Here is a 98,799-nt window from a genome sequence, read left to right as displayed (position 1 = left end):
AAGACACCTCCAACCTTCAAATCTATATTCCTTTTTTTCATCTGGTTTGTTTCATGAATGCCAACATAAAAATATAGACCATATAACCCATGGCTCTTTTAGAAGGAAAATTTTCTCAGATAATCCAAAGGCAAGACCACAAGATGCAATCTTGCGGGAGCAGGGTTTACGAATTAAAAGTCTAGCTTAAAATATAACCCAACCTGCCGATTATTAATATTGGGTACTAAAGTCATGTTATCTGTTTTTTTAAACGGATTCCAATTCTTTAAAGGCTCAAAGTGATATACTAACTTTGTGACTAAAATCCCCAAACCGGCTCCTACTAATACATCCGAAACCCAATGTTTATTATTTATAATACGTAAACCGCCTACTAAAGATGTTAATATATAACCACTATGGCTAAGTCCGGGAGCTGTATCTTTATACTCATGATAAAGCACACTAGCATTTGTAAAAGAAAAAGAGGTGTGTCCTGACGGAAAAGCATAATCTGCTCCATTAGGTCGTTGCTTATTTATGATGTATTTACCGCTATGTGTTATACCTGCGGTTACCAAGTTTGCAATAACCAGGTATTTCGTCTGGTCGAACCAATGATTTTTTGCTTTTACGCCCATAATATTTGCTGTATACAATTCTAAAATAGGTACGTATTGTATCAAATCGTCTATGGGCAGGGCAAAATCTATAGCATCTTCCGAACCGTCATGAAATCCTTTTTTAACTTCTTTTTCAAAATCACTTCCGCTAAGACAAGTCCCTAAAATAATCAATGATCCTGGAACCACAAATTCTTTAAGTTCCATTTTAGGTTTCTTGATTTTTGTTGTTAAAGTATCAGATTTTACTATGTTTTGTCCCCATACACTATTAGATAGCATTAATAATACAAATAGTGCTTTTACAGTTATCTTTCCCATTATCATATTTTTTAATGCTATAGACATTAAAAAATATTAAAGGTTGCACAATCTCTATCAAAGAAGAATCTGATTTCAGAGGTGTACCGCTTGCGGTACTGGCCGAGCGGCCGCAGGGATCTATAGCTCTTTTAAATGAGGAAAAAATTTCGCAGATAATCCAAAGGCAAGACCACAAGATACAATCTTGCGGGAGCGGGGGGTGTAGTTATTTATGGTGATTTAGATGCCATTCAAAGTACTTTTTTGTGTCGTTTGAAAAGTACTCACAATTATTATTTTCAATTGATTTTATGTACTCGTTTAAAGAATCAGAAATTGGAGTTTTGTTCATATTTATAAACTGTCCATTCATAACTGAAATATATCCCTTTTCATAAATTTCATCACATCCTAATTTGCACATTGGCATTACTATATTTGGGTCTAATTTTTCTGATTTAGAACAAAATGACCTCTTTTTAATATGAGCGGTTACTAAAAAGGAAACTGGAAATTCTTTTTTACAACAAGCACATTTGCCAATTATGTTTTTTCCAAATAATAGACTTTTCAAATATCCTTGCTCTAGTCTTCTTTTAGTTTGATATTCAGACTCTGTTTCATTTAGAGTATCCAGTTTTAAAGTGATTTCCTTGTAGGTGTCTTTTGTTATTTCCTCAATGAATATTTCACTCTCTAAATCGAACGTTTTTAAAACAGATATACTCTGACTTGGCTTTAAAACATTAAATCCTTGAATCACATAATTATCCGCATATCCAACTGCTCTATTAAAATCAATATATGGAATGTTATGATTTTTAACCTCCTCCAAAAAATAGATGTATTCCCAAGTTTGTCCTTTATTATTAAAATCCCATAGGTCAATTGCAAGTGATTTAGAATGCAATTTATGCGTTGTCACAGCTGAAGCATAAATTTCACCTTTCCTTGAAAAGAGTGTGACGTCACCAGTTTCAATCCTATTCCATTTTGTTAAGTTGTTACCACCTGGAGTAACACCCCAAACTTTACAGAAGCCACTTGGGTAAATGCTTTTTAAAATTTCAAAATCTGGATTAGAAATTTGAGACCTTATTCTTTGAAGCGAAATACTATTTTCAATAGTGTCTTTATAATGCTCTCTAGAATCTTTGTTACCTGAGGGTTGAAGTATAATTTTACTCATCTCTTCGGTTGTATTTTACAGCATTACCTTTCGATACTTCTATTGGATACTTTTTGTTGTTTATTTCAATTTTTTTCTTTGATTCTTCTATTAAATCAATATTGAGTTTGTCAGCTATTCTCAAGGTGTAAAGAAAGATGTCTGCCAGTTCTTCTTTAGATTTTTCAATGTCCTTTTCGGATAGGTTTTCCAATTTAGAACTTTCAGTATCTAACCATTGGTATATCTCATTTAGCTCTCCAACTTCTCCTGTTAATGCCATTATCAGATTTTTCGGAGAATGAAATTTATTCCAGTCTCTTTTTTCTGCAAACTCTCTTAATTTTATGATTAGTTCTTCCATTTCTTTTAATTACACCCAACTTGTTTATATACTGAACTTTCTTGGGCATATACCATCAATTTGGCTGGCTATGCCCAAGTTTTACTATTTCTTATTGCGTTTATACATCTTTCTGCATGCAGGTAAATTGCCTATTCACCGAAACCCTCTGCAAAAAATTCTGCAACACTTAAATCAAAATAATTCGAAATCCTTTGGATAGTACTCATTTTTGGATCCCAACGACCCGTTTCGATTCGTCCAAAATGGATTCCTGTATCATTGTAGGCGTCTTCTTGGGTAAGATTTCGAGATTCTCTCAACAACTTGACACGTCTGGCCAGTTCCTCTAAAAAATCCTCATTTTGGTTGTCATTGTCTTCCATAGGACAACAATGTCAAAATTTCAGACATCGAAATTAATGACGTAAACGTCATTTTATGTATTTTTGTAATACCCCTTCTTAAATAACCTACTATGTCAAACACCCATCTTCTCCGCACCCTTAACCACTTTCTATACCAAAGCCCTTACACTGCTTTGGAGATTACTTTTGGTCAACATCAGATTCAAAATCAACAAAACGGGCAGTTGCTCCACACGGTACACAAACAACAAAGTCGGTTGGTCATCAACAAACTGCCCAACCCTGGTTTGGCCCAAATGGTAGTGGTGGACAATCTGTTGTTCAATTTTTCCTTTCTCTTCCTAAAACCCAGTAAACCTTTACATTATAAAAGCGCCATGCTACAGTTGCCCCGCCCACTAGATCGAGGCCAATTGCAGATAGCCCCCAACGCCCTGTGCCTATCCTTTAGGATAGATGCCCCAGACCCGGCCCTGAGCGTGCACGTGGCACACTGGTACCAAGGCACATGCACTTTTGAAAGATTCAGGGAACCTTATGCCAGCCATGCCCTTTAAAGCCAGCACTTTTACTATTGAGGATTTGTAGTTATATTCTTAATAATTTCATAAATATGAAAATCATATACCCCTATAGGCATAAAATATGAAACTAACCCTTATATTTAGCCATTCTAGAATAATTTTACACAAAAATGACCCAAGATTTACTTGCAAAGGCAGAGGAGTTTGAAAACAGAACCTTGAGCCATATGTCCACCAGCGACAGGGTAGCGGCCTCCCGTGAGGCGAAACAGCTTATACTTTCCATCAACGAGATATACAAAAAGACGAAAGACTCCCAATTAATGGATATTATGAAACGTCTTACGGAAAAGAAAAAGAAAATAGAGAAAAGACTAAAAGGAACGCCTCTAGTTTAACTTTTATTGGTATGGCAAGGTGGATGCACCATAACGATCCTCCTGTTGCAAATTCTTTGTTCAAATCCTAAAGTATTGGTTGTAAGACTGGTTGCAGGACAAAATACGTTTTATCCAGATGAAGCGTGTATTGTTCCATGGCAGTTATATGCCATTTTTTACCATTTATACAGAATATGTACCAATTATATCCTTTTTTAAGCCAAGAATAAAATAGTGCTTTAACTCGGCAGTGTTTTGAGTAATTTCGGGGAGAACTAATCATCTCATCCTAAACAAATGCTATTTAACATGAACACTGTTGAAGAAAAATTAGGCTATCTTTTTTGGTATGTCGTATTTGCGATATCCCTCTGCTCCTTGATCGGTAGCCTATACCAATACATCTATTAAGCTTTACAAACACGATCAATAAGTCCCATAATTTAGGATTAAGTCTCTAAAAAAGGGTGCCGTTAGGGCACCCTTTTTTTCTTGCTATCCTTTTATTTCCAAAATCTGCCGAATCATCTGATTGGTAAAGCCCCACTCATTGTCATACCAGGTCATTACTTTTAATAAATCGCCATCAACCACTCTGGTCATGGACAGATCCACGGTAGATGCGTATGGACTTTTTATAATGTCCGAAGAAACAATGGGTTCATCGGTAGCATCCAAAACATCTTTGTAGCGTTCCGTTTTTGATTCCTCCAGCAAAATTTGATTCACTTCTTCTGGGGTAACAGGTTTTTCGGTCACAAAGACCAAATCCGATATGGATCCCACAGGAACCGGCACCCTAATGGCCACCCCATCAAACTTTCCAGCAAAAGCGGGCAGAGCCTTGGTAGTGGCTATGGCAGCACCTGTTGTGGTAGGGATAAGGTTCTGGGCACCGGCCCTTCCCATTCTAAAATTCTTCTTGGAAGGTGCATCCACAATACCTTGAGAAGCGGTATAGGCATGCACAGTGGTCATAATGGCCTTTTTAATGCCAATTCTTCTGCCCAAAATCTCCACTACCGGGCTAATGTTGTTGGTTGTACAACTGGCACAGGAAAATACACTGGTATTGCCATCTTCCGAGTTAACGCCATGCACTACCGTTGGCGTATCCACACTTTTTGTCGGTGCCGAAATCACCACGGTTTTTGCTCCTGCCTTCAAATGGCGTTCTGCATCTTCACCTTTGGTGAAGACCCCGGTACTTTCAATTACCAAATCCACTCCATATTCTCCCCATGGCAACTCTTCAGGAGTTCTAATGGAAGAATAATGAATTTTCTGTCCATCCACTACCAAAGTATCCGCTTCATGCGATACTTCTTTTTCATAGATTCCATAAACGGTATCGTACTTTAGCAAATATGCAGTGTTTTCAATAGATACAATATCATTTACAGCTACTACTTCCAAACCGGGAGTGTCATTGATCACCTTTAACGCAGCACGACCGATACGGCCCATTCCGTTGATTCCAATTCTCATATTGAATGTTCTTAAGTTATAATTGTTTATGGTTTCTTAGTCTGAAAACCAGCTTATAAATTACAAAAGTCATGAGCTGAAAATGCAGCCCAAAAACATTAAAAGATGAAGAAATTGTATCTTAATAATTAAGACCAATCTATCTTAGGAAGCATTACTTCCTTCTTGTCCCGCAAACCTTCCATATTGGAGAGTATTTCATCCAAAAGCGTAATGGCCTCATTGATATAAGGTCCTTTATTGAGCATTACACACTCCGCCTTGATGGAAGAAGTGATGTCCGTAATCTCCGATCGCGAAGGCACTCCTTTTTTGGCCAAACTTTCCAACACTTGGGTGGCCCAGATTACCGGAACATGGGCAGCACTGCAAAACGCAAGAATCCCCTCTTGAACCATCCCCATGTTGTTCCAACCAACCTCCAAGGCCAAATCTCCGCGGGCTATCATTACGCCCAAGCGTTGGGTTTGCATTGCGGTCAAAAGAATCCCGATCAAGTTTTTAAAGGCAGTATTTGTTTCAATTTTTAAAACAATCCCAAGCTTATCTTTTACGTTTAAATGCTCCATTTCACGTAAAAGCAATGCAACATCTGCTTCGCTATTGACATAGGAGTAGTTGATGATATCCGCAAATTGGACCACATGTTTTAAATCTTCCCTGTCTTTTTGGGTCAGTCCGGTAATCCCTAAATCCAATGTTGGAAAATTGATGCCTTTTTCTGCCTTTAGTTTGGAACCATTTTCATTGGCCTTTGTGATTTTGACTTCAAAAGAATGCGCATTGACTTTAGCAATTACTCCCTCTATTTTACCATCATCAAACAAAATGGACTCACCTTCCCGCGCTTTGGAAACAACACTTGACGGCACACATGGAATTTTTGCAGGTTTGACCAAATTTCCATTCGCATCAAAATGGGGCAAAACACCGATGTCCTCATTACCAGTTACTAAAAGTGTATCCCCAACTCTTAGGATGATGGCAGGTTCCACCATAGGAAGCTCACCAATTCTACATTTTTCCAGTTCCTTTCGGGATGGTCTTACCAGCACTCCTGTTTGCAGATAAACGGTTTTATAGGAATGTAATACGGCTACATTCTCATTGACTTTTACTACTTGCAACTTTCGCGACTTTTCCCGCGCATCCACAAGTTTCAAAACATCCCCAATGCTCAACTTTTGTATCCATTCGGGAGCTACGGGAACTTCATAAGGACTTAGATATTTTTTCTCTTTGGAAACCAGAAAAATAACCGCTGGACCAATCACTTCACCACAAGCATTCCGGTCTGGTTTAAACTTTTTCACCTTTGGGCCCGGCCCCAAATCTCCCGTCCTAATTTTGGGTCCGGCCAAATCCACAGCAATTTTCACCTCGGCAGAACACGCTTTTGAAGCCTTTTGCACATTTTTGGCTATGGCCTTCCACGTTTGAGGGTCATCATGAGCACAATTTATTCTAGCGCAATCCATCCCATTTTTAACCATTTGCAGCACCATTTCATAGTTATTGGCTGCCTCTGCAGGCTGAGTAACCATGATTCGGACACGTCTTTGTTTTCCATTGACGCCAAACAATTCCTTAGTATTTTTCCCCAACAACTTTTTGCCCGCACCAATGGGTAAAAAGTCACCTGAGTTTGTTTTGGAATCGTTTCCGTATAATTTTTGGATAATGGCCTTTAGGTTCATCAAGCTCCCCAAAATGTTTCCTTCTGCATTGGCCAGACGTGTAAAACCCATTTGTTTCAGCCCTTTTTGCATTTCACGAGCATCAAAACTTCTAAAAGTGCCGTAGTGCAACAGGTTTTTTGCACTCTCCCTATAATTAGGTGCAACTTTGTGCAACACTTCCGTACTTAAGAGCTGCTTCTGTTCAATTTGATCAATCATCTGATCAATTTGACAAGCTATTTTCTCTAAATATTGAGGAGCAAGGGACATCCACGAAGATTTGCCCCAAAGGTCTTAATCGATAGCCATAAAAAAACTGATAAAAATCAAGGGGACATAAATGTTACCAAACAGATTTCATTGATTTGATGGATTCTACGGCCATACCAGCTTCTGCATCCTTATTCTCAATAATCAAGGTGTTATATGGCTCTGTTGGAAAGATCTGATCGGTCATTGTAAAAAGTCCCTCATGTATAAAAATCTCTATGGAAGACCAATCCAACAGTATTTTAATTGCGTATTCCTCATCGGGTAACAAGTTCATGGGCATATTGTGTTTTTTATCACCAAACTCGGTTTGAAAATCAACTTTCCCAGATTTCATTCGATCGAGCAGAAAAGTTTTACGGTCAGCATCCATTGTCATCGTTAAGGTTTCTCCCAAATCGTTGGCAAAAACCAATGTAAAATCTTTGGAAGCTGTCTTTAATTGAACCATGGATTGATTCAGTCCTTCCAATTTTAACGTATCGGAAGTTTTAGCCGCAACTGTTGTTCCGCCAACCAAGGTTTTGGCTGCCAAATCATCTACCTGATGTAAAGGATAGTTTGCCAACATATAAGTTTCCCCATGTTTTTGGAGGGCTAATTTTCTTGGCAACGTCATAGCGCTTCGCCATTTCTCCGTTGGAGTATCCCGGGCATAATCCCAATTGCTCATCCACCCAATAAAAATTCGGTCCCCATGAGGTGTGTTGTTGTACGTAACCCCTGCATAATTATCAGTTCCATAATCCAACCATTTGGGTTCTATCTGGTCTGAAATAAATTGTTCGCCATCAAAATCACCAATAAAATACTGTGTGCCACTACCTCCATTGGGAGCTCCAGGATTAATACTGATGATCAGCACCCACTTAACTTCATCCGTTTCTTCTATTTGCAAAGGAAAAAGATCTGGGCATTCCCAAACTCCACCATGCGCCCCTTGATTTTTACCAAAATCACCTACATGGACCCACTCCTTCAAATTTTTTGATCGGTAGAATTTAGCATGGTCACCAGCAACCAATACCATGATCCAACTTTTGGAATCTACATGCCAAAACACTTTAGGGTCTCTAAAATCCTTGATGCCTTTATTTCCAATAACAGGATTTCCTTCATATTTGGCCCATGTATCCCCATTATCCAGACTGTAGGCAATGCCTTGTGTTTGAAAATCGGTCCTGCCCGCTTTTTCTCCTTCCATTAAGTGATATGTGAAGATTGCCACCAAAGGTGTTTCTCCATTTTTAGCAAAACCGGAAGTATTGTTTCTATCTACTACAGCACTTCCTGAGAAAATCAATCCATGTTCATCAGGATACAAGGCAATAGGTTTATGGTCCCAATGTATAATGTCCTTACTTACGGCATGGCCCCAATGCATAGGCCCCCATACAATATCATCTGGGTAATATTGGTAAAACAAGTGGTAAATTCCATCATGATAAACCAAGCCATTGGGATCGTTCATCCACTTTTCCGGCGGGGAAAAATGATACTGGGGACGATATTTCTCCTGATAGTATGTTGATTCAGACGTTGCTATATTTTTTTCTTTTTCCACTCCTTTACAAGCAATTAATGACATACTTAGGGCCATCAAAATGGATTTGAATTTTGTAACCATGACACACATTTGCAAGTAATATAATCATAATCAACAAGAATTATTGGGTTATCTTTGAAGGTCATATAACAGCAATGAGAGCGTCCCCATTTCTTTACATCCTATTGATTTTAAGCACCTTCTCATGTGCGCAGAAATCAATTCCAGAGGTGCTTGAAAAGTTCAATGAAAATACTGTTCCATATATTTCTGTTGAAGATTTGAATACTATGCCAGAAGTAGTCATTTTGGATACTCGTAAACTGGAAGAGTATAAGGTTAGCCATATTAAAAATGCTATTTGGGTGGGTTATGAAACCTTTGACATTGCCTCAATTACCAAAACATTTTCTGAAAAGGATACCATAGTGGTTTACTGTTCCGTAGGGATCCGCTCTGAAGACATTGGTGAAAAATTGAACCAAGCTGGACTTTCCAATGTCAAAAATTTATATGGCGGTATTTTTGCATGGAAGAACCAAGGGTATCCTGTTTATGATGCCCCAAACAAAAAAACTGAAAAAGTACATGCTTATAGTAAGTATTGGGCAAATTTATTGACCAATGCGGACAAAGTTTATACTCTAGAAAACCTAGACGATTGAAGAATAACCTACTGCTCATCTTTACCCGTAATCCTGAGTTGGGAAAATGCAAGACCCGGCTAGCTGCCAAAGTTGGTGATAGAGCGGCCCTTGACATCTATAAATTTCTTTTGGATAGAACTGTATCATTCACCTGTGATCTTGAAATGGAAAAATGGGTATACTACTCAGAAACCATTTGGGAAAACGATATTTGGTCAAAAGAACACTATCAAAAGAAACTTCAGAAAGGCACAGACTTGGGCCAAAGAATGCTAAAAGCCTTTCAAGAGGGTTTTGACAACGGTTTTGAAAAAATCATTATTATTGGTAGTGATATGTACGACCTTTCCCAAAGGGAAATGGAAGATGCCTTTTTACAATTGGACAACCATGACTTTGTCATAGGGCCAGCCATGGACGGCGGCTACTATCTTTTGGGAATGAAATCAATCAAAAAAGAACTGTTCCAGAACAAATCATGGGGCACCAATACCGTGCTATCAGACACTTTGAAAAATTTAAAGAACGAAAAGACATCTTTGCTTCAAGAAAAAAATGATGTAGATCATTATGAGGACATCAAGGACATTGAAGCATTTCAGCCCTTTTTAAAACATCTAAAAGAATGACGCAAACACAACTTGACGAATCTGTTGAATATTTGATTAAAAAAGGATTTGACAACCCAGAAATCGGCATTGTGCTGGGCACTGGGCTAGGCCAATTGGTAGATGCCATTGAAAACCCTATTGAAGCCCATTACAACCATATCCCATATTTTCCACTTGCCACGGTGGAATTCCACTCTGGAAAACTGATTTACGGTACCATTTCAGGCAAAAAAGCGGTGGTTATGCAAGGAAGGTTCCATCTGTACGAGGGCTATGATTTTTTGGACATTACCTATCCTATTCGGGTAATGCACCTACTGGGTATTCAAAAACTTTTTGTCTCCAATGCTGCAGGTGCCGTCAACCTCAACTTCAAAAAAGGGGATATCATGCTTATTGAAGACCACATCAATCTTCAAGGAGGTTCGCCCCTGGCATTTAAAAATGTATCTGCATTTGGTGACCGCTTTGTAGATATGAGTGAGCCTTACGATGCAGGAATGCGTCAAAAAATTGAGGCAATTGCCCAAAAAGAAGGTATTTCACTTCAAAAAGGTGTGTATGCCTCAGTTGTTGGTCCACAGTTGGAAACCAAGGCTGAATATCGCATGTTAAAAATTTTGGGGGCAGATGCAGTAGGAATGAGTACCGTCCCAGAAGTAATTGTTGCCAATCATTTACGACTACCCATTGTAGCCGTATCCGTTTTAACAGATGAATGCGACCCAGATAATCTTCAACCCATTAATATTGAAGAGATTATAAAAATTGCAGGCGAAACCGAACCCAAAATGATACAACTGTTCAAAGAATTAATAAAGGAAATATGAGTTATTTAGATGCTACCCAAGACCTCTACAAAGAAGCTGCACTAACCCCAGATGTGGGACTTTGTTGTACCACTTCACCCATTTGGCAGTTCCCTGGACTTTCCATACCCAAAATCATGCAAGAGATGAACTACGGTTGTGGAAGCACAGTTTCAGCCCAAGATTTGGTCAACGACCCTAAAATACTCTATGTAGGTGTTGGTGGCGGAATGGAATTATTGCAATTTTCATATTTCTCTAGACAAAAAAGTGGTGTTATTGGTGTGGATGCCGTTGATGAAATGCTGGAGGCTTCGCAAAAGAACTTTAAAGTTGCGGAGGAAGAAAATGACTGGTTCAAGAGTGAATTTGTGGATTTGGTCAAAGGGGACGCTTTGAATTTGCCCGTTGCTGATGAAAGTATCGATGTTGCAGCGCAAAACTGCTTGTTCAACATCTTTAAAATGGAAGATTTGAAAAAGGCGGTTTCAGAAATGTATCGAGTGCTAAAACCACACGGAAGATTGGTGATGAGCGATCCTATTTGTGAGCAGCCGATGAATGACGAGCTACGCAACGATGACAGGCTCAGGGCACTTTGCTTAAGCGGAAGCATTCCCTTAAAGGATTATGTAAAAGTTTTGACCGATGCTGGATTTGGAACGATTGAAATCAGGGCAAGAAGATCTTACAGGGTGCTTACCCCCAATCATTATCCAACAGATGAGCTCATACATATAGAATCCATTGAAATTGCTGCCATAAAAGACCCCATGCCAGAAGACGGCCCTTGCATGTTTACGGGTAAAACTGCCATTTATTTTGGTGACGAAGAATACTTTGATGATAAAAAAGGGCATGTTTTAATGCAGAATCAGCCTTTGGCCGTCTGTGACAAAACGGCTGCAGCTTTGGCAAAAGAATCAGACCAAATCCATATTAGTGAAAGTACTTGGCACTATAACGGTGGGGGTTGTTGCTAGTATTTCTCCTTGTCTTTGAAAGGATTTATGCATTTCCAAGACTATTTTTTAGTACAAATCTTAAATAGTCTTCATTGATGAACTTAGTTGTAAATCTTTTTTTGGGTATTTTTCTTTTAGCTTGTAACAACACACAAGAAAAGATAGAATCCCAAGAGTGCATAGGCTCTTCAAAACCCGAACATATTATTTGGGGCAATTTATTGCAACAATATGTAAATGATGATGGTGATGTAAATTATGCTGAGTTCAAAAAAGATGAAACCCGCCTAGATGAATATTTGAATCATCTTTCTCAAAATCCGCCCGCGACTACTTGGAGCAAAAATGAAAAATTGGCATATTACATCAATTTATACAATGCGGCCACAGTTAAGTTGATTCTTGTCAACCATCCTATTGAAAGTATTCGGGATATACCCAATAGATGGAAGAAAAAATGGATTCAAGTTGGTAGCATTACAACTTCCTTGAATGCTATTGAACACAAAATTTTGAGAAAAATGAATGAGCCTAGAATCCATTTTGCCATCAATTGCGCTTCTTATTCCTGCCCAAGATTGTTCAATGTGGCATTCACTCAAGAAAACATGGAACAACTGCTCACAAAAGCTACCAAGGATTTTGTCAACGACCCTAAACGCAATCGTTTTGAGAATGGGAAAGCAAAGCTTTCGAAAATATTCAAATGGTACAAGGGTGATTTCACTATAGAAAAATCACTTTTGGAATACATCGACCCTTATTTAGAGAATTCAATAGATAAAAATGCATCCATAGAATATTTGGATTACGATTGGAGTTTAAATGAGTCAAAGTAACACCCCTTCTATAAGTATCATCATCCCTGTTCTCAATGAAGAAAACTACATTGGGCAGTTGCTCCATCATCTTCAGCAAGTTTCAACCACAACCAATACCATTGAAATTATTTGTGTGGACGGCGGTAGCAGTGATTGCACAATTGAAGTGTCTAAAAATCAGGGCGCTACCGTTATTTCGTCAGAAATGGGGAGGGCCAAACAAATGAATTTGGGGGCCAAACATGCTCATGGAGATATATTGTATTTTTTGCACGCAGACACGTATCCCCCAGAGAATTTTGACCAGCATATTCAAAAAGCTGTTTCAAAAGGTCATAAATCTGGTTGTTTCCGGATGAAGTTTGATACCGGCAACCCATTTCTACGCTTCTTTGCTTGGTTTTCTCGAATCAACCATACACTTTGCAGAGGAGGAGACCAATCTTTGTTTATCAAGCGAAGTACTTTTGAGAAAAATAAGGGTTTCAATGAGTCTTATCAGATATATGAAGACACTGAGTTCATCTCTAGATTATACAAACAGACCACTTTTAAAGTCCTATCACAATATGTCATTACCTCATCCAGAAAATACCGCCAAATAGGCTGTGCAAAACTCCAGTTCCATTTTGCAATGATCCATATAAAAAATTATAGGGGAGCAGGTCCTGAAGAACTGTATCAATATTATAGCGAGAATATCGCTACCCACTGAAACAGCTATTCTTCAAAGGAAAGATCAGCATAATCGCTCATGATACCATTGGTAAGCAAACCTGTCAATAGTTTTTTATCGGAACGCACCGGAATTTTAGTTTTCTCCTGTTTTTTGGAGGCACTTTCCATGGTAATCAGACTTACGGGAGGAATCACATTTTTAGCCAAAAACAGACTGCTTTTGTCCTTAAAAATTAAATGTACATCCTCTGAGGAACGATTGGATACGCTATGCTTCTTAAAGGCATTTTGAATGTTCTCTGCAAATCGCTGTCCTTTTTCACTTTTCACATAGTGGTAAACCGCCACATCCATATTGCCTTTGTCCGTTACATCATTAGCTCTAAGCACCAATACCCGTTGATATTTTCCTGTGTTCTGTAAAAACCTCTTGTTAATGGCCTCAATATAATTGCCCATCGTCTGAATTTTGGACGATTTTTCAGCCACTTTTGTCACATCAGATTGTTCAAACCCAAGAATGAATACTTTGGCCCCATTCACCATGAGTTCTGCTGCCAATCCTTCAACAATATCATTTACAAAATTGTTGTGAAGCTCTTTTTCATTATCCACAATCAAATAATAAACAGCATCCTTTAAAGTTTCACTTTTAAGGGACATGTTGGCCAACTCAGCATCAAAAATGGGTTTTTCCTCTTTGCTCGACACCAAAATCTGGGTGCCGGTTTTTTTGAAGGAATCCTCTGCCTTGGGCACTTTGTAGGTAACCCCAACTTTTAGAAAGCTTCCATTCTTAATGTTTTCTGAATTCAATTTTATGAATTCCTCATAATGCTTTGCAGGATCTAGCCCCTGTTTTCGCAGTAGCGAAAAAATACCATCCCCCTGCTTGGCGACAACAGTATAATGGCCATCCTGGGCAAAAAGCATAGAGGATGCGCACATCCAAAGTGCTATGGATGAAATAAACTTCATTGTACAGTAATTTGTTAGGTGGGGATGATATATTACAAATATTATGAAAATTTGCTCAGTTTGAGCCTATTAAAGACAAAAAATTCTCACATTTTTTATTTTATAACCTTTAGGTTAAAATCCGCTAACCTTGGCATAGTGGTCTCTAATAACCAACTCGGCAGGTTTGTTCTGGGGTGTAAACCTGTTGTCGTTCTCACCTCCTACCTTATCATGATGTATGAACCACTTCCAAACAAAACCTCCAGCAAACCAGTCCTCATTCCAAAATTCATCAAAAATGACTTGGGTAGCATTAGCTTGGGCATTTAAATTCACATTCATCTGGTTTCTATCTACCAACCACGGTTTTTTACCGGTATAGTCCATACTACGGTAACCAAACTCCGTAAAAAGGATAGGCTTCTTCTTTTCTTTTGAAAGTGCTTTCAGTTTTTCTTTCCACGGTTTCCATCCCAACTTTAAGGTTTCTTTGGAAGGATATCGGTTTTCACATAATGGAAAATAAGCATCAACCCCAACATAATCCAATTCTTCCCAAAAAGGTGTTCTGGTATATTCATCCCAATTGGCCGCATAGGTAAGCTTTCCATTGTAAACTGCTTTAACTTTCTTGATGAGTGCCGGCCAAAAATTGGGTCTGTGCTTTACAAATTCTTCAAGTTCAGTTCCAATACAATAGATTTCGCAATGGGTCTGCTGGGCCAAATCGGCATAGGTTAGGATAAAATCAGTATATGACTTTTCAAAAGTCAACCAATCTTCTTCAGATTTCATGGTCATATCACCTGTAAACTCCCCTTTCCATATCCAGATTTGAGGTTTGAGCATAATCTTCACCCTATTTTTATGGAGCAACTCAATGTATTGGCGAGCACCTTTTTTGGTTTCCCCATACCATTGCCTATCAGCATCAAAAATGAGTTCTGGGGAATGTAGATCTCTTAGAAACCCAAAGGGCATTACGGCAGCATAATTGGCATGAATATTAAGTAATGGATCAACATGTAACTGAACAATTTTTTCTCTGGAACCTACAAAACTTATCCCATTGATTTTAGGGTATTGTCCACTACAGGAACACAGAATCAAGAACCAAACAAAAACAATTTTCTTCATTATGAGCTAATCTACTTTACTAAAATAAACTTTTTTAAAGCTCGGGATTAAAAAAGATAGCTCCCTGTACAATTTTTATGCTGTTCTTCTTCAATAGTTTATCAAAACAAATTAAACTCATTCTAAATTATTCGATCTTGTTAAGTTCCTATATTTAAGAACGACACAATAGCCACAATCAATCTAGAAAAATGGAGAACATTGTAATCATTGGAAATGGAATTGCCGGGGTTTCTGCTGCAAGGCATATTCGAAAGCTATCCAACAAGAGAATTATTATAATTTCAGGAGAAACGGATTATTTTTTCTCTCGCACTGCGCTGATGTATGTGTACATGGGGCACATGAAGTTTGAACACATTCAACCATACGAAAACTGGTTTTGGGAAAAGAACCGAATTGAATTGATGCGTGGATATGTTACTCAAGTCAACACAACAGAAAAGCAGGTGTTGATTGACAACACCAGAACCATCCATTATGATAAATTGATTGTTGCAACGGGTTCAAAACCAAATAAATTTGGATGGCCTGGTCAGGATCTGCATGGGGTTCAAGGGCTTTATTCCAAACAAGATCTTGATCTTTTAGAGGTAAATGCTCCTAATAAAGAGGTTTGCAAAAGAGCCGTTATCGTCGGCGGTGGGTTGATTGGCATTGAATTGGCCGAAATGTTGAGAAGTAGAGATATCCCGGTTACATTTTTGGTTCGTGAAAGTAGTTTTTGGAACGGAGTATTGCCCGAGGGCGAGTCCCAAATGATCAATGAACACATTTTGGAACATCATATTGATTTACGCTTGAGCGCCAACCTCAAAGAAATTGTGTCTGATGAAAATGGAAAGGTAAAATCCATTATCGTTGCTGAAACTAACGAAGAAATACCCTGTGATTTAGTTGGACTTACCGCTGGCGTTTCACCAAATATCGATTTCCTTAAAGATTCTGGAATAGAGTTGGGCAGAGGTGTAAAAGTGAACCGCTTTTTAGAAACCAACGCCAAAGATGTTTATGCCATCGGTGATTGCGCCGAACAACATGAAGCCATTGGAAACCGTAGACCCATTGAAGCAGTCTGGTATACCGGAAGAATGATGGGCGAGACCGTTGCACAGACCATTTGTGGCAACCGCATTGCATATAAACCAGGACACTGGTTCAACTCGGCCAAGTTCTTGGACATTGAATACCAGACGTATGGTTGGGTCTTCTCCGAAAGAGGAAAGAAAGCATATGAAGAACACTTTCATTGGAGACATCCTGAAGAAAAAATCTGCATTACAGTGGCCTTCCACAAAGAAACACAACAGTTTTTAGGCATTAATACCTTCGGTATACGGATGCGACATGAAATATTTGACCGCTGGTTGACTGAAGAAAAAAACCTTGACTATGTTATGGAACACCTTTCCGATGCCAATTTTGATCCCGAGTTCTATAAAGCCTACGAAGCCAGCATAGTTTCCAAATTCAATACAGATTTTGGAAAATCCATTAAATCCAAAAAGAAAAGTTTAAAGCGAATATTTCAAATCGCATAACGCACAATTAGAACAATGAGCACTTACGATAGGAGTATGGCCTTGACGGGCCAACCGCCAAAAATTTTAAGTAGAAATCAAAAGCTAGCTACCCTCATAGGAATGTTTGGGTTGGCAGTAATGCTTTTAGCAGCTTTCAATGTCTCCTTTCCCAATAAAGGAATGTGGTTGACCATTGCACTTGCAGCAATATTCGGAGGAACACTTTGGTTTTCTTGGGATGCCTATTCCAATAAGCTTCCAGGCATAAAAAATGATGGGGTATGGTTTAAATCCGTTTCCAGCAAAGGGTTTTGGGGTTGGATTGCAGGTATTGCCCTTACTGGGTTTTACATTGTGCTCTATTTCTTCCCAGAATACTTAGGGTTGGTCAAAAATGGCGATAACAAAGGTGTTATTGCTCTTTTTGACCCCTTAAGCAAAATGTTGAGTGGAAATTCTGCCAGCCAATGGTTTGTCTACGGAACACTGTACACTGTTGCCATTTTGGCCTTCGGAATAAAATTCTTGTGGAAATATCGCCATAACCGGTATGAAAAAATCAGGACCATGAGTGTAATGTTCTTTCAAACAGCTTTTGCTTTCATCATTCCTGAACTCATGGCGCGTTTGAACGGTGACAAAATTCTCAACGGAGGCAGTTTACCGTATTATGATCTTAAAAATGTATGGCCCCTCAATTATTACAATTTTGAAGGTTATCGCATCAAGAGCTTTTTAAGCTCAGGTGATATTGGTTTTGCGCTCTTGGTTTTCGGAATATTATCTGTATTTGTCATCACGCCCATTCTCACCTATCGGTATGGAAAAAGATGGTACTGTTCTTGGGTCTGTGGCTGTGGAGGACTTGCTGAAACTGCTGGGGATGCCTTTAGGCAACTAAGTGACAAATCTGTAAGAGCATGGAAAATTGAACGATGGGTAGTGCATAGCGTTGTAGTTTTTGTCACCTTGATGACTACGGCGGTTGTGTACTCTTACCTTGGCACCGATACCAGCAAATATTGGTTGACCAAAAGCACTTTTTTGATTGGAGTAGCTGTTTTGCTCACCTTGGTGTTTGCTTGGGTAATGCTGTTCAAACGAGAGCAGCTTCAAAAAGATGCGCAATATGGTGCTATCGGTTATTTTGTAATCATCATGGCACTTATTGGCATGCATTTTTTTAGTGGAGATGGAAATGTATTCCTTTTCAAATCTGAAACACTCCGTAAATCTTATTCTTTTTTGATTGGAAGTATTTTCTCTGGAGTGATCGGAACCGGTTTTTATCCCATTTTTGGCAATAGGGTATGGTGTAGGTTTGGTTGTCCAATGGCTGCCATGATGGGCTTCCAACAACGTTTGTTTTCCAAATTTAGAATTACGACAAATGGCGGACAATGTATTTCCTGTGGTAACTGTTCCACCTATTGCGAAATGGGCATAGACGTTCGTGCCTACGCTCAAAAAGGCGAAAATATTGTGCGTTCCAGTTGTGTGGGTTGTGGTATCTGTTCCGCTGTGTGTCCCCGTGGTGTCTTAAAACTTGAAAATGGTCCTCTGGAAGGTCGAATAGACAGCAATCAAGTGCTATTGGGCAATGATGTTGATCTAATGCAATTGGTGAACCAAAAATAGCATGATTCGAATCTTTTTGTTGCTGTCTTTGCTCATTATGACCGGAAACAGTAGAGAGTACCATCGTGAGTATTATCAGAATGGCCAAATCAAGGCTGAAGGTTGGAAAAACAAAAATTCCAAAGAAGACTACTGGAAGTTTTTTTTTAGGAATGGAAACATCATGGCCCAAGGAAACTATCAAAAGGGTCTAAGGAATGGTTACTGGTATTTTTATTCAGAATTTGGCAAACTTGAAAAAGAAGGTCACTACAAAAAAGGACTTCAGGTAAAATGGTGGCTTTTTTATGATGAAAATGGAAAAATCAACCACAAATGCCAACTCCAAAATGGTATTAAAAATGGATATTGCCTAAAATATTCCAATGAAGAACTTATATCTGCCGAAAAATATAAAAATGGAAAAAAAATCAAGGAATGGTTTAGTTTTGAAAGCTTCAAAAAGGACAACAACCTATCTGATTTAAAATAATGGCAGACATCAAAGTCATCATTCCCGCGATCAATGAAGGAGATTCCATTGCCAAAGTGGTTTCAGAACTCCCAAAATCTGTTTCAGAAGTCATTGTTGTAGACAATGGTTCTACGGACAATACCCTTGTTAATGCCCAAGCAGTGGGAGCTACAGTCATCACCGAAAACCGAAAGGGTTACGGGTATGCCTGCCTAAAGGGATTGGATTATGTGGGGAAACAATCCAAAGCACCCGATATTATCGTATTTATTGATGGTGACTACTCAGATTATCCAGAGGAATTGGATAAAGTAGTGGCTCCAATTTTAGAGCAAAATATTGATTTTGTGGTTGGTGCACGAAAAAAATCACTTCGTGAGCCGGGTTCCATGACCCCACAGCAGGTTTTTGGCAACAAATTGGCCACTTTTTTGATGAAAATCATGTTTGGGGCAAAATTTACGGATTTAGGACCTTTTAGGGCCATTAAATACGAAAAGCTCAAAAAATTGGACATGCAGGACAGAACTTATGGGTGGACGGTGGAAATGCAACTGAAAGTTTTGCGGAATAAAATGTCATATATCGAAGTGCCAGTACGTTATAAACAACGAATAGGAATATCAAAAGTCTCTGGTACAGTAAAAGGTACTATATTTGCTGGCATAAAAATATTAGGTTGGATCTTTAAATACAGTGTAAAATAATATGGGACTTACTATCGCATTTATCATCATAGCCATTTACAGTACAGCCTTAATTTTAATATTCCTGTATAGCCTTTCCCAATTAAACCTGTTGATCAACTACCTAGGCTATAAGAAGCGAAATGATGAAGCGCCCAAATTTAATCTTCTAGATCCCAAAGAAATACCTTTTGTTACCATTCAATTGCCCATTTACAATGAAGAGTATGTAATGGAGCGATTGTTGGAAAACATTGCGAAAATAGAATACCCTAAAAGTAAGCTTGAAATTCAGGTATTGGACGATTCCACCGATGATTCCGTTATTGAAACAGCTCAACGTATTGAGGAACTCCAAAAAACCGGATTGGACATTCAGCACATACGAAGGAAAAACAGAAAAGGCTTTAAGGCAGGTGCCTTAAAAGAAGGCCTTGCCATAGCAAAAGGAGAGTTTGTCGCCATTTTTGATGCCGACTTTCTTCCAGAAGGTGATTGGCTCAAGAAAACGGTGCCTTACTTCAAAGATGAGGAAATCGGCGTGGTCCAAACCCGTTGGGGGCATATCAACAGAGATTATTCCACACTGACCAGAATTCAGGCTTTTGCTTTGGATGCCCACTTTACATTGGAACAAGTAGGGCGTAACTCCAAAGGACATTTCATCAATTTTAACGGTACTGCCGGAATTTGGAGAAAACAATGCATCATTGATGCCGGTAATTGGGAAGGAGATACCTTAACGGAAGATTTGGATTTGAGCTACCGTGCGCAATTGAGAAACTGGAAGTTCAAATATTTGGAAGATGTTGAAACTCCTGCTGAACTCCCTGTTGTAATCAGTGCTGCACGTTCCCAACAATTCCGTTGGAACAAAGGAGGCGCTGAAAACTTCAGAAAAACGGTTTGGAGCGTCATCAACGCCAAAAATATTCCTTTTAAGACTAAATTCCACGGAGTGATGCATTTGTTGAACAGCTCCATGTTCCTTTGCGTTTTCATTGTGGCATTGCTAAGCATCCCAATGTTATACATCAAAAACACCTACGGCCATTTAGGATGGATATTTGAAGTAACGAGTTTCTTTATCATCAGCACCATCATCTTATTTATTTGCTATTGGTTTACGTATAAAAGTATTCAGGGAAGCAGTTTCGACAATTTTGTGGACTACATCAAACTCTTCTTTACCTTCTTTTCGGTAGCCTTGGGCTTTTCTTTGCACAATACTGTGGCTGTTTTGGAAGGACATTTGGGCAAACGAAGCGAGTTTGTGAGAACCCCAAAGTTCAACATCAACAATCTTACGGATAGCTGGAAGGGCAACAAGTACTTGGCCAAGAAACTTTCCCCAAACATGATATTGGAATTTGCCCTTATGATCTATTTCCTTTTCGGAATGTACAGTGCAATCCCATTGAATGACTATGGATTGTTCCCATTCCATTTGATGTTGTTCTTGGGCTTCGGATTTGTTTTCTTTAAATCGCTTACTTCCAAGGCGTAATATTTCAACAAACATACTTACAAATCATTCCGAACCTGCCTTACGGCGAACAGGTTTAGTTCGGAATCGCACTAAGCCCCCCATTTTTTCTGACCGAAGCCAAAATGGCTAAATTTAACCTATCATATTCTAATATGACATGGAGGAAAAACCCAGACTTTCAAGACTTACCGCCATTTTGACCCAATTGCAATCTTCAAGAATTGTAACAGCCAAAATGTTGGCGGAAAAACATAATGTAAGCATCAGGACCATCTATAGGGACATTCGCACCTTGGAAAAATCTGGGGTACCCGTGGTTACCGAAGAAGGAAAAGGGTACAGTATGATGGAGGGGTACCAATTACCTCCGGTAATGTTCACCGAAGACGAGGCAAATGCACTTATCACCGCAGAACAATTGATCCTTAAAAACAAAGATGCTTCATTTGTTCAGCACTATTCCGAAGCTATCCTAAAGATAAAAGCGCTTTTAAAAGGACCACAAAAGGAAAAGGCCAGCTTGCTCACCGATCGTATATATTTTACAGATAATTATTCCCACCAAAGGACCAGTAATTATCTCATGCGTATCCAATCTTCCATAACCAATTTTGAGGTACTGAATATTGATTACCTATCCATAGATCAAAAATCATCCAACAGAGATATTGAACCATTTGCCCTCTACAGCACGCAAGAGAAATGGTTGTTGATAGCCTTTTGTAGACTCAGAAATGCCTTCAGGGTATTTCGAATTGATTTGATTCAAAAAATCACAACTACTTCCCAACATTTTGAATCACATAATATGACCTTGGAAGAATATTACAAGTCCTATGAAAAGTATAACGGGAGGAATTATGATTCGGACAATCAATAAGGAATTTTAATGGCACTTATCGTTTAAGATATGGTCTCGTTTTAATGGGCTATATCGACCGATAAGTGAAGTTACAGGATTTTGGTTTAAAAATCCAGCTTAAATTGATGTATGTTGACCATGGATTGACGAATTCAAAAACCCCTGACACACCCTTGTCACAACCTGTCCATAGTTTTGCGTAAACCATAAAATATAAACACCATGACAAGCACAAAATTAGATGAATTGACCATCGTGGGCCTAGCCATCAGAACATCTAACGACCCTGGAAAAGCGGACAAAGAAATCCCTCAACTTTGGGAAAAATTTATGGCCGATAACATAGCCCATAGAATCCCAAATAAAGTGGATCCAACCATTTATGCCATCTATACGGACTACGAAGGTGATCATACGCAACCGTACACTATGGTAATTGGTTGTAATGTGTCCAATCTGGACAATATTCCGGAGGACTTAACAGTAAAAATTGTTCCCTCCAGTAAATACACCAAATTTACTGCCAAAGGGGATTTAACCAAAGATGCTGTAATCAACACTTGGATGGATATCTGGAATACAGATTTGAACAGAACCTACACCACCGATATTGAGATTTACGGTGAAAAGGCTATGAATCCAACCAATGGAGAAGCAGAAATCCTTATTGCCACAGCCTAAAAATTGACTCCCCGCTTTGCACATTCTATTTCTTTCTGTGCGGAGCGGGATATTCTTGCTTTAAACTCATTTCAAACCAATATTATTTCATACTTTTTGCCTTTCAAAATGCTATTGAAAAGCAATGCCCACTCCTATTATACAATTCTGGAAACAGCATAAATATCCTATCCTTTTTGTTATAGGGAATATCTTATTTTATGCAAGTTTTGCGTACGACCTAGATCGAACAGATTTCACTAAACTCCTCATGCTTTATGTTGGGGCTTTCTTTTTCTGCTATAAGCTTATCCAACTGGAACACTGGAATTTCAAATTTCTTCTGGCAGCAGGAATTCTTTTTAGAGTTGTATTTCTCTTTGCAGAACCCAACCTCTCCCAAGATTTTTATCGATTTATATGGGATGGCGAGCTCATCAAAAATGGCATCAATCCCTATTTGCATACCCCAAACCAATTGATGGAACAGCCTAATTTTAGCATTACCAATGCTAAAGCGCTCTACAATGGAATGGGCGAGTTGAGTGCAAAACATTTCAGCAATTACCCTCCCATCAACCAAGTACTATTTGCATTGGGTGCGTTTTTGGGTGGTGGCAGCATTTTGGGGTCTATTATTGTAATGCGATTGCTCCTTATTTTGGCTGATATCGGGGTGCTTTACTTCGGAAAGAAATTACTGGAAAATTTAAAGCAACCCAGCCATTTGATTTTTTGGTACTTTCTAAATCCCTTGGTCATCATTGAACTCACCGGCAATCTTCATTTTGAAGGGGTGATGCTGTTCTTCTTTATTTGGGCCATGTATCTCATCTCACAAAAGAAATGGTATTGGGCAGCACCTGTTTATGCTATTTCCATCATGGTAAAATTGGTGCCTATTTTATTCCTGCCCATTTTCTTGAAATACTTCGGCATAAAAAAAAGTGCACTTTTCTATCTTTTAACAGGAATTAGTTGTTTTCTTTTTCTACTCCCTTTTTACGCCCCTGTTTTTATTGATAATTATTCGGAAACGGTTGGACTCTGGTTCTCTAATTTTGAGTTCAATGCCGGAATCTACAACTTGATTAAGAAGGTCGCGGTCACCTACTTTGAAGCCAAACCATGGGAACTCATCGAATCTTATGGAAGCTTCGTGGCCAAAACAGTGATCATATTCACCCTGTTGATCGCTTTCCTTCGGAAAAACCAAAGTTTGGACAGTGTTTTGCTTTCCATGCTATGGGCATTATCCCTTTATTACTTCCTGTCCAGCACCGTACACCCATGGTATTTGACCTTTTTAGTAGTATTGACAATCTTTACAAAATACCAGTACGCTATCGTATGGTCTCTGGTAGTTGTGCTAAGCTACTTTGCTTACTCTAATCCCGACTATACCGAAAACCTATGGTTGTTGAGCATTGAATATATTTTGGTTCTGGGCTTTTTCATTTATGAATTGATAGGTAAGCACCCAAAAAAGTTATATTTCTTCAAAAAATAAACTTCCGCTTAGGTCAATTGCGATTAATTTGTACATTTACCCCGTAATGAAAGGACAAAACAACATAGTATTCAATTTGAGCATCCTTGCTCCAGTACGTCCATTCTCTCCCCGTCGCCGCCCGTAAGGGTGCACATCAGTTATGGAAATAGGTGAGTCCATTTCCGCAAAAACCACAGAAACAATCTTATTTTTTAGTTCAAAATCGAAATAGCAATGGAAATTGTAATTGCTAACGAATCACATTTTAAATACGCCCAAATTATTAGCGATACCATAACCGAATCAGCAAAGGTTAGAGGTACCGGTATTGCTAAACGTACCCCAGAATATATCATCAAAAGGTTACAGAACGGCAATGCCGTTATTGCTTTGGATGGTGAAAAATTCGCAGGGTTCTGCTATATAGAAGTTTGGGGCAATAAAGACTTCGTGGCCAATTCAGGATTAATAGTACATCCAGATTACAGAAAGCAAGGGCTGGCAAAAAAAATAAAAAAAGCCGTTTTTGAATTGTCCAGACAAAAATTCCCAGATGCGAAGATATTTGGAATCACCACTGGCCTTGCCGTCATGAAAATGAATTATGAGCTGGGGTACAAACCAGTTACTTTTTCAGAATTAACAGATGATCCAGAATTCTGGAAAGGCTGCCAAACCTGTAAAAACTTTGACATTCTTACTCGCACGGAACAAAAAATGTGTTTGTGCACGGGAATGCTGTTCGATTCCAACGCTAAAAAATACAAGTCAAGAAAATTGAATGGCAAAGCCTTTCAGCGATTAAAACAAATGAAGCAAAATCTTTTTCTCAAAAAGAAATCAAAATGAAAAAACTAGTACTGGCCTATAGCGGTGGATTGGACACTTCCTATTGTGCCAAATATTTATCTCAAGAAAAAGGATATGAAGTTCATGCCGTAAGTGTGAACACAGGAGGATTCAGCAAGGAAGAAATTCAGGAAATTGAAGATAAGGCCTTGGCCTTGGGAGCAACAACCTACACTTCCATCGATGCTGTTGCCCACTTTTATGAAAAGGTGGTAAAGTACCTCATCTTCGGTAATGTACTCCGAAACAACACCTATCCTCTTTCCGTAAGTGCAGAGAGAATTGTACAGGCCATCAAGATAGTGGAGCACGCCAAAAAAATTGGTGCAACAGCCATTGCCCACGGAAGTACAGGGGCCGGTAATGACCAAGTAAGATTTGATATGATTTTTCAAATCATGGCTCCTGGAATTGAAATCATTACACCCATTAGGGACAACAAACTGGCCAGAGAAGAAGAAATTGCCTATCTGCAGCAAAATGGTGTGGATTACTCTTGGGAAAAAGCAAAATATTCCATCAACCGAGGGCTTTGGGGAACCTCAGTGGGTGGCGATGAGACCCTGACATCTCATTTACCACTTCCAGAGACTGCCTACCCCAGCCCTATGGAAAAAGAAATCGCCAAAGAATTAAAATTGACTTTTGACAAAGGAGAGCTGGTTGCTATCGATGGTCAACCTGCCAATACTGTTGAAAACATTGAAAAGCTTTCTGAAATAGCTTCCAAATATGCCATAGGAAGGGATATTCATGTGGGAGATACCATTATCGGCATAAAAGGTAGGGTCGGATTTGAAGCCGCAGCTCCACTTATTATCATTAAAGCGCATCACTTGCTGGAAAAGCACACATTGAGCAAATGGCAACAGTTCCAAAAAGAACAATTGGGTAATTTTTATGGTATGCTACTTCATGAAGGGAACTATTTGGATGAAGTAATGCGAAACATTGAGGCGTTTCTGGAGGATACCCAAAAAAATGTTTCAGGAGACGTATTTGTAACCTTGCATCCATACCGATTTGAGCTCAATGGAATTGCTTCACCACATGATTTGATGAACGCTTCCTTTGGAAGTTATGGAGAAATGAACAAAGGTTGGACCGCAGATGATGCTAAAGGTTTCATTAAGATACTGTCGAACCCAGGAAAAATTGCAACCCATGTAACCCAAAATATAGAATGACCGTCACTCTGAACTGGTTTCAGGGTCTCACTCCAATGAGATGCTGAACTAAACTCAGCATGACTACATAAAGCATATCAAAAAAATGATTAAAGTAGGAATTATAGGAGGCTCAGGCTATACTGGAGGAGAATTGATTCGATTGTTATTGAATCATCCCAATGCGGAAATTGACTTTGTATTCAGTACCACCAGAGCGGGAAAACCAATTACGTCTGCCCATCAGGATTTGTTGGGACAGATTGATTTATCCTTTTCCGGGAAAGTCAATCCAAAAGTAGATGTTGTTTTTCTGTGCCTCGGACATGGAAATTCAACCCATTTTTTAAAAGAAACCACATTTTCTGAAGGCACACTCATCATTGATCTTAGCAACGACTTCCGATTAAAGAAAGATGCTTCGTTTAATGGCAGAAAATTTGTTTATGGTTTACCCGAACTGAACAAATCTTCCATTAAAAAAGCAGATGCATTGGCCAATCCTGGTTGTTTTGCAACAGCAATACAATTGGCATTACTACCCTTGGCCAAAGCTGGATTCTTAAAAAAAGAAATCCATGTCAATGCCATTACAGGTAGTACAGGAGCCGGAATACAGCCCTCTGCCACATCGCACTTTAGCTGGAGAAACAATAATGTTTCTTGGTACAAACCTTTCACCCATCAACACTTGGGAGAGATTGGAGAAAGCTTGGATTCGTTTGGAAAACCTGTGGGTAATGTGTACTTCCTTCCAAATCGGGGAAATTTTGCCAGAGGTATTTTGGCCACTTCCTATACGCATTTTGAAGGTTCACTGGAAGAAGCGTATACCTTGTTTAAAGATTTTTATTCCGATGCATTGTTTACCCATGTTTCGGATGAACCCATCCATTTAAAACAAGTGGTAAATACCAACAACTGTCATATCCACCTGCACAAACATGAAGATGTGTTATTGGTCACCTCGGCCATAGACAATTTATTGAAAGGTGCATCAGGTCAGGCAATACAAAACATGAATTTAATGTTTGGGTTCGAAGAACAACAGGGATTACAACTAAAAGCAGGAGTATTTTAAAAAGACAACCATGAAAATAGCAATTATAGGAGCGGGAAATTTAGGTTTGGCCATTGCCAAAGGCATTTTGCATAGCAATGGAGCCACAACCATGTTCCTTACCAAAAGGAACACAGCCCAAATCAAAGATTTTGAAAAGTATGGCAATGTCACTGTCACTTCCGATAACCAAGAAGCTGTAAAGCAGTCGGATATTTTGATTTTTGCCGTACAACCGGGTCATTTTTCAGGGATTTTGGAAGACATCAAAGAGTTGCTCACAGAAAAACATGTGGTGATCAGTACCATCACAGGTTTCAGCATTTCCAAAATTGAGGAAATCATCGGTTCAGATAAATACATCATCCGAAGCATGCCCAATACAGCCATTTCCGTAGGAAACTCCATGACCTGTATCTGCAGCAACGCACTGGGCAAAAAACGAATAGACCTGTCCAAAGCCATTTTTAACCGAATGGGGCACACCTTGGAAATTCCCGAAGAACAAATGCAGGCTGCTACGGTAATCTGTGCCAGCGGAATCGCCTTTTGGATGCGTTTGATTCGCGCCACTACGCAAGGAGCCATTCAATTGGGTTTTGATGCCAAAGAAGCCCAAGAACTGGCTATGCATACCTGTAATGGAGCTGCCAGTCTTCTTATTGAATCCGGTAGCCACCCAGAAGAAGAAATCGATAGGGTTACTACACCCAAAGGGTGTACCATTGAAGGTCTCAACGAAATGGAACATCAAGGATTGAGCTCCTCTTTAATTAGGGGAATTGTGAGCTCATTTGAAAAAATAAGTCAAATAAGAAAAGGATAAGAATGGAATTGTTTGATGTATACCCCCTTTATGATGTAACCCCTGTTTCCGCCAGTGGCTTGGAAGTGGTGGACGACAAAGGCATCAGTTATTTAGACCTGTATGGTGGCCATGCTGTGATTTCCATTGGTCATTCGCACCCACATTATGTGAGCAAAGTTGGAGAACAATTGAAGAAACTCGGATTTTATAGTAATTCGGTCCAAAACCCATTACAACAAGAACTGGGCAAAAAATTGGGCTCATTGGCTCATTGCGAAGAGTACAATCTATTCATGTGCAATTCCGGTGCAGAGGCTAACGAAAATGCACTGAAATTGGCTTCATTTCATACTGGAAAATCCAAGGTAATTGCTTTCACCAACAGTTTTCACGGACGAACTTCCGCTGCTGTGGCCACTACGGACAATCCTGCCATCAATGCCCCGATCAACCAACAACAGAAAGTGACTTTTCTTCCTTTTAATGATTCAGAGGCTTTTGAAAAGGAAATTAGTTCAGGTGCTTATTGCGCAGTTATTTTGGAAACCATTCAAGGTGTAGGTGGATTGGATGAACCTTCTACAGAGTTCTATCAATTGATTGCAAAAAAGTGTAAATCCGAAGGAGTCGTCCTTATTGCAGATGAAGTCCAATGCGGTTTTGGGAGAACTGGAAAATTCTTTGCTTTTGAACACCATGATATCAAACCAGACATCATCACCATAGCCAAAGGTATGGGGAATGGTTTTCCGGTGGGAGGAGTCCTTATCCATGAATCTTTTAAAGCTTCTTACGGACTTTTAGGCACCACTTTCGGTGGAAACCATTTAGCCTGCGCCGCCACCCTGGCTGTTCTGGAAGTGATGGAAAAGGAGCATTTAATCCAGAATGCTGAGGAGCAAGGAGCTTACCTAAAAAAGAAAGCATTAGAAATTCCACAGATTAAAAATATAAAGGGAAGAGGCTTAATGTTGGGCTTGGAATTTGATTTTGAAGTGGCTGATCTACGAAAAAGACTGATCTACAACCAACATATTTTCACCGGAGCGGCTAAAAACAAAAAGCTGCTAAGAATTCTACCTGCCCTCAATATTACCAAAAATCAAATTGACACATTTTTTGATGCCTTAAAACAAGAACTGGAATGAAAAATTACCTCAACATAAATGCTATTGATTCTCTGCCCGTTTGGGTTGAGGAAGCGATCAACTTAAAACAAAATCCTTTGCAAGATAAATCCCTTGGGAAGGATAAAACCATATGTCTGCTATTTTTCAACAACAGTTTGCGTACCCGTTTAAGCACACAAAAAGCAGCCATGAACTTAGGCATGGAAGTAATGGTCATGAATTTTGGCAATGAAGGTTGGGCCCTTGAGTTTGGTGATGGCACCATTATGGATCAAGGTACTTCGGAACATATCAAAGAGGCTGCACAAGTAGTATCCCAATATTGCGATATTGTGGCGATAAGGGCATTTGCAAAACTAGAGGACAAAGCCAAGGACGAAGCCGAAGAAGTTCTCAATGGCTTTGCCAAATATGCTACAATTCCTTTGGTGAACATGGAGAGCTCCACAGCACACCCCTTGCAAGCTTTAGCAGATGCCATTACATTGGAAGAACATAAACCCAAATCCAAACCCAAAATAGTTTTATCCTGGGCTCCGCATCCCAAGGCCTTGCCTCATGCCGTTGCCAATTCCTTTGTGAAAATGATGAAATTTCAGGATGCTGAATTTGTCATCACCCATCCGGAGGGTTATGAACTAAATCCAGAAATAACCAAAGGTTGTACCATTGAATATGACCAAAAAAAGGCGTTAGCGGATGCTGATTTTGTCTATGTAAAAAATTGGAGCAGTTATTCCAACTATGGGCAGATAGTGTCCCAAGATCCAGAATGGATGCTGACCCAAGAAAAATTGGGAAATGCCAAATTCATGCACTGCCTGCCCGTCAGAAGAAATGTAGTGGTTGAGGACGCTGTTTTGGACAGTGACCATTCCCTAGTAGTAGAACAAGCCAATAATAGAACCTTTTCAGCACAGATTGTACTGAAAAAAATATTGGAAACATTATGAAACAAAATCTTTCAATAGTAAAAATTGGAGGCAACCTTATTGAGGATGTCAAAGAACTTCATTATTTGTTGCATTTATTCTCTAAAATGCCAGGTAACAAGATATTGGTCCATGGAGGAGGTAGAAAAGCCACAGAAATTGGAGAAGCTCTCGGTGTTGAGTCCAAAATGGTCAACGGACGAAGAATTACAGATGCCAACTGCCTGGATATTGCCATTATGGTCTATGGAGGATTGGTCAATAAAAAAATTGTGGCCCAATTACAATCCCTTGGGGTAAACTCAGTAGGATTAAGTGGTGCGGATGCCAATATTATCAGAGCTTATAAAAGGTTGGTCAATGAAGTGGACTTTGGATATGTGGGTGATGTGGACAAAGTGAACACTTACAGTATCTTCAAAATATTACAGTCCGGTTTAACCCCTGTTTTTTGTGCATTGACACATGATGGTAAAGGGCAGCTGCTCAATACCAACGCTGATACCATCGCATCAGAAATCGCAATAGGAATGTCTGATCAATTCGATACTACACTTTATTATTGTTTTGAAAAAAATGGGGTTCTCAAAGATGTGACCGATGAAAACTCGGTAATAACAAACATCAACACCAAAAAATACGAACAACTCTTGGCCCAGAAGGTCATCAACGAGGGAATGCTTCCCAAAATGCACAATTGTTTTTATGCCCTTAGAAATCAAGTTTCCAAAGTATGCATCGGAAATAGTAGTATGTTCGAGGAAGGGAACTCAAATTATACAACGTTGACGCTATGAAAATAGATCAAGACAGCTTATCCAAAAAAGCAATCGAATTATTGACAAAGCTGATTGCAACACCTTCCTTTTCAGGTGAAGAGGACAAAACCGGAGACGCCATTGAAAAGTGGTTGCAGGGTTTTGGAGTTACTACCCAAAGGCAATTCAATAACATCTATGCATACAACAAACATTTTGATGAAAGTAAACCCACACTCCTTCTCAATTCGCATCATGACACCGTAAAACCCAATACCGCTTACACTAAAGACCCATTCAATCCGCATATTGAAGATGGTAAATTGTACGGCTTGGGAAGTAACGATGCGGGAGGCTGTTTGGTATCGCTTTTAGCCACTTTTGTACATTTTTACGAAGAAGAAAACCTAAGTCATAATATAATCATGGCGGCAACCGGCGAGGAAGAAGATGCCGGAGACAAAAGTTTGACCGCTCTATTGCCCATTTTGCCAAAAATTGATGTGGCCATTGTTGGAGAGCCTACTTTAATGGATCTGGCCATTGCAGAAAAAGGATTGGTCGTCTTTGATGCTGTGGTTGAAGGAACTCCCTCGCATGCTGCGCATCCCAATAATAACAATTCCATTTATAACACCATTGAAGTGTTGAACTGGTTCAAGGGATGTTCATTTGAAAAAGTTTCAGATGCTTTGGGAGAGGTGAAATTAACCGTAACCCAAATCAGTGCCGGCAGTCAGCATAACGTGGTTCCGGCCCAAGTTGATTTGGTTGTGGACGTTCGGGTGAACGATTGTTATTCCAATCAAGAAATTGCAGAAATACTAAATAAGGAAGCGCCTTGTAAAATGACCCCTCGTTCGCTTCGTTTGAATTCGTCAGCCATTGACCCTGAGCATGATTTGGTCAAAAGCGGGATTGCGTTGGGCAGAAAAACCTATGGCTCCCCTACACTGTCAGACCAAGCAGCTCTCAGTTGCCAATCGGTAAAGCTGGGGCCTGGAGACAGTACACGATCGCACTCGGCCAATGAATTCATTTATGTTCAAGAAATTGAAGAAGGAATAAACCTATACATCAAAATCCTTTCTGGATTTTTACAATAAACTATTGTCCATTGACACTTGTAAAACCAATAACTGAAAATTATGAAACTCTGGGATAAAGGATTCAGTACTGACAAAAAAATAGACCATTTTACTGTTGGCAACGATAGGGAGTTGGATTTACTTTTGGCCAAATATGATGTTATTGCATCGAAGGCCCACGCCAAAATGTTAGCCAAAGTTGGGTTACTGACAGCGTCCGAAGCAAAAGATTTGGTCAAGGAACTTGATGTCATTTCAAAATCCATTGAAAAAGGGGAATTCACCATTGAACAGGATTTTGAGGATATGCATTCCAAAATTGAGTTTTTATTGACCGAAAAGTTGGGTGACACCGGAAAAAAAATACATACCGCACGATCCAGAAATGACCAAGTGTTGGTTGCCATGCAACTTTTTTTAAAGGATGAATTATCTGAAATCAAAAATGAGGTAAAATCACTTTTTGACCTCTTATTGGAACTTGCCGATAAACACAAAGCTGTTTTATTGCCCGGTTATACCCACTTACAGATAGCCATGCCCTCTTCTTTTGGGCTTTGGTTTTCTGCCTATGCTGAAAGTCTGGTGGACGATCTATACTTTGTACAGGCAGCCTACAAAATAGCAGACCAAAACCCTTTGGGCAGTGCCGCTGGTTACGGTAGTTCCTTCCCTATTGACCGAAGCTTTACAACCACAGAAATGGGGTTTGAAACGCTCAAATACAATGTGGTGGCTGCCCAGATGGGACGTGGAAAGGTTGAAAAAGCTACCGCTTTTGGCATCTCTAGCGTTGCAGCAACGCTCTCCAAGTTAGCGATGGACATTTGCCTGTACATGAGCCAAAACTTTGATTTTATCTCCTTTCCCAATGAACTGACTACGGGAAGTAGTATTATGCCCCACAAAAAAAATCCGGATGTTTTTGAGTTGATCAGGGCCAAGTGCAATAAAATTCAAGCAGTACCCAATCAGTTGACCTTGATCACCAATAATCTTCCGAGTGGTTACCATAGAGATTTGCAATTGGTAAAAGAAGTCATTGTACCCGCCATACAGGATATAAAAGCTTGTTTGGAGCTTATGACCTTTAGTTTAAAGGAGATTAAGGTAAATCCCAACATTTTGGATGATGCCAAATACGATTACCTCTTCAGTGTGGATACTTTGAACGAACTGGTTAAAAGTGGAATGCCTTTTAGAGATGCATACAAAACCATGGGCAAGGCCATTGAAAATGGCAATTTTAAACCCAAAAAAGACATCCAGCATACCCATGAAGGCAGTTTAGGACAATTATGTTTAGAGGAAATCCAAGGGAAAATGGAAAAAATATTGATGTAAAAAGTTCATCTTGATTTTTGGTCAGTTCCTATGTTGTGTCCATCATTGCCAATTAAATTACTGGTAAAGATCCTTAAGCATGGTCTTCTGACACCAAAATTAGAATCCATCAATCCATAGGGTCTATCCGTCAATTCTGTACCCATATTTGGTAGAATTTTTATGAGTATCGTCTTACGCACTGAACTATTTCAATAAAATTCAACCAGATTCCATCTAATATCATTTTACTATGACAATTCAAAAAAACGGCATACAGACAAGAGACATTATCTATTACGTGGCAAGTTCGTTGGACGGATACATTTCGGGCAAGAATGATGATATAAGCCAATTCATTTTACAAGGTGAAGGAGTGGCAAAATATCAATCGGATATTGCCGAGCTAGATACCGTAATCATGGGAAGAAAAACCTATGAGTTCGGTTATCAATATGGACTTGAACCCGGGCAGCCTGCATATCCAAACATGGAGCACCATATTTTTTCAGATTCACTAAAGGTTGACACCCTTTCTGAAAGGGTTCATATTGAAAAAATGAATATCCAAAGAGTAAAAGAAATAAAGAACAACTCCAAATCAGATATTTATTTATGTGGAGGAGGGCAGTTTGCGGGATGGCTTCTGGAAAATGGATTGATCGATCAATTAAAACTTAAACTAAACCCCATTATACTTGGGGAAGGAACCAAATTATTTGGAAGTTCAACCGCAAAAGCCCATTGGAACCTTATGAAAAAGGAATCTTTTGACGACGGTCTTCAAATTTTGACCTATGACATAAAATAAACCCATCAAATTTAAGTATGTGAATTTTTCCGAACTTCACGTATCATTATCAAAAAATCATTCAAGAGGGTTATAGTGTATTGCAGCACCATGTCCGCAAAAATTGATTCAGTTAATACTTTTTATAGGAAAAAGCGGAATCATATTCGATTTCAACGGAACATTATTTTGGGATTCCAAATATTAGGAAGACTCCTGGGATGAATACCTACAACTCCATAACATTAACCTGACCAAGGTCCAAAAGAGGGAATAATACACGGCAGAAACGGGAAAGATACATTTGAAATTCTTTTTAATCGAAAGTTAAGCAATCAATTCCAAAGTTTCCCAAGTATACATTGTCAATTCCACCGGTGAGAACTTCAATGATTCAATCACTTGATCATCTTTAGATTCACCACTTCTTGCTCGGTTAGGTGGCGCCAATGACCTCTTGGGAGGTCTTTTTTGGTCAAACCTGCAAAAATGACCCGGTCCAATTTGGTTACCTCATACCCCAAGTGTTCAAAAATTCTTCGGACAATGCGGTTACGCCCACTATGGATTTGTATGCCCACTTCCCTTTTGGGTGCTCCTTGAATAAAACTTACACTGTCCACTTGTACAGGGCCATCTTCCAGTTCCAAACCGGCTTCAATTTTATGCAGGTCCGCCAAGGACAAACTTTTATCCAAAAACACATGGTAAATTTTCCGCACGCCGTGGGTGGGATGGGTCAGTTTTTTGTTCAAATCCCCGTCGTTGGTGAACAATAACAGGCCTGTGGTATTTCTATCCAACCTCCCAACGGGCAACAAACGCGCTTTGGAGGCATTGGAAATCAATTCCATAACCGTTCTCCTACCCTTTTCATCACTCGTGGTGGTGATAAAGTTCTTGGGCTTGTTCAAGAGTATATATTCTTTTTTTTCGGGATTTAGTTTCCTTCCATCAAAACGAACATCATCGGTAAGTTTCACTTTGTAACCCATCTCCGTAACCACTTTGCCGTTAACGGAAACATTGCCAGCAGCAATATAGGTGTCCGCTTCCCTTCGGGAACAAATGCCCGCATTGGCAATATAGCGGTTCAAACGTATTTCGTTGGGATTGGATTTTTTAGGAGGAACGCTCTTCTTTTCAGAACTGTAGCGGTTTTTACCGTATTGTTTTTTGGGGTTGCCTCCGCCATCCCTTCGGGATGGTCTTCTATTGCTGTTATTGTCTGATTTCGCCATCAGTCATAAAATTTTTGCAAAGGTAGTTCTTTTTTAAGGGTTTAAAATGAAAGCTAAATGTTTACCTATTAATCAATCACAGTAGGAATTTTAGCTCAAAAACCTGTAACTTCACTTATCGATCGATATAGCTCATTAAAACGAGACCGTATCTTAAACGTTGGCAAACATTATAAACTAACATTAAATGGAAATATCTTTAATAATTATTTCTTCTTTGGCGTTGATATTTCAATTTCTAGTTGACTATCTCGTGAAATCAAAAAAGAAAAAATTTAGAATAGGTATTTTTATTCTAACATTAGGTCTAGGATCTATTTGGTTTGCGTTTATTGACAACAACAAAAACAAAAGACTTGATGAAGTTAAACACCAAGAAGAACTATCTGAACAAAAAAACAGATTCAACCGAATTGATAGTATAAATCAAGAATTAAATACTGAAATAAAAATAAGAAATAAAGACTTGAATCAAATAAAGTTTCAAAATGACTCATTGATTATTAGACTTCATGATTTAAATAAAAGTCAAGAGAAATATTTGACTCTCACAGAATTTTCAGCAAAAGAAATTTCCAAAAGTAGAAATGCGCTAGAAAATATTGGTTTAAAAACTGTTTCTAGAGGCGTCTCTGAATACGACAAAATTCAAATACTAGGAATCCTAAAAAGATTTAAAGGTTCAGAGTTAACTTTAACCTCTATTATGGGAGATTCAGAATCATTTAAATTTGCTCATGAAATTAAAGAATTATTTGAATTAGCCAATTGGAAAGTAAATGGGATTAATCAAGCTATGTATACAGTTCCAAAAGAAGGAGTAATAATATGTGTAAATTCAAAAGACTACCCGAAACGAGTTAATGGTATTTTTGAGTCTTTTAAACTAATAAACATAATTGCAAAAGGAGAACTTAAACCAAGTTTAGAATCTACCGAAGTAGAATTAATTATTGGAACAAAATAACGATTTGCCAACAATGTATAACCGCAATTACGGCGGATTCGACTACGTCCGAATCCACTCGGAATTGCTAACGTTAGTTTTTAATCCAAAAATTAAGTAAATTTAACCCGTAACTTCGGTTATACGAGACCGATAAGTGTCTTTCTCAAAACCATTGAAAAGCGGACAACCAATTATCGTAACATTAGTCGTTGATCTCAATCGTAGACTGCCGTTCTCTATTCACCTGTAATTTGGTCACATCGGGTCGGGAATAGTGCCCAACAGGGTCAAAATTTTGTCGTTCCTCATAGACCCGGTTAAAATCCAGTTTTGCATAGATCAGCCCCTCTTTGTCCACTACAGGTTCAATGATCCACTCCCCATCCGGACCTGCAATGGCGGAGCCTCCATTGGCCAAAACCTTGGGCGCCTTTTTCAAAATTTGATCCAAATGTGGGGTTTCCTTCGGAAAATCATCTGCATGCATCAGTGACGAGACCGAAATCACATAACTTCTGGACTCCCGAGCGATAAATCGGGTAATGTCTTTGGTATTGTGGTACCCTCCGGGCCAAACGGCCACATGCAAATTCTCCCCCTGTCCATAGAGCGCAGCCCTTGGCAAAGGCATCCAATTCTCCCAACAATTGAGGCCCCCTACGGTAAACTGCTTCAAAGGATGTACGGTAAGGCCATTGCCATCGCCCGGGGCCCATGTTAGCCTTTCATCGTAAGTGGGTTGCAACTTTCTGTGCACCGACTTGATCTCTCCCTCTTGATTGATATAAACCAAAGAACAATACAAACTATGTCCGCCACGGTCTTTGGCCCGTTCCATCATCCCCAAATAGATGGCCATTTGATGCTCTTTTGCCATTTGACAGATGCCATCCAATTCCCCTGCCTCAATTTGGATTGAGTTTCTGGCGTAATGCGCATGCAATTCTTTGTTCACTTTCAAGTCCCAAGCCGCACCTTCCGTGTGTGCCAACCAGAAGGGATAACCGGGCAGAAAAGCTTCACCAAAAATCAAAAGTTCTGTTTTTTGGGAGGCCGCTTCGGTCACGGTCCGTTTTATTTTTTCCAGCGTCGCTGATTTATCCAACCAAACTGGGGCAATCTGGGCCATGGCCACTTTCAATATATTTTCCATTATACAATTCGATTTATGACCAAATCAATGTCAATCAACAAAATACTGAAAACCCCTCCTACAATGATGAACTTTAAAATATTATGCAACCAAACGTAGTGTTTTTTCGATTTCGCTTTTGACAACAATACCAAAAAAATACCCAACAGCAGAATACAGGCATAAAAGTAAATGTACATATAGCCCACATCAAAGGTTTTGATCAGTAGTATTGCTGGAACCAAAGTCAAAAAAATGAGCAATCCTATGACGATTTTGGATGTTTTTGGGCCGTGGATGATCGGGACGGTTTTGTAATTCTGCGCCATGTCTCCCGCAATATTCTCCAAATCTTTGATCATTTCCCGGGCTAAAATCAACAGAAAAAGAAACACTGCATGCACAAAAATGACGGTATCGAAGTTTTTATAGTACACAAAAACCGCAAAAAATGGGGCTATGGCCAAAGTGGCCGAAACGAGATTTCCTATGAATGGGATTCGCTTGAGTTTGTGGGAATAAATCCAAATACCAAAAATATAGGCCGAGAAAAACAGTACCGCCCTAAAAGAAATGTAACTGGTTGCAAAAACCGCTAAAAAGTTGAGGATAAAATAGGTGGTAAGTTTAAAACGTTGACTCACCAACCGATCTAACATGCTTTTGGTGGGTTTGTTGATGAGATCCTTTTCCGCATCATAAAAATTATTGATGATATATCCACTGGCGATGACCAAAGCCGATGCGGTAACGATCAAAAAAAGGTTGATGTCCAAAATTACTTCTCGCAGCCGCAAATGTGGAGCAAGAATATAAATGGAGGTTAAATACTGCGCCAGCGTAATGATCAGAATATTGTAACCGCGCACAACGGAAAATAAACTCAATAGCTTAAAAAGCAGGAGTCTATTTCTTCTACTAAGCATAAGATGGATTAGAAGCTGTATACCACTTCCAATTTATGGCCTTGCAAAGCTTTTTTTGCTTTTTCCAGGTCTTGGGTGAAGCCCAAAATGTATCCTCCACCTCCAGAACCGCAAAGTTTGAGGTAGTAGTCGTTGCTTTCTATACCTTGCTGCCAAAGTTGATGGAATTTAGACGGTATCATGGGTTTGAAGTGATCCAAAACCACATGCGATAGCTGTTTTAAATTTCCAAACAAGGATTTTACATTGCCACTCAAGAAATCCTCTACGCAAGCATCAGTATGTTTAATGAATTGATCTTTGATCATACTACGGAACCCTTCCTGCTTCATTTTTTCCATGAACAGCTGTACCATGGGAGCCGTTTCGCCGGTCATGCCACTATCCAAAAGAAAAACTGCACCTTTTCCTTCTTTGTTTTGGGAAGGTATACTGGTGGATTCAATATTGTCTTTGGAATTGATGAGTATAGGCAGGCTTAAATAGCTGTTCAAAGGATCCAATCCGGAAGATTTACCGTGGAAAAAGGATTCCATTTTTCCGAAAATCTCTTTGAGCCTCAAAAGCTTTTCCCGGGTTAAATTTTCAAGGACCGTGATTTTATTGTTGGCATACTTATCATAAATGGCAGCCACCAATGCCCCACTACTTCCAATACCATATCCCTGAGGGATTGAACTATCAAAGTACATTCCGTGGGCAATATCTTTTCCCAAGGATTCCAAATCGAAAGAAACCAAATTTGGTTCTTCCTTTTCCAAATCTTCAAGATAGGAAGCATAAGCCTTAAGTCCTTGGTTGGAATCTTTGGCTACACCCGTAAGATTTGTATCTGTTTTTAACGCTCCTTTGAAAAAATTATAGGGAATGGAAAGGCCCTTGGAATCTTTGATGATACCATATTCTCCAAAAAGAAGAATTTTAGAATAAAAGAGTGGTCCTTTCATAGTACTCGTCTAAGATACAATATTTGCGTTTAATCAAATTTGGTTAACGGTGAACAAATAGAAATATTGGATAAAATCAACGTATTCTACGTGCACCCTTCCCAATTCGATCGCAAATATAATGTCCATTCTCACAATGCACAACCAATTCATCCTGAATAAATTGGATGGCTTTTTCCTTAACCGATTCTGGATACAGCACATGTACATTGGCACCTGCATCCAAAGTAAAGCAAATGGGCACTCCGTTTGATTTTCTGTAAGCCCATATTTTTTCAATGATTTGAAGTGTATCTGGCTTCATCAATATAAAATACGGCATGCTGGTCATCATCATGGCATGCAGGGTCAACGCTTCACTTTCAACAATGCTGATGAATGCCTCCAAATCACCATTTTCAAAAATGGCCTTGAGTTTATCCAAATTTTCATGGGCCTGGGCAAAACGTTGCTCGGCAAATGGATGTCCATGCATCAAATTATGTCCCACTGTACTGCTAACTTGTTTTTCTCCTTTGTGCACCAACAGAATGGTATCATGGAAATTTTTGAAAACAGGATTTACATTAAAGGGGTATCCCATTCCAAACAAATCCGAGCTCTCTGCAAAGGATTCGTGCATTCCCCATTGAATAAGGTCTCCTTCAATACTTCTGCAAGCGCTTCCAGAACCCAACCGAGCCAAAAAAGAGGCTTTTTTATTGAAAAATTCCTGGGTTATTTCTGGATTCAGTTGTTTTTCAATATCCATAAGGCAAAGTGCCAAAGCAGCCATTCCACTTGCTGAAGAGGCAATTCCACTACTATGCGGAAAGGAATTGGAAGTTTCAATATGGAAATCATAGTTTTTTAGAAACGGGACATAAGCTTCAATCCTTTCAAAGAAAGTCTGGATTTTGGGCTTAAAATCGGGTTTGGGTTTCCCTTCAAAAATCAAGTCAAATGAAAACTGACCATTATCGTCTCTCTCCTTAAACGATATAGAAGTGGTTGTGGCACAAGCATCCAAAGTGAAACTAATAGATGGATTGGCCGGTATCTGATTTTCTTTTTTTCCCCAATATTTGACCAACGCAATATTACTGGGAGCCTTCCATATTACCTTTCCCTCTTGTGGTAATTCTTTGTATGGGGAGGGCAGAAAGTCTTTTTCGGTCATTGGAAATGTATTTTGGCAAATATAAAATTTGCAAATCGCTTCCATCTAAGTAGAAACAAATAAATTCTTATTTTAGACCTCGTTGCTCAGACTATGAAAAAAAGGATTGTTTACATCGCCATTAGTGTTGCTATTTGTCTGCTGATAGGATTTTTGTCCAGTTTTGCCACGCAAAGTTCAGTTAACGATTGGTATTTTACTTTGCAAAAACCCTCATTTAACCCACCCAATGAGGTATTTGCTCCAGTTTGGAGCATTTTGTATGTTTTAATGGGTATTTCTGCAGGAATTGTTTGGTCCAAAGGGTTTCACCATATTTGGGTGAAAACAGCATTGTATCATTTTGGCTTTCAATTACTTTTCAATGCCTTATGGAGCATTGTCTTTTTTGGTTTGAAAAGTCCTTCTTGGGCCTTATTGGTGATTTTAGGGCTTCTGTCCTTAATTATGTTGACCATTCGCTGGTTTAAAGTAGTAAGTAAAGTTGCCGCTTATCTATTGATTCCCTATTTGCTCTGGGTCCTTTTTGCTGCACTGCTCAACTACAAGATTTGGGAGCTAAATCCTTAATTGCTTGCCATATCCAATAGTTTTTTCATGGTTTTTAGATTGCGGGTAGTTGCCTGCACCTTTAATTTATGCTCTATAAGATTGTTGTTGAGTTTAGCATTCCCATAACCTTTTCTACAACAGAGATAAACACAGTTGGGAACAATGTGAAAATCTTCATTGGGAAAATCCTGTTCATTCAGCTTATAAACCAATTCTTGTTGTGGAGGTTGCTTTAGCAATACAAAATACAAGCAATTTTCTTCAGTCTCATCTTTAAATGGATTTGCTTCCAATACTTTTTGAACTACATCGGATGTTATGACCAAAATAGGAACTTCAAAACCAAAATTCTTTAAAATACATGTATGGATCAATTCTTCTAGTGCTGAAGCCTTATCAACATTACTTTTGAAAACAACATTGCCACTTTGGATATAGGTTGTCACGTTTTGAAGACCTATCTTTTCAAGGGAAACCTTCAAATCTGCCATTTTGATTTTCTTCTGTCCACTTACATTGATTCCTCTTAGAAGTGCAATAAATGTTTTCATGTTTAAGCTTTTGATAGTTAAAATTACTCCGATTTATTTTAGTAAATTCAAACACACTAAACAAAACTAAATGAACCGATATATCCTTGCACTTGATCAAGGGACCACCAGTTCTAGGGCTGTGGTCGTTGATGAAAAGGGTTCCATAATCTCGGTGGCCCAAAAAGAATTTACCCAAATATTTCCAAAACCAGGGTGGGTGGAACATGATCCAACAGAAATTTGGGCCACCCAAGCTGGAATGGCTGCAGAAGCCGTCAGTAAAAAAGGCTTGAAAGCTGAGCAAATGGCCGCGATTGGCATCACCAATCAACGGGAGACCGTGGTGGTTTGGAACCGGAAAACTGGTGAACCTATTTATAATGCCATTGTTTGGCAAGATAAAAGAACCGCTGATTATTGCGATACTTTAAAAAATCAGGGGAAATCTGAAATAATCCGTGAAAAAACCGGATTGGTCATTGATTCCTATTTTTCTGGCACTAAAGTAAAATGGATTTTGGACCATGTTGACGGCGCACGAAAAATGGCGGAAGCGGGAGATTTGGCCATGGGGACCATTGATACTTGGTTGATTTGGAAAATGACCGAAGGCAAACTTCACATTACCGATGTGACCAATGCTTCGCGAACATTGATTTTCAACATCAACACTTTGGATTGGGACGATGAACTATTGGAATTGTTCACCATTCCCAAAAGTATGCTCCCAGAAGTGAAACAATCCAGCGAATTGTATGGCTATACAAGTCCAAATTTCTTTGCTTCAAAAATTCCCATAGCGGGAATAGCTGGCGACCAACAAGCTGCTCTTTTTGGTCAAATGTGCACCAAAAAGGGAATGGTTAAAAACACTTATGGAACAGGCTGTTTTATGTTGATGAACATTGGGGAAAAACCTATTTTCTCTAAAAACAATTTACTTACCACTGTCGCTTGGAAAATCAATGGAAAAACCCATTATGCCCTGGAGGGGAGTATTTTTATTGCAGGAGCAGTGGTACAATGGCTACGCGATAGCCTAAAGATTATAAAAACCTCATCCGAAGTGGAACAACTGGCCGGTTCGGTTGAAAGCTCAGAAGGAGTGTATTTGGTTCCAGCTTTTGCCGGATTGGGAGCTCCTTATTGGAACCAACACGCCCAAGGCACCATTTTTGGGCTAACGAGAGGTAGTACGGATGCCCATATTGCAAGGGCTGCCATAGAATCCATTGCCTATCAGACCATGGATGTGTTGAAAGCAATGGAAGCTGACTCTGGAATTTCAATTAAGGAACTACGTGTGGATGGTGGGGCCACCGTCAACAATATGTTGATGCAGTTTCAAGCAGATGTCCTCAACACGATAACCGTGAGACCCAAAATTGTTGAAACCACGGTCATGGGTGCTGCTTATTTGGCTGGATTGGCAGTAGAATATTGGAAAAATCCCGAAGAAATTCAAGATATTTGGCAAGCAGATGTTCATTTTAACCCAACCAATGAAAGAAAAGCTGTTGAGCAAGGCATACAAGGCTGGTACAGAGCAGTTAAGTCATTGGAGTTTTGGGCAAACAATTCCTGAATATTTTAAAAATAACCGACTATGACACCTTTTGTTGCTGAAATTGTAGGCACATTTCTTTTAATGTTATTGGGATGTGGCGTAAATGCCAATGTTTCCTTGCAAAAAACATATGGAAGCGGCTCCGGCTGGATTGTAATTACCACCGGATGGGCCTTTGCCGTTTATACAGGGGTCGTAGTGGCCGGACCTTACAGCGGAGCACATATGAACCCTGCCGTAACTTTAGGTTTGGCATTTGCGGGTGAGTTCTCTATGCAGGAAGTTCCAAGTTATATTGTTGCTCAATTTATAGGAGCTATGTTGGGAGCTTTCTTTGTCTGGTTGATCAACAAAGACCATTTTGATGCAACAGAAGACGGCAATACCAAAAGAGGTGTTTTCTGTAATGCCCCTGCAATACCCAATACTTTTTTGAACATTTTGACCGAGATATTGGGAACCTTTGTGCTAGTTTTTGCCGTTCTTTATTTTACAGATGCGGTAGCCACCAAAGACAATACCATCATAGGTCTTGGATCCTTGGGGGCTTTGCCGGTTGCCCTTATTGTTTGGGGCATAGGACTTTCTTTAGGAGGTACTACAGGTTATGCTATTAATCCCGCACGTGATTTAGGACCACGTATTGTTCATGCGCTCGTACCGATTAAAAATAAAGGCTCCAACGGTTGGGGATATTCTTGGATTCCGGTTGTTGGGCCCATTTTAGGTGCTGCGCTTGCAGCCGGTATCGCTCTATTGTTACAATGACTATTCTGATGTAATGGCCTTGGCAGCAATATATGCTCCGGTCCAAGCATTTTGAAAATTGAATCCTCCAGTAATGGCATCCACATTGATGATTTCACCGGCAAAATATAGATTTGGATGCAACTTGCTTTCAAAGGTCTTAAAGTTGATTTCTTTCAAGTCCACCCCGCCTGCAATTACAAATTCTTCTTTGAAAGTACTTTTTCCTTCCACCCGAAAAGAAGAAGCTGTAAGTTGTTCTGCAAGGTTTTGAAGATGTTCTTTGGTAGCATCTGCCCATTTTAATTCTTTACTGATTCCTGATGCGTGAACCAATTTGGCCCAAAGTCTTTTTGGAATATCCACGGCTTGGGTTCTTACAATTGTTTTCTTCGCTTCAACCTCTTTAACCTTCTTTAAATAGCCAGTCATAGAGGTTGTGGTATACTCAGGTGACCAATTGATGTTCACCCTAAACTGATATTGATACTCATGGAGAATATTGGCCCCCCATGCTGAAAGTTTTAGGATAGCTGGACCACTTAACCCCCAATGCGTTATCAATACCGGCCCCTCTGATGAAAGAACAGGGATTTCTTTGGATTTACTTTTTAAATTAAGGTTGGCTTTTGATGCAAAAACTGTTTTGGAAGGTATCTCCACGGTAGCATCAACACTAATTCCCTGAATACCTTTTAATCTTTCATCATTGATATTGAAGGTGAACAGGGAAGGTACTGGCGGAACTATTTTATGGCCCAATTGCTCCAATTGCTTCCATATTTTAGGGTTACTTCCTGTGCAAAGCAAGAGTTTTTTGGCCGTGTAATGTTTGTTCATGGTCGTTATTTTCCATAATGTCCCATTTTTTTCAAACTGCTTTACCGCACTATTTTTCAGGACCTTCACACCAAGACGTTGAGCCTCATTAACAAAACAATCTATGATCGTTTGGGAAGAATTACTTTTAGGAAAAATACGGCCATCTTCCTCAATTTTTAGAGCAACTCCCCTTTCATCAAAGAAAGCTATCACATCCATGGGAGCATAGGAATGAAAAGGTCCCAAAAGTTCTTTTTCTCCCCTAGGATAATTGGTTGTCAAATCCTTAACAGAAAATTCTCCGTGCGTCACATTACACCTACCACCTCCAGATACTTTTACCTTGGATAGCACAGTCTTTCCTCTTTCAAAAATGGCCACTTTTAAATCTGGGGACCGTTCTGCAATGTGAATTGCAGCATAAAATCCAGCAGCACCACCGCCAACAACAATTATATCATACATTAATCCACCCGTTCTGGATAGTTGGTAATGATTCCATCCACTCCATAGTTCTTCATCTTTTCAATATCCTCTGGTTCATTGACCGTCCATGTATAGATTTTTAATCCTGCCTCATGGATTTTTGCAGTATTTTCTTCTGTTAAGGTTTTAAAATTAGGATTTATAGCCTCTGCATTCAATTCTTTGGCCACAGCAATTGCATCCAAGGGATCTTCATCTGTTAGCACTGCAATTTTAATTTCGGAATCCAACTCTCTCATTCGCTTCAATTCATCCCATTTAAAACTGGAGATAATGAAATTATCCAAGGCCCACCCCTTTTCCTTTATGTAATAATCGGTGATAAAGTTAACCCTGTCAGCGGTGTCAGCCCCTTTCAATTCAATATTAAGGGCCACTTGATTATTTATCAATTTAAGCACATCTTGTAATAATGGAATCTTATGGTTACCGTCCAAAATAAGTTGTTTCATATCAGAAACATTATATTCTTCAATATTTCCACCACCATTGGTAAGTCGCTCCACACGTTCATCATGAAACACGGCAATCTCACCACTTTTTATACGAAATACATCAATTTCAATCATATCCACGCCCAAATCCAATGCTTTTTGAATGGATGCCAATGTGTTTTCCGTCTCATGGCCCATAGCACCCCTATGCCCAATAACTAGCGGTTTGGGATTCATCATATCACAACTGTTGAGGAAAAAAAAAGTAATTGATACTACAAGTAATTTTATTTTCATTCGGTCTAATTTTTAATGTTAAAAATACAATTTGAAAATGAAATCCAATAGGAATATTTTCATTGAAAAAACATTTGTGGTTCTACCTAAAAATGCATTATTACTATTTATGAGTTTATTTTTTTGTCAATTTGTTAAAAATTATTTAATACATTTATCATATTAGTAACCAATAAATAAACTAGCATGTTTTCAAAATCTAACTTGCTGGCCACACTTGTTGGCGCAGTCGTCATGTTCTTTTTAGGATATCTTATTTGGGGGATCGCAACGGTAGATTTTTTTGCTGATCACACCATTGTAAATTCAATGAAGGAAACTCCAAACCTTGGCTTAATTGCTTTGGGTAATTTAGTTGGAGCTTTTGTTTTAAGCACATTGTACAGTAAATGGGCCAGAGGGCACCACTCGCTGAGTGAAGGTTTTCAATTTGGAGCTTGGATAGGGGTTTTTGTGGGTATTGGAATGGGGCTTATATGGTATGCCACTGCTGATTGGATGGATTTGACCGGCCATATTGCCGAAGCTGTAATAGATATAATTTACTACGGCATTGTAGGTGCAGTAATAGGACTCGTTTATCAAAAAACAGCAGTAAAGGAATAATAGAAAATAACCGACCTTAAATTGGCGGATTGTTTTTGAAGCAATCCGCTTTTTTATTGTTTTATTTTTAAAATAAGAGACTCCAAAGGCCCTAATTCAACCGCAATATGTCCAAGTCCATTAGTAACCTTCATATTTTTATGTCCTTGCCCATATAATTCCTCCTCCAGTGCATATTCCGTATTTTTAAGTTGCCATTTGTCAATAACATCCTCAGGAACCTTCAAATCGAAGGTATAGCTTTTGGAAGCGTCAAAGTTTGAAACAATGACCAATTTCTCTTTATCAGACCATCTTACATAAGACAAAACCCTATGATCATACGTTTCGGTTTGGTCCTTATTATAAAAGTGAATCTCTTGATAGTCTCCCATTAGTGCATCACTCTGAATGGTGAAATTTAGCAATCGCTTGTAAAAATCCCTCAATTCTTTTTCCCTGAAAGACAATTGACCTCCATCAAATTCTTTATTGTTCACCCAACGTTGATGATGTGGCACTCCTATATAATCAAAAATTGACGTTCGGGTAGGTTTTCCAAAACCAGCATCCTCTGCACCGGGCTCCCCAACCTCTTGCCCAAAATAAATCATTGTGGGCGATGTACTCAATGTTGCCGAAACTACCATAGCTGGTCTCCCGAGTTCTGCATTCCCCACAAAATCTGGACTTGCAATACGTTGTTCATCGTGATTTTCCAAAAAGTGCAGCATATGGTGCTCTATATCCGCCATTCCTTTTTGGACCACAGGAATATGGTCGGTCCAACCATACCCTTTCATAATATGTTTGATACTATCGTACAACTCTACCTTATCGTAGAGATAATCCATTTTTCCCTTGTGGATATAGTCTCGGTACAAACTTGGATTATATACTTCCGCCAGTAAAAAGGCTTCTGGGTTCTTCATTTTGATATTGGAATTGAGATAACTCCAGAATTCCACTGGCACCATCTCGGCCATATCAAAACGGAAACCATCCACGCCAAAATCTAACCAATAGGTGGCAATATCCTTGAATTTATGCCATGAATTGGGAAGCTTCCGCTCCTTCCAAAACGCATGGTGCTCTCTATACCCCAAAGTATCGAAGCCCTTGGGCAATTCATCAAAGTCCTTGGTACCATCAGGGCGAACTCCATAGTTCACCTTTACTGTTTCATACCAATCATTAAAATCAGGTTGGGCGAGTCGTGAGCCATTCCCTGTCCATTTGGCTGGATTTTCCTCAAACTTGGAATCAGAATGGGCATTTACAGTTTCCCCTCCCAGTGGCAAGTAATCATTTTGCCATTGCGGCACTTGAAATGCTTGCCCTGGAATATAGTAAAAGTTATTGTTGACATCGTATTCCTTTGAGGTATCATCATGGGCACCAAAATCCACTACTCCCTCTGGGTTTGTAACTCCTTCGTAATTACGGGCTACATGATTGGGAACAATATCGATGATCACTTTCATACCTGCATTATGTGTTCTTTGGATCAATGCCTTGAACTCTTCCAATCTTTTTGCAGGATCAATGGCCAAATCTGGGTTTACATTATAATAATCCTTAACGGCATACGGAGACCCGGCTCTCCCTTTAACCACATCAGGGTCATCATTGGAAATTCCATAGGAAGTATAATCATTGATCAATGCATGGTGCGGCACTCCGGTGTACCAAATGTGGGTAACTCCCAAACCTTTAATTTCCAACAATGCTTTTTCTGTAAAGTCAGCAAATTTGCCCACCCCATTTTCTTCAATGGTACCCCAAGGCTTGTTGGTTGTATTTGTATTTCCAAAAAGACGAGTAAAAACTTGGTATACAACTATTTTCTTCTTCATGGATGGCATTTCAGGTTTTGGTTTGGTTTTCTTTTGACATGCTATTTGGACTCCAAAAATCCACAGAACAATAAAAGCATGTTTTGGTCTCATACCTTCACTATTTCACCGGGAATCAAAGTAATCGGGTTTCCATGAACTTTTATATTGAGTTTTTCCTCTCCCGAAACTTCAAAAGCAACATCTTCTGCAGAAACATTGATGGTTACAATTTGATTTCTAAAATTAACCTTGAAGGAATAGGATTGCCATTGTTCCGGTATTTGAGGTTCAAAAGAAAGTTGATTCTCTACAACACGCATTCCTCCGAAACCTTCCACAATGCTCATCCATGTTCCTGCCATGGAAGTAATATGTAATCCTTCTTCAACTTCTTTGTTGTAATCGTCCAAATCCAATCTGGAAGTTCTAAGGTAGAATGTATACGCTTGGCCCATCCTGCCCAACTTTGCTGCCTGAATGCTATGTACGCAAGGAGATAACGAGGATTCGTGTACAGTAAAAGGTTCGTAAAAATCGAAATGAAGTTCTAAGTCCTCTTTACTAAAATGATCTTCGAAAAAATAGAATCCCTGCAATACATCGGCTTGTTTTATGTAAGGCGAGCGCAAAATTCGATCCCAGCTCCACTTTTGGTTGATGGGTCTCTGGGATTGGTCCAAATCTGATACTTTTACCAACTCCTTGTCCAGAAATCCATCCTGTTGCAAAAACACTTTGTGTTTTTCCGAATATGGAAAATATATGTTTTCTGAAACTTGTTCCCATGCCTCAAGCTCCTTTTTTCCTAAATTGGTTTTGACTACCACTCTTTGATAATCTTCGGGATATTCAGTCTGAACTTTTGCCACCTGACCACTTGCATAATCCATGCACCATTTTGCCAAATAGTTGGTGTACCAATTGTTATTTACGTTGTTTTCATATTCATTGGGACCAGTTACTCCCAACATCACATATTGTTGCTTTTCTTCTGAATAATTAAAGCGCTGATGCCAGAATCTAGCGATACCAATCAAAACTTCTAGCCCCATTTTTGGTATATAGCTATAGTCCCCTGTGAACCTGTAATAATTGAAAATCGCAAAGGCAATGGCTCCGTTCCTGTGGATTTCCTCAAAGGTAATTTCCCATTCATTGTGGCATTCTTCACCATTCATGGTCACCATAGGGTAAAGTGCCGCTCCACCTGTAAATCCAAGTTTCTCAGCATTTTCAATGGCTTTTTCCAGATGGTTATAGCGATACTTTAATAGGTTCCAAGCCACTTCTTGATTTTTGGTGGACATATAAAAAGGTAGGCAGTATGCTTCGGTATCCCAATAGGTACTTCCTCCATATTTCTCACCTGTGAACCCTTTTGGGCCAATATTTAACCTGGAATCTTTCCCTAAATAGGTTTGGTTGAGTTGAAAAATATTGAACCGGATGCCTTGTTGTGCCTTAACATCTCCTTCAATAGTGATATCGCTCATTTCCCAAATTTTGGCCCAAGCTTCTTTTTGGTAATCCAATAAAGCTTCAAATCCAAGATTTTCAACTTGGTCCAAAACTATGTTTGCTGCGTCTTTAAGCTCATCTTTTGGATGATTTCTATCAACCGCATATCCGCCATATTTTACCAAAGTCAAAGTTGCATCTTTATTTACACTGGTTGTATATGCTTGACCTATTGAAGTTGCATTTTTTTGAATCTCTGGTTTGGCTTCAATTTTTTCGCCATCCACATAAAGCTCGCTTTGCATGAAGGTACAAACAGCGAAATTGGTCTTCATGGTATGGGATGATACAAAGGCCCGGTTTCCTTCAGAAGAAACAGCTGTTATTTCCCAAAACTTATCATCCCAGTTGCTATCCATGTTTTTAATTCCTCCATCCAAATAAGGAACCATTGAAACTTCAGTATCTGAATTTAGAACTTGTAAGTTATATTGAATCGCCCCTGTCTCATCAAAATTTAAACTTAGGAACCTCACGACTTCCACCGCAATTTCCAAGTCATTCGACATGGTGGCCACAAAGCTTCGTTTGTACCACCCTTCTTTCATGTTGAGTTCTCTACGAAAACCCACAACTTTTTTACAGGTATTCAAATCCAAAGGCTCTCCATTCAAAATAATATTGATACCAATCCAGTTAGGAGCATTCAAAACCTTGGCAAAGTATTCTGGATAACCGTTTTTCCACCATCCTACTCTGGTTTTATCAGGATAGTAAACTCCAGCAATATAATTGCCCTGAAAGGTTTCTCCGGAATACTGTTCTTCAAAATTGGCACGTTGCCCCATGGCACCGTTACCTATACTAAAAAGACTTTCTGAAGACTTGACCCTTTCATGGTCAAAGCCCTCTTCTATGATGGACCATGGATCCGCCTTTATATAATCTTGATTCATTGAAAATAACTAAGTTGGAGTCAGCAAATTTTTTAATCCCTGAGTACAAGGATAATGCAAACTTAGTTAATTGTGGAATCCCTAACCACTAAAGTGGGTTCTAAAATTTTGGTTTGGAATGTTTCCTCTTCCTCTTCACTTTCTACTTTATCGATAAGCATTTGTGCAGAAATCTCGCCCATTTTCTCACCGTGCTGTGCAACAACTGTTAGACTTGGGTTAGCGTATTTCGATAATAATCCATCAGTAAAACCAATAAAAGAAATATCTTCTGGGATACGAAGTCCCTTCATTTGGACCAAACGCATGCTATACACTGCAAATATCTCGTTTACACAAAGAACTGCATCCACAAGATGGGTGTCAAAAAAATCTACAATGCTCTTTTCATCCATTTCCATAGTGGAAAGTTTGAGTATTCTGGAGTCATCTACTTCCATTTTACTCTCCAAAAGTGCTTTTTTATAACCATCTGTCCTAGACTTGCTTACGCTCAAATAATCATCTGTGGTTATTAGGGCTATTTTTTTTCTTCCTTGTTCTATCAGTTTTTTAGTGGCCATATAGGCTCCTAGCTCATCATCGATCACCACTTTATCACAATCTACATCATTGGTTATTCTATCTACCATAACCAATGGAATCCCTTGTTCGGTAACTTCTTTTAGATGATTGTAATCTCCTTTGCGTTGTGTCTCTGAAGAAAGTGACATGATAAACCCATCAATACTTCCATTGGCCAACATTTCCATGTTTATGACCTCCCTATCAAAAGATTCTTCTGAAAGGCAAACAATAACATTGTAACCTTTAGCATTTGCGTATTTTTCAATACCTCTAATAACAGTGGTAAAAAAGTGATGTACAATAGCAGGAACAACAACACCAATATTCTTAGTTCTCTTGTTCTTGAGACTTATGGCAATATTATTTGGCTTGTAGTTGTACAACTTGGCAAAGGCTTGAACCTTCTCCTTAGTATCCCTACTGATTTCTTCGCTGTTCTTTAAAGCTTTTGAAACGGTTGATATTGACACCTCGAGTTCACGTGCAATATCTTTTAAAGTAATCTTTGCTTTCAACAATAAGAGAATTTATCCATTGGTTTGGCATGGAAAATTACTCAATATAGATCATGATCGACTTTCATTTACTCTTTTTAACAAAAATTGAACCATTTTTCACAAAAGCTTCCATAACAACTTAACATTTAGCTAAAAAATAAAAAATGGTATATTAGTAGCCTCATTACGGATTTACTTGATTTCCTCCAGATAAATTACGATATAAATAAATCTGGTCTTTTAGTTTTATGAACCTTCTACGAATTCAAAGTTATCAACACGAAACCGTTTTCGTTTTATGTTGCGATATGCTTAAATTTTGATTAACATTATTTTTATATATGTTTAACACTTGAATTAAAATTGACTTTACTTAAAATTTAAATTAACTAAACTTAAAATCAATTATTTATGAAGATTACGCTACTTAGAAGCTTTTTGCTGGTAGGAGCATTTTTATGTTTCGGTCTGGCAAAAGCTCAAACAGTATCTGGTACTGTTTCAGATGCAAACGGCCCTCTGCCGGGAGCGAGCGTGCTGGTCAAAGGAACGACCAATGGTACGCAGACAGATTTTGATGGTAATTATACCCTCAATGACATTGATGATGCTGCCACACTGGTTTTTAGTTACATTGGTTTCAAAACAACTGAAATCGCGGTTAACGGTCAGTCCACTATCAATGTCACCTTGCAGGAAGATGCTCAGGCGCTGGATGAAGTTGTGATTATTGGTTACGGCCAAACAACGGTTAAAGACGCTACTGGTTCTGTTTCTGCAGTTACTTCAGAAGATTTCAACGCTGGTGTAATAGCCTCACCTGAACAATTGATTCAAGGTAAAACGGCAGGTGTTCAGATTACGGAGACCAGTGGTCAACCGGGTGCAGGAATTGATATTAGAATCAGGGGAACAAATTCCGTTAGATCTAATAACAATCCTCTTTTTGTTGTTGATGGTATTCCTTTATCTGGTGCAGCAACCTCTCCAACTAGTGGTAGAACAGGGGTTGGAACATCTACATCTTCAAACCCTCTAAGCTTTATTAACCCTTCAGATATTGAAAGCATCAGTATTTTGAAAGATGCTTCGGCTACTGCAATTTATGGTTCCAGGGGTGCAAATGGTGTTGTTATCATAACCACAAAAAGTGGTAAAGGCAGCAGAGGTGGTGTGTTGGAGTTCTCTTCAACAATGAGTATCTCTACTCCTGCCAATGATTACGACCTTTTGGATAGAGAAGCTTTCTTGGATGGTGTTGAGCAATTTGGCGGAGATCGTAGTGCACAGGATTTTGGCAATAATACAGACTGGCAAAGATTTGTAACAAGAACTTCTGTATCACAAAATCAAAACCTTTCATACTCCCGTAGTTATGAAAATGGTGCTATAAGAGCAACTTTTGGATATGGAAAACAATTTGGTGTTATTGAAAACTCTTCTTTGGAACGTATCACAGGAAGAATTAATGCCACTCGAAGATTCTTTGATGATAACTTGACATTGAATCTTCAAGCGTCTATCTCCAGAGTAAATGAAGAAGCTGCCCCATTAAGTGGTAGTGCCGGATTTAGAGGTGACCTTTTAGGTGCTGCTTATTCAGCAAATCCTACATGGCCCACCAATCCTGATTTTAATACTGGTGGACAGTTGAGCCCAGCGACTTTGTTAGCTTATACTCAAAATATCACCCACACTAATAGAGCTTTACTCAATGGCTCTGCAGAATACAAATTTACTCCTGAGCTTAAAGGAAAAATCAACTTAGGATATGACAGATCAGAATCAGAGTTGACAGCAGTATCCTCCGGTAAAGCACAGAATCTTGATAGAAATACATTTGGAAACGGAAGGGGTTCTTTCAATACGCTTGAGCTTGAAAATCGATTGGTTGAAGCAACCCTTCAATACACAAAAGAGTTTGATAATTCATTCTTGGATGTTGTTGCAGGTTACTCATTCCAAGATTTCAAAACCAGTGGAAGAAATACTGAAGCATTTGGATTTAGCACCAATGATTTAAATGAAATGGGGGATGATCTTGTATCTTCCATTGCTGCTACTGAAGGTGCTATTACAGGAAGTTACCAACAATATGGTTTTGACTCAAGGGCAAGTACCATATTTATTAATAGACTGTTCCCAGAAGTTGTTCAAGATAATGTTTCTAAAGTTAGAGGAATAAGTGTACAATCCTTGTTCGCAGACAGAAATTTCTTTAAAGATGAGTTGCAATCTTTCTTTGCAAGGGTGAATTATACCTTAGCTGACAAGTATTTGTTTACTGCCACACTTAGAGCTGACGGTTCTTCTCGCTTTGGTGGCAATAACCAATACGGTTACTTCCCTTCTGCTGCAGTAGCATGGAAGCTTCATGAAGAGGATTTCTTCGGAGATGCATTCTCTACTTTCAAATTGAGAGTAGGTGCAGGTATTACAGGTAACCAAGAAGGTTTGGGTTATGGAAACTTCATCAGAAGAGAGCGCTACGCAGGTGCAGAATTACAAGATAACGGTAATATAGACCCCCCTGGTACAACTCCTGTTACATTTGCTAACCCAGATTTAAAATGGGAAGAGACTCTTGATATAAACATTGGTTTGGACTATGGTCTTAACAATGACAGAATTTCTGGTAGTATCAACGTATATAGAAAAGAAACTACAGACTTGTTATTGAACATTGAAGCAGCACAACCTTCTCCTCAACCAAGGTTCTTCCAAAACTTGGATGCGACTTTGATTAACCAAGGGGTTGAATTCGACATCAATGTAGATTGGGTTCAATCTGAAGATTTTAGCTTTAGCACTGCTTTTAACATAGCATATAACGATAACGAGCTACAGGATTTTGGAGGTCAAATTCCCGCAGGTACTATCCGTGGGCAGGGACTTTCTTTGGCATTTGCCCAAATTTTGGCAGGTGACAGACCATTGTTTTCCTATTTCCTTAGAGAATTTGAAGGTTTTGATGACAATGGACAACCTATTGGAGATGTTCAGACATTCGTGAATGAAGATGCCTTACCAGACATCAATACTGGTCTATCTTTGAATCTTAATTATAAAAATTGGGATTTCTCAGCTTATCTTGCCGGACAGTTTGGATTCTCAGTCTACAACAACACAAGAAACGCATTCTTCACTGCTGGTGCAATCAACAATGCAAGAAACGTTACTCCAGATGTTCTTACTTCAGGTGAAGCTGGTAGTGCAGCTGCTGAGGTTTCTACTAGATTCTTGGAAGATGGAGACTTCATCAGACTTCAAAACGCAACCATTGGGTACAATGTGCCTCTAAGTGGAGAAGGAGCATTTAAAAGCCTAAGACTCTCAGTAACAGGACAAAACTTATTCCTAATCACTGATTACAGTGGACTGGATCCAGAAATTAGCGTACAGCCTGGAACGCCTATTAATGGTGTTAGCGATTTGCTTAATGGTCTACCAACAGCAGGGATTGACTACACTGCTTACCCAAGACCAAGAACTGTAACCTTTGGTCTTAATGCTACTTTCTAATTAAAAAAATTGAATAAAATGAAAAGAAATCAGTTGAAATTATTTTACATGGTCGCACTCAGTGCGGCGCTGACCATCTCCTGTACCAATCTGGAGATTAATGAGACCGACTCGGTTTTCCCAGAAGATACTGGTGGAGGGTTTTCAGGGGTTGAAGACCCAGCCTCTTCAGTAACTGCTCTTTACAACGATGTTCAAGGGCAAATTGGAGACCAAGCGAACTTGTTTGCCCTTAATGAGGTTACTACTGACGAACAGCTAGTTCCAACAAGAGGTACTGACTGGGGTGATAACGGTATTTGGAGAACCCTGCACACACATACCTGGTCTCCAACACACCAGTATATTCTTAATACTTGGAACAATTTGAACCAAAATGTGTTCCGTGCTTCAGAAATCATTGATTCAAGGTCTGGAGCAGATACTGAGACAGCTGCCAACGCTCATTTCTTGAGAGCTTGGAGTATGTGGTACGTTTTAGACTTTTGGGGACAGGTTCCTTTCCGTGAAGTGGATGAAGGCCCAGAAATTAACCCAAGAATTCTAACACCAACCGAAGCATTTGATTTTATAGTACAGGATTTGAACACTGCTATTTCTGGATTGCCTTCGGTCACAGCCGGAAGTGGTGATGACCTTGAAACAGCGAGTAAAGCCGCTGCACGTCACTTATTGGCCAAAGTAATGTTGAACAAACACATATACCTTGGTACTGGAAGTCCTGAAGCTGCCGACATGACTCAGGTAATTTCACTTGTAGATGAAATTGCTGCAGAGGGCTATGCTTTAGAAGCAGGTTATTTCAATATTTTTAGAGAAGCTCCTGACAACGAAACCATTTGGTGGGTTGGTGCCGGTGTAGGAAACCGTATTTTCAACGGTTTGCACTACAACTCCACAGCAATCAGTGGTGGTGGCTGGAATGGTTTCAGCACCTTAGCTGAATTCTATGACCTATTTGAAGGTGATGCCAACAGCAACAGAGGTGAATTGGACGGTACACCTCTTGATGGCCAAGAAGAACGTAGAGGTTGGGTGCCATCTGCTGGTACTCCTTTTACTGGAGCAGATGAAACTACAGATAACGGTGGTTTTGAAGATGGCTCTAACGTTGGGCTTGGATTCTTGATCGGTCAACAATATGCTTTGGATGGAAGTAAACTTAAAGATCGTCCTGGAAATGATTTGGTATTTACAAAAGAGTTCCCAGGATTGGTAGGTAATAATGAGAGAACAGGTGTTCGCGTCCAAAAGTATGCTGCCAGATACGATGCATTCAATCCACATCAAATTGTTTTCAGATATGCTGATTCTCACTTGATGAAAGCTGAAGCCATGATGCGCAGTGGTGGTGATCCTACTGCCATGGTCAATGAGCTTCGCGTACTTAGAGGGGCTACGCCTCTTGGTTCAGTTACCGAGCAAGACTTGTTGGATGAAAGAGGAAGAGAGCTCTATGTTGAGTTTTCTCGTAGAAATGACATGAGAAGATTTGGTCAATATACCGCAGATTGGGAATTTAAAGATCCAACATCTGTTGGTGACGCAAATAAGGAATTGTTCCCCATCCCGACCAATGCATTATTATCCAATCCAAATTTGGTACAGAATCCTGGTTACTAAGAAGTAAAATCTTAGTCATAATAAATATGGAAAAGGCTGTCGTACGACAGCCTTTCCTTTTAATCTTACCTATTCCCTTAGATTTGTATAACTTACTTGCCACTTCTTATTGATTAAATGAGAAAAATACACTGGATGCTAATAGGAGCCTTTTTATGGCTCACAGGATGTGCAGAGAACCATTCTAAGACGCTGTTTGTCTCAAAATCGTCGGGTGAGACTGGAATAACCTTTGTAAACAAATTGGTTCAAACTCCCAAACTGAATATTCTCAATTACCTCTACTATTTTAATGGAGCCGGAGTTACCGCCGGCGATTTTAACAATGATGGTCTTGTAGATCTATATTTTACCTCAAATCAAGGAGAGGACAAATTCTACTTAAACCAAGGTAGTTTTAAATTCAAAGATGTTACCATATCAGCTGGTCTCAACAATACTAGTGGATGGACCACTGGGGTTACCCATGTTGACATCAATAACGATGGGCTTCTGGATATTTACGTGTGTAAAGTAGGAGATCACGAAACAATCACTGGACAAAACTTACTCTACATAAATCAAGGTGTTGCTGAAAATGGAATGGTAACCTTCAAAGAAGAAGCCGCTACGTATAATTTAGATTTTATTGGTTACTCCACCCAAGCTGCATTCTTGGATTATGATCTGGATGGGGATTTGGACATGTATTTGCTCAACCACTCCGTTAACCCCAATCGAACTTATGGAAAAGGTTCCAAAAGAAAAATGGTCGATTTGCTTTCCGGAGATATCCTATTCAGGAATGATGATGGAATATATACTGATGTTTCAAAAGAGGCAGGAATATTCCAAGGAAGTATTGGCTACGGACTTGGTCTTGCTGTAAGTGACATCAACAATGATGGTTACCCGGATATTTATATTGGCAATGACTTCTTCGAGAATGATTATCTCTATATCAACCAAAAAGATGGCACATTTAAAGACATCATAACGGAAAGCAATCGACATTTAGGCCATACCTCCCATTTCTCCATGGGGAATGACATTGCCGACATCAATAACGATGGTTTTGCAGAAATTCTTTCTTTGGACATGCTTCCAGAAGATTTGGAAACCTACAAAACCTCAGGATTGGAATATCCATATCCCATTTATCAACAGTATTTAAAAAATGGTTTTGCTCCACAATTCATGCAAAATACGCTTCATTTGAATCTGGATGGGGAACGTTTTAGTGAAATAGCAAATTTAAGTGGCATAGATGCCACCGAATGGTCTTGGGGCGCTCTATTTGCAGATTTTGACAATGACGGCTATAAAGATTTATTTATTTCCAACGGAATCTTGGGAGTCACTAATGATATGGACTTCATCAACTTTATTTCCAACAATAAAATCCAAAAAAATATAGAAACTGGATTATCTGATAAGGACATGACACTGTTGGACAGTCTTCCGAAGAAAAAAATCCCAAACTATTTTTACAAAAACCAAGGCGACCTCACCTTCTCTAACGTAACAAATGTCTGGATTCCTAAAAGTGATTCCTACAGCAATGGTGCAGTCTATGCTGACCTCGACAATGACGGTGATCTTGATTTAGTTGTGAACAATGTAAATGATGAAGCCTATATTCTAGAGAACACCCAAGATGGTGGAAATTATATCAAACTACAATTTCAAGGATTATCCAAAAACAAATTCGGTATTGGGGCCAAAGCAATTATTTATAATGATACACAAAAAATTGTCCAGGAAAATTTCAATACCCGAGGTTACCTTTCTGCTAAAGACAACAGTTTGAATTTTGGTCTTGGTAAAGATTCCATCATAGATTCAATTCAAATTATATGGCCTGGCGGCAAATTTCAAACACTTCGAGCAATTAATTCCAATCAAACCATTAAAGTTGTGGAAAGCGACGCCACCGACAACTTCTATTTAGAAAATTCAACAAAAAAAGATACGCTCTTCTCAATATCACAACATATTGATTTTACCCATAAAGAACAAAACACTCTAGATTTTGACAGAAACCCACTTTTACCATTCGGTAATTCCAATGAAGGTCCGGCAGTCTCCATAGGTGATATCAACAACGATGGATATGACGATATGTTTATTAGCGGTGCAAAAAGACAAGCCTCATCCCTTTTAGCACAAAACAGTGAGGGCAAATTTGAGAAAAGTCAGGCCGAGCTTTTTGAGCTGGACAAAATCAATGAAGATGTTGACCATATATTTTTTGATGCAGATCAAGACGATGACCTAGACCTTTTGGTTGTAAGCGGCGGTAATGAATTTACTAAAGGCAAGGCACTGCAACCAAGATTATACATCAACACAAATGGTTCTTTCGCCAAGAATGAATCACAATTTTTGACTATTGAAGTTAATGCATCCAAAGTACAAGCAATAGACATTGACAATGATGGAGACCAAGATATATGTATCTCCTCCAACATGGTCCCTACTGAATTTGGAGCCACACCCAAACAGTATATCTTCCAAAATGATGGGAAAGCCAATTTCACAACAATTACAAACTCTTTCTCTCCAGAATTTGAAACCGTTGGGCACATCAAAGATTTTGTTTGGGTAGATTTGGATGGCAACGGTTATCTGGATATTGTTACTGTAGGTCATTGGTCTCCAATAACCATCTTTCTGAATGATGGGAAACAATTGATCAAACAAAAACAAAATGGCCTTGAAAAAACCCATGGATGGTGGAACTGTATCGACGTAGCTGATTTGGATAATGACGGAGACTTGGATATGCTAGCCGGTAATTGGGGATTGAACACAAAATTCAATGCCTCAAAAGAAAAACCCATCACACTTTATAGAAACGATTTTGATGACAATGGTTCTATAGAAACATTGGTCACCTATTTTCACGGCGATAAAGAGACTGCTTTCGCGTCCAAAGATGAACTAGTTAAGCAAATGCCGTTCCTAAACAAAAAGTTTCTGTATTACAAGGATTTTGCAAAAGCCTCACTCGAAGAACTCTTTGGGAAGGACAAACTTAAAAACTCAGAGAAAAAAGAAGTATATCAACTTGCTACCAGTTACTTCATGAATAATGGAGATGGGACCTTTTCAGCAAAGAATCTTCCACTTATTGTTCAGGCTTCCAGTGTTAATGACATCTATATTGAAAATATTGATAAAGAAAGGATTAACGAAATATTAATGGTAGGAAATAATTTTGAGATAAGTACACAACTTGGTAGATTAGATGCTTCTCATGGACTGTTATTGGAAAATGATGGGCAAGGAAACTTAAGCTTTAAACAAAGCCTGAACGTTTCTGGAGCCGCTAGGAAGATTGCAAAAATAAACATAAGAGGAAACGAGGAATTCATCATTACCCGGAACAACGATTCACCTACTTTTTTACTGAAAAACTAGACTAAAAGAATGAGATTAAGATATATCATTAGCTGCATACTACTCATGCTTATTATGGGTTGTGGCGGCAAAGATTCAAATGACACTAAAGAGGAAAAGGTTGAACCTCTTTTTTCACTGTTGCCATCTGAAACAACAGGGGTTGATTTCATCAATAAGGTTGAAAACCAAAAAGACTTCAATATTTTTAAATACCGAAACTTCTATAATGGAGGAGGTGTAGCCATTGGCGACATTAATAATGACGGTCTTTCTGATATTTACCTAACTGGAAACATGGTTGCCAATAAACTCTATTTGAACAAAGGGAATTTTGAGTTTGAAGATATTTCCAAAACCGCAGGAATTGAAGGAAACAAACCTTGGTCCACCGGTGTGGTTATGGTCGATGTAAATCAGGATGGGTTATTGGATATCTATGTCTCCAACGCTGGAAACATGAAAGGGAACAACCATGACAACGACCTGTACATTAACAATGGTGACCTTACTTTTATTGAAAAAGCCCATGAATATAATCTAGCTGAAACAGGTTTTACCACTCATGCCTCTTTTTTCGATTATGACAAGGATGGTGATTTGGATGTCTATATCTTGAACAATAGCAACATTCCTGTCAGTAGTCTAGGCTATGCAGAACAGCGCGAAGTACGCGCCCAAGATTGGGAAGGTGTTCCTCATATTTTTAGAGGTGTGGGCGATATGCTTTTACGCAATGATGACGGAAAATTTGTGGATGTTAGTGAAGAGGCAGGAATATATGGAAGTTTAATTGGTTTTGGATTGGGTGTTTTGGTTACCGACTTCAACTACGATCTTTACCCAGACATTTATGTATCCAATGATTTTTACGAAAGGGACTATCTCTATATCAATCAAAAAGATGGCACTTTCAAAGAGGAAATCAAGGACTGGACCTCCCACTTAAGCTTATCTGCCATGGGTATTGACGTTGCCGATGTAAACAACGACGGTCATAACGACATTTTTATTACCGATATGCTTCCTGAACCCGAACAGCGCGTAAAATCGGTAATGGAGTTTGAAGGTTATAATGTCTTCGAACTAAAACAACAAAAAGATTTTTTCCAACAGTACATTCAAAATACGCTACAACTCAACAATGGAAATGGCACTTTTTCTGAAATTGCCTACTATAGTGGAATTGACGCCACAGATTGGAGCTGGGCAGGTCTTATGTTTGACATGGATAACGATGGCCTGAAGGATATCTTCATCACAAATGGCATCAACCATGACTTAACGGATTTGGATTTTGTTGACTTCTTTGCCAATGAAATCATTCAAAAAATGGCATTGACGGGAAGAAAGCAATCCATTGATTCCATCATCAATAAAATGCCTGTTAAACCACAACCCAACTATGCCTATAAAAACAACGGTGACATTACCTTCAAAAATGCCAACAAAGAATGGGGATTTGATTTACCTACTAGGTCCAATGGGGCTGCTTATGGGGATTTAGACAATGATGGCGACTTGGATTTAGTAATCAACAATGTAAATACGGAAGCTTTTATCTATAAAAACAATGCCCAAGAACAACTCAATAACAATTACATTCAACTAAAGTTCAAGGGAGCGGAAGCCAACCCTTTTGCAGTGGGCACCTTGGTAAAATTTTATTTTGATGACAATATCGTTAACCAAGAACTCATTCCATCAAGAGGTTTCCAATCTTCCATAGAATATGCCATGACCATTGGATTGGGCAAAACTGAGCAATTGGATTCCATTCGTGTTGTTTGGCCAGATGACCGCACCCAAAAACTGGAAAACATAACAGCAAACCAGATGATCACTTTAAATCATGCCGATGCTTCAGAAATTTACACCCCATCTAAAAACAATACAACAAAATCCTTTTTCAATGCGCTTGATTCCAATAAAATGATAGCCCATAAAGAAGATAATTATAATGACTTTGATTATGAAGGTCTAATTTATCATAAACTCTCCCAAGAAGGTCCTTCTTTGGCTGTTGCCGATGTCAATGGAGACGGCAATGAAGATTTCTTTATAGGTGGCGCCCATCAACAACCAGGAACTATTTATTTACACCAAGGGAATGGAAAAGTGATTGAAAAGTCATCCAAAGCCTTTGAACAAGACCAAGAACTAGAAGATGTAGCAGCTACTTTTTTTGATGTTGATGGTGATCAAGATATGGATCTAATAGTAGGTTCTGGAGGAAACAACGTGAACCTACGGCAAGGTTACCGTCCACGTTTATACTTGAACGACGGCAAAGGGAACTTCGCCAAATCGGAAAATGAACTGCCGAGTACCTTTAAGAACATTGCTACAATTTCCACCCACGATTTCGACAATGATGGAGATATCGATGTTTTTATTGGATCAAGAAGTGTTGTTGGCGTTTATGGTATTTCTCCCGATCATATGCTTTTGGAAAATCAAGGCGATGGTACTTTTGTAAATGCTACCGAACGACTGGCTTACCATTTAAAGGATGCCGGAATGATCACAGATTCCAAATGGGTTGATATTGATGGGGATTCCAAAAAAGATTTGATTGTAACTTCCGAATGGGATGCTCCAAAAATTTACAAGAACACCGGAAGAAGATTAGCGAAGTTCACCTCTTCTTTGGACAGTTTATACGGATGGTGGAACACTATTGAAACTGCTGATTTGGATAATGATGGTGACCAAGATCTTATTTTGGGCAATCAGGGATTGAATCTCCATTACAAACCTTCAGAAGAACAACCCATGAAATTATGGGTCAATGATTTTGATGGCAATGGTACCATTGAGCAGATTACTACCCTTACGCAAAACGGGGCAGACTATCCAATTCATCAAAAAAGAGAGCTCACAGAACAACTGGTTTCATTGAAAAAGCAGAATCTTAAAGCTTCAGATTATGCCAAACGAACCATTCAAGAACTTTTTCCTAAAGAGGTCTTGGAAAATTCCATTGTAAAACAAGTTATAACCTCTGCTTCCATTATTGCCATTAACGAAGGAGGAGGCAAATTTACTGTTCAAAAACTACCTCCTAGGGTACAATTGTCATGTGTTTGCGATATTACCTGTATGGACGTTAATAAAGATGGCAACCTGGACTTACTAATGGCTGGGAATAATTTTGAGTATAAGCCTCAATTTTCAAGACTGGATGCCAGTTACGGAAACTTGTTACTGGGAGATGGCAATCTAGGATTCACATGGCAGAATTATGATATCAGTGGTTTTAAAATCAAAGATGAAACCAAATATCTCCAACAACTAAAAGATAAAAATGGCAATACCTATATAATTGCCGCAATCAACAACAACAAACCCAAAATCTTCGCGCTCAATGAATAGATTTATGCTCTTGCTGTTGATTGTCCTTATTGCTGGATGCAAAAATAGGGGCCGCCTTTTTAATAATCCCTCCCCAGAATCAACCGGAATTACCTTTACCAATACTGTCTCCGAGCTTGATGACCTTAGCATTTTGGACTACCTCTATTTTTATAACGGAGGAGGTGTTTCCATGGGCGATATCAATAATGATGGCCTCCCCGATATTTTCTTTTCTGGAAATCAGGTGAAGAACAAACTTTTCTTGAACAAAGGCAATATCCAATTTGATGACATCTCTGTCTCAGCAGGAATTGAAGGAAATAGTAGTTGGAACACTGGAACCACCATGGCCGATGTGAATGGCGATGGCCTATTGGATATTTACGTATGTGCCGTTGTTGGCATAAACGGCTTTGATGGTTTCAATGAGCTCTACATTAACAATGGTGACAATACGTTTACCGAAAGTGCTGCAAAGTATGGCTTGGACTTCGATTCGTATAGTTCCAACGCAACTTTTTTTGATTATGATTTGGATGGCGACTTGGATCTATATTTGCTCAATCATGCAGTACACACCCAAAACTCATTTGGCAAGTTCGATTTAAGATTTGAACGCCGCTACGAAACCGGTGACAAACTTATGCGCAATGACAATGGCAAGTTTATGGATGTAAGCGAGGAAGCTGGAATTTATGGGGGAATCAATGGCTATGGATTGGGATTGGCAATTTCAGACTTTAATCAGGATGGATACCCTGATATTTATGTTGGGAACGACTTTCATGAAGATGACTATTACTATTTAAACAATGGCGATGGCACTTTTACAGAAAGTTTGAAAAAATACTTTGGCCATACCAGCCGGTTTTCCATGGGAAATGATGTTGCGGACATCAATAATGATGGCAGACCCGATTTTATCTCTCTGGACATGCTGCCCGAAGATGAGGTTGCTCTAAAATCCTCTGAAGGTGATGATAATATCCAAACCCAAAAACTACGGATAGATAAGTTTGGATACCACTACCAGTTTACACGAAATATGCTTTTTTTAAACCAACCAGACGGCAACTATATGGAAACTGCGCTCTTAAGTGGAGTAGCTGCAACAGATTGGAGCTGGAGTGCCCTTTTTGGTGATTATGATTTGGACGGACAGCAAGATCTGTTTATTTCCAACGGTATTCCCAAACGACCGAATGATTTGGATTTTATAAAATTTGTGTCCAACGATCAGGTCAAGCAAAAAATAGACAACACCAAATTAGTTGATAAAAAGGCTTTGGAGCTTATGCCCTCAGGAGTAGTACAAAATTATGTTTTTCAAGGTGGAAAACATCTAAGTTTTGAAGACAGGTCGGATATATGGATTGCCAACGACACGCTGATATCCGGAGCAACTGCAGTGGGCGATTTAGACGGTGACGGTGATTTGGATTTGGTGACCAACAATTTAAATCAGCCTGCATCACTCTATATCAATAAAGCTTCTGAAAAGGCCAACTACCTTAATGTAAAGTTGGATTACCTTCCGAAAAACAGTTTTGGAATCGGCACCAAAGTATATTCTTACCATAATGGAACGCTTCAGTTTAAGGAGTTGTTCCCAACACGCGGATTCCAAGCATCATCAGAGCCGGTGATTCATTTTGGTTATGGAAATGTTCAAAAAGTGGATTCCTTAAAAATTATTTGGCCCAATAAAACCTATCAAACGGTAAAAAATGTCACTGTTAATCAAACATTGACCATAAAGCCTGAAAATACGAAACCCTTCGACTATAAATCCCTACATAAAAAACCAGACCCTCTTTTTACTGCTATTCCAGACAATCTTGGAATCAATTTTACCCATATAGAGGATAATTATACGGACTTCAACCGCGAAAAACTTATTCCCTATCAAGTTTCAGATAGAGGACCCGCCTTAGCTACTGGAGATTTAGACAATGATGGCAAAGAAGATATTTTTATTGGCGGCTCCAAATTTGTCCCTCCAAGTATTTATCTACAGCAAGATTCCATTTTCATCAGCAAACGATTTGAGAGTATTTTCAAGGATTCCGTTCAAGAAAATATTTCAGCAGTTATTACCGACCTCAACAATGATCAAAAAAATGACCTTTTTGTTACCTCTGGTGGTGATGACTTCTTTGGGAAATCCAAGGCATTATTGGAGAGCTGTTATATACAGCAAGACTCAACCTTTATATCCATAGAATTGCCCGAATATTTTCAAAATGCTTCGGTGGTAAAACCCAATGACTTTGACAATGATGGAGACTTGGACATTTTTGTCGGCGGGCATACCATCACTGGCAAATTTGGGGCTGAGGCCACCTCCTATATTTTGGAGAACAAAGAGGGTACATTTGAAGTTTTGGCAAGTTTTGAAGACCATTCCAAAGGAATGGTTACCGATGCATTATGGAGTGATTTTGACAATGATGGAACAAAAGACCTCATCTTGGTTGGCGAGTGGATGTCTCCAAAATTCTTAAAATACAGAAATGGAAGCTTTACAAAAGTCAATCCCATGGACTTGAAAGGGCTTTGGCAGCGCATTGAAGCTTTTGATATTGATAATGATGGAGATACGGACTATCTTTTGGGGAATTGGGGAACCAACTCAAAATTCAAAGCTTCCAAAAACCATCCTTTAAAGCTTTTTTTTAACGATTTTGATAATAACGGACAGACTGAGACCATTACCGCATTGCAAAAGGATGGCAGCTATTTTCCTCTTGAATCGTTGGATGGGCTAGCTGGCCAATTAGTATATCTCAGAAAAGAATTCAACACCTACACTTCCTTTGCGGGGAAGACTGTAGAGGATATTTTTGGAGAAGAAATCCTAAAACAATCTATTGCATTGGAGGTCAACATATTGCAATCTGGTTATTTAAAAAATAATGGTGGTAGCTTTTCTTTTGTTCCATTTGAAAATGAGTTACAGGTTGCTCCCATCATGGCCTTTGTAGTAGATGATTTTGATGGGGATGGCCGCAACGAAGCTTTGGTCGGGGGAAATTATTTTGGTGTAAAACCCTATCATGGAAGATTTGACTCTTTCCCCGGAGCAATCATTCAAAACGAAAATGAAACAGTCCTAGGAAGTCAAATTGGACTTGATTTCACTAAAAAATCCATACGCCATATGAAAACTTTTTCATTGAACAATCAAAAATATCTGTTGGCGATTTTTAATAATGATAAAGCACAAGTTTATACCATCAATAATTAAGCGTTAGACCATGAAAGAACGAATAAGCATACTAGCAATCCTGTTTTTGGTTTTTCTATCCTGTCAGAAAAAAGAAGAACCCATTGTTATTACACCTGAAGATTACCACAATTCGGTAGACAAGGTTACCGAAGTTATGATCCACGATATATTCTCGCCCCCCGTGGCCAGTAGAATTTTTGCTTATCCCAATATTGCTGCATATGAGATTTTGGTACAAAAGGATGGAAGCTATGCTTCATTGGCAGAACAACTCCATGGTCTCTCTAAAGTTCCAACTCCACCAAAAGCAGAACAATTAAACTATGAGCTTGCGGCATTAATTGCCCATATGGAGTTGAGCAAAAGACTCATTTTCTCTGAAGACCGCATTGAAAGCTACAGAGACAGTCTTTATACCATTTGGATCGAAAAGAATGAAGTAGCCTTTGAGGCATCTAAAAACTACGGACTTCAAGTTGCTGACCATATAGCTGCATGGATGGGTAAGGACAATTACAAACAAACCCGAACCATGCCCAAATTCTCTGTGAATTCTGAAGACCCATCTCGCTGGCAGCCCACACCTCCTGCCTACATGAGTGGAATAGAGCCACATTGGAACAAAATACGCCCCTTTGTAATTGATTCTGCCTCCCAATTTAAACCTACACCTCCTCCTCCATTTTCTATGGAAGAAGGTACGGACTTTTATAAAGAAGTAAAGGAAGTCTATGACATCAGCAACCAGATTACTTCTGAAGGGGACAGTTCGGAAGAAGTGGAAATAGCACAGTTCTGGGATTGTAATCCGTATGTTTCGGTTACTAGGGGACATTTAATGTTCGCCACCAAAAAAATAACCCCGGGAGCCCATTGGATTGGCATAACCAAAATAGCCACCAGAAATTCCAATTCTGATTTTAGTAAGACCGTTTATGCCTATACCAAAACATCTATTGCCATAGCTGATGCCTTCATAAGCTGTTGGGATGAAAAATATAGAAGTAACTTGATTCGCCCCGAAACTTTGATCAATGAGCATATTGATGATAGTTGGGAGCCTATATTGCAAACCCCTCCTTTTCCAGAATACACCAGCGGTCATAGTGTGGTATCGGGTGCGGCAGCCGTTGCACTTACTGATATTTTTGGAGATAATTTTGCTTTTGATGATGATACCGAAGTCCCTTACGGATTACCGGTTCGATCCTTTGCTTCCTTTAAACAAGCTGCTGATGAAGCCGCCATTAGTAGAATGTACGGAGGAATCCATTATAGGGCAGCGGTTGAAATAGGTGTACAACAAGGACGGGATTTAGGTAAATTTGTAATGGACAACCTAACAATGGCCAAAACCAATTAAATTTTCTATTGAATCTATGAAAAGGATCTTTATAGTAGTCATTGCTCTTGTAATCATCCTATTTTTCTGGTATTTTTTTCTAAAACCTCAAGACTATCAAGTAAGTTTTCAAGTAAAGACCGTACCAGGAACCGTCTACGAAACGGTAAAGGTCTGGAACAGTACCTTGAAAGGTTCTAAACCTGTCGAATTCCGTAGTTTGAAAGATTTTAAACAGGTTTTGAGCGTAAACGATTCCCTTCATATTTACGAATGGAATATTAGCTCTATCAACGATTCCCTAAGCCAGGTTACTGTAAATATCAAAGATGCAGAGCATTCCTTGATGAACAAAATCAAAATTCCATTTTCAGATACCAACTTTGAGAAGGGGTCTAGAAAAATGTTGGTGAACTTCAATAGGTTCTTAACTGACCATCTTAAAACAATTAAAGTCACCTTCAATGGCGAAGACAATCTTTTTACAACATTTTGCGCATGCATTCCCTTGACCACAACACAAACAAAAAAAGCAGCCGGAATTATGCAAAATTACTCGCTGCTAAACTCGTTGTTGTATGAAAGCGAGGTAGAGCTGAACGGCCCTCCCTTTTTGGAAGTGTTGGATTGGAACCTAGAGGCGGACAGTCTATCCTATAATTTCTGCTATCCCATTGTACGTTCTGAAAAACTACCCAAACACGATGATGTAATCTATAAGCGAATATTCAGCAAAAGAGCTCTTAAAGCTGAATACAATGGCAACTATATCACTTCTGATAGAGCTTGGTATACTCTTTTGGATCATGCCGAAAGAAATGGCATCCCAATTGAACCAAAACCGATTGAGGTATTCTATAACAATCCCAATATGGGTGGTGATGAGCTAAAATGGAAAACCGATGTATTTATGCCCTTAAAGGAAACCAATGAATAAAATTTTTCTTTTACTCATAAGTCTAATCTTTCTTGAAGGTTGCGGTCAAACAGAACATCCGGTATTAAATCATATGGGAAGTTTTCCTTCCAAATTAAGGGAAGTGTCTGGTATTGAGATTATCGGCAAGAACATTTGGGTAATTCAAGATAGTGGGAACAAAGATGTCATCTACAACATCAACAAAAAAGGAAAAATCAAAGAAGAACTAAAAATCAACCATGCCAAAAATCAGGACTGGGAAGATTTGGCATCAGACAAAAAGGGAAACATTTATATTGGTGATTTTGGCAATAATAACAATGAAAGAAAAGACCTTACTATCTATAAAATAGATAGTACGCAAATGCAAAAAAAAGAGCCAAAAGCCAAAAAGATAAAGTTCCGTTATCCACAACAACATCAATTTCCACCTAAAAAGGATAGTCTATTTTTTGATACGGAAGCATTTTTCCATTGGAATGACTCGCTCTATATTTTCACCAAAAACAGATCTAGACCATATACTGGGGAAACATTAATTTATCGTATCCCTGATGAGGAAGGAGACTATAATGCTTCTTTCATTGGTTCCTTGGTTCTGTGCAAAGACCAAAACCATTGTTCTGTTACCGGGGCCGACATTTCTCCAGATGGAAAGATCATTGCCTTATTGACCTATGGGAAAATATTCTTCTTAAGTGATTTTAAAGCAGAAAACCTTGCTAATCCCATAATCGAATCGATTGATTTAAAGCACGTAACCCAAACAGAGTCTATTGGGTTTTTGAACAATACTACTTTGCTCATTGCAGATGAACAAACCCTAGGCACTGGGAGAAACTTATATTCCTATTCTTTGGATTAAAGGCTAGAACCCAAAACCAAGGCCGAAGGCAAAACGCATTCCATCCACGCTGTTGAACAACCCAAAGTTTGCAGAAATTATACCTGCTCCATTCACAAAAAATCCCCCGCCATAGGAATTATGCCACTTTTCAGAATCGTCTCCTGGGAACCAAACACGACCATAATCAAAACCGCCAAATATTCCTGGCGTAACTGGTAAAACCCCGCTTTGTTGTTTTCTAAAACTTAACCTCAAATCAGTATTCTGATAAAAAGCTGATTTTCCCGTAAACCTTTGGAAACGGAAGCCCCTAAGTCCATTATTGGCACCAATACTTGCCCCTTGATAAAACTCAAAATCATCACCGAAATTGATATGCCCCTTAACTTTTGTGGCTAAAACCAGTATCCCATTGGAACATAATTTATGATCAATGGACAAACTAGGAATCAAATAACCAAAAGATCTACCAGATGTTGTGATATTGGTTTTATAACCTCCATGTAGTATAAATTCCATTCCCAAGGTTGGAAATGCATCACTATCAGAATTTGAAAAACTATATTCCGCATCAATGCCTAGAAAACTTTGGGTATTCTCTTCGCCATTTTCAACGAAAAACTCATTAATGAATCTATCCACGGTCTCTTCAACCTCAATATTCTCATAAGAGATGCCCAAACGTGTCTTAGACCCTAAATATCCCCTCCATACCAATGAAGGTGCAAAACGCAAAGTTCTCAACTTAACTCTATTGTAATCCAAATCCAGTTCGTCATCGTTGTTTTCTGTTTCGTTTCCAAAACCAAAAAAGTTGATGGCGTAGTTTGGGCTGGTAAACCTCGCATTAATTTCCAAGTTGACACCTTCAAAGAAGTTTGCAAACTCTCCATTGTAACCCACATCAAAGCCATTAGTAGCAAAATAGTAGGCCGCATTGAAGGTATGTTGCTGCGTAAATGGGTTTTGTCTAAAACCATTAAAAGTATAGGTATCCGTAACCCCAATCCTGAATCCGTCATCTGGATTGAACCCAATAGTCGGCAATAATTGATTGTTACTGGCCTTTACCTTCAAAAAGTCGTACGTGTTGGTAGCATAATCATTTATTCTGTGCACTTTACCCCCATAAGCTTCATCATAGGTGTTCTTTTTGGTTTTAAAATCATAGGTATGCACCTTTTTTGAGTCTTCAGTTATTTTATAGATATCGTTATTCTGGCCACCTACTACCCGAACAATTATTTTAGATGTTGGGGTGTTCACTTCAAAAACATCATCATCATCCAATCCATATATCCATACTTCCTTGGTAAACCTTGGACTGTATATCTTTTCAAAAAAAAGATCTGCTTTTTCCCCACCCTTAATGCGATAGCCGCGTACTTCCACATCTCCATTGGTATGGGATGTTATATGAAAATAATCATCCTTATCCGTTCCGGTAACCACAGTGTATTTATTGATTATGCCGAAATACTCCTGGGCTGTTTCCACCAAACTAGCCTTTCTGGAGCGTAAGATTTTTTTGATATTATCCACCGTCTCATCCCGCACTTCTTCTGGAAAAAGCTCTAAAGCCTCATCTATCACCGACTCTGTTATGTTTTCTTGGATAAACTTGGCCTGCTCTTCCCATTGCTTCAAACTAGTCTCAGAAAGAATGGCCATATCCAGTGCAAAAGTTCTGGGCGATGAAGTAAATCCTTTAAGGTTTCGTATTTCCTCCTTGAATCCTTCAAAAATCTGAAGCCCAGGCACCGCTCTAGATCCAAGATCCATTAGAAAACCATCTCCCCAAATGGAATACACTTGGTCACGATCTCTTGGAATGGGTCTATATATTTTCTTTCCATCTTCACCATCAAACTCTGCCCATCTCCATTGATCTACATGACGGTCCCAATCACCAACCAGTATATCAAAAAGTCTGGCCCTAACATAGGTTTCTTTATCCAAAGTGTATTTTTCGTCTTTGCGCAACTTTTGTATGAAATCGTAGGTACTCTCAATTTTTTGGGCCCTCCCAAAGCTTTCAATATCATGGCCTTCAGATACATGCTCTTCAATCATGACCAAATCATCACCAAATTCCCCATTAAAATCCCCTAAAGCATTTTGTTTGGGGACATAAAACAATTTCGGATTGGTATGATAGAGTTTAACAGCATCTGAAAGTGGTCCTACAGTAAAAGGTGCGTAAGGGTGTGCTCCCGTATATAAATCAAGAAGCAACTTTTCTGGATAAGTGTCTTCGAACTTACCAATGATGTATTTGTCCTGAAAAGCAATGGCCTGCAAATAGCGTTCTGCACTTTTTCGAAGATCGCGCATAACAAACTGGCGACCATCCTTTGCTTTCAATCGCAATGAATTGGATTGATTTCCCCCTCCTTTTCTAACTACTGTCAATCCACCATAAAGCGTGTCCAATAACACCACAGGTGCTTTTATTTGAGTAGCGTAGTATTTTCGATATCTTTCTCCCCAGAGCCATTTATAAAAACCTGTCTTTTTCACCTCTTCCTCAGAATAAACGGATGCCTCCATAGAAGCAGGAAACTGCTCAGAATAATTAGCATTACTTTTTGCAGGTCTGGGTTCAAGTACTTGTGTTTGAAATAACTTTTCCTCATCCGGTTCTGTTCCATAAAAAGTTACATGGGAGGACCCATCTTTATAAACCTTGAGTATGGCATAACCTCTTTTACCTGTTGAAAACTCACTACCATTCAAAAGTTTGGTTGCACCTGTTTTAGCTCCAGAACCACTTACAATCTGCGGAGTATTCTTCTCAACAATATATTGTAAAGTATGTTCGTGACCAGAAACCAAAATCACATTATCTGAAAATTGCGCTAGGGTGGTTATTCTATTTCTAAGTCGGTTGTACATCTTATTCTGCAAGTCTTCAATAGAAACTCCAGATGTTCTTCTCAATACATTGGCTACAGTTCCTAAAATGGGCATGGGTACTTTACCTCCATTTGGATAGAGGTGCTGTTTAAAAGAATAATATCCCCCATGCGACCCGTAGGTAAAAGCCGGGTGGTGCATCGCTATAATAGTGGTCTTGTCTACATTCTTTTTAATCAACCCCTCTAATTCTTCAAAGAATCGGGTACGACTTTTAATCTCACAATCATCATTTATGGTGGGATGTTTGTCCCAATCGGTTAGGTACCATTCCGTATCAATGGCAATGACAAGGATGTCCTCACCTATTTTTACTTTCTCTATAGGGCATCCATTATCTGGAAGGAAAACATCTTTACTGTCCAATGCTTTTTGGATGTATTTTTCTTCTCGTTCCAAACCTTTTAACCCATCTGTATACCAATCATGGTTACCAGGAATGAAGATGGTTCTCCCGGGAAAATTCTCTAAAGTCTTCAATTGGGCATCTAAATGGTTTTTGGCCAAATGATGACCCATTGGGTCATCATTTTTGTCTGGAAACCCTGCTGGATAAATGTTATCCCCCAAAAAAAGAACAGTGCTATTTTTATCAGCTTTGGATAAGGTCTCTTTAAATTTTTTGAGGTTTGGATTTAAATCCCCAACAGGAGATTTCCCTGCATCACCAATCAAGTAAAAGGTATGTTCCACCTCTTTGTCATAAGGAATTTCACCTTGATCTGCAGCAACTGCATATTTGGCTTCGTAGGTGGCGCACCCTGCTGTTAAAGCCAATAAAATTCCAAAAAAGTAATGTTTCTTCATATCCACAAGGTTGATTCCAAAATTTTGTATTTTGGATGTTTTAAAGCACTATTATGTCGGAAATTGTTGGAAAAGCTGAATCCTTTGTCACGGAAATTTTAGAGAACCTATTGGATCCCAACTTCCTTTACCACAATTTGCGCCATACCCAGCGTGTAGTTAAAAGTACTAAAGAATTACTCAATTTCTATAATCTTGATGAGGCCGAGAATGAAAAGCTAATTTTGGCAGCTTGGTTCCATGACACCGGCTACACCAAAACCATTAAAAAGCATGAAGAGGCCGGTTGTGAAATTGCAAAAAAATTTCTGAATGAGAATGGTTATGATAAAGAAGCAATTGAAAGTATTTGTTCCTACATTCTGGCCACTGAGCGCTACCATGAGCCCACAAATTTATCGGAAGAAATTATAAGAGATGCCGACAGTTCCCATTTTGCACAAAGAAGTTACTGGGAAACTACAGATTTCCTCAAAGAGGAACTAGAAAAATTGGGTGTGGCCAAATACACTAATAAAGACTGGCGGGACGAGAACATAAAGATGTTCCGCAATGAACATCAATACTACACAGATTACGCCAAGGAAAACTGGGAAGAAGGTAAGGAGCGAAACCTAAAACAACTGGTCAAAGAAAAAAAAGCTGAAAAGGAAATTGCCAAAAAAGAGGCCCTTAAGGCAAAATATAAAAATGAAAGTCCGGATAGAAGTGTACAAACACTCTACAGAGTCACCCTTAAAAACCATCTTAAATTAAGTGATATTGCAGATACCAAAGCGAACATCTTATTATCGGTAAATGCCATCATTATCTCTTTGGTATTGGCCAATCTCATTCCGAAGTTGGACAACCCTTCCAACACATACCTTATTTACCCTACTGTAATCTTTATCATTTTTAGTGTGGTCTCCATGGTATTATCTATTCTAGCAACAAGACCCAATGTTACCAGTGGAGAGTTCACTAAAGAGGATGTAAATCAAAAAAAGGTGAATCTATTGTTCTTTGGAAACTTTCATAAAATGAAACTGGAAGATTACGAGTGGGCCCTTCAGGAATTGGTTAAAGATAAAGACTACGTATATTCTTCACTTACCAAAGACCTTTACTTTTTGGGATTGGTCCTCAACAAAAAGTATAAAATCCTGAGGCTTACCTATAACATTTTCATGGTGGGCATGATTATTTCAGTAATCGCTTTTGGGATTGCCTTTAGGTTTTTTGGCCCTGATCGATTGAATTTTTAATCTTAGGATTTCAACTCCTCCATTAAATCATCATAAGTGTAGGAACGCTTCGACTTTTTATCTTTTCCGTACAGGATTTCTGCTCGGATTGCTTTGAGACCACTAACCCCCTGAAGACCTTCCAATTCAACTATTTCAATATTATTGGTAAAATAGCCTTTTGATTTAAGGAATTGGATATAACGCATGTATTCTCTCTCATCCTTTCTTTGGGAATACACAATGGATAGCTTTCCTTTTTGCGTCAATCTTTCATTGGTTCCTTTAATGTAGGATTTGTCTATACGCTTTTTAATGATTTCATATCGGGCATTATAGGTCCCATCAACATCAAATCGTTTTTCATCCATTCTAAATCGTATGGACATGGCGGTGCTGTAGACCAAAATAAGGGAAGCTACATCCAACTTAACCGGTAACTTAGGTTTTAGCTCATAGTATTTGTTCTCCATATCACACATTACCTGAAGCTGCCACAATCTCAAATTGTTCAGATAAAGTTCATCAAACTCACGGTCATTGGCGATGGAGCTCCCAATATACAGGTTGTGCTCCACGCCATCTGTCTTGTAACGCTCAAAGTAGTGTGGGAACATGGCTTGGGCCTCTATCTGCTTTTTGTCCAACAAGGATGCTAACTGCTTATTGGCCTCCATTACACTTTCGTCATAGTTACGGCGATGGTCATAATAGGATTCTGTTGTCTCATCTATTTGCGACTCATATCTTTCAATAAGTGACCTCAGCTCTTCATCTTCTTTCTTAAGATGCTTCAAAATTGGATTTACCTCATCCTTTACAAAATCGAAAACAGATTGTTCTGTGTGGGTATACATGGCATCTTTCACCTCATCCAAATAAAGATTAACTCGGAACATGAGTTCTTCATAAATAGGTAATTTGAATTTTTTGATGGCCACTTCCAGAACACTGTTGATTTCAGAAAGTTGAATCATTAAATCCCGCTGAATTGAAATATTGCGCTGCTTGGAGGATTCCTTAATATCTACTTGTCCGTACAACGGATAAACATCTTTAAATACAATTTCTCGGAATACTGCTTGGTTTCCGGCCAATTCATCCGTCATAAAACGTTTGGCCTCTTCTTGAAACTTCCAGTAGACTGAAGAGTGTACCGTGGTGCATTCATGTTGAATAATGGCATCCACCAGATTTTCCTGCTCCTCTATAGATCGTAGAACGGCTGAGACGATAAAGGGCATTACATCATCCAACTTGATGGCATTGACACTGTTCAACTCGTTAATTGTAGTTGAAACCAATTCCAAAACCCCTAAAAGATTTCCATTGTCAGAAATTGGGGCCAGAATGGCACTTTTTATGCCTTGATCGTAGAGATTTTTATACGGTTGCGTTCCACCGCTTCTTTCATAGTATTTTTCTACATTGGAAATAGCATAATAAGTGCTTTCCTGAAACAGTTTTCCTTTGGAATATTCACAGAGCATGGTATCACATGACTCCATTTCTTTTCCATTTAAAATATAGCTTTCTATGCCCTTTCCATGAACCTTTAGAAAACGATTGGCATTGGAGTCGTAACCTGCGAAGCCCACTTTTATCTTCTTCAGGTTGAACAAGGACCTAAAGGTATCTTGAAAACTTTCCATGAAGCTTTCCTTGGACCTTTTGTTTCCACCTATTAGGGTTGATTTGATCTCAGATATGGAATGTTCAGCAGTTACATCAAACATATTCGAAACAACAAACCCTTTGGAAATGAAACTATTGGGTGGGATTTTTTCCTTCCATAGCTCAACATTACCAAAATTCTCCAAAAGCTCATTGACATCCTCTTGGGTAAGTTCCTTACTTTTTTCCGTGGGGATGATTTCCATGAAATCCGCATTGTACAGAATTCTATAGTGTCGCATTACACCATTGGCATCTGGAATATCATAGAACAAAGGTCTTCTGAAATCCATTTTAAACCCATAGTAAAAGTTCAATATTACACTACATTTCATAATGTAATTGAGGTCCATGGCCATGTTACGGATTTTCAACTCAAATCCTTCTCCTGCATTTTTAATAATATCCTGAAACCGCTTCGAAGAATTGAAAACAATGTTTTCAAAAGGAGTTGAGGCCGTTTTGATTTCATTTTGTGTAAGTACGGGAGCAAAAGTATCGGCAAGGATTATGCGAATAATATCCTTGTGCTTCTCCAACAAACTAACATCATTGAAGCCTTCCCTTAGTTCAGGATAAGGGGCTTGTGCATCCAAAACATATTTAGCCCTATCAGCAAGATATTTGTCCTTGCTCTTCGCCTGTTCATCATAATGTTCCAATAATTTATTGAAACTGACCAGCTGAACAAGTGGGCTTTCTCCATCGTAATTTTGCTGCATACGTTTGTTAGTCGAGGTTTAGCTGGTAAAGTTACAAAAAGAAAAAATGCCCCCTTGTTAAGAGAATCTTTATGTATTTGTCCATTTTTTTTGATCTTTAGTAAAATTTCTTGCATGTCTTCCTTCTCTAGATTAGATCGAGCCTATAACAATGCCAAGGTCATTCCCTTTGATGATACTTCAAAATTTATTCTTTTTAGTGACTGCCACAGAGGTGATAATAGCTTTGCAGATGACTTTGCCAACAACAGAAATATCTATTTCCATGCACTCAATCACTATTATCGAGAAGGGTTTCATTATTGTGAACTGGGTGATGGGGACGAGCTTTGGGAAAACCTGACCTTTGATTCCATTTTTGAGGCCCATAAGAACGTTTTCCAATTGTTACGAAGCTTTCATTTGGAAAAACGGTTGTACATGGTTTGGGGCAACCACGATATGGTTTACCGGGATCCAAACTACGTGGATAAACATCTCTCCAGTTATTTTGAACCCATAGATGATTCTGATAAAGCTTTATTTGAAGGAATTGTATATCAGGAAGCGTTGATTCTGAAGCATTCGGAAACAGGACAAGAATTATTCTGCACCCACGGACACCAAGCTGATTGGTGGAACTATGTATGCTGGCGAATCGGCCGGTTTTTGGTTAGAGTACTTTGGAAACCTTTACAGGTTGTTGGAATTGCTGACCCAACAAGTCCCGCCAAGAACTACAAAGAACTGATCAGAATTGAAAAACGCATCAAACGCTGGATTCTTAAAAACAAATTAAGAATCACCATTGCGGGACATACCCACAGACCAAGGTTTCCCGAACCAGGACAAATACCTTTTTTTAACGATGGTAGTTGTGTGCACCCTAGAAGTATTACCGGAATTGAAATAGTCAACGGAGAAATCTCACTCATTAAATGGCACATTTCCACTAAAGTGGATGGCACTCTTCAGATTGTACGAGTTTTATTGGAAGGACCTGAAAAACTAAGGGATTATATGGAACAATAACATGGATGGCGTTCAACATATCATAGATCAAATCCCAGTGCGGTACAATTTAGCATCGCACATCATGTTTTTGGGCATTGTTCAGACCTATTTTTTAGGGATGGTCATCTTTGTTCGTTCCAAAAAGAATTCTGCTATTAGAATATTCGGATGGTCTTTATTCTTCCAAGCCTTGGTCTGTACTGATACTTATTTGTGCTATACAGGTCTCATAAAGTATCTGATTCAATTTAACGACTCCACAGAAGTTTTTGTACTGATGATCGCCCCAACCATCTACTTTTTTGTCTATGCGCTCTTGGAGCGAAAACCCATCACCTTTAAAAAGCATTGGATACACTTTTTGGTCCCTTTACTTTATTTGGTATCCCAGATAGGATATTTCCTGAATCCCATTTCCGTAAAACTAAATGCTTATTTAGATGCATACCATGATGACATTCCCATGGTTTCCGTTCCCGATTGGGTGACTTATAAATATCAATTCATCAAAGATGAATTCAGATGGATCATGCTGGCCAGTTTCACCTTTTATTTGGTGTTGAGTGGAATCATTGTTTACAGAAAGAAAAAACAGAAGAAATTGCCAACCCAGAAAGTAAAAATTGACAAATACGCTTTTACCAGAAACACAGTATTGTTGTTAATTCTTCTACTGGCCATGGTGTTCATCATCTATTTAAACTATGAAGATGACGGTGGCGATCATTTTATAGTAATTTTTGTGGCCGCAATTGCATTTATGAGCTCCTTTTTTGTGCTTTCAGAATCCAGGTTTTTTGAAAATTCATGGATTGCTGACAGATATGAAACCCTTACCAGTGATTCACTTTCTTTTGAAGATATTGATGCCTATGTTGAGGACAATACATACTTTTTGGTTCAAAATTCTTCATTAAAAGACCTTTCTGAAAAACTTGAGACCAGCACAAACACCCTCTCTAAATCCATTAATTCTGAAACAGGTCTCAACTTTAATGATTATCTGAACCAAAAAAGGGTAAGTACCGCTAAGGAAAGACTGTTAGACCCTGCTTTTTCCAATCTAACCATCGAGGCCATTGGCAAATCAGTTGGGTTCAGTTCAAAATCAGCTTTTTACAATGCATTTAAGAAACATACTGGACATTCTCCATCTATTTTTCTAAAACAAAAAAACTAGGTTTTTTCTCCAGAATTACAATTCAGGACGCATTCAGCATAAATACTAAACAGCTTTACAGAAGCAAACTCCACTTTTGCTGAAAGTTTATTCATCATGAAAAAAAGTATTAGACGTTACGACTTGGATTGGCTAAGGGTCATTGTTTTTGGATTGCTAATTTTCTACCATGTGGGCATGTTTTTTGTCCCATGGGGATGGCACCTCAAAAACAATGTTATCTATGAATGGATTCGTTGGCCCATGCTATTTTTAAACCAATGGAGACTCCCTATCCTATTTGTAATCTCTGGAATGGGTACTTATTATGCGCTTGGAAAAAGAAGCATGGGCAAGTTTGTTCTGGAACGCTATCTACGCCTTGGCATTCCTCTGCTTGTAGGTATGTTGTTGATAGTTCCTCCCCAAATCTATTTTGAACGCATCGCCAATGGAGAATTTGTAGGCTCTTACTTGGATTTTTATCAAGAAAAACTTTTTAGGGGAGGGCCCTATCCCGAAGGTAATTTGAGTTGGCACCATTTATGGTTCTTGCCCTATCTATTTTTGTTTTCCGTTGTTCTTGCGCCAGTTTTTGTGCATCTGCGCAAACATCAAACCCGTTTTATTGAATGGATTAAAGCCTTGATTCAAAAGTCATTGGGAATTTATCTCTTTATTGCACCTCTATTTTTGGCGGAAGCTTTTGTAGAACCCTTTTTCCCAGTCACCCATGCATTAGTGGGAGATTGGTTTACCATTTTGTTCTATATATTATTGTTCTTTTACGGCTTTGTGCTGATTTCTTGTGGGGATGTTTTTTGGAATGCCTTGGTCAACATCAAACAAAAAGCATTGATTATTGGAGTTGTTGCTTTTACCCTTTTGATATGTAGATGGCTCTTTATTGAAAAAGATGGTTGGCTTGAACATTTAAGCGAAGCCTTTTTGAAAATTACCAATCTTTGGTCTTGGATATTGGTATTGTTCGCCTATGCGGCACAATGGTTGAATAGACCTAGCAAGGGATTGGCCTATGCCAATAGGTCTGTTTATCCCTTTTATATTCTTCATCAGACCATTACAGTGGTAATTGCCTATTATATTATGGATTTGAACTGGGGCTTTTTCCCAAAGGCATCCATTCTTGTTATAGGAACTTTTGGTGTTAGTTGGTTAATCTATGATTTGATTATCCTTCGGATTCCGTTGTTACATCCCCTGTTTGGATTAAAAAAGAGTACGGTTAAAACCTAAAACCAGTTGAAACTTTAAGTAATGTGCTGGTCAAACACGTTTGGCCAGCGTTTTCATTGCGGCGATAAAAGTGTCCAGCTCCTTGGTTGTTGTGTAAATATTGGGTGTAATCCTGCAACCATGAACATTGAACCCATCAATGGCCACGGTCCAGATTTGGAATTCATCCAATAAGGTTTTGGCCAAAGTTGTAGGTTTCATGTTAGTAATACCAACATTGCCAATTCCGCAGCTTCTATGAGTCTCTTCAGGCGTATTGACCACAACATTTGGAACAGTTCGTAATGCATCGCTCCAATACTTTTGCAAAAAACGTAATCTTTCTTCTTTTCGTTGAATGCCAATCCTTCCTAAATAATCTATGGCATCGTTGATTGCCAAATAAATATGTACAGGATTGGTTCCAGTATGGTTCAATCTGAGAATATCGGTTTCATCTATATTGTATTCGGCAAGCAAAGGCCATATTTTGGGTATGTTTTTGGGAGCAACATACAACAATCCCACACCCAAAGGCGCATTCAACCATTTGTGCAAGCTTGAACCGTAGTAATCGCAATTCAATTCAGAAATATTCACATCAATATGACCAATGGCATGAGCCCCATCCACCATTACTTCAACACCGTGTTTGTGAGCCATATCACATATTTTCCGAACAGGCAATATATGTCCCGTGATGTTTATCATATGGCAGACCATCAACAGTTTGGTCTTCGGAGTAATCTGTGATTGGTACAAGGCAACAATTTCATCATCAGATTTGGGATGGTTGGGAACGGAAACTTCCTTACAAACAACCCCATATCGGTCCCGCATCAAATAGAAATGATCTTTCATGGCCCCGTAATCTTGCTGGGCAAAAATGGCCTCATCTCCTTCTTTCCATGGAAAACCCCCGATAATTAAATCCAAAGACTCGGTAGTGTTTCTTGTAATTGCTATAGATTCTGGAGAACTCCCTACAAATTTGGCCAATTTGGCGGTTACTCTTTCCTTATTTTCCCATTGCTTGGTCCTCATATAATAGGAACCCTCATAATTCACCATTTGGGTGTACTCCTGTAGTTTTTGCATTATAGGTTTGGGCGTAATGCAGTAATACCCATTCTCTAGGTTCACATAATCTGGCTTAATATCAAAATCTTCCCGAATTCGTTTCCAAAAGCTATCATCTATAATGGTAGGATAAGTATTTGTCTCAAAAGAAACCTTATTGGCATTGGCAGTCCATGAAACAAAGGGTGTTGCTATAGCAGCTTTCCCCATATACTTCAAAAATTGTCTTTTTTTCATTGTTGGCGAATTAATTCTGATATGTGTCTCTGCAACAATTTACAATTTTAGGTATCAAAATAAAAGGACAAAAAAAGCCTGCAACAAAGTTGCAGGCTCTATCCCTAATAATTTTCAATTTAAAAGTAATAGGAAAGTCCAAAAAGTAAATTCGATGAATCTAAGTTTAATTCAAACGTTTTACTTCTGAATCTGTCCCTTTTAATTGTAGAATACCGTAATGCTCCTATGGAAGATTCAAAGGCTAACCGATTGGAAACAAAAAAGGTAACTCCGGGTCTGAATGCAACATAAAACTCGTCTGCGCTAGAGGTTGAACGTGGAGTCATATCTCCAAAACTCTCAGACCATGAGCCAGTATAGCCGAGTTCTCCCTGAAGATAGAATAGTAGCTTATTACCAACCCCAAAATACCTTCTAGCATAAGGAGCCACAGTAATAGATTCACCTTTTCCTTCAAAGTTGCCATTGTTCTCATTTTCAAAACGGCTGTATCCATATCCCGTTTTTAAACCTACCATCCAATTATCATCAAATGCATAACCAACTCTGGGAAATAATGAGATTGTAGTTCGGTCTGACTCAACAGTAACATCTCCACTACTGGATTCTAAATTGCTCAATCCAAAAGAAAAATCACCGCCAATATTCCAAGTTCCTTTAGGAATGATTCGTTTGTCATTTTCCGAATTTTGTGCATTCAAACTAATGGCACCTACAAAAAGTGTAACAAGTAGTACTTTTTTCATTTTCTGATTAATTTTAAAGTTAAAGCATTGTAGCATCAAGTATCATTCCTCAGGATTCCATAAAATTTAGTTTGTGATGATTTTAACTTTGGGCAGTTCAATTGAACGATTTAACTTCTCTTTATTATGCTCATGGCAAGGTATTTGTTAACTTTAGTAAAACAATACGACCAAGTTGCTATGAAAAGGTTTCTTCTTTTTCTTATGTTATTTAGTTTTGGTATTTCTTTGCTTCATGCGCAGGGGGATATTCCAACCACTCGTCCTTTAAAAATTGGAGAACAGAACAACTTGGATATTAAATCCAGTAATCAAGGCACTTCATTGCGTATGCCTTCTGTGCTGGATGAGAATCTTACCTCAAAAAATGAAAAGCCGGGGGTAAAGATGTTACCGGATAAAGAATTGGTACAGGCTGGTCATGATTTAAAAATAGACCCTAAAGTAGGCGAGAAGGAAAAAAAAGGCTCCAATAAACATTATGGTGACCAATATTTAGGTGATATCAAAACTTCAGCAAAGTTTGTTGGTATTGTTTGTCGCGATCACGAGTATGTGGATGGAGATAGAATCAAAATTTATTTGAACGGCGAAATAGTTGAATATAATCTCTTGCTAACAGGTTCTTTTAAGGGAATCAATATAGATTTGACCCAAGGGTTTAACAGAATTGAGTTTGAAGCATTAAACCAAGGCTCATCTGGCCCCAATACCGCTCAAGTAGTAGTTGCCGATGAAAAGGGTGAAGTCATCCACAACAACCGCTGGAATCTTTCCACAGGTTCTCGCGCCAGCCTCATTATTGTAAAAGAGGAAGAGTAGTCATTCTCCCGGAGTATATGTCCTAACTGCCCTTTTTAGCACATCTTCTTTATAATAAGCAGCATCTTTGAACTGCATGTCGGCATAACGTTGTGCCTGATCATCAAAATGAGGTGAATTTGGGTTTCCGCTTTGCCCTCCTGCCAGCATGGTTTTTGCCTTTACTTTTTCTCCAAACTCCACTACGGCCACAAAACTGTTCCCACGGGTTCCATAAATCTTTTTGGTGCCATTATCATATCGCGCACCGTATGCCGCCAGTGCCCCCCATCGCCCACTGGCAAAACCAATCGGGATGCTGGGTTTGTCATCATCAAAAGGTTGTTGGATTGCTCCATTGATACGTTGATAGCGATTCACTTCTCCCCAGGGCATTTTCCAAGTACCGAAATCATTTTTCAACCTATTTACCGTTTCTGTGAACAAAGCTAGTTTTTCTGAATCCGGAGATTCTCCTCCCCAAAATTCAACCCACTGCATAGGATACGTTCCTTCAGGGCGTATTGCTTTTTGATAGCAAAGAGTTCCATAATAATGTGCAAGTGTCATAGCCTCCGATTCTTTTGAAGTGGTAAAATCCCAATTTCTTAAGACTTCAATAGGCTCTTGAAATTCTTCATTTGGGTTGGCATCAAATGCTTTGACCAATCCCGGAATCAATGCCTCAAAAGCAGGAAGGTAGGGGTCATGGGCCAATACGATTAAACTATCCAAAGTGTAGCCATCCCCATCTTTCAATAATTCAATAGCATGCACTCCTCTAAAATTTTCTTGGTCGCGGGACATATACTTAGGGTAATCACTTCTCTTAGGACTGTATTCCAATGCTGAAGTATATGGGGTAGAATTGCAGTTTTGAATCCATCCATTTTCAGGATTCAGCACCAAAATATTTTCATCTACGGTATGGAGTCCCTGCCAATCCGTTTTGGGATTACTCCCATCAACGGGCTGTCTGTAATCAAAAATGGTATCCCTTTTAGGGATAAAGTTGCCATGAAAATAAGCAATATTACCTTCGGCATCAGCATAAACTGTATTGTTGGAAGAATTGGTCCGAATATCCATCATTTTTCGAAACCCTGCATACCCATTCTGTTTAGTTCGGACATAGGACTGTTCCAAAGCCTTGATAGGCTCCCACATCATCGCTGAAGCTGTCCATTGACCATCTCCCATATGGGTTATAGGTCCATGATGGGTATGGTACATGGGAAAGGTTTTTTCCTTCATTATATCCTCCTCCTTGTATTTTAGCGTAACCTTGGAAGTCTTTACTGGTCTTAGTTCCTCCCCATACGCATAAAATAAGGAATCTTTCATTCGAACAATGGTTTCCTTAAACTCATCCATTACATCGGTATAGGTTGATGTATGCATCCAACCTGTTTTTTCGTTGAAACCTTGATAGACAAAAAACTGTCCCCAGGTCACTGCTCCATAGGCATTCAATCCTTCCTCGCTGACCACATGAACTTCTCCCCGAAAATAAAAAGAGGTATGGGGATTGATCAATAACATCGCATTCCCAGATTGGGTCAAATCTCCAGAAATAGCAATGCCATTGGAACCTTGCGGCTCTTCTATTTTTGCTCTTTTTTGAAGTTTTAATTCGGGAATCTCTTGCCAATTCTCATAAAATCGTTGAATTTTTTTAGTTGAAATCCGTTCTATATCCCCACCAATACTGCCTTCACTAAAATACATGGGCATCCACGGTTCAAAACGGGTCAATAATTTGGGCTGAACCTCTGGATGGGTGTATAAATAATAGTTGATTCCATCTGCAAAGGCATCACAAAGTTTCTTCAACCATTCGGGACTTTTTTCATAATTGGCCTTGGCCTCTTCTTCTGTCATGAATAATTTAGCGCGCAAATCGCTGTACAGGGCTTCTTTTCCCTCTACCTCTGCCAAGCGTCCCGTGGCCCATATATAATTTTGCTCTACACGGTTAAAATCATCCTCACACTGGGCATATAATAATCCAAAAACAGCATCTGCATCTGTTTTTCCATAAATATGGGGCACTCCAAAATCATCACGAATAATGGTGATATTTTGGGCCTGTTCTTGCCATTTTTCCGCTTCGGTAAGTTCTTTTTTAGTACAAGAGGACAATATCAACATCACAATTATAACTATGGTTCTCATTTGGATGATTTTTTGGATTGCTGAGTGAAGATAAAAATAAAATGATGTAATCCCTCGCTGTTCTTTTTTACTCAAAATTTGAAGTAACTTGCACATTCTTTCCATCAGCTATGGCAGAAAAAAAAGTCAGTATTCTCACAGCATTTAAAACCATAATTTGGCCCAAAAGAAGGTTGGTGCTTATTGGTTTGCTTCTAATTGCAATAAGTAAAGCTGCAAGTTTTGTAGCTCCCATTGCCTCCAAATACCTCATTGATGATGTTATTGTAAAAAAAGACTTTACCATGCTCAAATATTTGGTGGCAGGAGTAATGTTAGCCATTTTAATCCAAGCTATAACCTCATTTTTACTAACCCGAATAGTAAGCGTACAAGCACAGTACTTAATTTCAGAATTACGCGCACAGGTTCAAAAAAAAGTATTGGCGCTGCCCATAAGCTTTTTTGACAACTCAAAGTCTGGAGCTCTGGTATCCAGAATCATGTCAGATGTAGAGGGCGTTCGAAATTTGATAGGAACAGGACTGGTGCAATTAGTGGGAGGAACAATTACTGCGGTAGTTTCCTTGATTCTGCTTTTGGATATCAGTGTACCCATGACGCTGATAACCTTCATTCCACTGATTATATTTTCAGTGATTGCTTTAAAAGCCTTTAAAATTATACGACCTATTTTCAGAAATAGAGGAAAAATAAACGCCGAAGTCAAAGGACGGCTAACAGAAACCCTAGGCGGAATCCGCGTTATTAAAGGATTCAATGCTGAAAAGCAGGAAGAAGAGGTTTTTGAAGCAGGTGTAGATCGGTTGTACCAAAATGTGAAGAAAAGCTTGACGACCACAGCTTTCATGTCCAGTTCGTCCATTTTCTTATTGGGTGTGGCAACCACCAGTGTGATGGGGTATGGCGGCTATCAAATTATTGAAGGAAGTCTGACCGTGGGAGAATTTGTTCAGTTTACCATTTTATTGGGATTGATGATAGCCCCAATTGTACAAATGAGCAATATTGGCAGTCAATTGACAGAAGCGTTGGCAGGGCTAGATCGCACAGAGGAGTTGATGAACACTTCGGAAGAAGCCGAAGAAGGCGAGCGCACCCTTGAATTGGACTCTATTTTGGGAAACATGGATTTCATCAATGTTTCCTTTTCTTATGAAGAAGAAAAAGAGGTGTTGCATAACATAAGTTTTCAAGTAAAGTCGGGACATGTAGTAGCGCTTGTGGGGAGTTCAGGTTCTGGAAAATCTACAATTGCAGGTTTGGCCGCTAGTTTTTTAAAACCCGACTCAGGAACTATTAAGATTGATGGAAAAGATTTATCAAAAGTGAATCTCAATAGTTTTCGTCAGCATCTAGGCGTAGTGCTTCAAGATGACTTTTTATTTGAAGGAACCATTAGGGAAAATATTCTTTTCCCAAGACCCAATGCATCCGAAAGTAAATTGCAGCAGGCCGTGAAAGCGGCTTATGTAGATGAATTCACCAACAGGTTTGATGAAGGCCTTGACACTTTAATTGGAGAGCGCGGTGTAAAATTATCTGGTGGACAGCGGCAACGCATTGCCATAGCCAGAGCTGTTTTAGCTGACCCAAAAATTCTAATATTGGATGAAGCTACCTCTAGCTTGGATACAGAATCCGAAGCTTTAATTCAAAAGAGCTTGGCGCAACTGACCAAAGGGCGGACCACATTTGTCATTGCACACCGTTTGAGCACCATTCGTAAAGCTGACCAAATTCTAGTAATTGAGGACGGTAGAATTGCAGAACAAGGCACTCATGAAGAATTGATTGCTTCCCAAGGAAGATACTACAATCTGTTTACCTACCAAGCACGGATTTAGAGTTCTTCTGGAGCCAACTCTACCTCTAATCCTTCAAGATCGGGGGTAATACGGATTTGGCAACCCAATCGTGAGTTTTCTTCCACATTAAATGCCTCGGACAACATGGCCTCCTCATCATCTGATTTTTCAGGAAGTTCATGGTCAGATTGAATGTAGCACTGACAGGAAGCGCACATGGCCATTCCCCCACATATGCCAATTGTACCTTCTGGGGCAAGTTCATAAGAACGTACCACTTCCATCAGGTTCATGTTCATGTCCGTAGGAGCGTCAACTTCATGTAAAATGCCATCTCTATCGGTTATTTTAATTTTTATATCACTCATTTCCTGAATTGATGTACTGGATAGCTCCGATTTGAAGGGCGAAATTACACATATTAAGTATTGTGGAAAACTGGTTTATGCATTTCATAACAAGTATTACAGCTACTGTTATGTAACCGAAACCTATTCAATAGCCTTGACTACAGCTTTTGGAGCTTCTTTTTTGCTACCATCAAACCCAGTTACACCTCCAACGGTAGTGTATTTCATCACATATTTTTTATCAGGATAAATGCGTTGGTAAGCACTTTGGCACATCAAGGTGGCTTCGTGAAATCCGCATAAGATAAGTTTTAGTTTTCCTGGATAGGTATTCACATCTCCTATGGCATAAATTCCAGGAATATTGGTCTGGTAATCCAGTGAATTATTCACCTTTATGGCATTTTTTTCAATCTCCAGACCCCAATTGGCTATGGGCCCTAGTTTGGGCGACAATCCAAACAAAGGAACAAAGTTGTCCAATTCCAACTCAATTTCTTCCGAAGTATCTGTTTTTTTGATACGAACTTTTTCCAATTTGTCATCCCCTTGCAGACCTACAACTTCAGCAGGGGTGATCAAGTTGATTTTTCCTTGATTTTTTAACTGTTGTACTTTTTCTACAGAATCCAAGGCTCCTCTAAACTCATTTCTTCGGTGCACCAGGGTTACTTCTGAAGCAACATCGGCCAAAAAGATAGACCAATCCAAAGCGGAATCACCTCCACCGGCAATTAAAACTTTTTTGTTTCTGAAAACCTCAGGGTCTTTGATCATGTAAGCAATACCCTTGTCCTCAAATTGGGCTAGATTCTCCAAAATCGGTTTACGCGGCTCAAAACTTCCCAAACCTCCCGCTATGGCAACAATTGGAGCATGGTGTTGTGTCCCTTTATTTGTGGTGACCACAAAAGTTCCATCATCCAACTTTTCAATGGTTTCAGCTCGTTCACCCAATGTAAACCCGGGTTGAAACGGCTCTATTTGTTTCATGAGATTATCCACCAACTCCCCGGCCAAAACCTCAGGAAATCCCGGTATGTCATAAATGGGTTTTTTAGGATAGATTTCCGAACACTGTCCCCCAGCTTGTGGCAAAGCATCAATCAAATGACATTTTAGCTGCAAAAGTCCAGCTTCAAAAACGGCAAAAAGACCCGTAGGTCCCGCTCCAATAATTAGTATATCGGTTGTAATCATTCAGAATCGGTTTTAGATATCTGCGCAACTTAAGATTTGTACCAGGAAGGAATTATGATTTATGTCAGGCTATCCGACATTGATAACTTCTTGTATTTGGGGAGCATATTTTTTTATGGTCATCTCCACTCCACTTTTAAGCGTCATCTGATTAACACTACAACCAATGCAATTCCCTTCCAGTCTTACTTTTACGGAATTATCATCATCTATGGAAATCAATGTAATGTCCCCTCCATCGCTTTGGAGAAAAGGTCTTATTTCCTCAAGTGCTTTCTCAACGTTGCTTTTTATTTCTTCTGATGTCATGCTCATTTCTTTTTAACGGCGGCACAACCAGCCATTGTTGTAATTTTTATTGCTTCTGTAGGCGGAAGATCAGTGTTTCTTTTCACTAATTCCTGAACTACATTTTTAGTCAACTCTTCAAAAGCTGCTTCTATGGGGGTTGCTGTCTGCAATGCAGCAGGTCTTCCAACATCTCCAGCTTCTCGTACACTTTGTACCAAAGGAATTTCTCCTAAAAAGGGTACTCCTAAATCTTCTGCCAAATTTTTGGCTCCATTTTGTCCAAAGATATGGTATTTGTTATTGGGCAGTTCTGCTGGTGTAAAATAGGCCATATTTTCCACAATACCGAGTACTGGCACACTGATCGCTTCTTGCTGAAACATAGCAACTCCTTTTCTTGCATCTGCCAAAGCTATTTCTTGTGGTGTACTTACCACAACAGCTCCAGTTACAGGAAGGGATTGCATAATGCTCAAGTGGATATCCCCAGTTCCCGGGGGCAGATCCAGCAACAGAAAGTCCAATTCGTCCCAGTGAGCATCAAAAATCATCTGGTTGAGTGCTTTGGAAGCCATCGGTCCTCGCCAAATTACCGCTTGGTTGGGCTGAGTGAAAAATCCTATGGAAAGTAATTTGACCCCATAATTTTCAACCGGTTTCATTTTGGCCTTACCATCAATATTGACGGACAAAGGCTTTTCTAAAGCCACATCAAACATAATGGGAATGGATGGACCGTAAATATCCGTATCCAAAAGTCCAACTTTGAATCCCATTTTTGCCAAAGTCACCGCTAGATTTGCAGTTACTGTAGATTTCCCCACACCACCTTTACCAGAAGCAACAGCAATAATATTCTGTATGCCCGGAATTGGGTTTCCTTTGATCTGATTTACTTTCGGTTTGGAAGGAGCATCAACCTTTAGGTTGACCTTTATTTTTGCCTTTTCATACACCTCTCTGTGTATGGCTTTCAATATTTCTACCTCTGTCTTCTTTTTTGCCTGAAGACTGGGGTTTTTTATGGTGACATCCACTTCCACTTCATCCCCAAAAACCTGAACATTGGTCACAGCGCCACTTTCCACCATATTTTGTCCGTCTCCGGGAGCGGAAATCTTTTCCAATGCTTTAAGAATGTCTGCTTTTTTCAGCTTCATTGATCCTGTTTTTATCTGCAGTCGTATATGCAGATTCTATCTTACAAAGATACGCCTTAGGGTGGAGATTAAGAAGTTTGGGGATTGAAAATGAAGATGGTGGGATAACCCCAATCTATTTATTGTAATTCTTTGGAAGGGTCCCAAAAATGTTTTTGAAAATCAATTATTTGGTTGTCTTCGACTTTGATTCCTTCATTTTCCAAAAGTTGCTGCATCAAGCTAGTTCCATCAAAATGGTGTTTGCCCGTCAGCACCCCAACTCTATTAACAACTCTATGGGCTGGGACATCTTTAGCTGATGAATTGTTCATGGCCCAACCCACCATTCTTGCACTTCGGGCCGCTCCTAAATATTTGGCGATGGCCCCATACGATGTTACCCTTCCGTGGGGAATTTGTCTAGCCACTTCATAAACTTTATCAAAAAAGTTCTTCTCTTCCATACCCAACTAGTTGTAAAATATCCGAATTAAAGTGATAATCAACAACACCAACATGAGGGCACTTAATATATAATTCGAATTTTTTGAAAATCGGTTGGTCTTGGTTTCCAACTTGTCAAAATAGAAGGTATAGAGATAAAGGACAGAAAAAGTCCCTGCCCCAGCCGCCACAACAAAGGTGGTGATGTCCTGTGCTTCAAATTTTATCCATCCAGCTTCATTCCACATGGCATTGAGGCCACTATAATATGGAATCGTCAGCAAATTTAGTGCAGCTAGCAGCAATCCTTTAAAAAAACTGTTCTTTTTGCTGAGGTTGACCTTTTTCAATTTCTGCTTCTTTTTTCTTTTTGCATTAACAAAAAAGTAAATGGCAAAAAAGGCAAATATCCCAATCGCTATTTTTAACAGTATGTCTATTACCTCAGGGTTTTTATAAAGAAATTTTGAAATGAGCACTGCCACATAGGCCTGTACCATAATCATGGACGAGACACCCAAACTAAAAATAACCCCGTTCACCTTTCCCTTTTCAACACTGGTCTTGGCGGCATTCATGTTGAGCAATCCTGGGGGGACAGTTGCCATGAAAGCAGCAGAGAAAGTAGCAAAAAATAATATGAGAATATGGGTCATTGGTTAGTTAATCCTAAACTGGATGTACGTAATTGGTTTTCCTTTCTCAAGATACTGATTTTCATAAAAAGTCTGGATTTCCAATACTTCTTTTGGACTTCCTTCATTGTTATAGACATCATGATTTGAGTATAAAATTTCATGCCCCACACCTTGCAGAAGTCCAAGGGTGTAGCCGTGCATAAATTCACTATCTGTTTTTAAGTTTACAATTCCATCAGGTTTGAGGATTTGCCGATATTTCTTCAGAAATTCGGGATTGGTGAGTCGATGTTTGGTTCGCTTGTATTTAATTTGAGGGTCTGGGAAAGTAATCCAAATTTCATCAACTTCGTTTTCATCAAAAAGCAAATCCACCATCTCAATCTGAGTGCGAAGAAAAGCTACATTATCCAATTTTTCTTCAAGAGCGGATTTGGCCCCTTTCCAAAATCGAGCCCCTTTAATATCAATCCCTATGTAGTTTTTGTTTGGATTTCTTTCTGCTAGACCAACTGTATATTCCCCTTTACCGCAACCCAATTCCAGTACTATTGGATTGCCATTGTCAAAGAAAGAAGCCCAATTGCCCTTCAGTTTAAATCCTTGCAACACCTCATCCCTTGTTGGCTGAATTACATTGGTGAAAGTTTCGTTCTCTTTGAATCTTTTCAGTTTGTTTTTGCTTCCCACTTGGCAACTAAATTGAACTAAAATTTAATGTTTTGGCAAAACTAAGGAAATCCTAAAGCAATTTTGTTTTTGTTTTTTTGCAGTTATGCAAAATTCAAAACGCATTTTAGTAGCTCCACTAAATTGGGGACTGGGACATTCCACAAGATGTATCCCCATTATCAACGCTTTATTGGCCCATGGCCACCAACCCTATATTGCTTCGGATGGTGTGGCATTGTCCCTGCTGCAAAAAGAATTCCCGGAATTGCCTTCTTTTGAATTGCCTTCGTACAAAATCACCTATGCCGAAAAAGGGAGAAATTTCAAAATTAAGATGATATGGGATTCTCCAAAAGTATTGAAAGCAATGGCCAAAGAAAAAAAGGCCGTGAAACAATTGATCAAAGAACACAATTTGGACGGCATTATTTCTGATAACCGTTTAGGGGTATTTTACAAAAAAGTACCCTGTGCCTTCATTACCCACCAATTAAACGTGCTTTCAGGAAATACTACTTGGATGAGTTCCAAAGCGCATCAAAAAATCATTAAAAAGTTTGATGCGTGTTGGGTCCCGGATGTTCAGGACAAACCCAATTTGACCGGAAAGTTGGGGCACTTGAAAAAATCCAAAATGAACATCAAATACCTTGGACCTTTGAGCAGGTTTGAAAAAAAGGAATCATCCAAAGTGTATGATCTTATGGTATTGCTTTCTGGACCTGAACCCCAACGCACTATGCTAGAAGAAAAACTCTTGAAAGAACTTCAGCAGTTTGAAGGCAAAACCATTTTTGTGAAAGGAAAAATTGAAGAAACTCAATCCAAAGAAGAAATACAAACCGAAAAGGGCACATTGACTCTCTGTAATTTTATGCAATCCCAAGAGTTACAAGATACCATTAATGAAAGTGCCAAAGTACTCTGTCGCTCGGGGTACACTACGGTAATGGATTTGGCCAAACTTGAGAAAAAAGCCTTTTTTATTCCCACACCGGGTCAATATGAGCAAGAATATTTGGCCAAAAGACTGGAAAAACAAAATCTAGTCCCTTATGCTGATCAAAATGATTTTAGGCTTGAGGATTTGGCCCGAATTGATGATTTTGAAGGTTTGACACAGTTTGAAACTACTACAGACTATGAAGAACTGTTTGCTGTTTTCTCCAAAGTAAATGAAAACTCGGAGCCCACACCTTCTTCACTCTCTACATAGATTTTTTCATCATGGGCCTCAATGATGTGCTTAACAATGGAAAGTCCTAAGCCAGAACCCCCTTCGCTTCTACTTCCACTTTGGTCCACACGGTAAAAACGTTCAAAAAGTCTGGGAATATGCTGTTTAGGAATTCCTTCCCCATTATCTGTCACCCGAACAATCACTTTATTTTTGATAAGATTTTCCACACTTACTTCGGTGGTTCCCTTTGGAGATCCATATTTGATTGAATTCACCAAAAGGTTACTGACCACTTGTTGAATCTTTTCCCTATCTGCATTTACATTAATGGGATGTTTGTATTCCATATCAAAAGTAAGGGTAATCTCTTTTTGAGCTGCCTTCATTTCCAAAAGATCAAATACATTTTGGATAAGTTCTATGACATCAAAATCTTCCCTATCCAAATTTAAACCTCCTACCTCCAACTTGGTGATCAAATCTAGGTCCTTGACAATATAAATTAAGCGCTCCACGCCTTTATTGGCTCTTTCAAGATATTTTTCCCTGAGCTTTTTGTCTTTCATTGCGCCATCCAAAAGGGTCAATATGTACCCTTGGACCGTAAAAAGAGGGGTTTTTAATTCATGTGATACATTCCCAAGAAAATCCTTTCGGTATTCCTCCCTGATCTTAAGTGTGTCTATTTCAATTTTCTTGCCCTCAGCAAATTTTTCTATTTCCTGGGTAAGGGTCTTCATATCAGTAATTACCGGCTTGGAGGAAAATGTAGAAGACTCTAAAAGCGATACATCATCGTATATCTTTTTTATACGTCTATAGATAAATCGTTCTACACGAATCTGAAGTATTGTAAAACAAATAATGAAACAGCTTAGTGCAAAAATGGTTGTGTACCACCAATCTATCTGTGCCGTACTTACAAGAAACACAACGAACAGTACTGTGGTAAAAGCTGTAATAAGAAGGGAAGACCTTAAGGCAAACTTATAGGATTTCCTAAGCTGAATGGCCATTACAGAACAAACTTATACCCTACGCCCTTAACGGTTTTAAAGTGATGGTCCCCAATTTTTTCACGTAGTTTTCTAATATGCACATCAATGGTACGCCCACCTACAACAACTTCATTGCCCCATACCTTGTCCAAAATCACTTCCCGCTTAAAAACTTTACTTGGCTTTGATGTCAATAGAGACAAAAGCTCAAACTCTTTTCTAGGCAGTACAATTTCCTCACCGTCATTTACAATTTTATACTCCTCTCTATTGATAACAATATTGCCCACTTTGACAATATCCTCAACTTCCTGTTTCTCCTCTTTCAACCTTCTTAACAAAGCTTTTACCTTACTCACCAACACTTTTGGCTTAATGGGCTTTGTAATATAATCATCAGCTCCAGCATCAAAACCAGCTACTTGTGAATAATCTTCACCTCTTGCGGTAAGGAAAGTAATAATGGTGTTTTCCAATCCAGGTGTATTACGAATTACTTCGCAAGCCTCAATTCCATCCATTTCAGGCATCATTACGTCCAAAATGATTAAATGTGGGCTTTTCTTTTTAGCCTTGGCAACGCCTTCCAAACCGTTCTTGGCCGTGAATACTTCATAGCCTTCAGAAGACAAGTTATAGCTTACTATTTCTAGTATATCTGGTTCGTCATCAACAAGGAGAATTTTGATATCCTTATTTTTCATGGGATGGTATTTTATAAGTTGATCATCCAAATGTAAATATAATACTATAACGGGATTAATGCTTAACATTCATTTAATGTCGTAACATTAATGTAACGGTTATCAAATAAACACTTAACACGGAGCTAACATCGCTTTTACAGCCCGTGACGTTCTTTGCCCCAAATACTTACCTAATAATGAAAGTGAAATTATTACTTACTGCGCTGTTTACCATTGTATGCGCAAATGCCCAGCAATCCACAGGAAACATCGTTGGAAAGCTTACAGACCAGGAATATAACAATGAACCTCTTGCCTTTGCAAACATACTCATTAAAGGTACCACTATAGGTACTACATCAGATTTTGATGGCCTTTATGAAATTTCTGGTGTAGAGCCAGGGACTTATACCATAGTATTTAGCTACTTAGGGTATGAGACGGTTGAGATACCCAATGTTGTGGTTGAAGCCGGCAAAGTAACTAACATAGATGTGCCCATGAGCGCATCACAGGGTGTTGCCCTCGATGAAGTTGTTGTAGTTACCGTGGCCAGAAAAGACTCTGAAACAGCACTTCTGCTCGATCAGAAAAGGGCTGTTGAAATCAAAGAAAGTATTGGCGCAGTAGAATTGAGCAACTTAGGTGTATCTGACGTTAAGTCTGCAGCCACTAAAATATCTGGCGTCACCGAAAGTGAGGCTTCTGGCGATGTGTTTGTGCGTGGTCTTGGAGATAGATACCTGACCACCACTTTTAATGGGTTGCCTATTCCATCAGATGACATTGAAAAAAAGAATATTGACCTTGGACTTTTCCCTACACGCGTAATCCAAAACGTAAGTATAAGCAAAACCTACTCAGCTGCAACTTCAGCGGATCAAGCATCCGGTAACATTAATATTGCCTCTAGGGAGCTCTCAGGTACAGGTGAACTGGAAGTTGGTGTTTCCATTGGGGCTAACACTAATGCAATTGGCGAAGGTTCTGATGATGATTTTAAGGTATCCGCAAATTATGAGGACACCTCACTTGGCTTCTATGATACTGACATTGATATTTTAGAGCAAGTTACCGACCAATCTTGGGATGCCAGTACAATTGATTCTCCAGTCAATATGGGCATTAATATTAGTGGTGGTAAATCTTTCTTTGATAATAAATTCAAAATATTCGCCACAGCTTCCAATTCTAAATCACATAGATTTAGAACCCCAGGTGTATTTCTTATATATGACCAGGTGACTGTGACCGATTCCATTACCGACTTTTCCCAATGGGAAACAGAAGTGGTAAACAATGGTATGTTGGACTTGACTTTTCAAAATGACAAGAACATTGTTAAATCGGTAACGCTTTTTGTGAACACTCTTAATGATGTTGTTGCAGAAGCTGGTAGAAATGGTTTTGGTAACCTTCAGGAAGAAACAATAGGTAATTTTTCTGATTTTCTTAGAGATCAGAACACCAAACAAACCCGACTTTTTGTAACTCAGTTAATTGGTAATCACAAATTCGGCGAAAAAAATGTACTCGATTGGGCAGTAAGTTACAACAGACTTAATGCAGATGAGCCAAATCGTATTAGAAACGTTGTCAATTTCACCCCTGAAACCGGTGAAGTGATTTTATATGAAAACAGTGCATTTGAATCCAGAAAACTTTCTCAAATCATTGATGACGAAGAATACAATGGACTATTAAAAGACAGATTTAAAATTATTGATGAGGACACCAAGAACTTTTATGTTGATTTAGGGTTCAATTATCGACAAAAAACACGGGATTTTGAATCCACTTTTTATGGTGTTTCCAATGTGGATGACAATAGACCAAGCTCCAACTCATTGGATGATTTAGATCAAATATTCTCACAATCCAACTTTGATAACAATTTGCTCGAAATATCTTCTTTCCAATCCAATGAAGCAGGAGAAGTAAAAGATGAATATTCTGGAGAATATGAATCCATGGCTGGTTTTGCAGTCTTCAATGCAGGATTTGGAAAATGGAATTTCAACGCCGGTCTTAGATACCAGAAAGATGAAATTGTTGTTGACTATGATGTAAATAATGTTCCTGGAGGCGACGTAGGAAGTGTTACAAGAGATTACTCTAATTTCTACCCAAGTTTGAACATTAAGTATTCCATTAATGACGAACACGCCCTAAGACTTGCAGCCAGCCGCAGTATCACACTACCGGAATTTAAAGAAATTGCACCTTTCCGTTATATTTCCCCAACAGGACAGCAAGTATTTGGAACTGTGGGTGATAATGCTTTGGAAGCATCTTTCTCTAACAACTTTGATATAAAATGGGAATTCTTTCCAACACGGGGACAGTTGATTTCAACTTCCATTTTCTACAAATCCATTGAAGACCCCATCAACAAAGTACGAAACAGAGGTTCTGATGGTGCTTTATTTACCTTTAGAAATACAGGGGACAAAGCCACAATATTTGGAATTGAAGTAGAGTCTAAAATTGATTTGATAAAACCAAAAATAAATGACGAAGATGGCAATCCTGTTGGCCCTGAACTTAATTTAGTTTTGAATGCAAGTAGAATGTGGCACGAACAGGATTTATTGGAAAGAACTACAGAAGATGGGGCCATCATTGAGACCTTTAGATATGGAACCAATATAGATGCACCACTACAAGGGGCTTCTGATTGGATTGCAAACTCAAGCTTAAACTTGGAAACTTCGGGGCCTAACAAATTTGTGGCCAACATGTCTGCAAGCTTTGCTTCGGACAAGATTTTCGCGATGGGTTTTGCTAGAAGTCAAGAAGACTGGGACACTAGATATAATGATGCAATCCTAGAAAAGGCATTTGTCGTACTGAATGCAAAAGTTAGTAAAGAATTTGGAGAAAACCTCCAAGTATCTCTATCAGGTCAAAATCTTTTCAACCCCTTTATAAAACAGACCATAGACTATCTTTCTTCTGAAAGTCGCGCAGAACTAGAGGCTTTCTCAGATGATAGAGATGTTCGCTTGGGGCCTAATGCTCCTGCAAGAGAAATTATTACTGATGTAGTAAGATCATACAAATTGGGCAGAACCTTTAGTTTGGGTCTTAAATACAGTTTCTAATACAAAAAAGTATCTAACACTATACTATTAAATTTAAATTCAAAAACCCTAATTAATTATGAAAACGAAAATCTGGAAATTTTCAATACTTTTCGCTACAGCCTTTGTCTTAGTTTTGACAGGCTGTAAAAGCGATGATGGAGATCCCGCTCCTACCGATGACAATGGTACTGTAGCCACTTGTGATGATGGTATACAAAACGGTGATGAAACTGGAGTTGACTGTGGAGGATCATGTGATGCTTGTCCTACTGAATCAGTGACACTTACTGGTTCAATCACAGAAGATATGACCTTAGACCCAGCTGAAACTTACGTTCTAGAAAACTCATTTAGCGTTGAGTCTGGTGCTAAATTGACTATCCCTGCCGGTACTACAATCACTGCTCAGGTAGAATCTGGAGATGAGACTAGCACTTATATCGTTATCCAACAAGGTGCTGAAATCGATATTCAAGGTACTGCCTCTGATCCAGTAATCCTTACTTCTGCAAACGCAGAACCTGGTGACTGGGGTGGTTTGGTTATCGCTGGTGAAGCTACCACTACAGAAGGTGTTGATGCTACCGCTGAAGTAGGTGGTATCAT

83 protein-coding genes and 1 pseudogene are annotated in these 98,799 nt (G+C 39.0%); 49 read left to right on the top strand and 35 right to left on the bottom strand.

The features are described from left to right. The coding region (locus tag HJC33_RS17260; RefSeq protein WP_216366716.1) for a hypothetical protein at positions 1–190 on the top strand (190 nt) is incomplete at its 5' end. Here the strand turns inward: HJC33_RS17260 and HJC33_RS15415 are convergent. The 4 genes from HJC33_RS15415 to HJC33_RS15400 all read right to left on the bottom strand — a co-directional run bounded on the left by HJC33_RS15415 (position 174) and on the right by HJC33_RS15400 (position 2,805). Next, entirely contained in the window at positions 174–953 is a 780-nt protein-coding gene (locus HJC33_RS15415) for a phosphatase PAP2 family protein (RefSeq protein ID WP_171659743.1), read from the bottom strand. The two genes, HJC33_RS17260 and HJC33_RS15415, sit on opposite strands and share 17 nt — an antisense overlap. A 181-nt stretch (positions 954–1,134) precedes the next feature. Further along, positions 1,135–2,097, bottom strand: a complete 963-nt coding sequence (locus tag HJC33_RS15410; protein ID WP_171659742.1) for an HNH endonuclease — start codon at positions 2,095–2,097, stop codon at positions 1,135–1,137. Then, complete coding sequence (locus tag HJC33_RS15405) at positions 2,090–2,440, bottom strand: nucleotide pyrophosphohydrolase (RefSeq protein WP_171659741.1); 351 nt, start codon at positions 2,438–2,440, stop codon at positions 2,090–2,092. The genes HJC33_RS15410 and HJC33_RS15405 overlap by 8 nt, the downstream gene beginning before the upstream one ends. A gap of 131 nt (positions 2,441–2,571) precedes the next feature. Further along, positions 2,572–2,805, bottom strand: a complete 234-nt coding sequence (locus HJC33_RS15400; RefSeq protein WP_171659740.1) for a helix-turn-helix domain-containing protein — start codon at positions 2,803–2,805, stop codon at positions 2,572–2,574. A gap of 92 nt (positions 2,806–2,897) precedes the next feature. On the opposite strand from HJC33_RS15400, the gene HJC33_RS15395 reads away from it, so the two are divergent. Continuing rightward, complete coding sequence (locus tag HJC33_RS15395; protein ID WP_171659739.1) at positions 2,898–3,344, top strand: hypothetical protein; 447 nt, start codon at positions 2,898–2,900, stop codon at positions 3,342–3,344. A 137-nt stretch (positions 3,345–3,481) separates the two neighbouring features. Beyond that, positions 3,482–3,709 carry a hypothetical protein gene (locus HJC33_RS15390; RefSeq protein ID WP_171659738.1) on the top strand — a complete coding sequence of 76 codons (228 nt, stop codon included), beginning with the start codon at positions 3,482–3,484 and terminating at the stop codon, positions 3,707–3,709. A gap of 477 nt (positions 3,710–4,186) precedes the next feature. Here HJC33_RS15390 and gap read toward each other — a convergent pair whose 3' ends face one another. From gap to HJC33_RS15375, 3 genes are all read right to left on the bottom strand, one after another. Next, the gene (gene gap / locus HJC33_RS15385; RefSeq protein ID WP_171659737.1) at positions 4,187–5,179 is read right to left on the bottom strand and encodes a type I glyceraldehyde-3-phosphate dehydrogenase; all 993 of its coding nucleotides are present in this window, start codon (positions 5,177–5,179) and stop codon (positions 4,187–4,189) included. A gap of 128 nt (positions 5,180–5,307) precedes the next feature. Next, complete coding sequence (locus HJC33_RS15380; RefSeq protein WP_171659736.1) at positions 5,308–7,128, bottom strand: pyruvate kinase; 1,821 nt, start codon at positions 7,126–7,128, stop codon at positions 5,308–5,310. A gap of 73 nt (positions 7,129–7,201) precedes the next feature. After that, a complete protein-coding gene (locus tag HJC33_RS15375) occupies positions 7,202–8,755 on the bottom strand; it encodes a glycoside hydrolase family 32 protein (protein ID WP_171659735.1) in 1,554 nt (517 codons plus the stop codon). A gap of 74 nt (positions 8,756–8,829) precedes the next feature. Here HJC33_RS15375 and HJC33_RS15370 point away from each other — a divergent pair, with 74 nt between their 5' ends. The 6 genes from HJC33_RS15370 to HJC33_RS15345 all read left to right on the top strand — a co-directional run bounded on the left by HJC33_RS15370 (position 8,830) and on the right by HJC33_RS15345 (position 13,242). After that, a complete protein-coding gene (locus HJC33_RS15370; protein ID WP_171659734.1) occupies positions 8,830–9,339 on the top strand; it encodes a rhodanese-like domain-containing protein in 510 nt (169 codons plus the stop codon). Further along, positions 9,336–9,950 carry a TIGR04282 family arsenosugar biosynthesis glycosyltransferase gene (locus HJC33_RS15365; protein ID WP_171659733.1) on the top strand — a complete coding sequence of 205 codons (615 nt, stop codon included), beginning with the start codon at positions 9,336–9,338 and terminating at the stop codon, positions 9,948–9,950. Before HJC33_RS15370 ends, HJC33_RS15365 begins: the two co-directional genes overlap by 4 nt. Continuing rightward, the gene (locus HJC33_RS15360; protein ID WP_171659732.1) at positions 9,947–10,762 is read left to right on the top strand and encodes a purine-nucleoside phosphorylase; all 816 of its coding nucleotides are present in this window, start codon (positions 9,947–9,949) and stop codon (positions 10,760–10,762) included. Before HJC33_RS15365 ends, HJC33_RS15360 begins: the two co-directional genes overlap by 4 nt. Further along, positions 10,759–11,724: an arsenosugar biosynthesis arsenite methyltransferase ArsM gene (arsM, locus tag HJC33_RS15355; RefSeq protein WP_171659731.1), complete on the top strand. Its 966-nt coding sequence runs from the start codon at positions 10,759–10,761 to the stop codon at positions 11,722–11,724. Before HJC33_RS15360 ends, arsM begins: the two co-directional genes overlap by 4 nt. Before the next feature lie 77 nt (positions 11,725–11,801). Then, entirely contained in the window at positions 11,802–12,545 is a 744-nt protein-coding gene (locus HJC33_RS15350) for a DUF547 domain-containing protein (protein ID WP_171659730.1), read from the top strand. Further along, positions 12,532–13,242 carry a TIGR04283 family arsenosugar biosynthesis glycosyltransferase gene (locus HJC33_RS15345; protein WP_171659729.1) on the top strand — a complete coding sequence of 237 codons (711 nt, stop codon included), beginning with the start codon at positions 12,532–12,534 and terminating at the stop codon, positions 13,240–13,242. The genes HJC33_RS15350 and HJC33_RS15345 overlap by 14 nt, the downstream gene beginning before the upstream one ends. A 5-nt stretch (positions 13,243–13,247) precedes the next feature. Here the strand turns inward: HJC33_RS15345 and HJC33_RS15340 are convergent, their stop codons facing one another. Together HJC33_RS15340 and HJC33_RS15335 are read right to left on the bottom strand one after the other, a co-directional pair. Continuing rightward, positions 13,248–14,183, bottom strand: a complete 936-nt coding sequence (locus tag HJC33_RS15340; protein ID WP_171659728.1) for an N-acetylmuramoyl-L-alanine amidase — start codon at positions 14,181–14,183, stop codon at positions 13,248–13,250. Between the two features lie 114 nt (positions 14,184–14,297). Then, positions 14,298–15,302, bottom strand: a complete 1,005-nt coding sequence (locus tag HJC33_RS15335; RefSeq protein WP_171659727.1) for a glycoside hydrolase family 113 — start codon at positions 15,300–15,302, stop codon at positions 14,298–14,300. A gap of 191 nt (positions 15,303–15,493) precedes the next feature. Between HJC33_RS15335 and HJC33_RS15330 the strand changes: the two genes are divergently transcribed. From HJC33_RS15330 to argH, 17 genes are all read left to right on the top strand, one after another. Beyond that, on the top strand, positions 15,494–16,843 hold the full coding sequence (locus HJC33_RS15330) for an NAD(P)/FAD-dependent oxidoreductase (protein WP_171659726.1): 1,350 nt from the start codon (positions 15,494–15,496) through the stop codon (positions 16,841–16,843). Between the two features lie 15 nt (positions 16,844–16,858). Further along, positions 16,859–18,463, top strand: coding sequence for a 4Fe-4S binding protein (locus HJC33_RS15325; protein ID WP_171659725.1), 1,605 nt, complete (start codon positions 16,859–16,861; stop codon positions 18,461–18,463). Between the two features lies 1 nt (position 18,464). Beyond that, positions 18,465–18,935 (top strand): toxin-antitoxin system YwqK family antitoxin, encoded by a 471-nt coding sequence (locus HJC33_RS15320; protein WP_171659724.1) that lies wholly within the window; start codon positions 18,465–18,467, stop codon positions 18,933–18,935. Beyond that, on the top strand, positions 18,935–19,624 hold the full coding sequence (locus HJC33_RS15315) for a glycosyltransferase family 2 protein (protein ID WP_171659723.1): 690 nt from the start codon (positions 18,935–18,937) through the stop codon (positions 19,622–19,624). The genes HJC33_RS15320 and HJC33_RS15315 overlap by 1 nt, the downstream gene beginning before the upstream one ends. Before the next feature lies 1 nt (position 19,625). Further along, complete coding sequence (locus HJC33_RS15310; protein WP_171659722.1) at positions 19,626–21,110, top strand: cellulose synthase family protein; 1,485 nt, start codon at positions 19,626–19,628, stop codon at positions 21,108–21,110. Between the two features lie 139 nt (positions 21,111–21,249). Continuing rightward, positions 21,250–21,972: a helix-turn-helix transcriptional regulator gene (locus HJC33_RS15305; protein ID WP_171659721.1), complete on the top strand. Its 723-nt coding sequence runs from the start codon at positions 21,250–21,252 to the stop codon at positions 21,970–21,972. A gap of 204 nt (positions 21,973–22,176) precedes the next feature. Then, positions 22,177–22,635 carry a GyrI-like domain-containing protein gene (locus tag HJC33_RS15300; protein WP_171659720.1) on the top strand — a complete coding sequence of 153 codons (459 nt, stop codon included), beginning with the start codon at positions 22,177–22,179 and terminating at the stop codon, positions 22,633–22,635. Positions 22,636–22,759: 124 nt separating this feature from the next. Beyond that, complete coding sequence (locus HJC33_RS15295) at positions 22,760–24,124, top strand: MptA/MptB family glycosyltransferase (protein ID WP_171659719.1); 1,365 nt, start codon at positions 22,760–22,762, stop codon at positions 24,122–24,124. Between the two features lie 216 nt (positions 24,125–24,340). Further along, positions 24,341–24,955 (top strand): GNAT family N-acetyltransferase, encoded by a 615-nt coding sequence (locus HJC33_RS15290; protein ID WP_171659718.1) that lies wholly within the window; start codon positions 24,341–24,343, stop codon positions 24,953–24,955. Then, complete coding sequence (gene argG / locus HJC33_RS15285; RefSeq protein ID WP_171659717.1) at positions 24,952–26,142, top strand: argininosuccinate synthase; 1,191 nt, start codon at positions 24,952–24,954, stop codon at positions 26,140–26,142. Before HJC33_RS15290 ends, argG begins: the two co-directional genes overlap by 4 nt. Before the next feature lie 85 nt (positions 26,143–26,227). Continuing rightward, positions 26,228–27,202: an N-acetyl-gamma-glutamyl-phosphate reductase gene (gene argC, locus HJC33_RS15280; RefSeq protein ID WP_171659716.1), complete on the top strand. Its 975-nt coding sequence runs from the start codon at positions 26,228–26,230 to the stop codon at positions 27,200–27,202. Positions 27,203–27,212: 10 nt separating this feature from the next. Continuing rightward, positions 27,213–28,007, top strand: a complete 795-nt coding sequence (proC, locus tag HJC33_RS15275) for a pyrroline-5-carboxylate reductase (protein ID WP_171659715.1) — start codon at positions 27,213–27,215, stop codon at positions 28,005–28,007. A gap of 2 nt (positions 28,008–28,009) precedes the next feature. Then, a complete protein-coding gene (locus HJC33_RS15270; RefSeq protein ID WP_171659714.1) occupies positions 28,010–29,137 on the top strand; it encodes an aspartate aminotransferase family protein in 1,128 nt (375 codons plus the stop codon). Beyond that, positions 29,134–30,072, top strand: a complete 939-nt coding sequence (locus HJC33_RS15265; protein WP_171659713.1) for a Rossmann-fold NAD(P)-binding domain-containing protein — start codon at positions 29,134–29,136, stop codon at positions 30,070–30,072. The genes HJC33_RS15270 and HJC33_RS15265 overlap by 4 nt, the downstream gene beginning before the upstream one ends. Beyond that, positions 30,069–30,848, top strand: coding sequence for an acetylglutamate kinase (argB, locus tag HJC33_RS15260; RefSeq protein ID WP_171659712.1), 780 nt, complete (start codon positions 30,069–30,071; stop codon positions 30,846–30,848). Before HJC33_RS15265 ends, argB begins: the two co-directional genes overlap by 4 nt. Continuing rightward, positions 30,845–31,915, top strand: a complete 1,071-nt coding sequence (locus tag HJC33_RS15255) for a M20 family metallo-hydrolase (RefSeq protein WP_171659711.1) — start codon at positions 30,845–30,847, stop codon at positions 31,913–31,915. Before argB ends, HJC33_RS15255 begins: the two co-directional genes overlap by 4 nt. 42 nt (positions 31,916–31,957) lie before the next feature. Further along, positions 31,958–33,241 carry an argininosuccinate lyase gene (gene argH, locus HJC33_RS15250; RefSeq protein WP_171659710.1) on the top strand — a complete coding sequence of 428 codons (1,284 nt, stop codon included), beginning with the start codon at positions 31,958–31,960 and terminating at the stop codon, positions 33,239–33,241. Positions 33,242–33,246: 5 nt separating this feature from the next. On the opposite strand, the gene HJC33_RS15245 is transcribed toward argH, so the two are convergent. After that, positions 33,247–33,387 carry a hypothetical protein gene (locus tag HJC33_RS15245; protein WP_171659709.1) on the bottom strand — a complete coding sequence of 47 codons (141 nt, stop codon included), beginning with the start codon at positions 33,385–33,387 and terminating at the stop codon, positions 33,247–33,249. Positions 33,388–33,473: 86 nt separating this feature from the next. Here HJC33_RS15245 and HJC33_RS15240 point away from each other — a divergent pair, with 86 nt between their 5' ends. Beyond that, a complete protein-coding gene (locus HJC33_RS15240; RefSeq protein ID WP_171659708.1) occupies positions 33,474–34,031 on the top strand; it encodes a dihydrofolate reductase family protein in 558 nt (185 codons plus the stop codon). A 377-nt stretch (positions 34,032–34,408) separates the two neighbouring features. Here HJC33_RS15240 and HJC33_RS15235 read toward each other — a convergent pair whose 3' ends face one another. Continuing rightward, entirely contained in the window at positions 34,409–35,251 is an 843-nt protein-coding gene (locus tag HJC33_RS15235) for a pseudouridine synthase (protein WP_171659707.1), read from the bottom strand. 187 nt (positions 35,252–35,438) lie between these two features. On the opposite strand from HJC33_RS15235, the gene HJC33_RS15230 reads away from it, so the two are divergent. Next, positions 35,439–36,218 carry a hypothetical protein gene (locus HJC33_RS15230; protein ID WP_171659706.1) on the top strand — a complete coding sequence of 260 codons (780 nt, stop codon included), beginning with the start codon at positions 35,439–35,441 and terminating at the stop codon, positions 36,216–36,218. A 184-nt stretch (positions 36,219–36,402) separates the two neighbouring features. Here HJC33_RS15230 and HJC33_RS15225 read toward each other — a convergent pair whose 3' ends face one another. From HJC33_RS15225 to HJC33_RS15210, 4 genes are all read right to left on the bottom strand, one after another. Beyond that, positions 36,403–37,353 (bottom strand): carbon-nitrogen hydrolase family protein, encoded by a 951-nt coding sequence (locus HJC33_RS15225; protein ID WP_171659705.1) that lies wholly within the window; start codon positions 37,351–37,353, stop codon positions 36,403–36,405. Beyond that, on the bottom strand, positions 37,353–38,258 hold the full coding sequence (locus HJC33_RS15220) for a geranylgeranylglycerol-phosphate geranylgeranyltransferase (protein ID WP_171659704.1): 906 nt from the start codon (positions 38,256–38,258) through the stop codon (positions 37,353–37,355). Before HJC33_RS15220 ends, HJC33_RS15225 begins: the two co-directional genes overlap by 1 nt. An 8-nt stretch (positions 38,259–38,266) precedes the next feature. After that, the gene (locus HJC33_RS15215) at positions 38,267–39,205 is read right to left on the bottom strand and encodes a mevalonate kinase family protein (RefSeq protein ID WP_171659703.1); all 939 of its coding nucleotides are present in this window, start codon (positions 39,203–39,205) and stop codon (positions 38,267–38,269) included. Between the two features lie 76 nt (positions 39,206–39,281). After that, a complete protein-coding gene (locus HJC33_RS15210; protein ID WP_171659702.1) occupies positions 39,282–40,364 on the bottom strand; it encodes a diphosphomevalonate decarboxylase in 1,083 nt (360 codons plus the stop codon). Between the two features lie 93 nt (positions 40,365–40,457). On the opposite strand from HJC33_RS15210, the gene HJC33_RS15205 reads away from it, so the two are divergent. After that, the gene (locus HJC33_RS15205) at positions 40,458–40,934 is read left to right on the top strand and encodes a TspO/MBR family protein (protein ID WP_171659701.1); all 477 of its coding nucleotides are present in this window, start codon (positions 40,458–40,460) and stop codon (positions 40,932–40,934) included. Here HJC33_RS15205 and HJC33_RS15200 read toward each other — a convergent pair. Next, positions 40,931–41,467 carry a DUF1697 domain-containing protein gene (locus HJC33_RS15200; RefSeq protein ID WP_171659700.1) on the bottom strand — a complete coding sequence of 179 codons (537 nt, stop codon included), beginning with the start codon at positions 41,465–41,467 and terminating at the stop codon, positions 40,931–40,933. The two genes, HJC33_RS15205 and HJC33_RS15200, sit on opposite strands and share 4 nt — an antisense overlap. 70 nt (positions 41,468–41,537) lie before the next feature. Between HJC33_RS15200 and glpK the strand changes: the two genes are divergently transcribed. Beyond that, the gene (gene glpK / locus HJC33_RS15195; RefSeq protein ID WP_171659699.1) at positions 41,538–43,034 is read left to right on the top strand and encodes a glycerol kinase GlpK; all 1,497 of its coding nucleotides are present in this window, start codon (positions 41,538–41,540) and stop codon (positions 43,032–43,034) included. A gap of 21 nt (positions 43,035–43,055) precedes the next feature. Continuing rightward, complete coding sequence (locus HJC33_RS15190; protein ID WP_171659698.1) at positions 43,056–43,784, top strand: MIP/aquaporin family protein; 729 nt, start codon at positions 43,056–43,058, stop codon at positions 43,782–43,784. Here the strand turns inward: HJC33_RS15190 and HJC33_RS15185 are convergent, their stop codons facing one another. Further along, positions 43,785–45,050, bottom strand: a complete 1,266-nt coding sequence (locus HJC33_RS15185; protein ID WP_171659697.1) for a BaiN/RdsA family NAD(P)/FAD-dependent oxidoreductase — start codon at positions 45,048–45,050, stop codon at positions 43,785–43,787. It lies immediately after the preceding gene. Beyond that, positions 45,050–45,802 (bottom strand): glycerophosphodiester phosphodiesterase, encoded by a 753-nt coding sequence (locus HJC33_RS15180; protein WP_246245578.1) that lies wholly within the window; start codon positions 45,800–45,802, stop codon positions 45,050–45,052. Before HJC33_RS15180 ends, HJC33_RS15185 begins: the two co-directional genes overlap by 1 nt. Before the next feature lie 186 nt (positions 45,803–45,988). Here HJC33_RS15180 and HJC33_RS15175 point away from each other — a divergent pair, with 186 nt between their 5' ends. Further along, positions 45,989–46,408, top strand: coding sequence for a hypothetical protein (locus tag HJC33_RS15175; RefSeq protein ID WP_171659696.1), 420 nt, complete (start codon positions 45,989–45,991; stop codon positions 46,406–46,408). 53 nt (positions 46,409–46,461) lie between these two features. Here HJC33_RS15175 and HJC33_RS15170 read toward each other — a convergent pair whose 3' ends face one another. From HJC33_RS15170 to HJC33_RS15160, 3 genes are all read right to left on the bottom strand, one after another. After that, complete coding sequence (locus tag HJC33_RS15170) at positions 46,462–48,243, bottom strand: alpha-amylase family glycosyl hydrolase (protein ID WP_409557870.1); 1,782 nt, start codon at positions 48,241–48,243, stop codon at positions 46,462–46,464. 89 nt (positions 48,244–48,332) lie between these two features. Further along, positions 48,333–50,639: a glycoside hydrolase family 65 protein gene (locus HJC33_RS15165; RefSeq protein ID WP_171659694.1), complete on the bottom strand. Its 2,307-nt coding sequence runs from the start codon at positions 50,637–50,639 to the stop codon at positions 48,333–48,335. A gap of 62 nt (positions 50,640–50,701) precedes the next feature. After that, entirely contained in the window at positions 50,702–51,721 is a 1,020-nt protein-coding gene (locus HJC33_RS15160; RefSeq protein WP_171659693.1) for a LacI family DNA-binding transcriptional regulator, read from the bottom strand. Between the two features lie 393 nt (positions 51,722–52,114). On the opposite strand from HJC33_RS15160, the gene HJC33_RS15155 reads away from it, so the two are divergent. The 8 genes from HJC33_RS15155 (at position 52,115) to HJC33_RS15120 (ending at position 69,941) form a co-directional block, all read left to right on the top strand. Continuing rightward, complete coding sequence (locus HJC33_RS15155; RefSeq protein ID WP_171659692.1) at positions 52,115–55,225, top strand: SusC/RagA family TonB-linked outer membrane protein; 3,111 nt, start codon at positions 52,115–52,117, stop codon at positions 55,223–55,225. Between the two features lie 18 nt (positions 55,226–55,243). After that, a complete protein-coding gene (locus HJC33_RS15150; RefSeq protein ID WP_171659691.1) occupies positions 55,244–56,848 on the top strand; it encodes a RagB/SusD family nutrient uptake outer membrane protein in 1,605 nt (534 codons plus the stop codon). Positions 56,849–56,965: 117 nt separating this feature from the next. Beyond that, on the top strand, positions 56,966–60,250 hold the full coding sequence (locus HJC33_RS15145) for a VCBS repeat-containing protein (RefSeq protein ID WP_171659690.1): 3,285 nt from the start codon (positions 56,966–56,968) through the stop codon (positions 60,248–60,250). Positions 60,251–60,259: 9 nt separating this feature from the next. Beyond that, entirely contained in the window at positions 60,260–63,604 is a 3,345-nt protein-coding gene (locus HJC33_RS15140) for a VCBS repeat-containing protein (RefSeq protein WP_171659689.1), read from the top strand. Beyond that, positions 63,597–66,833 carry a VCBS repeat-containing protein gene (locus HJC33_RS15135; protein WP_171659688.1) on the top strand — a complete coding sequence of 1,079 codons (3,237 nt, stop codon included), beginning with the start codon at positions 63,597–63,599 and terminating at the stop codon, positions 66,831–66,833. The genes HJC33_RS15140 and HJC33_RS15135 overlap by 8 nt, the downstream gene beginning before the upstream one ends. 10 nt (positions 66,834–66,843) lie before the next feature. Continuing rightward, positions 66,844–68,178: a vanadium-dependent haloperoxidase gene (locus tag HJC33_RS15130; protein WP_171659687.1), complete on the top strand. Its 1,335-nt coding sequence runs from the start codon at positions 66,844–66,846 to the stop codon at positions 68,176–68,178. A 16-nt stretch (positions 68,179–68,194) separates the two neighbouring features. Further along, positions 68,195–69,094, top strand: a complete 900-nt coding sequence (locus HJC33_RS15125; protein WP_171659686.1) for a GyrI-like domain-containing protein — start codon at positions 68,195–68,197, stop codon at positions 69,092–69,094. After that, complete coding sequence (locus HJC33_RS15120) at positions 69,087–69,941, top strand: NHL repeat-containing protein (protein ID WP_171659685.1); 855 nt, start codon at positions 69,087–69,089, stop codon at positions 69,939–69,941. Before HJC33_RS15125 ends, HJC33_RS15120 begins: the two co-directional genes overlap by 8 nt. 3 nt (positions 69,942–69,944) lie before the next feature. Here the strand turns inward: HJC33_RS15120 and HJC33_RS15115 are convergent, their stop codons facing one another. Next, positions 69,945–73,646, bottom strand: coding sequence for a metallophosphoesterase (locus HJC33_RS15115; protein WP_171659684.1), 3,702 nt, complete (start codon positions 73,644–73,646; stop codon positions 69,945–69,947). Positions 73,647–73,699: 53 nt separating this feature from the next. Between HJC33_RS15115 and HJC33_RS15110 the strand changes: the two genes are divergently transcribed. Continuing rightward, entirely contained in the window at positions 73,700–74,893 is a 1,194-nt protein-coding gene (locus HJC33_RS15110; protein ID WP_171659683.1) for a Pycsar system effector family protein, read from the top strand. A gap of 2 nt (positions 74,894–74,895) precedes the next feature. Here HJC33_RS15110 and HJC33_RS15105 read toward each other — a convergent pair whose 3' ends face one another. Continuing rightward, on the bottom strand, positions 74,896–77,268 hold the full coding sequence (locus HJC33_RS15105; protein WP_171659682.1) for a GAF domain-containing protein: 2,373 nt from the start codon (positions 77,266–77,268) through the stop codon (positions 74,896–74,898). 114 nt (positions 77,269–77,382) lie between these two features. On the opposite strand from HJC33_RS15105, the gene HJC33_RS15100 reads away from it, so the two are divergent. The 3 genes from HJC33_RS15100 to HJC33_RS15090 all read left to right on the top strand — a co-directional run bounded on the left by HJC33_RS15100 (position 77,383) and on the right by HJC33_RS15090 (position 80,677). Next, positions 77,383–78,279, top strand: coding sequence for a metallophosphoesterase (locus HJC33_RS15100; RefSeq protein WP_171659681.1), 897 nt, complete (start codon positions 77,383–77,385; stop codon positions 78,277–78,279). A gap of 1 nt (position 78,280) precedes the next feature. After that, entirely contained in the window at positions 78,281–79,441 is a 1,161-nt protein-coding gene (locus tag HJC33_RS15095) for a helix-turn-helix domain-containing protein (RefSeq protein ID WP_171659680.1), read from the top strand. Between the two features lie 96 nt (positions 79,442–79,537). Beyond that, the gene (locus tag HJC33_RS15090) at positions 79,538–80,677 is read left to right on the top strand and encodes an acyltransferase family protein (protein ID WP_171659679.1); all 1,140 of its coding nucleotides are present in this window, start codon (positions 79,538–79,540) and stop codon (positions 80,675–80,677) included. A gap of 30 nt (positions 80,678–80,707) precedes the next feature. Here HJC33_RS15090 and HJC33_RS15085 read toward each other — a convergent pair whose 3' ends face one another. Beyond that, complete coding sequence (locus tag HJC33_RS15085; protein WP_171659678.1) at positions 80,708–81,973, bottom strand: aminotransferase class V-fold PLP-dependent enzyme; 1,266 nt, start codon at positions 81,971–81,973, stop codon at positions 80,708–80,710. 119 nt (positions 81,974–82,092) lie between these two features. Further along, positions 82,093–82,722 (bottom strand): outer membrane beta-barrel protein, encoded by a 630-nt coding sequence (locus HJC33_RS15080; RefSeq protein WP_171659677.1) that lies wholly within the window; start codon positions 82,720–82,722, stop codon positions 82,093–82,095. 180 nt (positions 82,723–82,902) lie between these two features. Between HJC33_RS15080 and HJC33_RS15075 the strand changes: the two genes are divergently transcribed. Further along, complete coding sequence (locus HJC33_RS15075; RefSeq protein WP_171659676.1) at positions 82,903–83,544, top strand: hypothetical protein; 642 nt, start codon at positions 82,903–82,905, stop codon at positions 83,542–83,544. On the opposite strand, the gene HJC33_RS15070 is transcribed toward HJC33_RS15075, so the two are convergent. Further along, positions 83,545–85,698: an acylase gene (locus HJC33_RS15070; protein ID WP_171659675.1), complete on the bottom strand. Its 2,154-nt coding sequence runs from the start codon at positions 85,696–85,698 to the stop codon at positions 83,545–83,547. It lies immediately after the preceding gene. 110 nt (positions 85,699–85,808) lie between these two features. On the opposite strand from HJC33_RS15070, the gene HJC33_RS15065 reads away from it, so the two are divergent. Next, positions 85,809–87,545 (top strand): ABC transporter ATP-binding protein, encoded by a 1,737-nt coding sequence (locus HJC33_RS15065; protein WP_171659674.1) that lies wholly within the window; start codon positions 85,809–85,811, stop codon positions 87,543–87,545. Here HJC33_RS15065 and HJC33_RS15060 read toward each other — a convergent pair. The 7 genes from HJC33_RS15060 to trmB form a co-directional block, all read right to left on the bottom strand. Continuing rightward, the gene (locus HJC33_RS15060) at positions 87,542–87,874 is read right to left on the bottom strand and encodes a 2Fe-2S iron-sulfur cluster-binding family protein (RefSeq protein ID WP_171659673.1); all 333 of its coding nucleotides are present in this window, start codon (positions 87,872–87,874) and stop codon (positions 87,542–87,544) included. The genes HJC33_RS15065 and HJC33_RS15060 overlap by 4 nt on opposite strands. 123 nt (positions 87,875–87,997) lie before the next feature. Next, positions 87,998–89,056, bottom strand: a complete 1,059-nt coding sequence (locus tag HJC33_RS15055) for an NAD(P)/FAD-dependent oxidoreductase (protein WP_171659672.1) — start codon at positions 89,054–89,056, stop codon at positions 87,998–88,000. A 69-nt stretch (positions 89,057–89,125) separates the two neighbouring features. Then, entirely contained in the window at positions 89,126–89,365 is a 240-nt protein-coding gene (locus tag HJC33_RS15050) for a NifU family protein (RefSeq protein WP_171659671.1), read from the bottom strand. Between the two features lie 2 nt (positions 89,366–89,367). Beyond that, on the bottom strand, positions 89,368–90,507 hold the full coding sequence (locus HJC33_RS15045; RefSeq protein ID WP_171659670.1) for an Mrp/NBP35 family ATP-binding protein: 1,140 nt from the start codon (positions 90,505–90,507) through the stop codon (positions 89,368–89,370). A gap of 119 nt (positions 90,508–90,626) precedes the next feature. Next, positions 90,627–90,953: an MGMT family protein gene (locus tag HJC33_RS15040; protein WP_171659669.1), complete on the bottom strand. Its 327-nt coding sequence runs from the start codon at positions 90,951–90,953 to the stop codon at positions 90,627–90,629. A 6-nt stretch (positions 90,954–90,959) separates the two neighbouring features. Next, on the bottom strand, positions 90,960–91,589 hold the full coding sequence (locus HJC33_RS15035; protein ID WP_171659668.1) for a LysE family transporter: 630 nt from the start codon (positions 91,587–91,589) through the stop codon (positions 90,960–90,962). Between the two features lie 3 nt (positions 91,590–91,592). Beyond that, positions 91,593–92,261 (bottom strand): tRNA (guanosine(46)-N7)-methyltransferase TrmB, encoded by a 669-nt coding sequence (gene trmB / locus HJC33_RS15030; protein ID WP_171659667.1) that lies wholly within the window; start codon positions 92,259–92,261, stop codon positions 91,593–91,595. An 85-nt stretch (positions 92,262–92,346) separates the two neighbouring features. Here trmB and HJC33_RS15025 point away from each other — a divergent pair, with 85 nt between their 5' ends. After that, the gene (locus HJC33_RS15025) at positions 92,347–93,459 is read left to right on the top strand and encodes a glycosyltransferase (protein ID WP_171659666.1); all 1,113 of its coding nucleotides are present in this window, start codon (positions 92,347–92,349) and stop codon (positions 93,457–93,459) included. Here HJC33_RS15025 and HJC33_RS15020 read toward each other — a convergent pair. Together HJC33_RS15020 and HJC33_RS15015 are read right to left on the bottom strand one after the other, a co-directional pair. Then, on the bottom strand, positions 93,384–94,439 hold the full coding sequence (locus HJC33_RS15020) for a sensor histidine kinase (protein WP_171659665.1): 1,056 nt from the start codon (positions 94,437–94,439) through the stop codon (positions 93,384–93,386). The two genes, HJC33_RS15025 and HJC33_RS15020, sit on opposite strands and share 76 nt — an antisense overlap. After that, positions 94,439–95,125, bottom strand: a complete 687-nt coding sequence (locus HJC33_RS15015) for a response regulator transcription factor (RefSeq protein WP_171659664.1) — start codon at positions 95,123–95,125, stop codon at positions 94,439–94,441. Before HJC33_RS15015 ends, HJC33_RS15020 begins: the two co-directional genes overlap by 1 nt. A 179-nt stretch (positions 95,126–95,304) precedes the next feature. Between HJC33_RS15015 and HJC33_RS15010 the strand changes: the two genes are divergently transcribed. Both HJC33_RS15010 and HJC33_RS15005 read left to right on the top strand, forming a co-directional pair. Further along, a complete protein-coding gene (locus tag HJC33_RS15010) occupies positions 95,305–98,211 on the top strand; it encodes a TonB-dependent receptor (RefSeq protein WP_171659663.1) in 2,907 nt (968 codons plus the stop codon). A 58-nt stretch (positions 98,212–98,269) separates the two neighbouring features. Further along, positions 98,270–98,799 (top strand): annotated as a pseudogene (locus HJC33_RS15005) (hypothetical protein); the annotation flags it as partial.

Origin of the sequence: Flagellimonas amphidinii (genome assembly GCF_013090115.1) — a bacterium.
Taxonomy (GTDB): domain Bacteria; phylum Bacteroidota; class Bacteroidia; order Flavobacteriales; family Flavobacteriaceae; genus Flagellimonas; species Flagellimonas amphidinii.
Note: the sequence above shows the minus strand (reverse complement) of the source record. Positions and strands in the feature narration are given on the sequence as shown.

What these genes read in the sequence shown, in the direction of transcription:
- HJC33_RS15040 (WP_171659669.1), bottom strand. Translation starts at nt 90,953, where the DNA reads ATGGAAGAGAAGAACTTTTTTGATAAAGTTTATGAAGTGGCTAGACAA.
- HJC33_RS15065 (WP_171659674.1), top strand. Translation starts at nt 85,809, where the DNA reads ATGGCAGAAAAAAAAGTCAGTATTCTCACAGCATTTAAAACCATAATT.
- HJC33_RS15215 (WP_171659703.1), bottom strand. Translation starts at nt 39,205, where the DNA reads ATGAAAGGACCACTCTTTTATTCTAAAATTCTTCTTTTTGGAGAATAT.
- HJC33_RS15350 (WP_171659730.1), top strand. Translation starts at nt 11,802, where the DNA reads ATGAACTTAGTTGTAAATCTTTTTTTGGGTATTTTTCTTTTAGCTTGT.
- HJC33_RS15380 (WP_171659736.1), bottom strand. Translation starts at nt 7,128, where the DNA reads ATGTCCCTTGCTCCTCAATATTTAGAGAAAATAGCTTGTCAAATTGAT.
- HJC33_RS15055 (WP_171659672.1), bottom strand. Translation starts at nt 89,056, where the DNA reads ATGATTACAACCGATATACTAATTATTGGAGCGGGACCTACGGGTCTT.
- HJC33_RS15175 (WP_171659696.1), top strand. Translation starts at nt 45,989, where the DNA reads ATGTTTTCAAAATCTAACTTGCTGGCCACACTTGTTGGCGCAGTCGTC.
- HJC33_RS15135 (WP_171659688.1), top strand. Translation starts at nt 63,597, where the DNA reads ATGAATAGATTTATGCTCTTGCTGTTGATTGTCCTTATTGCTGGATGC.
- HJC33_RS15360 (WP_171659732.1), top strand. Translation starts at nt 9,947, where the DNA reads ATGACGCAAACACAACTTGACGAATCTGTTGAATATTTGATTAAAAAA.
- HJC33_RS15410 (WP_171659742.1), bottom strand. Translation starts at nt 2,097, where the DNA reads ATGAGTAAAATTATACTTCAACCCTCAGGTAACAAAGATTCTAGAGAG.
- HJC33_RS15085 (WP_171659678.1), bottom strand. Translation starts at nt 81,973, where the DNA reads ATGAAAAAAAGACAATTTTTGAAGTATATGGGGAAAGCTGCTATAGCA.
- HJC33_RS15190 (WP_171659698.1), top strand. Translation starts at nt 43,056, where the DNA reads ATGACACCTTTTGTTGCTGAAATTGTAGGCACATTTCTTTTAATGTTA.
- HJC33_RS15335 (WP_171659727.1), bottom strand. Translation starts at nt 15,302, where the DNA reads ATGAAGAAAATTGTTTTTGTTTGGTTCTTGATTCTGTGTTCCTGTAGT.
- HJC33_RS15330 (WP_171659726.1), top strand. Translation starts at nt 15,494, where the DNA reads ATGGAGAACATTGTAATCATTGGAAATGGAATTGCCGGGGTTTCTGCT.
- HJC33_RS15110 (WP_171659683.1), top strand. Translation starts at nt 73,700, where the DNA reads ATGTCGGAAATTGTTGGAAAAGCTGAATCCTTTGTCACGGAAATTTTA.
- HJC33_RS15145 (WP_171659690.1), top strand. Translation starts at nt 56,966, where the DNA reads ATGAGAAAAATACACTGGATGCTAATAGGAGCCTTTTTATGGCTCACA.
- HJC33_RS15290 (WP_171659718.1), top strand. Translation starts at nt 24,341, where the DNA reads ATGGAAATTGTAATTGCTAACGAATCACATTTTAAATACGCCCAAATT.
- HJC33_RS15155 (WP_171659692.1), top strand. Translation starts at nt 52,115, where the DNA reads ATGAAGATTACGCTACTTAGAAGCTTTTTGCTGGTAGGAGCATTTTTA.
- HJC33_RS15150 (WP_171659691.1), top strand. Translation starts at nt 55,244, where the DNA reads ATGAAAAGAAATCAGTTGAAATTATTTTACATGGTCGCACTCAGTGCG.
- HJC33_RS15370 (WP_171659734.1), top strand. Translation starts at nt 8,830, where the DNA reads ATGAGAGCGTCCCCATTTCTTTACATCCTATTGATTTTAAGCACCTTC.
- HJC33_RS15265 (WP_171659713.1), top strand. Translation starts at nt 29,134, where the DNA reads ATGAAAAATTACCTCAACATAAATGCTATTGATTCTCTGCCCGTTTGG.
- HJC33_RS15395 (WP_171659739.1), top strand. Translation starts at nt 2,898, where the DNA reads ATGTCAAACACCCATCTTCTCCGCACCCTTAACCACTTTCTATACCAA.
- HJC33_RS15230 (WP_171659706.1), top strand. Translation starts at nt 35,439, where the DNA reads ATGGAAATATCTTTAATAATTATTTCTTCTTTGGCGTTGATATTTCAA.
- glpK (WP_171659699.1), top strand. Translation starts at nt 41,538, where the DNA reads ATGAACCGATATATCCTTGCACTTGATCAAGGGACCACCAGTTCTAGG.
- HJC33_RS15320 (WP_171659724.1), top strand. Translation starts at nt 18,465, where the DNA reads ATGATTCGAATCTTTTTGTTGCTGTCTTTGCTCATTATGACCGGAAAC.
- HJC33_RS15125 (WP_171659686.1), top strand. Translation starts at nt 68,195, where the DNA reads ATGAAAAGGATCTTTATAGTAGTCATTGCTCTTGTAATCATCCTATTT.
- HJC33_RS15310 (WP_171659722.1), top strand. Translation starts at nt 19,626, where the DNA reads ATGGGACTTACTATCGCATTTATCATCATAGCCATTTACAGTACAGCC.
- argG (WP_171659717.1), top strand. Translation starts at nt 24,952, where the DNA reads ATGAAAAAACTAGTACTGGCCTATAGCGGTGGATTGGACACTTCCTAT.
- HJC33_RS15060 (WP_171659673.1), bottom strand. Translation starts at nt 87,874, where the DNA reads ATGAGTGATATAAAAATTAAAATAACCGATAGAGATGGCATTTTACAT.
- HJC33_RS15205 (WP_171659701.1), top strand. Translation starts at nt 40,458, where the DNA reads ATGAAAAAAAGGATTGTTTACATCGCCATTAGTGTTGCTATTTGTCTG.
- HJC33_RS15240 (WP_171659708.1), top strand. Translation starts at nt 33,474, where the DNA reads ATGACAATTCAAAAAAACGGCATACAGACAAGAGACATTATCTATTAC.
- HJC33_RS15050 (WP_171659671.1), bottom strand. Translation starts at nt 89,365, where the DNA reads ATGACATCAGAAGAAATAAAAAGCAACGTTGAGAAAGCACTTGAGGAA.
- HJC33_RS15255 (WP_171659711.1), top strand. Translation starts at nt 30,845, where the DNA reads ATGAAAATAGATCAAGACAGCTTATCCAAAAAAGCAATCGAATTATTG.
- HJC33_RS15415 (WP_171659743.1), bottom strand. Translation starts at nt 953, where the DNA reads ATGTCTATAGCATTAAAAAATATGATAATGGGAAAGATAACTGTAAAA.
- HJC33_RS15400 (WP_171659740.1), bottom strand. Translation starts at nt 2,805, where the DNA reads ATGGAAGACAATGACAACCAAAATGAGGATTTTTTAGAGGAACTGGCC.
- HJC33_RS15185 (WP_171659697.1), bottom strand. Translation starts at nt 45,050, where the DNA reads ATGTATGATATAATTGTTGTTGGCGGTGGTGCTGCTGGATTTTATGCT.
- HJC33_RS15130 (WP_171659687.1), top strand. Translation starts at nt 66,844, where the DNA reads ATGAAAGAACGAATAAGCATACTAGCAATCCTGTTTTTGGTTTTTCTA.
- HJC33_RS15010 (WP_171659663.1), top strand. Translation starts at nt 95,305, where the DNA reads ATGAAAGTGAAATTATTACTTACTGCGCTGTTTACCATTGTATGCGCA.
- HJC33_RS15340 (WP_171659728.1), bottom strand. Translation starts at nt 14,183, where the DNA reads ATGAAGTTTATTTCATCCATAGCACTTTGGATGTGCGCATCCTCTATG.
- HJC33_RS15270 (WP_171659714.1), top strand. Translation starts at nt 28,010, where the DNA reads ATGGAATTGTTTGATGTATACCCCCTTTATGATGTAACCCCTGTTTCC.
- HJC33_RS15170 (WP_409557870.1), bottom strand. Translation starts at nt 48,243, where the DNA reads ATGAAGAAGAAAATAGTTGTATACCAAGTTTTTACTCGTCTTTTTGGA.
- HJC33_RS15325 (WP_171659725.1), top strand. Translation starts at nt 16,859, where the DNA reads ATGAGCACTTACGATAGGAGTATGGCCTTGACGGGCCAACCGCCAAAA.
- HJC33_RS15045 (WP_171659670.1), bottom strand. Translation starts at nt 90,507, where the DNA reads ATGAAGCTGAAAAAAGCAGACATTCTTAAAGCATTGGAAAAGATTTCC.
- argB (WP_171659712.1), top strand. Translation starts at nt 30,069, where the DNA reads ATGAAACAAAATCTTTCAATAGTAAAAATTGGAGGCAACCTTATTGAG.
- HJC33_RS15235 (WP_171659707.1), bottom strand. Translation starts at nt 35,251, where the DNA reads ATGGCGAAATCAGACAATAACAGCAATAGAAGACCATCCCGAAGGGAT.
- gap (WP_171659737.1), bottom strand. Translation starts at nt 5,179, where the DNA reads ATGAGAATTGGAATCAACGGAATGGGCCGTATCGGTCGTGCTGCGTTA.
- HJC33_RS15015 (WP_171659664.1), bottom strand. Translation starts at nt 95,125, where the DNA reads ATGAAAAATAAGGATATCAAAATTCTCCTTGTTGATGACGAACCAGAT.
- HJC33_RS15405 (WP_171659741.1), bottom strand. Translation starts at nt 2,440, where the DNA reads ATGGAAGAACTAATCATAAAATTAAGAGAGTTTGCAGAAAAAAGAGAC.
- HJC33_RS15295 (WP_171659719.1), top strand. Translation starts at nt 22,760, where the DNA reads ATGCCCACTCCTATTATACAATTCTGGAAACAGCATAAATATCCTATC.
- HJC33_RS15375 (WP_171659735.1), bottom strand. Translation starts at nt 8,755, where the DNA reads ATGGTTACAAAATTCAAATCCATTTTGATGGCCCTAAGTATGTCATTA.
- HJC33_RS15210 (WP_171659702.1), bottom strand. Translation starts at nt 40,364, where the DNA reads ATGACCGAAAAAGACTTTCTGCCCTCCCCATACAAAGAATTACCACAA.
- HJC33_RS15095 (WP_171659680.1), top strand. Translation starts at nt 78,281, where the DNA reads ATGGATGGCGTTCAACATATCATAGATCAAATCCCAGTGCGGTACAAT.
- HJC33_RS15080 (WP_171659677.1), bottom strand. Translation starts at nt 82,722, where the DNA reads ATGAAAAAAGTACTACTTGTTACACTTTTTGTAGGTGCCATTAGTTTG.
- HJC33_RS15305 (WP_171659721.1), top strand. Translation starts at nt 21,250, where the DNA reads ATGGAGGAAAAACCCAGACTTTCAAGACTTACCGCCATTTTGACCCAA.
- HJC33_RS15245 (WP_171659709.1), bottom strand. Translation starts at nt 33,387, where the DNA reads ATGGGTACAGAATTGACGGATAGACCCTATGGATTGATGGATTCTAAT.
- HJC33_RS15020 (WP_171659665.1), bottom strand. Translation starts at nt 94,439, where the DNA reads ATGGCCATTCAGCTTAGGAAATCCTATAAGTTTGCCTTAAGGTCTTCC.
- argC (WP_171659716.1), top strand. Translation starts at nt 26,228, where the DNA reads ATGATTAAAGTAGGAATTATAGGAGGCTCAGGCTATACTGGAGGAGAA.
- HJC33_RS15200 (WP_171659700.1), bottom strand. Translation starts at nt 41,467, where the DNA reads ATGAAAACATTTATTGCACTTCTAAGAGGAATCAATGTAAGTGGACAG.
- HJC33_RS15035 (WP_171659668.1), bottom strand. Translation starts at nt 91,589, where the DNA reads ATGACCCATATTCTCATATTATTTTTTGCTACTTTCTCTGCTGCTTTC.
- HJC33_RS15075 (WP_171659676.1), top strand. Translation starts at nt 82,903, where the DNA reads ATGAAAAGGTTTCTTCTTTTTCTTATGTTATTTAGTTTTGGTATTTCT.
- HJC33_RS15300 (WP_171659720.1), top strand. Translation starts at nt 22,177, where the DNA reads ATGACAAGCACAAAATTAGATGAATTGACCATCGTGGGCCTAGCCATC.
- arsM (WP_171659731.1), top strand. Translation starts at nt 10,759, where the DNA reads ATGAGTTATTTAGATGCTACCCAAGACCTCTACAAAGAAGCTGCACTA.
- HJC33_RS15345 (WP_171659729.1), top strand. Translation starts at nt 12,532, where the DNA reads ATGAGTCAAAGTAACACCCCTTCTATAAGTATCATCATCCCTGTTCTC.
- HJC33_RS15225 (WP_171659705.1), bottom strand. Translation starts at nt 37,353, where the DNA reads ATGGAAAATATATTGAAAGTGGCCATGGCCCAGATTGCCCCAGTTTGG.
- HJC33_RS15105 (WP_171659682.1), bottom strand. Translation starts at nt 77,268, where the DNA reads ATGCAGCAAAATTACGATGGAGAAAGCCCACTTGTTCAGCTGGTCAGT.
- HJC33_RS15115 (WP_171659684.1), bottom strand. Translation starts at nt 73,646, where the DNA reads ATGAAGAAACATTACTTTTTTGGAATTTTATTGGCTTTAACAGCAGGG.
- HJC33_RS15165 (WP_171659694.1), bottom strand. Translation starts at nt 50,639, where the DNA reads ATGAATCAAGATTATATAAAGGCGGATCCATGGTCCATCATAGAAGAG.
- argH (WP_171659710.1), top strand. Translation starts at nt 31,958, where the DNA reads ATGAAACTCTGGGATAAAGGATTCAGTACTGACAAAAAAATAGACCAT.
- HJC33_RS15100 (WP_171659681.1), top strand. Translation starts at nt 77,383, where the DNA reads ATGTCTTCCTTCTCTAGATTAGATCGAGCCTATAACAATGCCAAGGTC.
- HJC33_RS15220 (WP_171659704.1), bottom strand. Translation starts at nt 38,258, where the DNA reads ATGCTTAGTAGAAGAAATAGACTCCTGCTTTTTAAGCTATTGAGTTTA.
- HJC33_RS15390 (WP_171659738.1), top strand. Translation starts at nt 3,482, where the DNA reads ATGACCCAAGATTTACTTGCAAAGGCAGAGGAGTTTGAAAACAGAACC.
- HJC33_RS15090 (WP_171659679.1), top strand. Translation starts at nt 79,538, where the DNA reads ATGAAAAAAAGTATTAGACGTTACGACTTGGATTGGCTAAGGGTCATT.
- HJC33_RS15025 (WP_171659666.1), top strand. Translation starts at nt 92,347, where the DNA reads ATGCAAAATTCAAAACGCATTTTAGTAGCTCCACTAAATTGGGGACTG.
- HJC33_RS15180 (WP_246245578.1), bottom strand. Translation starts at nt 45,802, where the DNA reads ATGAAAATAAAATTACTTGTAGTATCAATTACTTTTTTTTTCCTCAAC.
- HJC33_RS15315 (WP_171659723.1), top strand. Translation starts at nt 18,935, where the DNA reads ATGGCAGACATCAAAGTCATCATTCCCGCGATCAATGAAGGAGATTCC.
- HJC33_RS15140 (WP_171659689.1), top strand. Translation starts at nt 60,260, where the DNA reads ATGAGATTAAGATATATCATTAGCTGCATACTACTCATGCTTATTATG.
- HJC33_RS15120 (WP_171659685.1), top strand. Translation starts at nt 69,087, where the DNA reads ATGAATAAAATTTTTCTTTTACTCATAAGTCTAATCTTTCTTGAAGGT.
- HJC33_RS15070 (WP_171659675.1), bottom strand. Translation starts at nt 85,698, where the DNA reads ATGAGAACCATAGTTATAATTGTGATGTTGATATTGTCCTCTTGTACT.
- proC (WP_171659715.1), top strand. Translation starts at nt 27,213, where the DNA reads ATGAAAATAGCAATTATAGGAGCGGGAAATTTAGGTTTGGCCATTGCC.